We start from the raw sequence: 115,343 nt of genomic DNA, 5'->3' as shown, positions 1-115,343 counted from the left end.
CCAATGGCGGAACTGATCCCCGGCACCACTTCAAATGGGATCTCCGCCAGCGCCAGCGCTTGCGCTTCTTCTCCACCGCGCCCAAACACATAGGGGTCGCCGCCTTTAAGCCGCACCACATTCAGCCCACGCTGGGCGCAATCCACCAAAATCTGATTGATTTCCGGTTGCGGCACTAGGTGGTGATTGGGGTTCTTGCCGACATTGATCATTTCGCAGCCGTCAGGGGCTTCTGCCAGCAACTCTGCGCAGACCAGCCGGTCATACACCAGCGCGTCGGCCTGACGAATGGCATGTAATCCTTTTACCGTAATCAGCGCCGCATCCCCCGGCCCCGCGCCCACCAGCCAAACTTTTCCACTTTTCATCTTGCTTCTCACTGTATGGCGAGGGCCGGTTGTACCGGCAGCGGTTGTGCCACGCGCATAACATCACGGGCAATCATTAGTTCTTCATTGGTATTGACGATGGCAATTTGTACCGGCCCCGGTTCCTTCTGGATAAAGAACTGATTTTTTAGGTTTTTCTCTTCATCCAGCTCAATACCGAGAAATGCCAGATCCCGGCATATCTGCTGACGGGCATTGCGGGCATTTTCGCCAATACCACCGGTAAAGATCAGCGCATCGATTCCACCCAGTTGCACGATATAGCTACCAATCACCGCGCGGATGCGCTCAGCAAACAGCTCAAGGGCCACTTGTGCGCGGGTGTTGCCGTTGCTGGCGGCCTGTTCCACATCGCGATAATCGTGTGAGATGCCGGAGAGACCCAGTAAGCCGGATTGGTTGTTGATCAACTGGTTGATCTCGGCGGCGCTTTTGCCCTCCGTCTGTTGAATAAACGGCAGGATCGAGGGATCAATATCGCCACTTCGGGTGCCCATCATGATCCCCGCCTGTGGGGTGAAGCCCATGGAGGTATTGACCGAGCGCCCATTGCCGATCGCACATAAGCTGGAGCCGTTGCCGAGGTGGCAGGAGATGATGCGCAGCTCCGCCAGTGGCCGCCCCATGCGCTCAGCGCAGACTGCACTGACATATTTGTGGCTGGTGCCGTGGAAGCCGTAACGGCGAATACCCAGCTCCTCGTAGTAGCGCCACGGTAAGGGGTAGAGATAGGCGCTCTGGCTTAGGGTTTGGTGGAACGCGGTATCAAACACCGCCACCGCGCAGGCATGGGGCAGGGCATGTTGAAACACGCGGATACCCAAGGCGTTCACCGGATTATGTAACGGCGCGAGCACCCCCAGTTGCTCAATTTTATCCAGCACCTCGGGGGTGATCAGCACTGAATCGGCAAAGGCTTCACCGCCGTGGGCCACCCGATGGCCGACGCCGATGATCTCATCCAGCGAATCAATAATATTGTGCTCAATCAGTGCGCGCAGCAGATGCTCTGCCCCCTGGCGGCAGTCGGCGATAGGCAGGGTTTCCCGCCATTTCACCTCGCCAGCCCGCAGGTTAAACACTGCATCATCCATGCCGATGCGCTCGATCAAACCCTGGCACAGCACCCGCTCTTCCCCCTGGCCGGTCTGGCCATTGAGCATGGAAAACAGCTGAAATTTCAGCGAAGAACTGCCGGCGTTTATCGCCATAATCTTACCGGACATATGACTCTCCAGAATGATTCAAATAAGTTATAAGGTCAGTGAGCCCCTCGCCGGTTTGCGCCGAGGTGATAAAGATATTTTGTGCGCCCGCTTGCATCAGGCAATCCGCCGCCCAGCTCAGTTGGTCGGGATGGCTGACGGTGTCCGCTTTGCTGATAATGCCGATCACTGGTTTGTTGAACACCTGCGCCAGCATCGGGGCAAACCAGCTCTGGGTGGCATCGGCGTTTTGCACCAATCCCACCACCTCGGCCTCACAAGCGCTCGCCAGTAACGCACTGTATAAGCAGCGGTTTTCCAGATACTCACCTGGGGTATCAATGGCATTGTCCTGCCAGACAATCGACTGGGTTTTTTGGTAATGAAGCGCCTCGCCCTGTAAGCGCTGAATCAGCGAGGTTTTGCCACACTGGCTAGGGCCAATTAACATGATGCGCTGCATGGCATCAGGTCCGGGTCATTGGGCAGGCGGTGAATTTCATCATGTCGCCCAAGGTGTGAATGACCTGCTTTAGCGCGTACTCCACCGCCGACACATCACCGGTAAACACCACCGCGCCGGTGAAGCGGTCGATAAAACCAATCTCAACCGCGCCGGATTTAGTGGCGATATCACTGGCAATAATCGAGGCCTCGCTCGGGGTGATGGTCAGAATGCCAATGGCGCTGCTGACATCGTTCAGCCCCAATTTCTTATAGAGCGCCTTATTGGGGTTGGCGATGAGATGCGCGAGGGTTATCTGTTTACCGGGAACATACTCCTGGATCACGCGCTCGGGGGTGCTGCTCTTCTCCATCATGCCTCCTGAACTAACTGACGCCACAGCGCCTCATGGGGACGGGGGATCAGGGTGCTGTAGACCAATAATCCCTTCTCACCGGCGCACTGGCTGGCAACCTCGACGGCGGTTTGCACATCGGCAATATCGCCGCTGAGCACTTGATAACATTTACCGCCGATACCAAAGGCCATATGGATGCGCACTAAAGTGACATTGGCGGCTTTAACCGCGCGGTCTGCGGCGGTGATGCAAGCCGCCACGCTCCAGGTCTCCACCACACCTGCCGCCTGCCGGCTTTCCACCCGATTCAGGCCACTGATAGCCGGTAACACTGACGGGTGCAGATTGGGCAGCACTATGCTATCGACCAATAAGTGACCGCTGTGCTTTTCGCCGCTCAGCACTGATTGGCTGACGGCCCCGATATCGCCACCCACCATCAGCAAATATTTGCCGGGGCAGAGGGTCTTACTGACCAGCAGGTGGACGTTGGCGCTTTTCAGCATCAGGTCGCAAACCTCCATCCCTTTGGCGATACTGCTTAACTCAACAATTCCAATGGCTTGAGACATGCTCACTCCTGTTAAATGCTGCGGCGAAGGGTGATGGCGTCGGCACTGATAGCCGTGACCACCCCCGCAATAGTGGCGTGCAGGGGGGCGCCCAAGGTGTTATTGGGGATCTGCCCGATAAGCTGGCCGTGCCTGACCGATTCACCGACGCTGACCACCGCCTCGGCAGCGGCACCGATATGCTGGCGCAGGGGCAAAATCACCTGTTGCGGCTGATACTCCAGCTCACTGAACGGGGCGGGCTGATACCAGTCGGTGAGATCCAGCCGCGCAATCAGCCGCGATATCGGCACCATGCGGTAATTCGCCATCGGGTCAGCCTCACGCAGCTCCCCTTGATAGCGTGCACCCTGTGCGCGCAACTGAGTTTTCAGCAGGCGATTAATGCGCATTGGCGAGATATCCACCGGACAGGCGTAGCTTTCACACAGCCCACACTCTGAGCAGGTCAGGGCGCTCAGCAAGATATCCGGCGTGGCAACCTGCTGATAGATAATCGCCCGCACCAACAGATGCGGCGGTAGCTCATGACCAATAAGGTGGCGCGGACAGAGTTCGGTACACATGCGGCACTGCTCGCAGACGGCGCGCGCGATGGCGAGCACATCCTGATCACTGCGGGTGCGGCGGGTGATTAGCAAGTGATTGGCGGGCAGTACCAGCAGGCCGCCAGTGGTTTTGGTCACCGGCTGATCGAGGTCGTGCAACGCATGGCCCATCATCGGCCCGCCATTGATGTAAGCGGGATTGTCGATGGTCGCGCCCCCGGCCAGTGCCAGCACTTCCCGCAGCGAGGTGCCGAGCGGCACGGTCAGGGTTAATGGGCGAGCCACGGCCCCATTGACGGTCAGTGTGCGGCGAGTGACCGGCCACTGCTGCTCCACTGCCCGCGCGACGTTGAGCAGGGTTTGCACGTTATTCACCACCACGCCAATACTGACCGGCAGGGCCGCGGGCGGAACTCGTCGACCCGTCGCCAGCCAGATAGTGATCACCTCATCACCGGCGGGGTAGACGTCGGGCAAGATATGCAGCCGGATCTGCGGCGGCAACAGTGGCGTCAGTGCCGCAATGGCTTCCACATATTTGGCTTTCAGCGCAATGATGCCTTCGCGTGCCCCGGTGGCTACCATGCCATAGAGCACACCGCGCACCAGCCGTGCGGCTTGACGCGGGATCAACTGCTGATCTACTTTCAGCATCGGCTCACACTCAGCGGCATTGACCAGAAAAATCTCAGCCTGCGCCTGTAGTTTTACCGCAGTCGGGAAACCGGCCCCGCCCGCACCGACCACTCCGGCATCGCGCACCCGCTGCTGAATAGTGGCGGCGTCACACAGCAACAGCTCACCGCAGGCGAGGGGGGGGCTTAGTCGTGGCGCGATGGGCATCTGTAGATCACTCATAAAGCGCCTCGACAATGGCACGGATATCTTTTTCATCCGCCGGGCGCGGGTTGGTGCGCAGGGTGACGTCTGCCAGTGCGGCGGTGGTGATCTCCGGAATACGCTGCTGCAACTGACGTTGGTTGACTTTCATCGCAGCCAGCGGCTGAGGTAATCCGCACTGGCGTTTCAGCTGCTCAATCTGATGGATCAGCTGATTCACCGCGTTGCGATCTTCCCCATTGGTGGGGCTGAAATGGCATAACTTCGCCAACCGCGCATAGCGTTTACGCGCCCGCGCGTCGGCCGCATTAAAGCGGATCACCGGGACTAACAGCAGTGCATTGGCTAAACCGTGAGCGATGTGGAACTGACCGCCCAGTTGATGGGCGATGGCGTGATTGATGCCCAATCCCGCCTGACTGAACGCCATCCCCGCCAGGGTGGAGGCGTTATGCATCTTGCCTCGGGTTATCAGGCAATCGCCTTGCCGGCAGGCGGTCGGCAGGTGGCGAAACACCAGCTGCACCGCTTTTTCCGCCAGCGCATCGGTAAAATCACTGGCGCGTGGCGAGACATAGGCTTCCAGCGCATGGGTCAGCACATCCAGCCCGGTATTGGCGGTGATAGCCGGTGGCACTGTAACCACCAGTGCCGGATCTAAAATGGCGATATCCGGGTAGATGTCATCATCAAACAGCGGATATTTAATACTTTTTTCCGGGTCGCTTATCACACAAGCGCTGGTGACCTCCGAGCCGGTGCCGCTGGTGGTGGGGATGGCGATGCAAGTTTCGATCTCCAGCCCCTGCTGGCGGCTAAACCAGACGATAGCTTTGGCGGCGTCCAGCGCTGAGCCGCCACCAAACCCAATCACCACATCGGGGCGCAGCGCTTGCATCTGCTCAATGCCCTTGACCACGGTGCTGATATTGGGGTCCGGCGTGATGTCGCTGAACAGGCTGATCTGGTTATCCGCCGCCAGCGCCGCTTTTAAGCAATTTAGTAGCGGCGAGGTGGCGAGAAAGCCGTCGCAGACAATCCAGATTTTGCGCTGATGAAAGCGTTGCAGCACATTGAGGCTGCCCTCCCCGCTATAGATGCGTGTTTGCAGGAAAAAACTCTTCATACGTCCTCGCTCAGCGAATGGAGAAACCGTTGGTCAGCACACAGCGACGTTGGCGTGCAAAGGTGCGGGCCGAGGTGGTGCCTTCGCCGGTTGGGGTGGCGATAGTAAAGGTGGTAAAGCCCTCGCCGCCGACGCCGATCCCCGCGTAAGAGGGGCCGTTTTTCACAAAAATGGAGGTCTGCAACAGGCGGGCCGCCAGATTTAGCCGCGAGACATTCTGCGAGTGCATGGTGGCGGTGTGATGCAGGCCGCCCTCCACTTGCAGCGCCAGTGTCAGAGCTGCATCAAAATCCTTTACCCGCACCACCGGTAACAGCGGCATCAGTTGTTCCGTGGTCACCAATGGATCATCACCGGCCACCTCCACCAGCAGCAGGCGCGGGGCTTTGGCTGGGCAAGTGAGACCGGCGGCTTTCAGCAATTCAAGCGGGCTTTTTCCCACCAGATTTTTGTTGGCGTGGCCTTGTGGTGTCAGGCAGGCTTTGCGCAGGCTATCGACCTCTTGCGGATGACTGATCAACAGCGCATCGAAGGCCTGCATCTGCTGCAATAGGCGATCGGCGACACTCTCCACCACAATCAGACTCTTCTCGGCGATGCAGGGCAGGTTGTAGTCGAAGGATGCGCCGGAGACGATATCTTGCGCCGCTTTCGCCAGTTCAGCGGTCTCATCCACCAGACAAGGTGGGTTACCCGCGCCCGCACCAATCACTTTTTTGCCGCTCTTCATGCCCATCGCCACAATGGCTGGCCCGCCGGTGATCGCCAGCAGGGCGATTTTGTCGTGGGCCATCATCTGTTGGGTGGCCTCGAAGCTCGGTTCTTGCACCGTCACCACTAAATTGCGGATGCCGCAACTGTTGAAAATGATCGCTTCGATCTGGGCGATAAGATCTAACGAGACCGCTTTGGCGCCGGGATGTGGGCTGAAATAGACCGCATTACCGGCCGCCAACATGCTGATGCTGTTATTGATAATGGTTTCAGTGGGGTTAGTGCTAGGGGCGACGGAACCAATGACGCCAAACGGCGAATATTCAAACAACACCATGCCGCCGTCGCCGGTTAGGGCGGTGGTGGAGAGATCTTCGATGCCGGGGGTATTTTCCAGCGCCGCCTTATTTTTCAGAAATTTATCCTCTTTATTGCCCATGCCGGTTTCACTGGCACCGCGCTCAGACAGTGAGGCCAACTGGGGTTTTAGCTGCTCACGTAGGGCGCTAATAATCGCGCTGCGGGTTTTCATCGGGCTTTGCTGATAGCGCAAAAACGCGCTGTGAGCGGCACTGACTGCTTCATCCACGCTGGCAAAAATGGCGCTGGAGGTGGACGCAGTAGCAGGCGTCAGTTGCTCGGTGAGGATAGTGCGAATGAGAGATTCAAGGTCATTGGTGTTCATTATTCATTCCTCAGATGTAAAGCCGATATGGCCGCTTCTGCTATGTGCATATCTTGTTCGACGCTACCGCCGCTGATACCTAAGCCGCCCACCAGTTGGCCGCTACGCCACAGTGGGTAGCCGCCACCAAAACTCACCACTTTGCCGCCGGTACTGGCTTCCAGTTGAAACAGATCAGCCCCCGGTTGTACGGCGCTGCTGAGTTGATGAGTGGCGGTTTTCAGGGCCACAGCGGTCCAGGCTTTTTTCGGTGCCAGTTCGCTGCTGACCAGTAAGGTATCGGGCATACGGTAGGTCATGATGGGGTTGCCGTGGTGGTCAGTCAGGGCCACAACCACGGCGATTTGTAATGTCATGGCGGCCTCAACCGCCAACTTAACCAACTGATGGACATCAGAAAAATCGAGTCCAGCGGTTGTCGACTGGGCCGCTTTCGGTGCGATGATAGGATGCGCCGTCTCGGTTGCCGCCAGATAACGGGCCAGCACGGTTTGCGCGGTCTGCTGCAACTGTTGGCGCTGATCTTCATCGCGGGCCAGTGCATACAGGCAATCGGATAAGCGGTTGAGATACTGCAACAGCACCGGGCGCACTGGCACCTGTTCAGCCAGCTCTATCAACCGCCGTTCACCGCGCCGCGCAAGGGTGCGGGCAAAATGCAGGCGGCTACCGGCTTCGGTATCACCGGGCAGAATAAAACCTTTTACCGGCGGCAACTGCGCCATGCAGCGGTCAACCGCCAACTCCAGCGCCTGAATATCTTGCTCGCTAATGCTTTTGCGTCCGACAGGCGGGGCTTCGATGCCAACACTGGCTAATTCAGCGCTGAAATAGAACAACTGATGTTGTACGGCATCCAGTAGCTGGCGGTTCTCCTCGCCTTGCGTCACACGGGCGCACAGGCTCAGCGCGGCGTTAAGTTCATCCAGCGTGCCGTAGGTCTCCACCCGCGGGTGGCTCTTTTTTACCCGTTGACCGGTGAACAGGGCAGTGGTCCCCGCATCGCCGGTTTTGGTATAGATGCTCATAAAATCACCGTTGACTCAGTCAGATCATTCATCAGTAAGAACACTCATCGACGATGGCGACAATCGCCAGATCGATGGCATCATTGGGTTCGGCAAAGACGCGTCTGGCACTGGAGCCTCCCGCCAGCAGCACCAGCTCTCCCTGACCCGCGCCGACGGAGTCGACCGCCACCTCATCCGGGGTTTTGCTGTCGGGTGGCAATGAGCCGTCACCGGCGACACGGCGCACCAGTAGCAGTTTCTTGCCAATCAGCGTCGGCGATTTTTGCGTTGAGACCACGGAACCTACCACTCTGGCCAGTTGCATGATTTACTCCTGCCTTAACAGTTGAATGTGACGGGCTGACAGGGTGTCCTGTGCCAGCGGTGTAACCAGCGTGTGGGCATCAATCAGCAGCCAGCCGGGGTCGAGGGTGGCAATATCCCGATAACTCAACACCTTGCCTGGGTGTAGCCGTACCGCGACCCCCTGACTGTCGCTAAAACTCAGCGGCAATGGGCGCAGTGCCGCGGCGGGCAGGGCGGCCAGCAGTTGGCGATGCAAACTGATATGCACTTTCATACCCCATGACCACGCCTCGTGCAGTGCCATGACAGCCGGGCAGTGGCTATCGGAGTGCGCCAGGCGGTGCATAAATGCCAGGTCCGGCAACATTAGATGTAGCGTGGCATGGTGCACGAAGACCCATGAGTCAAGCCCGGCGCGCAACTGAGGCAGCAGCACGGCGTGAACCCGGCGTTCGCGTTCGGTCAACCGCGTGACAATCTGGCTGACCAGTTGTTCGGTTTGCGCCTGAGTCAGATTCATGGCTGTGTTGTCCGTGGTGGCGTGAGCAGGGTGGCAAACGCCGCAGGATCATCCGCGCCTGCGGCATTGGCCTCGTCGGTGTCGATGTGCATCTCCAGTTTCATTTGCGGTGAAACGCGGATCGCCACATCATCCATAATCAGCCGGCGGCCACTGCCTTGAATCGCCACTTGTACCCGGTCACCGTGCTTGACCCGATAGATCAGGGCATCCAGCGGCGACATATGAATGTGCCGTAGGGCCACAATCACCCCATGGGGTAACTCCACTTCGCCATAGGGGCTGACCAGGCGGATAGCGGGTGTTCCCTCCAGATTGCCGGAGATGCGCAGTGGTGCATTGATCCCCAGCGTGCGGGCATCGGTGCGGGAGATCTCCACCTGACTTTGGCTGCGTAACGGCCCCAGAATGCGCACGTTTTTTAGGCTGCCTTTCGGCCCGACCAGGGTCACCGTCTGTTCGGCGGCATACTGGCCCGGTTGGAGCAGCGCTTTTTTCTCAATGAGCGGCTGCTCAGGGAACAGCCGTTGGTAGTCCTGCGCCGAGAGATGCAGGTGTCGGTTGGAAACCCCAAGTGGGATCGGACGAAGACGCATTTCGTCGAGGATCTTACTGACAACGGGTTCCAGTAACGCTTTTTCCATCAGACTTTTCCTCGTTTACCCAAGTGGATGCAGCGAAAGCGAGGCTCACCTTTATGGCGTCGGCAAGCCGGGTCGAGGCAGAGATTACAGCTCACACGAGGAGCTGATGGGGCCTCACTTTCTCTCTTGCTGTTATCTAAACTGTGATTGTCTGCGCTGCTGGTATCTATATCTGCCAATGTGCCGGGTGCATCGTCGGTGGCAGTGTCAGCCGTTGCAGGGGCATCGGCTTCCTCTGTCTCCTCTGTGGCGGGTGTCGCGGTCATCGCCTCCTCGGCACTGGCAATTCCTGCCGATTCGCTCGCTTTTTCAGCTTTAGCGGGCACTTCGACGGAGATTTCAGCGGCGGGTGCCTGCCAATAGGCCATCAGGCTATCTGCCGGACGAGCCAGTACTGCACGAGAAACCAAACCCTGATGCTGTTCGGCAAAGGCGGCACCGGTACTGATTGCCGCCTGAACTGAGGCCACATCACCGGTCAGGCGGATTAACATCCAGCCGGAGCCGTTGGTTTTTTCTATGCCGATCAGCTTGACGGAGGCGGCTTTCGCCATGGCATCCGCCGCGCCGATAGCCAGCGCTAGACCGCTAACTTCAAGTAAACCCAGTGACGTTTTCACGCTGTGCTCCTCGTCTTACCCTTAGGCAGAGGTCGGTAAAATGGCTTCTACATCACTGTGCGGGCGTGGGATCACATGGCAGGAGGTCAATTCACCTACCGCGCTGGCCGCCGCAGAGCCGGCATCGACGGCCGCTTTGACTGCGCCGACATCGCCGCGCACCATTACCGTCACCAGGCCGGAGCCGATTTTTTCGTAGCCCACCAGTTGGACGTTGGCAGATTTGACCATGGCGTCAGCCGCTTCGATGGCTGCCACCAGACCTTTGGTTTCGATGAGTCCAAGTGCATTGTTCATAAATTTGATTTCCTTGTTATAAAGTAAGGGCTATCGCGGTAACGCCCTTCGATTTGGGGGGATCACTTAAACGGTAAACCTTTCACTAACCGGGCGGCGTTGTTACCGAGCCGCCGTAATTGCGCTTCGTCTTGCCCCCGCGACTGCCGAAATAGCGGGCTGGCGGGAGGTAAATGACGGAAATGCACTAGCACTTCGTCGGCAGAACAGGCCAGCCCCACCAGTAATGGGGAGCGGGTGGCGGCCTGCCAGGCGCGTTGTGTTGCATCGCCGTCGTCGTCTTGTTGCCACTGCCAGGGAATGCCCTCTTCTTCGATACCCAGCAACACTTGATGCCATACGGCTTCCGGTGTTGGCGTGGTGAGGCTTATCACGATTGCCGGGGCGTCATGGGTGAAGTTCATCAGTGACTCTCCCGCTGATAAGCCAAAATCAGGCCAGTTGCTACGGCATTACGTGGGCCTTCACTGGCGCGGATATTGCCGCGGCCCGCCACCAACTTGTAGTGGGAGAGGGCGTCGGTGACCAATTGCGGGATCTCGAAGTCCAGCGACGAGCCGCCGACCAGCACCACGAAGGGGATATCGCGGATATTGCCGGTTGGGCTGACCTGACGCAGAGCGCGCAGTGCATTAGTGACAAACACCCGCTGCTTGGCGGAGCGGCGAATATTGCGGACTTTTTCCAGCGCGTAATCGCCCGGCAGTGGCACTAAACCTTCCGGTTTGACCACCACCAGTCGGGCAAAAACTTCTGGTGCCAGCGGTTGTGGGAAGAACTGAACGCTGCCATCTTCGTGGCGCAGATGGAACAGACTTTCCACTTTGGCGAGCGGGTACTTTTTGATCTCTTCGGCCAGATAGCGGTCTTGCAGATCCAGTTCTGAGGCGATGATCATCGTCACCATGTCGCCCGCCCCCGCCAGATGAGTGGCGACGATTTGGCCTTGAGCATTGATGATGGAGGCATCGGTAGAACCCGCTCCCAGGTCGAGGATGGCGAGTGGCCGTCGCGTCCCTGGTGTGGTTAGCGCGCCGAGTATCGCCGCTTCGGCTTCCGCCCCCCCGACCTGTACATCAATGCCCAAGGTTTTTTCGATCTCACTGGCGATATGCGCCATTTGCAGGCGGTCAGATTTCACCATTGAGGCGATACCGACCGCTTGCTCAAGGGAGAACTCGCCCGCCAGACCGCCAATGACATTGACGGGTACTGCCGTGTCGACGGCGAGCAAGTCTTGAATGAAGATCTCACTGGTCGGTTTGTTGGTCAGTTCGGCCATGGTCTGGCGCACGTGTTCGAGCATACCGCCGATATTAGTGCCTGCTTCACCGCTGACATTATCCAGATGGCGGAAGCTGTTAACCGCCGTCATAATGGTTTCACTGCCGGTGGCGACATCCACCCGCACTGTGCGGCCATCGGCGAATAGCTCCAGATGACCCGCCGGAATGGAGCGCGCTTTCACGTCCCCTTCCGGCGTCTTCACCACCACCGCTGAACGGGTGCCAATCAAGGCGCGCGCCACCGGAACAATGTTTTTGGTCTCTTCGGCACTGAGTTCAAATACCGTGGCAATGCCATAGGGGTTAGAGAGGGTTTCAATCACCTGACCCGGCATGGCAACTTCCACCGCCGCCAACATGCCCATCGGGATACGGTCGATATGCAGCACCTCATCGACGATCGGCAGTGGGTGGGCGAGGCGGTTACTGACCAACACACCATCGTCTCGTTGCAAGATAATCGCCGTGATGCGGTATCCGGCCCCATTGGCGGCATTGACTACCGCCGCAACATCAGCAAAATCGACCGCCGATGGCACCACCAGAATGTAGGGTTGGGCAGGGTCTCGGGTGACCAGCTCATCAAGGGTGATGGTCAGTCCGACCCCCAGCCCCAGCCCACCGGGGGTTTTCGGGTTGTGGCCAATCATGGTGGATTCAGTGATGATGGTTTCAGTGATGGTTTCCATCGCCACATCGCCAATCACCGGGGTTGCCTCGTTGATGCGGATCAGACTGATATCGCCTAGTGCAATACCGGCCTTTTCCACCAACATTGCCAGCGCTTTATTGATGCCGAAAATGTTGCGTTGCGTTCCCTTGATACCGGTTGTTTCGGTCAAGGCGCTGGTGACAAACTGCAACTGACCGTCAGCCGCGCATTGTGCCAATGCCACTTCCGTTGATGAGTTACCGATATCCACACCGACGATGTAATCCATATTCGATCCTTAAATGACCAACCATTGATTAATCCAGACTGCTGACAAACCCCGTCGCCTCGATCTGGAGCGAAGAGGATAGGCAGAAGAGTAAAGCGTCCGCGCCAGGGATGGCGCGGCTCGAGCCATCAGGGACGATTTTACGGCGTCTTTACGATCTGCCTGTTCTCTCCGCCATGGGCACATTGTCATCAACCTCTGAGAAATTGATTAATCGTCGCCTTTTAGCTTCTTGCGCTGGACATACAAAACGGCAGCTTCGCGCACGAAGGCGGCGCAGATAGTCGCTTGGTAGGTTTTTTCCAGATCATCTGCTATGGCGTTCAGCTCCTCTTTGCTCGAGCGGAAAGGGCGCAGGGCGTTGTAGATATCCAGCACCTTGTCATCCGGTACTGCGGTCAACTCAGCGGCGCGCTCGAAGTTCATGGCCAGCAGCGGGCGGCCCGCGTCTTTGGCTATAGAAGCTTGAATGCGCAGGATTTCCGGGGTAATACGCAAATCCTGTGAGGTGACACTGCCGTTCAACACGTTAGCCAGCGTCAGATCATCCAACGTTTTATTGGTGGCGGTTTTCACCCAATCAGGGTGTTTGTTCGCCAGTGGATAATCTGAGACTTTGGCATCACTGCGCGAACTGGCCGCCGGTGCTGAAACCGCCGCCGTCTGGCCTTGCAGGCTGTTCATCTTGTTCAGCACATCGCGAACCATGGATTCAATAGCTTCGGAATTCATTGTGTTTTCCTTTGTTAAAGCGCTACCCGGAGTTCCTGAGGATTCTTGCCGGTCACCACATATTTGGTTTCTTTAATGTGCAGAATCGCTGATTTAGCCTGATATTTTGGCCGTGCCATCTGGTCATTCAGGGTCGGCACCGGTTGTGGTGACTCCCGTTTGGCGTAGCGTGCTGCGTTTTTACCAATCAGGCGGTAGGTTTCCAGCGTCAGCAGTGGTGCCTGCGGGAACAACTCCAGATTGGATAGTGGCGGCAGACCCTGCTGATGAATGACCGTCGTGCCTTTAGATTGAATGCCGATAGAGATGCCAGATCCGCTCAGGCGGTTGCCCTCTACCGCGACAAAGGCTACATCGGAGGATTTAAAGCAGCGGATCACCCGCGCTTTGATGCCCTCCTCTTCGATACCGGCAATTAGCTCGCGCAGAATGTTTTTGTGCGGGATGCCGACGATGTTGGCGGTTTGCGACAGACCAAATGCCGGGCCGACCGCAATGATCACCTCATCCTGATTGCTGCCAGGGCGGGCTTCCCCCACTTCGGTGAGGAAATCCCCAGATGTCACGGCCATTGCAGGCTGAGACTCTTGCTTAAAGGAGACGCTGTTTTTGTCTCCCTGCATTTCCTGCAGTACGCCTTCGATAATTTGGCGTAACAGTTTTTCGTTAATATCGACCATCTCGTGAACCCCTTAGCCAAGCTCATTCGGATCAAGCGCGTTTGGAATGTTTTTGATCTCTTCCCAACGTGCACCTTCCAGCCGATAACCGGTAGCTGGACCCGCGTAGTCATTGACGTCATTCACCGCTGACAGCACTTGGTTGTCACCTTTGATGATCGCCGAGGTGTGCAGGTAGTCACCGGCAATTTTGGCTTTCTGGATGTTGAGCATGTCTTGCGCCACATCTTCAAAACCGCCTTGTGCCAATGCCTTAACCACTTCCAGACCGGTGCGGTTTTTGCTGATGATCTCCTGAGCGAACTTGATGTCTTCGACAATGTTACGTTCCGGCATATCTTTCGAGCCGTGGGCATAAGTGGCAGCAATCACTTCTTCGTCAGTGATTGGCGGCAGACCCATACCGGCGAACACCGCTTGCAGGGCGCGCGCGGCTTTATTACGAATCGCCACCACGTCAGCTTCCAGCACCGGGCGCAGACCACCATCCACTTTTAGATCGCGCTGCAACACGTTGTAGTCATCAAAGTCTTCGGCGTCTTCGTTGGAGCCTGCGAACATGTTGTCGTAGTTCGGCACCGCAGAATAACCAGAGGAGATAAAGTCAGTCCCCGGCAGGAACTGCATCAGCAGGCGTGCGGTACGACGCATATCGGAGTGGGTAAAGGTCTGGTCGTTACTGGAGGCACACTCCAAATCCAGCGCCGAACAGATCAGGTTTTCTGCCAAAATGGCACGGATACCTGATGGCACCGCCGATGGCACACCGACGCAACTGACGGAGCCGTTTTGCAGCCCTTGAACCCCAGCCGCTTTGGTGATGTAGATGCAGCGGGCTTCCAGATAGAGCATGGATTTACCCTCGGCGTAGCCCATTTGGACTTCGGAACCGGAGCCAGAGGTAAAGCGCATTTTCAAACCGCGTGATGCATAAGAGGAGGCGAGGAAGCCTTTCGACCATGGGGTGTCATCGCCGTCGGTAAATACCGGTTCAGTGCCGTAGACCGAAATGGTTTCGGCATAACAGGTGTGGCCTAACATCCCCAGTTTCAGCTCGGTGGCTTCTTCCAACGAACATTGGGTCAGTACACCGGGGCGGCCCACTTGCGATCCGACCAGCAGCGCGATGGCGTTGAAGGGGGCGTAACGGGCGACGGCGACGGTGGTTTCCTGCTCGTCGAAGCCACGGAATGCCCCTTCGGCAGCATCAGCGGCAATCTGCACCGGGTTATCTTTCACGTTGGTGACGTGAGCTTGTTGTGATGGGGTACGACGTGCGCGCATTTTCTGCATCGACATCATCATTTCCACCACATTCATATGGGAAACCACCTCGACGATTTTGGCCGGCGTCATGGCGGTGGTCAGTGGCACAATGGTGCGGCGCGACACATTTGGGTCACACAACATATTGGCCAGCTTGATGGAATCCATCTTCATCACTTCTTCCGCGTGGTCCAGATTGATACCGTAGCGGGCGATAAAGTGATCGATCAGGTCGAAACTGCTCTGTGGTTTGCCATCTAGCTCGGTGACCACACCGTTGACTATCTTGATGGAGGGTTTAGGATCGTTCGGGCTTTCCATGGCAATAAAGCCTTCCTCGATCCACTCTTTGACAAAACCGTCCTGATTAACCGGGCGTTTCGCCAATGCTTCAAATCTTTTCGATTTCATGAAACAGCCTCGCTGTGGCGTCAGATATAAGAAGGGCGGTCGTTTTTCGGTTCAGAACCTAAGGTTCCTAATACCGTTTTGCCGATCTCACGGGCAGAAATCACTGCCTGACGGACTGCGCCAGAATCACCGGAGATAACCAGAATCACTTCGTTACTGAAGCTGGTGCCTTGTGCCGGCGAGCTGTACGCCACCACGTCAACATTGGCAGATTTCACCGCAGTATCGGCCATCAGCACGCCAATTGAAGCTGGCGCACCGACTATCACGCCACAAGAGCGGCCCAGTGGCGCGCCGAAGGCTTTTTCCAATGCATGACTGGCGCGGGCGCTGTATTGCAGCTCAATGTGGCCCGCTTCATTGGCGTAAACGTCGCCGAATGTCCGATCCAGCTCTTTCAGTGCCACTTCCACGGCGCGTTTGACGTCAGAAACATCATCACCGCCGAAGATAATCAGCGAGCCATGACCGGCACCGCCTTTGGTATCGCGGGGTAACTCAATACTGACCACTTCGGTATTGGTGGCTTTTACCGCTTCATCGGCCGCCATAATGTGTGGGCCTGCACCCGTACGCGCGCCCAGAATACCGATGGAGCGATAGCGTTTTTCCAGCTTCATTGCGTCTAGCAGGGCGCTATCGACGTTGGCTATCACCAGTCCGACCGTGTCACCGATCGCGGTTCCAACAAATTCCGTTAAACTGCAAGTTTTCTCAGCCATAGCCGTATCTCGTTGTTTATGAGAGGGTTGCGTAGAAGACGCCGGAGCGTGCTCACTGACTTTCGCTATCACCTGCGCCATGATTTGGTCGACCAGGTCATTGCTTTTCATTCGTTATTTCCCTTTGATAAGCTGCCCTTTGGTAACCGGCCCTTGGGTAAAAAAGCCTCGACATCGGTATGTGGGCGCGGAATAACGTGGGTTGATCTCACTTCGCCCACTTTTGCGGCCGCGCTGGCACCGGCATCGGTGGCCGCTTTAACCGCCCCGACATCACCGCGGACGATAACGGTCACCAGACCCGAGCCGATCTTTTCGTAGCCCACTAACGTCACATTGGCCGATTTCACCATGGTGTCAGCGGCCTCAATGGCCGCGCTCAACCCTTTGGTTTCCACCATTCCTAGTGCTTCTTGTTGCATAAATACCTCGACGGAATATCAGGAGCCTTGTTCTGGCTTGAAATGTCATGCTGAAATATTGAATTGTCAGGTTCGTGCTGAGAACGAATATACAAACAAGCAATGAAAAAGAATGGCTGTATTGAATTTACTGGCAGGAATGGTTAGCGACTAAATAACAAAATATTGTCATCATAATGGGCTAATGGAGTGTTTTTTATAGGTATTTCACTTCTCTTTCATGGTAATAACTGGTTATTGAATATTCAGAATTACAATTAAGTAGGTGACGGCGCGTATTTATTTTGCTAATCACGCGCCTGCCCAGTAAATAAAGTGTCTGGCTGTGCGCATTAAATATCAAGCGATGGGTGTGGGGATGTTATCGGCAAAAGTGCGAGCCTGATAACAATAATAGAAAGAATAAACAGCAAGAAAGTCACATTGGTGAATAAAGCATAAAAGTCTCTATTTACACGGGGTTGATCCTAATTTAGTCGATAGCAATGACAATAATTTGTTATTGAGAGTCTAGTTTTTATTTAATGAATCACCAATCACGACAACACTTTCATTTTGCGTCTCTTTATAGTGGCTGAGTCAAGGGCCGTGCATTACTTCATCTACTTTTGGGTAGATTGATCATAATAATCACAAGCAGGGTAACTCTATGAACGATTCACTCAAAGCTCAGTGTATTGCGGAATTCCTCGGTACTGGGCTGTTTTTGTTTTTTGGTATTAGTTGTCTGGCGGCACTGAAAGTGGCGGGGGCCAGTTTTGGTTTATGGGAAATATGTATCGTGTGGGGGCTGGGGATTTCACTGGCAGTCTACCTAACCGCAGGTATTTCCGGCGCTCATCTCAACCCGGCCATTACCATTGCTTTATGGCTGTTTGCTTGCTTCCCAGGCCCTAAAGTCATTCCTTACTCTATTGCACAAGTCGCGGGTGCTTTTGGCGGCGCGGCACTATCCTATATGCTGTATCACAACTTATTTACTGATTTTGAAACCGCACATCAAATGGTGCGCGGCAGCATGGAAAGTCTGCAATTAGCCAGTATTTTCAGCACCTTCCCATCACCAGCAATTAGTGTATGGCAGGCCGCATTTGTTGAAATCGTCATCACCTCGATTCTAATGGGGCTGATTATGGCCCTGACCGATGATGGTAATGGGGTGCCGCGTGGCGCATTAGGGCCATTATTGATTGGTATTCTGGTGGCGGTGATCGGCGCATCTACCGGCCCATTAACCGGTTTTGCCATGAATCCGGCGCGTGATTTCGGCCCTAAATTATTTACCTTCTTTGCTGGCTGGGGAAAAATCTCCATGACCGGTGGCCGCGATATTCCCTATTTCATCATCCCCATTGTGGCCCCTATTATTGGTGCTTGCCTGGGTGCGGCGGTCTATCGTTTCTTTATTGGCAAAAACCTGGCATGCAATAGCTGTAAATTAGAGGATGAGGAAGCCACTCATTAGTCGTATGTCAGTTAACGCGGTCTCCTCATCTTACAACTGCCGCTTTGTCGTTAGATGAGGAAATTTCGTGATCCATTTACCTTAATGGATCATTTATTATCCCCAGTGGATTATGACTCTGGTAAGGTGAATTGTTATTTGTATCATTTCACCGGAGAGTCAACCTTCACAGGGAAATAGGCTTTTTCTCCTTGCTAACGGGAATGAAAATATAACAATGCATTAACATATTAAACATCACAGGGATGAGTTATAGCAGCAAACAAAATCTTAATAACAATAAATTAAAATTAACTGAGAGGTTTTATCATGATTTCTGCCAGTTCTCTAAACTCAGAGCTCATAAATAAAATCGCACAGGATTTTGCTCAGGCAACCGGATTGGCAGTGGTCGTGGTCAATATTCACGGCGAAGAGATTTCCGACTTATTTAATTTCACCCCGTTTTGTCAATTGATGCGCCAGGACCCGGTTAACCACCTTCGCTGTCGAATGAGTGATCGCTGCGGCGGCCTTGAAGCCTCGAAATCCAATGAGCCATGTATCTACCGCTGTCACGCCGGGTTGACGGATTTTTCTATCCCACTGGTGATTGCCGGCCATTTAGTGGGTTTCGTTCTATGTGGTCAGGTGCGGCTGCACTCTGATGTTTATCTAATTGATATTTTGAATGTTGATAACCACTGGCAGCAGGATCCAGCACTGATGGATGAGTTCCATAATGTGCCAATAATGGATTTCTCGCGGGTGATCGCCTCTGCGGATTTACTGAAGCTGATTGTCGAAAATTGCCTGAAAAAACACCTCAATTTTGTGGTAATTAATGACAATATGGGCAGCAAAGAGCCTGGCAAGATACGGCCTGTCCATCCACATGACAGCAAAATGAAGAAAGTATTACGCTATATCGATACCCATCTATCGGAGGAGCTGCGGCTAGAGGATGTGGCGAGCAAGGTCTATCTCAGCCCCTATTACTTCAGCAAATTATTTAAAAAATATCAGGGTATCGGGTTTAATGCCTGGGTGAATCAGCAAAGGATGGCCAATGCCAGAGAGATGCTGCAACACAGCGATTGGAGCATTGCCAGCATCGCCAAGAATCTGGGTTTTTCGCAAACCAGCTATTTCTGCAAGGTGTTCCGTCAGACCTATAATGTAACACCGCAGGTATTTCGTTCACGTTCATCCGATCGTAGCGAAATGGAATAATTGCTATTGAGTTAATATTATTCAATCTTGCCATGAGTTTTGATTTTCTATATTAAAAAACAAAATAAAAATTAACTATTTAAAATAATTAATGACAATATTTTGTTATCATTAAAATGACGATTAATGGTTTAACTTGCTGTTTTTAAATGATGTGTAAGGTTATGATGACAATATTTTGTTGTGCAGATGCAAGAAAATCATCACCAAAAAATGAAATTCACCATTTTTTCTGAACAGAAAGGCGTATATTAATTTTATAGCACGCTAATAAGATACCAATTAATAAACGTACTGTTATAACAGTGTAAATAAAGAGATAAATTAGATAACGAAATAAGAAATTAAGTAACAGAAACAGATAAAGCTGATAGGTGGGGAAATGTATCGAATGGGTCGTAAACGGCGTGAGCCGTCGGAGTGCCCATCAGTACAGTCGCCCCGCCAGACGTCGAGCGATAAATTGATTTGTTACTAATTTCAGAGCAATTTTTTATATACCGAAATGGTCATGTTATGTGCAAAAGCATAACTGGGAAGGGGGTGACAATCCCCCGCAGCCCCCGCTGCTGTGATGCCGACGAACCCGCTGTTACCACTGATCCATCGGATTGGGAAGGTTGCGGGGGAGAATGACGCTAAGCCAGAAGACCAGCCAGATCGGTAAAAGATATTCAACTCCTTCGGTGGGAAGCGGGTTGTCATCAGATGCGCGCAGCGGTGACGTTGCGTAGACGCACCTTTTTGACACTGCATATCCCGCTTGAAATGGCGGGATTTTTTATGCAACGGTCAGGCAAACACGCTTTTATTATCGCGGGCACCGGCAGCGGATGTGGCAAAACCACCGCGACGCTGGGTATCCTGCGCGCCTTGATTAATCGTGGATTAGCGGTGCAGCCGTTCAAGGTGGGGCCGGATTACCTCGATACTGGCTGGCATACCGCCGTCAGTGGTGTGACGTCACGCAATCTTGATGCCTTTATGTTGCCCACCGCCACCCTCAATGGGCTGTATAAGCAGCATATGCGCGATGCCGATGTGGCGGTAATTGAGGGCGTGATGGGGTTATATGATGGCTACGGCACTGACCCCGACTATTGCAGCAGTGCCGCGATGGCCAAGCAACTGGGCTGTCCGGCAGTCTTGCTGGTGGATGGCAAGGCGGTATCGACCTCAGTTGCCGCCACCGTGATGGGTTTCAAGCAGTTTGACCCCAATTTGGTGATTGCCGGGGTGATAGTGAACCGCGTCAATTCTGACCATCACTATCAGCTGCTGCGCCACGCCATCGAACACTATTGCGGTATTCCGGTATTGGGGCGTTTGCCGGTGATGGATGATGTGGCGCTGCCATCGCGCCATCTAGGACTGATCCCGGCGCAACCGTGCGGCGAGGCGATGCGGGGTAAAAACCGGCAGCCCGATAGCGACCCTCGCTGGCAGCGACTGGCACAGCAGATTGAGGCAACCCTGGATCTCGACCGGTTATTGGCGCTGACCCACTGCTCAGCGCTGCCCGCAGGCACCCCACCTGAATTACCTCCCCGGATACTGGCCGAGGGCCTGACACTGGCCCTCGCCGAGGATGAAGCCTTCAATTTCTACTATCCCGATAATCTGGATCTGCTCGAGCAGGCCGGGGTGCGCATCCAACGTTTTAGCCCACTGCATGACCACCAGTTGCCCGCGTGCCAAATGATCTATCTGGGCGGCGGTTATCCGGAGATCCACGCCGCCAAATTGGCAGCCAATACGGCGATGCGCGGGGCGTTACAGCAGGCTCACCGCCAACAGATCCCGCTGTACGGCGAGTGTGGCGGCTTGATGTATCTCGCCGATGGCTTAACCGACCAACAGGGGCAGCGCCATCCGATGGTGGGGATTTTGGCCGGCGAGAGCCGGATGGGAACACGGCTGACCCGCTTTGGCTACTGTCAGGCCGAGGCCCGCAGCGATACCTTATTGGCGGCGCAAGGCGAGATCCTGCGCGGCCATGAATTCCATTATTCCGATTTTATCAGCCCACTGACGCCGGTATTTGATAGCAGCAAGTGGCGCGATGGGATGGAAATCCAGCGCTGGCAAAGCGGCTATCAGGTGCAGCGCACCCAAGGCAGCTACCTGCATATCCATTTCGCCCAACGCCCCGGTTTATTGAATGGCTGGCTGAGCGCTGCCCGGAGCCTGCTATGACTCTCGCCGCCTGGTTTGTTGCTTTTTTGCTCGATAACTGGCTCGGCGACCCGCCACACTGGCCGCATCCGGTGCGCTGGATTGGTAATCTGATCACCTTGCTGCAACGGGCGATCCGTGCCGTTTGCCGTAGCGAACCGGCGCTGAAGTGGGGCGGTGCGGTGCTGTGGCTGCTGGTGGTGGGGGTGACCTGGCTGGTGAGCTGGGGCTTTTTATCGCTGATGACGCACATTCACCCCTGGCTTGGCTGGCTGGCGCAGGTGTGGATGGTTTACACCCTGCTGGCGGGGCGCTGCCTGAGTGATGCGGCACTGCGGGTGTTTGATGCGCTGCAACATGGCTCGCTGGCACAGAGTCGCGAAAAGCTGTCATGGATTGTCGGGCGCGATACCTCGCAACTGGAGAGACCGCAGATTACCCGCGCGGTGGTGGAGACGGTGGCTGAAAACAGTGTCGATGGTGTGATTGCGCCGCTGTTTTTCCTGATGTTAGGCGGCCCACCACTGGCGATGGCCTACAAAGCGGTCAATACCCTCGATTCGATGGTCGGCTACAAAACCCCGAAATATCGGGCGATTGGTTATGTGTCGGCACGGATGGATGATCTGGCGAACTGGCTGCCAGCGCGTCTGAGCTGGTTATTGCTCAGTGCAGCGGCGTGGTTAATTCAGGCCGATTATCGGCAGGCGCTGCGCATTGGTTGGCGCGATCGCTATCAACACGCCAGCCCAAACTGCGCGTGGTCGGAAGCCACGGTGGCCGGTGCACTGGGGCTGCGCCTCGGCGGCCCGAATGATTACTTTGGCGAGCGGGTAGAGAAACCCTGGATTGGTGATGAGCGGCGCGAAGTCGCACTCAATGACATTCCGCGCAGCATCCATCTGATGCTGATGGCATCACTGCTAGCCCTTTTACTGTTTGCTCTGCTCCGCCTGCTGCTGGTCGGCATTTAACAAGGATAACCTGATGAATTATATAAAAAACCCGCAACAGATCGAGCAAAACAGTTTTGTGATTATCGGCGATATCATTGCTGAGCAGCGGCCTGATTATCACTTTGCCAGTGAGATGCATGAAGCGGTGATCAAACGGGTTATCCATACCACGGCCGATTTTGACTGGCTGGATATTCTGCACTTCTCGCCACAGGTGCTGAGCCACATTACAGCGGGCATCCAACGGGGCTGCACCCTCTACACCGACACCACCATGGCGATGTCCGGCATCAATAAAACGTTACTCAAGCAGATGGGCTGTGAATGCCGCTGCTATATCAGTGATCCTCGGGTGGTAGAAAGTGCGCCGCGACAGGGCATAACCCGCTCGATGGCGGCAGTGGATGTGGCGCTGGCGGAAACGGGCGAAAAACTGTTTGTGTTCGGCAATGCACCCACGGCGCTGTTCCGCCTGCTGGAGCGGCAAGCAACCCCGGTGGCGGTGATTGGCGTGCCGGTCGGTTTTGTCGGCGCGGCTGAATCCAAAGATGCCCTGGCGGCAAGTGACCTGCCCTGCATCGCGGCACTGGGACGCAAAGGCGGCAGTAATGTGGCAGCCGCCATCATCAATGCCATCCTCTACCAGCTGCGGGGGGCGCTATGAGTGATGTTGCCCTGAGTGACAATCAAGAGCGGCAAAATCAGCCATTGGATAGCATTTGGCATAATGGCAAGGCGTATCGCAAGGGCTACACCACCGGCTCCTGTGCTACTGCGGCGGCGAAAGTGGCGGCGCTAATGGTGTTGCGCCAGCAAGTGATTGATCAGATTTCCATTGTCACCCCTTCCGGCATCACCTTGAGTCTGAATGTCGAACAACCACTGATTGAGGGTCAGCAAGCCACGGCGGCAATCCGCAAAGATGGCGGTGATGATGTCGATGCCACCCACGGTATGCTGATTTTCGCCCGTGTGACCCTCACCGAACAGAGTGAAATCACCCTGCGCGGCGGCGAAGGGGTGGGCACGGTCACCCGCAAAGGCATTGGCCTGCCGGTGGGTAGCTGCGCCATTAATCGCACCCCCCGTCAGACCATCGAGGCAGCGGTGCGCGAGGTTATCGGCCCATTGCGCGGCGCGACAGTTGAGATTTTTGCGCCGGAGGGAGAGGCGCGGGCGAAGAAAACCTACAACGGACGGCTGGGGATCCTTGGCGGCATCTCCATCATCGGCACCACCGGCATTGTGACGCCAATGTCGGAGGAGAGCTGGAAACGCTCACTAGCGCTGGAGCTGGAGATGAAGCGGGCAGCGGGAGAAGAGCGGGTGATTCTGGTGCCGGGTAACCACGGCGAGCGCTTTGTCCGCGAGCATCTGGGCCTGGATAGCCAGCGGGTGGTCACCATGAGCAACTTTGTCGGCTACATGTTGCAAGAGTGTGTGCGGCTGGGTTTTCGCCGCGTGCTGCTGGTGGGGCATCCCGGCAAATTGGTTAAAGTCGCCGCCGGTATCTTCCACACCCATAGCCATATTGCCGATGGGCGCATGGAAACACTGGTGGCCAATCTGGCGCTGATGGGCGCACCCCATACGCTGTTAGTTGAGGTTAATCAGTGCGATACCACCGAGGCCGCCATGGAGCTGATTGCAGCGCAGGGCTGGCAGGGGGTCTACAGCCGCATTGCTGAACGCATTTGTGAAAGAATCGCCGAGATGATGCGTTTTTCGGTAAATCCGCCACAGTGCGACGCCATTTTATTCTCTTTCGATAATCAGGTGCTGGGTAGCAGCCGACCACTGGATGAGATCCTAGAGGCGCTACGATGATTACCGTGGTGGGTATTGGCCCTGGTGATACCAAACATCTGACCCCAAGTGCGCTGCGGGCCATCGATCAGGCCGAAGTGCTGGTGGGCGGCAGACGCCATCTGGCGACCTTCAGCGGTCATGGCCGCGAAACCCGCGTGCTGGATGCCGATCTGCTGGGTCTGCTGGAGTGGCTGGATAGCAATAAACAGCGCGCCATTGTGGTGCTGGCCTCAGGTGATCCGCTGCTGTTCGGCATTGGCAAATTGCTGGCGGCCAACTTCAGCGCCGACCAACTGCATATCGTCCCCGGCATTAGTGCCATTCAATATCTGTGCGCCAAAGTGGCGCTGGATATGAATGACCTGTTCCTCACCAGCAGCCATGGGCGAGAGCCAGATTTTGACTGGATATTCCAGCACGACAAAGTGGCGATGGTGACCGACGCTATTATCGGCCCGCGCGCCATAGCCGATGCGCTGCAACAACGCGGCCTCGTCCGCAGCCTGATTATTGGTGAAAACCTCTCCCAGCCCAACGAACGTATTCACCGCCTGTCGGTGGATCAAGTGGCGGCCCGTTACGACATGAATGTGGTGGTGATCCTCAATGAGAGATGAGATTTTTTTTCGTGGGCAAAGCGTCCCGATGACTAAAGAGGCGGTACGCGCACTGGCGCTGGAACGGCTGGAACTGACCACTGCCGCTCACCTGATTGATGTCGGCGCGGGAACCGGCAGTGTGGCGCTGGAAGCGGCACTGCGCTTCCCCGATTTACGGGTGACAGCCATTGAGCGCAATCCGGCGGCACTTGAGCTGATTTATGAAAACCGCCAGCGGCTGGGGTGCTGCAATGTTGAGATCATCGCCGGCGTGGCCCCAATGCCTCTGCCAGATAGCGCCGATGCCATTTTTATCGGCGGCAGCGGCGGCCACTTGACCGCGCTTATCGACTGGGCGCTGATGATGCTCAACCCCGATGGGCGTTTGGTATTGACCTTTATTCTGCTCAACAACCTGAATGATGCATTGAGCCACTTACAGAGCTGTGCGGTTAGCCAGTTGGATTGCGTGCAGTTGCAACTCGCCAGCCTGACGCCTCTGGGCAGCGGACACTATTTTAAACCTAATAATCCTACTTATCTTATTTCCTGCCACAAGGAGGCGCGCAATGTCTGAGCATCCTAATACCGCATCAACATGGGATACGCAAAAAGTCTGGTTTGTCGGGGCCGGGCCGGGTGACAAAGAGCTGATCACGCTAAAAGGCTACCGCTTGCTGCAACAGGCGCAGGTGGTCATCTATGCTGGATCGCTGATCAATACCGAGCTGCTGGAGTATTGCTCGCCACAGGCAGAGTGCCACGACAGTGCGGGCCTCAATCTGGCACAGATCATCACTCTGATGGTGGAGGGGGTGCAGGCGGGCAAATTGGTGGTGCGGCTACAAACCGGTGACCTCTCACTGTATGGCTCGATTCGTGAGCAGGGTGAAGTCTTGGCTGAACATGGCATTGGTTTTGTGTCGGTGCCGGGGGTCAGTGCCTTCCTCGGCGCAGCGGCACAACTGGGGGTGGAGTACACAGTACCGGAAGTGGCGCAGAGCCTGATTATTACCCGCATCGAGGGGCGCACGCCAATGCCGCCGCTGGAGCAGTTGGAAGCCTTCGCTGTGCATCAAACGTCGATGGCTATTTTCCTCTCGGTACAGGAAGTGGGTAGTGTCGCCGAGCGCTTAATTGCCGGCGGCTATCCCGCCACCACCCCGGTCGCGGTGGTGTACAAAGCCACTTGGGCTGAAAGCCGCACCGTGCGCGGCACCCTGACAGATATCGCCGAGTTGGTGCGTGCCGCTGCAATCAATAAAACCGCGCTGATTTTGGTAGGGGCCTTCCTGGGGGATGAGTACCACTACTCCAAACTTTATGACGCGGGGTTTAGCCATGAATACCGTCAAGCCTGAATCGATCGCGGTATTTTGCCTGACCCCCGGTGGAGTGCGGCTGGCGCGGCGCTTGCAAACCCATTTACCGCTGAGCTGTTTTACCAGTGACAAGCTGCTGGAGCCGGGCTTCCTGCCGTTCAATGGCAGTTTTGGCGAGACAATGCGCGAGGCGTTTAAGCAGTACTCGGCGCTGGTGGTGGTCGGGGCCATTGGCCTGACGGTGCGGGTCGTTGCGCCATTGGTGAATGACAAAATGACCGATCCTGCGGTAGTGGTGATTGATGAGCGCGGGCAGCACGTCATCAGCTTGCTATCGGGCCACGTCGGCGGTGCGAATACGCTAACCCGCTATCTGGCGGGCATTTTGGGGGCGGACCCGGTGATTACCACCGCCACAGACGTCAACGAAATGGCAGCGCTGGACACCCTCGCAAACCAGCTGGATGCCGAAATGCAGGATTTTCGCCACGCGGTCAAAGTGGTCAATCAAATGCTGGTTAGCAGCCAAAAAGTGGGGCTGTGGTGGGACACGCCGCTGCTGGCTGAACGGACGCGCTGCGACACCCGAGGTTTTCTCCCCGTTGACTCGCTGGACGATTTACCGCCACTGGATGCCCTGGTGTGCATCACCCTGCGCGACAGCCTGCCGCTCTTGGCCGGGCAACAGCTCTCTCTGCCGGTCTACAAACTGGTGCCGCGCCGCGTGGTGGCGGGTATCGGTTGCCGCCGTGCCACCTCGCTGCAAACGCTGGTGGAACTGCTGCAACAGCAAATGGCAGAAAATCACTTTGATCTCATGGCGCTACGGGCCATTGGCAGTGTCACCATCAAAAAAGATGAACCGGCGCTCCATCAGCTCGCGCAGTGCTGGCGTGTGCCATTCGAACTGTTCAGCGTCGGCGAACTGAGCCGCCATGAACAACGTTTCCCTGCTTCTGAATTTGTCCGCCAAACGGTGGGGGTCGGCAGCGTTTCACAACCCGTCGCCTGGCTAATGAGCGACGGTAAATTGGTTGGCAATACTCTGCGTCAGCAGGGCGTCACCATCACTCTGGGAGTATCGCATTAATGTTAACCGTGATTGGCATCGGGCCGGGCAGTGAATCGATGATGACGCAGGAGGCCATTGCGGCTATCCAGGAAGCTGAAATTATCGTCGGTTATAAGACCTACACCCATCTGGTCAAGTCGATGACCATGGATAAGCAGGTGATCAAAACCGGCATGTGCAAAGAGATTGAGCGCTGCCAGGCGGCTATCGATCTGGCGCTAGCGGGCCATAAGGTGGCACTGATCAGCAGCGGCGATGCCGGTATTTATGGTATGGCGGGGCTGGTGCTGGAGTTGGTTACGCAACAGCAGTTGGAGCTGGAAGTGCGGTTGGTGGCGGGGATCACCGCCAGTATTGCGGCGGCTTCACTGCTTGGCGCGCCACTGATGCATGACTTTTGTCATATCAGCCTGAGTGATTTGATGACCCCATGGGCGGTGATTGAAAAACGCATTATCGCCGCCGCACAGGCCGATTTTGTGATCTGCTTCTACAACCCCCGCAGCCGTGGCCGCGAAGGGCATTTGGCGCGCGCCTTTGAGTTAATGCAGCCGTGGAAAAAAGCCACAACGCCAGTGGGGGTGGTGAAAGCGGCCGGGCGTAAAAAGCAGGATAAATGGCTAACCACCTTGAGTGAGATGGATTTTGAGCCAGTGGACATGACCAGTTTGGTGATTGTTGGTAATCAGGCCACCTATTGCCGCAACGGGCTGATGATCACCCCTAGGGGCTACTCATTATGACCGGGCATTCACTGTGATAGGCCATGGGTTATGACGAACAGCCATCCACCAATCCACCTGTTTGGCGGCACCAGTGATGCGCGGCTTATTTGCCAACTGCTCGATGGCGCAGGCGAGCGCTATAGCCTGTCGGTCGCCACTGATGCGGGCAAGCAACTGGCGGGTGATATTCGCGGTGAAGTGTTGGTCGGGCGCATGGATGCGGTGGCGATGGCCGCTTTTCTGACCGCCCGTGCAGTGCGCTGGGTGATTGATGCCTCGCACCCTTACGCCGAGCTGCTCAGTGACAATGTGGTCACCGCCTGCGCACAGTCGAATGTGCCGATGACTCTCTATCAGCGCCCGAGTGAGATTGACGCGATCAATCATCCACTGCTGCACAAAGTCGATAGTTTAAGCGCGGCCTGTGCAGTGGCCCAGACGCTGGGGCCACGGGTGCTGCTCACCACCGGCAGCAAACAACTGGCGGAGTATCAGCGCCGGCTGACAGGTAAAACAGTGCTAGCGCGTGTGCTGCCCACCGCCGAGGTGCTGAGTCAGTGCGAAGCGCTGGGGCTGGGGGTGGACAATATTATCGCGTTGCGCGGGCCATTTAGTGCGCAATTCAATCAGGCGCTGTATGAGTTTTGCCAGCCGGATGTGGTTATCACCAAGGAGTCTGGTGCGCAGGGGGGCTATCAGGAGAAAGTGGCCCCCTGCCTGGCACTGAATATCCCCTGCATTGTGGTGTGCCGCCCGCCCGCTGTGCGCTTGGGCCATATTGGGCAGCAAGTGACTTCATTAGATGAGTTGACCCAACAGCTGATCCACTGGCAAGAACAACGAGGAGCATAAAATGAAAAAAGCACTGTTAGTGATCAGTTTTGGCACCAGTTACGAACAGACCCGCCAGAAGAATATTGATGCCTGCGAGCAGCAGTTAGCTGCGGCTTACAGTGACCGCGATATTTTCCGCGCCTTTACCTCGGAGATGATCATTCGCAAGCTACGCAAACGCGATGGCCTGCTGATCAATAACCCGCGTGAAGCGCTGAAACAGCTGGCAGAGTTGGGCTATCAGGATGTCGCCATCCAATCACTGCATGTGATCAACGGCGATGAATATGAAAAAGTCGCCAATGAAGTGCGCGCCTTCAGCGACCTTTTCCACCATCTGGTGCTGGGTACGCCGCTGCTGAGCAGCTTTGCTGATTACCAACAGTTGCTGGTTGCGCTGCAAGCGCAGATGCCACCACTGGCGGCGGATGAACGGGTGGTATTTATGGGTCACGGTGCCAGCCATTTCGCCTTCTCAGCCTATGCCTGCCTTGATCACTTAATGACCTCGCTAAACTTCCCCGCGCTGGTCGGCGCGGTCGAAAGCTACCCGGAGATAAGCCATATCATCAGCCGCCTACAGCAGCAGGGGGTGCGCAAAGTGCACTTGATGCCACTGATGCTGGTAGCCGGGGATCACGCCATCAACGACATGGCCTCTGACGAGCCGGACTCATGGCGCTCACAACTGGAAGCGGCCGGTATCAGCACTCAATCATGGCTGCAAGGATTAGGTGAAAACCCATTGATTCGCCAAATGTTCGTGGAGCATCTGGACCGCGCCCTACAACAAAAACAACAGGAGGCAGCGTAATGAGCGGCAGACTTTATGCCTTAGGTGTCGGCCCCGGTGCCAGTGATTTGATCACGGTGCGAGCCGCACGACTGATCGCCAAACTCGATGTGCTCTATGCCCCGGCAGGGCGCAAAGGCGGCGACAGCCTGGCACTCTCTATTGTGCGCGAATATTTGTCGCCCACCACTGAAATTCGCACCTGCCACTTCCCGATGAGTGCCGATGACAGTGAAAAGCAGGCGGTGTGGGATGAGGTGGCGCAACAGTTGCAAACCGAAGTCGCCAATGGGCGTCAGGTCGGCTTTATCACCCTCGGCGACTCGATGCTATTTAGCACCTGGGTATTTTTGCTGGAACGCATTGGCCGCCCTGATTGGTTGGAGATTGTTCCGGGCGTGACCTCCTTTGCCGCCATTGCATCCCGCGCGGCCTTGCCGTTGGCGATGGAGCAACAGTCGCTGGCGATTGTGTCTTGTACCGCGCCGGAAGCGGAGCTGGAGCGGGCATTGCGCGATCACGATTGCGTGGTGTTGATGAAAGTTTATGGCCGCTTCGCCCGCATTCAGGCGCTGTTGGCCCGCCTGGAACTCTTCCCCCATGCGCTGTTGATGTCGGAAGCCTCACTACCGGGGGAGCTGTGTTGGCGTCAGTTGGATACTATTGCCGCTGACCAGCCATTGCCCTATTTCTCGACCATTTTAGTGAATAAGCAGCAACGAGTTAATTAAGCAACGGGTGAATTAAGTTTTTGAATTAAAAGCTCTTTAAGGGAGTAGGAAATGGAAAAACAACTAAAAAAATTGTCATTCACGGGATTAGCGATGGCTATCCTGCTGACTATTGCCCCAAATGATGTTTTTGCGATGCACATTATGGAAGGTTTTTTGCCGCCGATGTGGGCACTGGCCTGGTGGGTGCTATTCCTGCCGTGCCTGTTTATGGGGCTGGTGCGCTTAAAGCAGATTGTGGCTGAAGACAGTAATCAAAAAGTGTTACTGGCACTGTGTGGTGCCTTTATTTTCGTACTGTCCGCGCTGAAAATTCCGTCGGTGACCGGCAGTTGCTCTCATCCCACGGGGGTCGGGCTGGCGGTTATCCTGTTCGGGCCAGTGGTGGTGGCGGTATTAGGGGCGATTGTGCTGCTGTTTCAGGCGCTGCTATTGGCGCACGGTGGGCTGACCACCTTGGGCGCAAATGGCATGTCGATGGCAGTGATTGGGCCGGTCGTGGGTTATCTGGTCTGGAAACTGGCCTGTAAAGCGGGGTTACGCCGTGATGTTGGGGTGTTCCTGTGCGCCATGCTCGCCGACTTAACCACCTACTTTATCACCTCGGTCCAGCTTGGATTAGCCTTCCCAGACCCGCAATTTGGTGTCAGCGGCTCGATTATCAAATTTATGGGGGTGTTCTGCATTACCCAGATCCCGATTGCGATTGCGGAAGGATTGTTGACCGTGATGATTTACGACCAATTAACCAAACGCCAGTTGATCCACGCGGAGACTCACTAACATGAAAAAGACCCTTATCTTGCTGGCGATGGTGATAGCACTGGTGATATTGCCGTTCTTTATCAATCACGGCGGCGAATATGGCGGCTCAGATGGCGAGGCTGAAACCTTGATTCAGGTCACCGCGCCACACTACAAGCCGTGGTTCACGCCGCTGTATGAACCGGCCAGTGGCGAAATCGAAAGCTTACTCTTTACCCTGCAAGGCTCCATGGGTGCGGCGGTGATTTTCTATATCTTGGGCTACTACCGGGGGAAACGCGGTGAGTATGCTGGGGATTGATAAGTTAAGTTATCAGAGCCGCTGGCGACAGGCTGACCCGATGGGAAAACTGCTGCTGTATGGGGTATTCCTGCTGCTCGCCATGCTTAGCCCGCCGAGATATCAGGCGCTGCTGCTGCTGTTTATCGCCGCGCTGACCTGTTATTTGCTGCGGGTTGGCCCGCGCCGCTATTTGCGCTGGCTGGCTATTCCGCTCTCTTTTTTGTTGGTGGGGCTGGTGACCATAGTGTTATCGCTGGCCCGTCAGCCGGAGAGTTTGTGGTGGGGGGTACAAATGGGCAACTGGTGGTTCGGCATCGATAAAATTGGCCTCGCCACCGCCAATCAAACATTGTGGCGCAGTCTGGCGGCCCTGGCAGCCACCTTCTGGTTTGTGCTCAATACGCCATTTCCGCAGCTGATTCAACTACTGAAACGCTGTCATGCCCCCCGTCTGCTCACCGAGCAGATCCTGCTGACATGGCGCTTTATCTTTATTTTGATCGAGGAGGCGGCGGCGATTCATCAGGCGCAGTCACTGAGATTTGGCTATATCTCATTGCCCACCGGTTACCGCTCGCTGGCAATGCTGGTTGGTATGCTATTTACCCGCGTGATGATTCGCTATCAACAAATGGTCATCTCGCTGGATATTAAACTCTATCAGGGTGATTTTCACCTGTAAGGCAGGATGTGATGTTAGCCACCCAGCAGTTATGTTTCAGCTATCAGGATGAGCAGGTGCTGCATGATCTGACACTGGATTTCAGCCAACACGCGGTTACCGGTGTCTTGGGGGCCAATGGTTGCGGCAAATCCACGCTATTTATGAATCTGACCGGCATTCTGCAACCGCAGCAGGGGGCGGTGTTGTGGCAAGATGAGCCGCTTAGCTATAAAAAAGCTTCGTTACGCGCGCTACGTCAGCGGGTAACCACGGTGTTTCAAGACCCGGAACAGCAGATCTTTTATACCGATATCGACAGCGATATTGCTTTCAGCTTGCGCAATCTGGGGATGCCAGAGGCGATTATTGCTGAGCGGGTTGATCGGGCGCTGACCCTGGTCGATGCGCAGGTTTTTCGCCATAAATCGATCCAGCACCTAAGTCATGGGCAGAAAAAACGGGTGGCCATTGCCGGTGCCTTGGTGATGGAAGCGGAGTATCTGCTGCTGGACGAACCGACTGCGGGACTCGATCCCGCAGGCCGCCAGCACATGATTACTATCATTGAGCGCATTGTGGCGGAAGGAAAACGGGTTATTCTATCCAGCCATGATATCGACCTGATTTATAAGGTTTGTGACTACCTGTATGTCCTATCTCATGGGCACCTGATGATGGCTGGTGAAACCACCGAGGTGTTCCTGCAACAGGAGAAACTGCAAGCCGCCGGGCTGGTTCAGCCGTGGCTGGTCAAAATGCACACTGAGCTAGGATTGCCGCTGTGCAAAACCGAAGAACAACTTTTTGCGTTGATGCGTCAGCGTGAAACGGAGGAGACGCGATGAGTTTATCGGTGACGAAATTATCGATAATGGTGCAAGGCACGGCATCTGACGTCGGCAAAAGTGTGTTAGTGGCGGGGCTATGTCGCATTTTTATGCAGGATGGTTATCGTTGCGCCCCCTTTAAATCGCAGAATATGGCGCTGAATTCGGGCATTACGCCGCAAGGCGAAGAGATGGGGCGGGCGCAGATTTTTCAGGCCGAAGCCGCGGGTATCGCCCCAGATGTGCGCATGAATCCGGTGCTGCTAAAACCCACCAGTGACCGCAAGGCGCAGGTGGTGTTGATGGGCAAAGTGGCCTGTAATATGGACGCGGTGGAGTATCACCAGTACAAGCCGCAGTTGCAGCAGCAGATAGGCGAGGTCTACCACAGTCTGGCCGCTGAATATGAGGTGATGGTGCTGGAGGGGGCCGGCAGCCCCGCGGAGATTAATCTGCGCGACCGCGATATCGTCAATATGGGCATGGCGGCGATGGCGGGTGCGCCGGTTTTATTGGTGGCAGATATTGATCGCGGTGGCGTATTCGCCTCTATTTATGGCACGCTGGCGTTGCTGTATCCCCACGAAAAAGCGCGGGTCAAAGGGGTTATCATCAATAAATTCCGTGGTGATATTGCGCTGCTTAAGCCCGGTTTGGAGCAGATTGAAGCCCTGACGGGTGTCCCTGTTTTGGGGGTGATGCCGTGGCTGGATATTGATTTGGAAGATGAAGATGGCGTGGCGCTGCAAAATGGCAAATATGACGATGCAACAGAAAAGGCGCTGGATATTGCGGTGATCCGCCTGCCACACATTGCTAATTTTACCGATTTTAATGCCCTGGCGGCTCAGCCGGATGTGCGCTTGCGCTATGTTTCGCAGCTCTCCGCGTTGGGCCAGCCGGACTTGGTCATCCTGCCTGGCAGCAAAAATACGTTGGGTGATTTGCAGTGGCTGCATCATAGCGGGCTGGCGGCAGCACTGCTGGCGCAGCATCAGCGGCAGGTGCCGGTGATTGGGATCTGTGGCGGTTATCAGATGTTGGGTAAGCGCATTGTCGATGGCGTGGAGTCGGGCCTTGAGCAGATGGATGGCCTCGGTTTGCTGGACGTAGAGACCCAATTCGCGCCGGACAAAATCACCACACGGGTCAGCGGTCATTGTTTGGCGGCACTGCCGGGGATACTGGCAAGCTGCGCGGAGCACCCACTGGAGGGCTATGAGATCCATATGGGAGTTTCCCAATTGGGGGCTGATGCCACCCCTTTTGCCCGCCTGACATTACGTAACGGGCAGGCGGAGCAGTGGGTCGATGGGGCGGTGAACAGTGACGGCAATGTGCTGGGTAGTTATATCCATGGCCTGTTCGACAGCCACCACTTTACCCGCGCCCTGCTGGATAAGTTGCGGCAACGTAAAGGGCTGGCGGCGTTTGATGGTGTGAGTGTCAATTATGCGGAGCATAAGCAACAACAGTTTGATATTTTGGCGGCACAAATGCGCCAGCATATTGATATAAAAAGTATTTATCAGTTAATGGCAGCACATCAACAGGAGAGCGCACAGTGATTTTGATTACCGGCGGTGCGCGCAGCGGCAAGAGTTCGCTGGCTGAACGATTGGCGGCACAGGCGCGCGATCGGGTATTTTACATCGCCACCTCGGTGGTGACTGACACAGAAATGGCCGAGCGGGTTGCGCTCCACCGTGCCACGCGTCCGGCACACTGGCGCACTTGGGAAGGGTATCGGGATCTCGGCGCGGTACTGGAGCAGCAAGTGGCTGGGGGTGAGGCGGTGGTGCTGGAGTGCATCACCACGCTCATCACCAATCTGCTATTTGAACAGGCGGGCGACACGCCACCTGAACAGATGGATTTTACCCAGTTGGAGGTGGGGATCCAGCAACAGATTACCGATCTGCTGGCCGCCTGCGCCCGCAGTTCAGCGCCAATTTATCTGGTCACCAATGAGCTGGGCATGGGGATCGTGCCGGAAAACCGCCTCGCGCGCCATTTTCGCGATATCGCGGGGCGGGTCAATCAACGACTGGCGGCAGCGGCTGACGAGGTGTTTTTAGTGGTTTCTGGTATTGAGGTCAAAATTAAATGAGCCTGCGGCTATTTCTCGCCACCTTGCAGTTTATGACCCGCATTCCGGTGCCTGAGCGCTGGACACAAGGGCTGGCAATGGATCAATACGAACGCGGTATTGTCGGCTTCCCACTGATTGGCTTGATTGTTGGGGTGGTCGGTGCCGTGGTCTTTACCTTGCTGGCCCCCTGGTGTGGCGTGCCCTTGGCGGCACTGGGCTATGTGTTGGCCCTGGCACTGATCACCGGCGCTTTTCATCTGGATGGGCTGGCAGATACCTGTGATGGGGTGTTTTCCGCCCGTAAACGCGAGCAGATGTTGGAGATCATGCGCGACAGCCGCCTCGGCACCAATGGCGGGTTGGCGCTGATCTTTATGGTGGTGGCAAAAGTGCTGGTGGTGAGCGAGCTGGCGCTGCGTGATGTGCCGATGCTTGCCATGCTGACCGCTGCCTCGGTTGCGGGTCGCACGGTTATTGTGCTGCTGATGTACCGCCAGCGCTATGCTCGTGCAGGCAATGGGCTGGGCAACATTTACATTGGTAAAGTCACTGGCAGACAAACGGCCATCACCCTGGCGGGCGGCATGATTTTGACGCTGTTGCTCGGTAAAGGGGCGGCGGTGCTGGCGCTGATGATCACCATGGCAGTAGTTTGGCTGCTGGCGACCTATCTGCGCCGTCGCTTGGGCGGGCAGACTGGTGACACGCTGGGGGCTGCTGCCGAAGTGGGCGAACTGCTCTTTTTACTGGCGCTATTGTGACAGCACCACTTTCTGAACCCTCAATATTGGGCCATACGATGCGACTCTTTCTGGTACGCCACGGGCAAACCGAGGCCAATTTACGCGGTGTTTTTTGCGGCCTGACCGATTTGCTGCTGACTCCACAGGGCGTAGAGCAGGCCGGGCAGCTCGCCGGGTGGCTGGCGGAGGTTGATTTTACCCACGCCGTAAGCAGCCAATTGCTACGCGCGCGCCATACCGCCGATATCGTGCTGGCGGGGCAGGATATTAACGTCACTATCGACGACCAACTGAATGAGATGAACTTCGGTGATTGGGAAATGCGCCATCACCATGATTTACAACGTGAAGATCCCGATGCCTGGGCGGCATGGGTGGCCGATTGGCAACAGGCCAGCCCCACCGGAGGGGAGTCTTTCCCACACTTTTTGGCCCGCATCGAAGGGGCCGTTGAGCAACTAAAATCAGTCCAAAATAACGACAATAATCGGCTATTGGTCGCCCATCAGGGGGTATTAAGCCTGATGTTGGCACGTCTGCTACTGATGCCCGCAGCGGCCATGTGGCACTTTCATTTTGAACAGGGGGCATACAGCGTGCTGGAGATCCATGAAGGGTTTGTCACGCTGCGTGCATTTAACAGTCGGGCTGTTTGGCAGCCTGCGACACGAGGTTAAAGAGATGCAGACACTTTCATCGATTCTGGCGAGAATTCCACCGTTAGACAGTAAAGCGATGGCCCGCGCCAAAGTGCGGTTGGATGGCTTGCTTAAGCCACCCGGTAGTCTGGGCCGTCTGGAGTTATTGGCTATCCAACTGGCAGGGATGCGCGGGTTATATGGGCATCAAGTCTGCCGCAAGCAAATTATTGTGATGGCCGCTGATCACGGTGTCTACCACGAAGGTGTGGCTATCTCACCCCGCGTGGTCACTATGGTTCAGGCGCTGAATATGGTGAGGGGCGTGACCGGAGTTTGTGTGTTGGCGGCCAATGCGGGTGTGGAGGTGAAGATTGTCGACGTGGGTATCGACAGCGAGACACTCCCCGGTGTGGTGGATATGAAAGTGGCCCGTGGCAGTGGCAATATTGCTCGCGAAGCGGCGATGACCCGCCAACAGGCAGAAGATTTATTGTTCGCCAGCGCCGCGCTGACACTACAACAAGCCGCTGATGGGGTGAAAGTGTTTGGTGTCGGTGAGCTGGGTATGGCGAACACCACGCCAGCTGCGGCGATGGTTAGCGTGTTTACCGACAGTGACCCTGAGTCGGTGGTGGGTATCGGGGCGAATTTTCCCAGTGAGCAACTGCATCATAAAGTGGCGGTGGTGCGCCGCGCCATCGAAACTAATCAGCCGGATGCCAGTGATGGCATTGATGTACTGGCAAAAGTTGGCGGCTTTGATCTGGTGGGTATGACCGGCGTGATGCTGGGTGCGGCGGCGGCGGGATTACCGGTGGTGCTGGATGGTTTCCTCTCTTATGCCTCGGCGTTGGCGGCTTGCCGTATCGCCCCTGGTGTGCGCGAATACCTGATCCCATCACATATGTCGGCAGAAAAAGGCGCGGTGATCGCCCTGAATCACCTGCAACTGGAGCCCTATTTGCAGATGGGGATGCGCCTGGGTGAGGGCAGTGGTGCGGCACTCGCCATGCATTTGGTCGATGCGGCCTGTGCGATGTACAACAATATGGGCTCGTTAGCGGAGAGTCATATTGAGTTGCCAACAACGACGGCTTAATCTTTGTCTTTTAAGTTGCAGGAGAAGTTGCAGGAGGTAGCTGCGCTAACCTGCAACTTTGACTCTGTATCGGGGTTTTTTAGCCGTTGAATAATCAGATGATGCTACTATCCAAACATGTATTTAGCTAACGCACTAAAATAATTGGATATAGGGTATGCAGAAACTTCTTTTTTCCGGTCGTATCAATCTGAAAATGATTCGCTATTTCTTGGCGGTGTCAGAAGAACTGCACTTCGGAAAAGCCGCTGAACGCCTGCATATCTCCCAACCGCCGCTAAGTTTACAAATTAAAGAGCTGGAAGAGGCGTTAGGTTTCCCTTTATTGATCCGGGATAGCCGTAATGTGGTGCTCACCCTGGCCGGTGAAATGATGCAAGCTGAGATGAAAGAGGTTTTTGAGAATATAGAAAATTCGCTTAGCCGCGTATCCTATATTGCTCGCCACGAACAGAGCCACCTGAATATTGGCATTATTGGTTCCGCCCTTTGGCATCAGTTATTAGAGAAATTCAAAAATTTCAAAACGCTTAATCCTAATACCACCTGGTCGCTACATGAATTTCCACCCAGCAAACAGTATGAGGCGCTATTAAATAAAAAACTCGATATTGGGTTCTGGCGCTGTGCTGATCTGGAGCAGAATCCGGCGCTGGTTTATCAGCGAGTAGAAAAACAGCGGGTCGCCGTCGCGGTGTCATATGAGAGTGAGTTGGCTGAAAGCGAAGTGTTATCGCTGAAGGATCTCTCGGGCCAAACACTAATATTCCTCACTTTTACTAACTCTGGCTACTCTAAGAACCTCTATAACAGCTGCCTCAGCGCGGGTTGTAAACCACAGGGCATTTACCAATTTGATGAGCCGCAGACACAACTGGCTTTTGTAAACAGCAACTTGGGTATCGCTTTAGTACCTGAAAGTATGCAGGAGATCCCATGGCCGAATATTAAGTTTATTCCGCTGCAAGAGTCTCTCTCCGCTGATCTCTTTGCTGTTTACCACCCCGGCAGCACCACTCAAGCACTAGACCGATTACTGGCGTTATTCTAAGCCCACGGGATGAATTAATATCACTTGGCCTTAACTAAAATAGCCATCGCGATAATGACTAGTAACGCGCCGCCAGCAATCTCTTGCCAATGAATTTCCTGGCCTAGCAGCCTACTGGTTGCAATAACTGACAGCGGAATGAGATACACATAGCCTGAGACTTTAGCGGGCGATAATACAATGCAGGCTTTTTGGAACAGAAAGAAACTTAATGCAGTGGCAAAGGTGGCAAGATAGAGAACACCACTCCAGGTAATTAGGCTGATATTACGCCACTCTATATCCGGCAACTGATAAGCGACGACGGCAGTCAGTAATAACGTGGCGCAAATTAAGCTCCAGCCTGTCAACACCAGTGCTTTCTCCCCGCGATGCAGTTTCTTCACCACGATGGGATTTAGCGCCATCCCGACACAACCCAATAGAAATAGGTAATCAGATGGCATCAGCGACAATTGTAAAACCTGCGACAAATCACCTTTAAATATAATTAACAGCGCACCTGAAATGCCCAGTAATAGTGCCGTCAACACCGGCCAGGTCGATTTTGAATTGAGCAACAGCAAACTCAATATCATGCTCATTAACGGCACGGTGGTGTATAGCGCACTCGAATTTAATGCGCTGGTAGTCTGAAGTGAAAATATCATACAGGCAAAATAGAGCAGCGGCGGCAGGCTAATCAGAGTGTAACGGCCTAAATCACGATAATGGGGTAATCTCAGTAATCCTTGCCCCACTAACAACACAATAAAAAGCAGGCTGGCAATAGCATAGCGCATCCATGTGATAACCATTGGGGGCAACGCATTACTAATGGTTGCGCTGGCAATAAAGGAGCCGCCAAGGAGTACGGTAAATCCTAGCATCTGCAAATGTGCTTTAACTATTTTTGTTGTCATGTGCATCCCTATTACCCTCTTGTGATCGACGATAATTGCGTGGAAACACAGGTTGAACCATTACCTTTTCAGTATGGATAATCGGAATTTTAGTATTGGTGGTGTCATAACCCACTACCTATGATGAATTGTACCCGTCATCTTTCACCTTACAGGTGTGTTGGCTGTTTGAGCTATCTGACAATTAAAATAATTAAGGGTTTTTATTATGACAACAGTAAATTCAGCTATTAATGCCGATTGCAGTGAATTGCCATTTCAGGCCGTTGAGGTTATTCAGAAAATAAAGCCCGGTTTTAAGCCGCAGGTGGCATTTATTCTTGGCTCAGGATTGGGTGATCTGGTGGCGCAAATTACCCATGAAACGACCATTAGCTATGCCGATATTCCCGGTTTTCCAGTCAGTTCGGTACATGGCCATGCCGGTGAACTTGTTTTAGGTCATCTGTTTGGTGTTCCTGTTATGTGCATGAAAGGCCGTGGTCATTTCTACGAAGGCAAAGGCATGAGTATCATGACCCACCCGGTGCGCACATTTAAATTAATGGGGTGTGAATTCCTATTCTGCACGAATGCCGCCGGCTCATTACGCCCAGAAGTATTACCGGGTTCAGTCGTGATGCTAAAAGATCATATTAACACCATGCCGGGAACACCATTGGTCGGGCCTAATGACGATCGCTTCGGCCCACGTTTCTTTAGTCTGGCCAATGCCTACGATAAAGATCTGCGTGCCGATATGGCCAATATTGCTCAACAGCTCGATATCCCACTGACCGAAGGTGTATTTGTCTCTTACCCTGGCCCTTGTTTTGAAACTCCAGCTGAAATTCGCATGATGCAAATTATCGGTGGTGATGTGGTGGGAATGTCCGTGGTGCCAGAAGTGCTCTCTGCGGCCCATTGTGGTTTGAGAGTTATCGCATTAACGGCTATTACCAATTTGGCTGAAGGTCTTTCTGATGTGGTTCTGTCTCATGAGCAAACCTTAAAATGTGCAAAATTGGCCTCGGTTAATTTCACCAAACTGATTGAAGCTTTCTTGAAAAGCAAAGCGCCGCGCTGATCGACAAAATCTATATTCTCCGCTCTTGGCTTGCCGTGGTAACCCCGTATTGCCAGGTTCGGAGAGAATATCTCTGAAGAGGGAAGTACCCTACAGACTTAATAAGCAAAAAAGACTCCCTCGACACATTTGTATCACGGAGAATAAAAATGATAATAAAAAAACGGCTTAAAGTGATGTTCTTCCTCCAGTTCTTTATCTGGGGTGCCTGGCTGGTGACCTTGGGTGCCTACATGATGAATACGCTGAATTTTACCGGCACACAGGTGGGGCTGGTTTATGGCGCGAAAGGGATCGCTTGTATTTTGATGCCCAGTATTGTTGGCATTATTGCTGACCGCTGGATTAAGGCCAATATTCTCTATGCCGGTTGCCACTTATTGGGTGCTGTTGCATTAGTCATCGCGGCTAATATTTCAGATCCTAATATTATGTTCTTTGTGATGCTATTTAATGCGATGGTTTATATGCCGACGATTGCATTAGCTAATACGATCTCTTATATCTGTTTAGAAAAAGCGGGGCTGGATACCATTAAGGACTTTCCGCCGGTGCGTGTTTTTGGCACCGTGGGTTTTATTTTCGCCATGTGGACGATTAGCTTGTCCGGATTCGAATTGAGTAATATTCAGCTCTATATTGCATCAGGTGCTGCGCTGGTTCTGGCGATATATGCACTTTCATTACCGAGCTGCCCGACCTCAAATGTTAAAAAAGACCGTTCGTGGGTGAATATGTTAGGGCTGGATGCCTTCGTATTATTCAAGCAAAAGAAGATGGCGATTTTCTTCCTATTTGCCATGCTGCTCGGGGCTTCATTACAAATTAGCCATACATTTAGCAGCCCATTCTTACATGATTTTGCCAAAAATCCGGTTTATCACGATAGTTTGGTGGTGCAATATCCGTCGATATTATTATCGATGGCCCAAATTGCCGAAGTCTTTTTCATTCTGACCATTCCCTTCTTCTTATCTCGTTTTGGTATTAAACGCGTGATGATGATCAGTATGGTTGCATGGACACTGCGCTTCACCTTATTTGCCTATGGTGACCCCTCAGCGACAGGTATCGTCCTATTGTTGCTATCCATGGTGGTCTATGGTTGTGCTTTTGACTTCTTTAATATTTCTGGCGCAATTTATGTCGAAAAAGAGGTGGACCATAATATCAGGGGCAGTGCACAGGGCTTATTTATGACGATGGTTAATGGCGTTGGTGCTTATGTTGGCGCGATTACCAGTGGGCATGTGGTCGATTACTTTACAGTGGCGGGAGTGAAGGACTGGAACAGTATTTGGTTATCTTTCGCCGCTTATACTCTGGTTCTGCTCGTGGTGTTTATCTTTGTTTTCCAATATAAGCATGATCCGGTTGAGTTCAAGGATCGCCAGCTATCACATTGATGATATTGCTTATTATGATTTGATGTGGCTTCTAAGCTGGAATGCCACCGCTAAAAAAAACCGGATCATTTAAAACTGATCCGGTTGGTATTTAACCAGAGTAATTACTTGCTCTTATCCTGAATGCCACGCACGTTCAGATTATTATTATCCACTTGCGGCAAACCGGTGGTTGCAGAAGTTGATAACAATCCGGTCTCAGCATAGTTAAATAGCTTCTCGCGGGTATCGGTGATATCCAGGTTGCGCATGGTCAACTGACCAATACGATCATCTGGTGAGAACACAGACTCCCCTTTCTCCATGGTCAGACGCTCTGGTTTGTAAGTCAGATTGTCGGAGACCGTATTGAGGATGGAGTAGTCATTACCGCGACGCAGTTCCAGTGCCACTTCACCGGTAATTTCGCTGGCAACCCAACGCTGGACTGAATCACGCAGCATCAGCGCTTGTGGATCAAACCAACGGCCTTGATACAGCAGACGGCCCAAAACACGGCCATTGGCATGATATTGCTCAATGGTATCTTCGTTGTGAATACCGGTCAGCAGGCGCTCGTAAGCAATATGCAGCAGTGCCATCCCTGGGGCTTCATAGATGCCACGGCTCTTAGCTTCGATAATCCGGTTTTCAATCTGGTCGCTCATGCCCAGACCATGACGGCCACCGATGCGGTTAGCTTCCATCATCAACTCGACGCTGTCGTCGAAGGTCACGCCATTCAGTGCCACCGGATAACCGCGCTCAAAACGGATGGAGACCTCTTCCGCTTTGACTACCACATTTTCGTCCCAGAATTTCACGCCCATAATCGGGTTAACGATTTTGAGGCTTGAGTTTAGGAACTCTAGATCTTTGGCTTCGTGAGTCGCACCCAACATGTTGGAGTCGGTGGAGTAGGCTTTCTCGGTCGACATTTTGTAGTCGAAACCAGATTGAATCATAAATTCGGACATCTCATGGCGGCCACCCAATTCATCGATGAAATCGGTATCCAGCCACGGCTTGTAAATTTTCAACTCAGCATTGGTCAACAGACCGTAACGATAAAAACGCTCAATATCGTTACCTTTATAGGTACTGCCATCACCCCAGATATTCACGCCATCTTCTTTCATGGCGGCGACCAGCATGGTTCCGGTGACGGCACGGCCCAGCGGGGTGGTGTTGAAATAGGTGACACCGGCGGTGGTGTTGTGGAAGGCACCACATTGAATCGCGGCGATCCCTTCAGCGACCAGCTGTTTGCGGCAATCGATCAGGCGGGCTTTCTCTGCACCATACTCCATCGCTTTACGTGGAATAGCATCGTAATCCTCTTCATCAGGCTGACCCAGATTAGCGGTATAGGCGTAAGGAATTGCCCCTTTTTTCTGCATCCACAGCAGCGCGGCACTGGTGTCCAGGCCACCGGAGAAAGCAATACCAACACGCTGATTAATAGGAAGGTGTTTGAGAATAGTTGTCATCAATTAAATCCTGTATGAATTAGGTCAGTCTGGCAAAGGTTTCAATGGCTACATTGATATCGCAAAACCGGTAGTAGAGTCAAAGATATTTTGCATATTTATGTGAATTTTATTGCATAAGTATTTAATTTGTACTTTGGTGAAATTCCGTTTCATTTAAATTAATTTCACGTTCTGTTATGATATCTACATCGATTTTTTATCGCGTGTAACACGTTAAAATTTAAAGCGGAAAACCGCCATTGTAAACCGGCGCATCGGGATATTTCACCATAGTGGTGAAAAGCGCGGGTGTAAGCAAATTGGGCGTGATTTCAGGGACAGTTAAGTTGAAAATCTTTCGCGAAAGCGCGTGGTATAAAAAACGAAAATCCTACCGGGTACTATTTTGGCGTGAGATAACGCCGCTGGCGATCCCACTGTTTATTGAAGGGCTGTGCGTCCTGTTGATGGGGGTGTTCAGCACTTTGCTGGTGAGTTGGCTGGGCAAAGAGGCGATGGCGGCGGTGGGTCTGGCTGACAGCTTCAATATGCTGATTGCCGCTTTCTTTGCCTCAGTGGCGCTGGGGACATCGGTGGTGGTGTCATTCAGTCTCGGTCAGCGCAAGCGCAAGCAAGCGCAAACGGCGGCCCGCGAATCCATCTCTCTGCTGGTTTTAATCTCCTTACTCTTGGTGCTGCTGGTGCATTTTGCCGGTGAGGCCATTATCAATCTGATGGCGAATCAGGCCGATCCCGCCGTTAAGGCCATGGCACTGACCTACCTGAATTTGACGGTCTGGAACTATCCGGCGATGGCGATCACGCTGGTGGGATGTGGTGCGCTACGGGGGGCCGGTAATACGCGGTTGCCGATGTTTATCAATATTGCGATGAATATTCTCAATATTGTTATCAGTAGCGTGCTGATTTACGGCCTGTTTAGCTGGCAGGGAGTAGGTTTTATCGGCGCGGGTATTGGTATCACGCTTGCACGCTATATCGGCGCGCTGGTGGTGGTTCTGGTGCTGATTTTCGGTGCCAATAATACTCTGCGTATCCCCTTCAATGCCTATTTTTTGCCCTTTACCTCGGCCATTATGTTTGAGGTGCTGAGCATCGGGATCCCCGCCAGTGTTGAATCCGTGATGTTCAGTATCGGCAAGCTGATTACCCAGCGCTTTGTTGCGGGAATGGGCACCGAAGTGATCGCCGGTAACTTTATTGCTTTTTCAATCGTCGGGCTGATTAACCTGCCGGGCAATGCGCTGGGATACAGTTCGACTATCATCATCGGCACGCGATTGGGGAAAGGGCAGATTTTGCAGCCAATTCGCCAGCTCAAACATATCTTTTGGCTATCCACCGTCGGCGTCTGTTTTATCGCGCTGCTATCGATCCCCAGTGCTGGATTTTTGGCCTCTCTCTATACCAACGAACCGGGCGTCATCAATGTGGTGAAGCATCTGATCTGGATAAATGCGCTGTTTATGCCGATCTGGGCGGCCTCTTGGGTACTACCATCGGGCCTGAAAGGGGCGAAGGATGCCCGTTATACCATGTGGGTGGCGCTGGCAGGAATGTGGGGCTGCCGCATTATTGTTGGTTATATCTTGGGGATAACACTGGGATTTGGCGTCACTGGCGTTTGGATGGGGATGTTCCTCGACTGGATAGTACGCGGCGTACTGTTTTATCGCCGCATGTCTACAGGCCGCTGGTTGTGGCGCTATCGACCAGTGGCATAACCCCAGCGGTCAAGGCGCTGGCTGGAGTGGCACGACGCATCTTCTTAAGCCGAATGATTAATCATTTTCTGCCGATTGCCGATAAAGAGATAAGCAGAATGTTATTCCTTATTTTCCGAATGACTTAATTCGCCTTGTTACTACTTATCAATCTTCATTCGCATTGGGGAAAGTATGGATAATTTTCAAAAAGAGATAGAGGAGAGAACTAACCTCACCTCATCGAACCGGTTTGAGCTGTTGCTGTTCCGCTTGGGCGAGTCGCAAGATGAAGAGAAATCCGAGCTGTTCGGCATCAACGTGTTTAAGCTGCGTGAAATTGTGCCCATGCCGACGCTAACCAAGGCGGCGGGCATGGCATCGCCAATGATGGGGATGGCGAATATTCGTGGGGAGATTATTCCTGTGATTGATCTCCCGGCTATTGTCGGTTGTGAGCCAAAAACCGGATTAAATATTCTGCTGGTGACCGAATATGCTCGTAGTACTCAGGCATTCGCGGTGGAGTCGGTTGATGATATCGTCCGCCTTGAATGGAGTCAGGTGCTGGCTGCGGATGCGGGTGTTAATAGTCGCAACATCACCAGTATTGCGCGGCTGGATAACGACACTGCAAGTAACCGTCTGGCTCTGGTGCTGGATGTTGAACAGATTTTGTATGACATCATTCCCGCTAATCGCAATGTCCAAATCGACAGTGAGAAAACCAAGGCGTTTGATCTGAAACCGGGTTCCGTCGCCATTGTGGCTGAGGACTCGAAGGTAGCACGTTCGATGCTGGAACAAGGCTTGAAGATGATGGATATTCCCGCCGTGATGCATATCACCGGTCTGGAGGCGTGGAATAAAATTCGTAAGATGGCCGATGAGGCGCGGGCCGAGGGCCGGCCTATCTCGGATAAAATCGCATTTGTGTTAACCGATTTGGAAATGCCAGAGATGGACGGCTTTACATTGACGCTGAATATTAAACGCGATGAGTTTCTGAAGAATATTCCGGTGATTATCCATTCATCGTTGTCTGGTAGTGCGAATGAAGATCATGTCCGCAAAGTTGGGGCGGATGCCTACGTAGCAAAATTCGAAGTCAATGAATTGGAAGCGGCGATCCACAGTGCTCTGGATTCCAAAAAAGCGATAAATTCGTAACAGCCATTCCCATTTTGGTATCTAAGCCATTGACTTGCAACATAATGGCTTAGATGCTGAATCCACCCATCTAGTGACAACAATTCAGCTACAGGCTGACACTGGCGTAATGGCAGAAACCTCAATATAATCAGTTTATTCATTAACCAACGCTATTTAAGGAGGATTACTATGTTGACCCGTGAATTGTTTCTTTATTCACTCGTCTTTAGTGATCGTGCTTGCTCAAGCATTACCGGTATCGTGCTGCGATAACCTGCTTGAGCGAAGCTAACTAACACACTGAGAACTTCCCTCCAGCTTACTGGTTATCGTCAGTTTTTTTGACGATCGGCATCTTTTGCCTGTAAAACTTGAGTAAGCAATGACTACATTACTTTCTGCACAATCTGTCTGCTACGACAACACTTTCGGCCCACTGCTGACTGAGATAACATTTGGCCTGAAAAAAGGTGACCGCATCGGCCTGATTGGCCATAACGGCAGTGGCAAAAGCACACTGCTAAAAATCCTCAGCGGGGATTTACCCGCCACCTCTGGCACTATCACCCTTGCCAACCAGTGTCTGATGGCACGCGTTGAACAACATCTGCCCGCTATGCTGGTTGACTGCACTCTGTTGGATGCGGTGCTCAACCATCTGCCCAATAGCCTGCATCAACCCGAACGCTGGCAAGCTGAAGTTTTGCTCGCCAGTTTGGGGTTTGACGAGGCCGACTGGGAATTGACTGCCGGTACATTGAGCGGAGGAGAGCACACCCGACTGCTATTGGCCCGGGCGCTGATCCGCCAACCCGATTTGCTGCTGCTGGACGAACCCAGTAACCATCTGGATTTACCCACGCTGCTGTGGTTGGAACAGTTTCTGCTGAATTGGACAGGCAGTTTTGTTCTGGTTTCACATGATCGCAGCTTGCTAGACCATGTCACCAACTGCACTTTGATCTTGCGCGACAAAAATCTACAGTTCATTCGTCTGCCTTGCACTTTAGCGCGCCAGGCGTTAGCGGAAAAAGATATCGCGGATAGCCAGCGCCGCCAGGCTGAACAGAAGGAGATTGATCGGGTGGCAAAGAGCGCCAAACGGCTGGCTATTTGGGGCAGCGTGTATGACAGCGAAAAACTGGCGCGTAAGGCGAAGCAAATGGAGAGACAGGTCGATCGACTTAAGGATGAGCAGACCCAACTCACGGCGGGCAACCAGTGGCAGTTGCGTCTCAACGGCGAGGCTTTACCGGCAGACCGAGTGCTGGCACTATCTGCTCTGCAGGTGCGACCTGCGCCACTGGCCCCGGTGCTGTTTGAGTTGGATCAATTGCGGGTAAAAAGCGGTGATCGTATTGCATTGGTTGGACGTAACGGCTGTGGCAAATCCTCATTGTTGCACTGCTTGTGGCGGGCGGTTAGCCGGCCAGAGGCCGCTGATGCCGGTCTGGTGTTCCATCCAAAAGTGCGTGTGGGCTATTACGATCAGAGCCTGCAACAACTGCGTGATGAGGATACATTAACCGAGGCTTTGGCACCGTTCGCACCGCTAACGGAAGAGCAGCGAAAAATGGCATTAATCGGAGCGGGCTTCCCTTACCTGCGACATCAACAGCGGGTTAATACGCTGAGTGGCGGCGAGCGTTCGCGATTACTGTTTATCGGCCTAACATTGGCTAACTACTCGCTATTGCTGCTCGACGAGCCAACCAATCACCTTGATATGGAAGGCAAAGAGGAGCTGGCCGACACGCTGAAAACATTCAGTGGCGCGGTGCTGTTGGTTTCCCATGACCGCACATTGATTGAGCAAAGCTGCAATCGTTTTTGGCTAATCAATCAACAGCGGCTGGAGGAGTGGCACGATTTAGAACCGGTTTACGCCATTTTGGCTGATAAATCGCTGCCAGTTGCTCCCACGACGACAACTCACTCAGCGACAATATTGCCAGCCGAGATACAAGCGGAAAGCGAAGAGGAGCATTTGTTGGCGACACTACTGGAATTGGAAAGCAAGCTGGAGGAGGATTTAGCGCGTAAACCCAAGCATCAGAAACCCGAGTTACAACAGCATTGGCAGCAGCAGATAGCACAACTCAATACTCTGCTAGGGTTGGCGTAAATGTTAGGCCGCAAGGATGCGGCGCAACCAGGGTCCCAGAACTCTGATTGCGAATGATGGTGTTATCGCACCCTACGGATTGCAACGCGGATAAATTGCAACGCGGATAAACTGAAATGCAAAAAGCCCGCTTAAGTTTCCTTAAGCGGGCTTCTCTAATTTGGCTCCTCTGACTGGACTCGAACCAGTGACATACGGATTAACAGTCCGCCGTTCTACCGACTGAACTACAGAGGAATCGTGTGAACGAGGCGAATAATAGCGGGGTATCAGGGGCATGTCAAAGGGGAAAAACGTTATAAATGCGCGTTTGCTGAGAGAATGAGCTTATTGGCTTGTTTTTCAGCAAACTTGCTATTTATCCTGCAAGTTATCCCCCTTGTTAAGCCGCTCACATTATTCCCCCGACCAAGCTTCGCATCCTCACGCGGATAAGGTATAGTTCCGCTTTTTGCGAAGGTATCATGCTGACTAACTCCTCCATTCGTCTCAATAAATACATTAGCGAGAGCGGTATCTGTTCTCGACGCGATGCTGATCGCTACATAGAACAAGGCAATGTTTTTATTAACGGCAAGCGTGCTACGGTTGGCGTTCAGGTCTCTGCCGGAGATGTGGTGAAAGTTAACGGTCAGATTATCGAGCCGCGTAATGAAGAGGACCTGGTGCTGATTGCGCTGAATAAGCCAGTCGGCGTAATAAGCACCACGGAAGATGGAGAGCAGAATAACATCGTTGATTTTGTTAACCACAGCAAACGGGTCTTTCCTATCGGGCGACTGGATAAAGATTCGCAAGGGCTGATTTTACTGACGAATCACGGCGATTTAGTCAACAAGATCCTGCGTGCTGGGAACGATCACGAAAAAGAGTATGTTGTGACCGTCAACAAGCCAGTGACTGACGAATTTATTCTCGGTTTAGGGGCGGGAGTGCCGATGCTGGGAACGGTGACTAAGAAATGCAAAGTGAAGAGAGAGGCCACTTTTGTATTTCGTATCACCCTGGTGCAGGGTCTTAATCGCCAGATTCGCCGCATGTGTAAGCACTTTGGCTATGAAGTTACCAAGCTAGAACGTGTCCGCATCATGAATATCAGTCTGAAAGGGCTGCCGCAGGGTGAATGGCGAGATTTGACCGAAGATGAACTCATCGAGTTATTTAGGCTGATTGAAAACTCATCATCCGACGAAAAACCAGTAAAAAAAGCGCCGGTTAAGGCCGTTGAAGCGAAAAGAGTGAGCATCAGCGGGCCGAAAAAAACCGAAAAACCTGACGGTAACGCAGCGTCCCGTAAGCGCTTTGCCCAGCCAGGGCGTAAGAAGAAAGGGCGCTAAATCTGGATTATTGTCACCAACTGCTGGAAACGGCCTCCGCGCCGAATAACATCCTCTAAGCACCTCCCGTGGCGGGCTGAAATAACGATTTAAGCCTCCACTGTCACGGGTAGGTATCCACTCAAGTCAAGATTTCCCTCACGTTAGCCCGGCAAAAAAGCGATTTGTTACATTGTCACTTTCACTCGCTGGCTATTTTTGACCTCATTGCCCGCATCATTGAAATAAATATAATTCAGGGTAACTTCACCATTAAGTGATGTGGGCTGCTGTTCAAAATGGTACTGGCGATCAGCGAATGGGGCCACCATCATGTCCATCTCTTGGGCGACCAGAACGTTTTTTTGCTGGCTTTGCAGCTGAATCTGGCCGAAAGAGACGTGATATGGCGTGGGATTGTGGGCGATGATAACATATTCATTATTTTGCTTTTTGAGGGTGAAACTCACTTTTTTCAGTGCTTCGGCCGGTGATGGCGTTAACCCGTCGGGGCGATAAAAAATCTTCATCTGGGTGTTCATCGCCATCGCCACCTGAGCATGGGCCTCGACATTACGCCGCGTTTTTGGCGGTATCTCATACAGATTTAGCCAGTAAACTGACTCCCGATCGGTAGGCAGATTCTCCCCCTTATTGATAATTCGTAGCCCTTGAGCCGCGCCCGCTTGCATCTTAAATACTGCCGGTAACACCATAAATGGCGCTTTGCTTTGGTCTGGTGTGCTGTCTACATCACCATCATCAATCCAGGTTTGTACCACCACCGGATAATCATTAGTATTCGCTAACATCAGAGTGCGTTCGCGCGACTCGGGCTGATAGATCATGCGCGTCGCCCCCGCGACTAAACCGGCCGAAGCGTGCTGATTGATAGTTAACATGAGTAAAAATAAGCATAAATATCTCATTGTATTTTCACCAAAACGTAAGCGGTGGCATCTATCTTACCGGCTGTTGGGCTGCCCTTAGGCAGTTTTTTCAATGTGGCGGTGAAGTGATGGGAGTAGTTGTTATAGCCGGCGGCACTACTGCCATTGGCGCTGGCCCCCGTTAAGATGGGATACCAACCCGCAGCACTGGAACCGGTGATGCAATTGCTGACACATCCGCCCCAGCCGACAAAATTCATTGCCGCGCCATTGCTGTCACTCAAGCTGATACCCACCCCAGTGGCAATGCGACTATCAGTGCCGTAATGGTCGGAGAGTAGGTAGCTTACGCCACCGGCCGCGTTCACCAACCCTAAGCTCTGTGCTTTCAGGTAGCCCGGTAATGAGGTTTGGATACCCAGCGCCGTTTGCCCGCTACTAATGCCCGACTCCGTGCCGGATTGGCACTCAATATCCACCGTAATATCGGCACTGCGTGTTTGGTTATTGTTGAGTTCATTCACGGTGATGATAGGGAAAACCACATAAGGCGTGACGTTGCGCACCACGCAGGTATTTTTACGTGTCAGGACGGCGACCGGCGAGGTATTCATGCCAAACGCCATATAGCGCCCACTCCCCCATGTTTGATAATTAGTCGCCGAATCATACCCGGCTTCCGGCACCGGCATACCGGGGCCTTTGAAAACCACATACCCGTTGGGTTGATTGCAGGTGTAGCTGCCGGAGTAGTTATCTGCTGCTGGCCCCGGACATCCCCAGGTCGAGGGGCCGGGGTTGCGGTCTACAGAACCCACCTTTTTTAATTCAGCGCGGATCTGGCTGAAATGCTTGCCTTTAATCTGAATCTTATTGCCCACCACATCGAATTTCTTCAGCGGCACTTGTTGCCAGATACGGCTGAATTCAATACCTGAATCGACATGAATCAATTTCAATGCGGTATAAGGGAAGAACGTCTGAAAATAGTTATCCCCCATATTGGTGTAGCCGCCGACATTACTGTCGCCATTTGTGGCGAAAACTTCGAAAATGCTCTCTTTATCGGCGATATCGCATTCATAGATAACAGCTTCTGGATCTGCCCAGAAACGGGCGGGGACTAAACTAATAATACTGGAGGCCAGAATAGAATCGACGGGCTGAATATAGTTGCTCGTCATATTGATATTGCCTAACTGCAAGGAGGCACCGTAGTTATCGCCGCCGATGTTGGCACCTTTCCAGATACATTGCGCATAACTGGGTAGCGTCACACCCAGTAAGCCGAATGCCAAAAACAATCCCATACCCTGAGAGAATAAGGGGCGGCGTCGATCTAACGTAGCGCGGTGGGTTGTCATAGGATCCATACTATTTCTCTGATTCAAGGCTGAGTAACGACACACAAGGCATCGAGTTTATAAAGCTGCTGATCATTGTTGGGGGTGCCTAAATCGTAATCAAGATTACACCGCTCATCGGCGGCATCCCCCCATGCCAGCATGAGCGTCCCACGAGGGGTTTCCGCCCGTAAATAGGCCTGGCTGGCCTGGCCGACCATTCCGACTTCATGTTCCTGATTGCTGTTATCGTGCCCGCTATCGGCACTGCCGTCGGTGCTATAAACCACGGTGCCCATGGGCAGTTGGCTGCCGTCAGCGAGCCTGACGTTAATCAGCACCGGATATCCGCTCAATGTGCGGAAAGTGACCTTCACCGTAGAACCGGCATAGGGCGCAATCTGCCGCTCGCCATCTCGCAGTTCGGTATTGAAATCCATACCATCAGGATCGAGCGTAATCGTGTTGTAGCGATAGGGCGTCAGGGTGGGCACTAGGGCATAGCCAAAGTGGTCAATACGTGCACCTTGCCCATACATCACTTTGGCCCCGCTGGCCCCTTTGGCCTCGATTAAGGCAAAGGTATCGCTCAGGTACGGCCCTAGCGTGATACCGCCGCTGTGGAAGGCCGCCGAGCCTCGTGCACTGGCTGATCCTTGCCAATAACCCGGGCTGCTGGAAGCACTGCCGCTCAGGCTGGTCACGGGTAACCGCTTTTGTAAACTGCCGCTAAAGGTGTTCTCTTTGTTCTGCTCACTGCGGGCAAAATCCATGCTGTAACTGGCTGATTGGTCATCGCCCATCACACCTGATAATGAGGTCTGATAGCTGGCACCGCTGGCCTGGCTGTTGACCGCGCCGGCTGAGATATAGGGCGCACGTGGGCTACCGCCCAGCGGGAATGAGACGGACATCTGCACCAGGGTTTCACTGACGCCGAGCAGATTTGCGCCATTTGCTGCGGGCATACCACTGCCGGGGTCGACAAAGTAAACTTCATTGCTGCCACCCCCGGTTTTTTGTTGTGAAACCGCAAGGTTGAAGCTGGTATCGCGCCATAGGGTATTGGCATAGCCCAACTGCAACTGGGTATCCCGTTTGCGGTCACTCCGGTAATCCTGCGAGGAGGCGGTTAAATAGAGTGAACCGTAACGGTTAAAACTCTGATTAAGCGAAATTTCAGCTCGGCTGCGCTGTTGATAAGAGCCGGAGCTCCAAACTTTGCCATGAGTGGCGGCCCGAACGCCTAATACATCACTCAAATCACGATAGCCCTCGGTTGAGTAGCGGTAACCCGCCACCGAGAGCGTGGTGTTGGTGGCCTCAAAGGTGCGGCTGAAAGCGGCTCGCGCCATCCAGCCACTCTGTTTCTCATCATCAGGCAAGCTGGCCTTCGAATAAGTGACATCCAGCCCTAAGGCACCAATATAGTGGGTAAAGACGCCGCCCAGCATGAGGGCTTGATAACCGGGGGCCAGGCGCAAACCGCTGTTTGCTGTAATGGCATTACTGAGGCCACGCTGATAGGTCAGCTCACTGAAGAGTTCATGATTGCCCTGATCACGAACCTTCCCAGCCGCAAAACTGTAGCGCGAGTAGCCAGGTCGCAATGACTCAGGCACCGAAGAGAAGGGCACCTGAAAGGTACTCAGGCTGCCATCTGCTTCTTGAATTTCGACGGTCAGGTCACCACCAAAATTGGTGGCCGATAGATCATCAAGCTCAAACGGCCCCGGTGAAACGGTAGTTTGGTAAATCGAGCGGTTATTCTGATATACCGTCACCTTGGCGTTGGTTCTGGCAATGCCGCGCACCACAGGGGCATAGCCACGTTGTGATTCAGGCAACATGCGGTCATCGGTTGCCAGCGCGATGCCGGCAAACCCCATACTTGAGAAAAACTGACCGGCGCTGAATGTTTCACCGGCGGTCACTTCACTGCCAATCGACGGCAGTGCGCGCTGGCTGTACAGCCGGTTAGAGGTCCAGTTCGCCCCTCGAGCCTGGTCATAACGCAAAGAGCCTTGCTGACGAAAACGCCACATACCGGCATTGATTCCGTTGGTCAGGCTCAGATAACTCGAATCAGTGGCGCGTTTAATGCCATCTTTGTTATAGCCCACGTGATATTGGTTGAAGTTGTAATTACTGAAACCAATAGTCTCGCCTGAGGTGAGATTGCGCGGATCGACATATCCACGCGGCATTTTCTTAACAAATAGCTGCGGAACCGACAGGTCAAAACGTAATTTGGCGTAATCAAAATGATAATCGCTGGCAGGAAGAATGGTTTTGAAATCCAGACAGTTATCTTCCAAATTAGCCTGTTTCAGTGCGGATTCTTCCACGCCGGCTTGTAGCAACTGCGCACCTGATAGGCAGGGAACCGTGTCATCACCTTTCGCGATAAAGGTCAGTTCAACACGATCGACAAATTTGTTGTTCGTATAGAGATCAACTTGGTATTTGCCTGCCTCATAACTATCTTTTTTATTAAAGCGAGATATAGAGCCTAAGCCGAGAGAGGAACCACGCAATAGCGCATCCTCAAACACGTATTCATCTTGATGATGCCCATCCGCTGCTGACAGGCTATAACTGACTAACAAGCCGTGTGTTAGCAAGTAGGATAGCCAAGAGGTATGCCTCACTGGCTATCCCTGCGCCGGAGTCGATTTTGGGTTATCATCACGGGTCGATTACAGATGATAATTACAGGGGATGTTGGTGCCATAATCGTTAACCACGTTCAGCGTCAGCAATTCACCCTTTTTGGCCTTAACCCCGGCGGGGAGGGCTAAATCAGTGGTTGAATTGGGAGCAAACATTTCGCTGGTGGCAAACGAAATGGTTTTTCCATCGCTGACCAGTTTGGCATCACGTAGGCTGATATAATAACCCGTTGGGTTATGTATCTTGATTTTATCACCGGTAACGCTATCCAGCGTGACTTGGATTTTTTCACCTAATATATCGACATTTTCTTTTAGTGCGGCAGGGCGGTAAAAGACTTTCAGTCGATTATTCACGATCAAAACCAGTTTGTTTTCCGTCTGTTTATCTGCTTTTAATGCCGGGATCTGCAAAAAATTAAGATAGAACACTGATTCCCGATCTTTGGGCAAATTCCGCTCAATATATGCCAGCCGTATCACTTGTCCGCTTTGTGGCTCCATGCGGAATATCTGTGGTGTCAATGTAAAAGGAACATCACTTTTTGATGGCGAAGACTGATTATTACCATCATCCATCCAGAGTTGGACTAGGTTAGGGTAGTCATCTTTATTGCTGAGTTGTAATACTTTTTCCCGTGTGCCTTCAGGATAAATAATACGAGTCCCAGTCATGACAACACTGGCTTTTGTCCATAAGGGTACGCCGCTGAGCAGCAACAACGTGCAGGCGATAATTTTGTGGGCAGTCAGTGTCATAGCGCTTACTTATCCTTGGTTTTTTCTGGTTTATTTAGGCTCCGTTACCGGTTGGCCAACATCTTCATGAAACGGACGATTTCATGAATAGTCAGGGATAAGTGATCGCATATTGAGCAGATGCAATGACACTCCCTGCCGTCGCACGACCCTCTTCCGTAATATATTGTGCTGCCAGATCTTGTGATGCGGATGTTGCACCAGCGACTAGCGTGATACCGGGGACTTCAACGCTACCGCCAGACATGCGAATCGGTGCGCCATGAGTATCAAGTAGCTGAATTGCAACATTTTGTGCTGTACCGACATTACCCAAATTACCTGCGCTCGTGACGTTCATTCCCTGAAAAACCGAGCTGATTTTGGTGTCTTGAATGGCAATGTTGCAGCCGGTGAGGTTAATCGTGAAATTGGTTTTACCCGCAACAGAATTAACTTGATTCAGATTGCTAGTTGAGACTGTGGGTAACAAAACAACCGGGGTGTTAGCTGTGCCATTAATATCAACCATGCAAGTCTGTTCGGCCACTTCGCCCTGAAACTTAATCGTGTTATTTGAGGTGGCGGCTAACGCTATACCCGGTAGGGTAAGTAGCACCAACGCCATTAGAGTTTTTCCCATGAATTCCTACTTAAATTTATGATTTATATTTTGGCAAATACGAGCCTTTTGTATTCAGTGAACGAGCGATCATTCAGTTGAATAGAATTAGCCGTTATTTCGTTTTTTCTGTTCAGTTTTTGGGCCGATGCTAGTGTAGGGGGAAATTGAGGTGAGGAGAATGAGATGCGTCCTTGTTTTATATCTGAAATTTCCCACAAAATATGTAGGAACAGATCCGGTTAAAAATGGAAGAATAATAAAATCGTTTTATTTTATTATGTTAGGTTGATTTTCTTGTCTGGTGACGCAATTTGGCTTTTATCCTAAGCAAGAGTCATTATCGGATAAATAAGAAAACCCGCCAAAAGTTCTGACGGGTTTTAATGGTGGCAGGCAATAAACTTCTATTTTATCGCGTCACTACTACCTATTTTACTACATCACTACTGCCTATTTTACTGCATCACTAATACCTATTTTGGTGTATGAAGCCAGTAGCTCAATTAATAATTGGTTAGTCTCGGTTAACAGTGCCAGATATTCGACTCCGTGCGTGATAATTGCCGGCTTATCATGTGTATGCAGCAGCGATTCGAACTTAATACAGCTCTCCACCAGTGCTTGTGCATCAATCAGCTGTACACCGCCTTTAATCCGGTGCACCAGACTTGCCATCTCTTTGTAAATATCATCAGAAATTGCGTTATTATCCGCCGCCAACTGGTGATATCGCTGTGTCAACGCCTCGGTATCCTGCGAATGACTTTCCAATAATGATTGTAATAACTGCAACTCCACCTCAGCACTGCCTCCAGAGAGCGACCTTAATTTATCTTGTGCTGTAGTCACTGGGGAGTGGGGTAATTTAGCTGCTTCACTATTTTCTGGGCTAACAGGATTATCACCTGCGGTATGATGATGGCCCATGCTCATACCACCAATAATCTCTTGGCGAAGCAGCACGGTACGCAAGGTGTCGATGGTCACCGGTTTGATCATGCAATCATTCATCCCTGCATCAGAGCAGCGCGCCGTGCTCTCTTCCCGCGCATCTGCGGTACAGCCAATAATGATCATCTCTTTTATCGTTGGGCTGCTACGGATGTGGGCGGCCAGCTCGTACCCATTCATCAATGGCATATTGTAATCGGTGATGATCACGTCAAAGCTATAATGCTGCAATATTTGCCAAGCTTCCGCGCCATTCTCTGCGCTCATCACCTGCTCGATCCCAATAAAAGCAAGTTGCTGCTGAAGTAATTGACGGTTAGCCGGTAAATCATCCACCACTAAAACACGTAGGTTTTTTAAGTGATTTAGCTGCTTTTCATCAGCATGTAAAATAGTCGTATCTTGCGGTATATCATCCTCAGTGGCTATCTCCAGCGGCAAGGTAATAAATAGGCTGGTGCCTTTACCCAGTTGGCTCTCCAGGATAATTTGCCCACCCATCTTATGAATCAACTGATGACAGATCCAAAGCCCCAATCCTGAGCCGCCGAAGCGCGGTGATTTACCTTCATTAGCCTGACTAAATGGCTGGAACAGTGTGGCCTGCGCGGCCAACGAGATGCCAATACCGGTATCGGTAATATCAATATTCATTACGCCATGTTTGCTATCCGTCGGCTCCCAAGTGACATCCACCGAGACACCGCCTTGCTCGGTAAATTTCAGCGCATTGCCCAACAGATTGCCCATGACTTGCCGCACTCGCAGCATATCGACCATCAGCAACGCCGGGATCTGCTCATCCAGCCAGCCAGAGAATCGTAGTCCGCGCTCATCGGCAATCGGCTGATAGATAGTGAACATCCGCTCCATCTCTTGGCGGAAATCAACCACCGCCGGGTGAACGCTCAGTTGGCCGGCCTCAATCTTGGCGGAGTCGATAATGTCATCGAGCAGTAGCATCAGGGACTGCGCTGTTTTAGATACGGTGACTAAGGTATTTTTTTCGACCGGCTGCTCACTGCGAATTTCCAGCTCTAGCAAGCCCATAATGGCGTACATGGGGGTGCGCAGTTCATGACTGATGGTGGCAAGGAAAGTGCTTTTAGTACGGTTGGCGCTTTCGGCTTCGACACGGGCCGCTTCCAATTCACGCTCAACCGTTTTACGTTGGCTGATATCCAGCCAGCCGCCCAGTAAACTGCGCTCTGCATTATCCAGCGGAATAATCCACAAAAAGATATCCCGCAACTCTTCGTTAATCTCAAGAGACAAATCCACCATTTGCGGTTTTCTATCCAGCAAGACATAACGGCAGTATCGGTCTATCTCTCGATCGAGCTGACTGGTCATCGGCCAGTGGGCTGACTCACTCTTCTGATTGAGCATATCATTCAGCTTATCCTGATGCGCGGCAGCAAAGTGGCTGTTATACACCGCAAGATCCCCATTCTTGGCACGGATAAATACAGCGAAGGGTAGGGCATTAATGATGGACTCTTGTTGCAGTAAACGGGTATGTAACAACATGGCCTGACGGCGCTTGTTAAATACCAGATAGCAAAGATATAAACCGAAGACCAATAATAGCCCTGAACTTATCTTCAGCGCGACCATCAGTAATTCATTATCTAATGAGTTGTTATCGAAACTCGCAGGGTTAGGTTTGAAAGTGCTCCACTCGCTGATCAGATTATCTAGCTCTTCCGGCGGAATAGATTCAATCACTTTATCAATGATGGCTTTTAATTCAGGTAGCCTTGGGCTGATGCCAAATGCCATCATCAATGGCTCTTCACCGGCGACCGCCACGGTTTTAATATTAGGACTGAAATTCTGTGCGGATAAGTAGTTGGCCGTCATCATATTTTTGAGGACCGCATCAACTTTTCCCTGCTGCAACCAACGCACCAGCGTCATGGTATCGGGGGCTTGAACAAAGGTAATCTTCTGGGCCAATAAGGGGTTACCAATAATCCCACTGGAAGCACTACCCGCCTGTATGCCTACCCGTTTCCCTGCCAGATCGGCCACATTATTGATATCAATGCGATCTTCGCGGGTCAATATGCCCCATAGGGATTGGGCGACCGGCGAGGAGTAAAGATTGTGCCCATACATACCGTTACGGACGGCCACAATCGGCAGCATATCGATTTTACCGGCGATAAAATTACGTACCCCTTCACCACTATCTTTGGTGTATACCGGTTCAAATTTAAGTCCGGTCCGCCGTGAAATAATATCGATAAGGTCAATGGAGAAGCCGGCCATTTCGCCGGTCTGGCGATCACGGAAAATCAGGGGGGCCAGATCAAGGGGGGCGACATAACTCACCACCGGGTGTTGCTGAATCCAGCTAACTTCTTGTTCGGTCAAGAGCAACTTAGCATCAATATTGTAATGATGTTTGCTACCAAACCAACGCTGCTGAATATCACCGGTCGCCCGGGTGGGTAGCAGTTCTAGAATCTGATTAATGTAATCAATGAGTTTTTGATTACTTTCCCTCGCCAGGAATGTATAGGGGGCCGGGTGGTAAGGGGCAAAGTTGCGAATTTGCAATGTAAGCAACTGCAATTGGTCAATTAAATAGTTGGCAGAGGTGGCATTAGAGACAAATACATCAGCATTACCATAGGCAACAGCCAGCAACCCTTGTAACTGGTTAGGGTAGGCGACAATTTTATCGGCATGATAATTAAATAAAAATTCTGGTGAGAGCGGCTCATTATTGACGATAGCCACTGTTTCCGGATGGGTGCGTTTGGTTGGGTCCCAATTTTTGCTGCGGACTTCAACATGCCGATTAGTAAAGAATGCATGGGAGGCGATCAACCCCGGCTGAGCCGGCATCGGGGTTCCGGCCATTAAATCAATTTGACCACTTTCCAACGCATTTAACACTAATCCGTAGTCGCAATAACCAATCATCTGGAAGGATAACTGACTGGCCTCACTGATGATTTTTAGATAATCGGCGACAATACCTTCGATGGAATTATCATCACGGTTAACCACAAATGGGGTATTGGCATCAATCACCACGCCCACTTTCACCGTGCGTCGACTCGATTGGCGTGTGTCGGTGGAGGGCGTCAGTAATAGGTCTTCGCTGTAACTATTGGCGATACTGTGTATCGACAGGGGTTGCCCGGTGTCACACCCCTGACGGCCGGTCATCACGGCGGCATAAAGTTGCCCGCTAAGTAACAGCAAGCAGCATAGTAAAATGAGTAAGGAAAACCCACTACGTAAAGAAGACTCGGCTCGTCGGAAACCAGACCAGGCTGAACTACACCAAATTATGGGTATGCGCATAATCTGCCAGTTCAATTACAGAACTTAACCCTAATTTGGTCAGGATACGGGTTTTATAGGTGCTGACAGTTTTGTTGCTGATAAACATTTCGTCGGCAATTTGCTTATTAGACAAGCCATTTACCAGATAACGTAAAACATTAATTTCTCGCTCAGATAACAAACGCGCCCGATTGACAGGATCATGGCTCGAAGGTTGCCCGGCTAATTGGGTCAAAGCTTCAGATGGGAAGAATGAATACCCACGTAATACGTTCTGTGCTGCAAACAGAATTTCGCTAATATCTTTATTTTTGCTGATGAATCCGTTGGCACCAGCCTGTAATGCCCGCACCGCAAAAACTTGCTCATTTTTGGCGGATAAGAATAAAGATTTACCGGTAAACCCACGTTGTTGCAGTTTTTTTAGCAATGAAAAACCATCGAAATTAGGTAATTCAATATCGATGATGACTAAATCAACAGGATTATTTTTTAATACTTCTAGTGCTTCGCTACCATCGACAGATTCATAAATTGTTGAAAATTCATTGCTTTGTGATAGTAATGCCCGAATGGCGACTCGTATAGCCGGGTGGTCATCAACTATCATCACTGATTTTGTCATGTTATCTCCATAAACTGTTATATCTTGGGATTCGCAGGGTTAATTCACTGCCCCTCACTTGCACCGATAGACTCCCAATGATTACCCAAGACGAGATAAACAAGAACCGCTACTGCCGATGCCCAAAGTACTATTTCGGTGATTCTAATCTCTAATTATAGATTATCAAGAAAAGATTCTTACTTATGTATAGGTTACGGGACTCACTCCGGCCCATTGGACTTATTCTACCTAGTGATTTGATTATAAACGAGTTAGGATTTTATTTACTGAAATAAAAAAGAATTATTCAGGAAAACAGATGAGAAATAGTTAATTTATAATTCTAAATGTAAATATATACGATTTTTCGGGTTGGGGTGTAGGAAAATTCTATAATCGACACTGCTTTTTATTCTGGTATAAATATCAGGAGGATAGCTAGCACTTTGATAATGGCACCGCCCCACAACATAATTCAATTAATGATATTACATTAGCGACGGTTAGATGGCTAAGCAGATCAACTACAGTGCGCCTTCCTCAATAGTATCTTCTTGCAAGACCCTTGTCAGAAACGCCGCTATTTTGGCTTCAATCTGACTATCGATGGTTCTCAATCGCAGTAATGCAATGCCGCATTTGCCCAGAATGGCATCTTTCAGCGCATCGCGTTCATGTTGTTCCGTGTTGTCATGATAACCGCCATCTACCTCAATTACGGCCAAAGGCTGCTTTCCTACCCGATAGTAAAAAACAAAATCGCAACTTGCGCCTTGTACCATAAACTCCTGTTGCCGGGCAGTGAAACGGTTATCTACATGGGTGATCAATTGTCTGAGTTGGATTTGGGCATGCATAATGAGGGTACGATAAACGGGTTGCTTCAGCGCATCGTTGATCAGTTGCGCGGCAATTTGTTCAGAGCGAAAGTCAGAATCGTCGGGATTGAGGCGGTTTTTCAGCTTTTCTAGTGAGCGATCATACTCAACATAGAGCAGATCAAATGCGCTGACCACGGGGCTGTAATGCACCTGGTTCTCATCTGCGTAGTAGGTCATATAGCGGATCAGTGCGGCGATATGCTGATTATTGCCGGCAAAGACATTGTCGCCAGTCACCAACGTGAAGTGTTTTTGTGCGCGTGAAACCGCTACATTGATGAGTTGTGGATCATCGACAAAGCCCAGTGCCTTGGGGTTTGCTCTCTTATCCAACACAGTGGAAAACACGATCTCTTTGCACTCGCGCCCCTGAAACTTATGCACTGTCGCGCTAATGAAATCAGCTGGGAGGGTATGGCTCGAGAGATTCACCTGAGCATTATAGGGCGCGATAAAGCCACGACTCTCTATCTCGTCCCACGCCAGCGCGGAGAGTGACTCCAGCTCACGCAGGTTGCTGTTGTGGCGGGTATGGTTGCCTTTGGCTGTCACCACCAGCGACAGCGCGGGTTCACCGCTATCACGGGTCATGGCAATCAGCTGATTGTCATAAAACTGTTTATTGCAAAACTGAATTATCTTGGGATGACAGCGATAGTGCTCTTTAAGCAAAGTGACGGGGAGCGCAGCACCATACAGCGCGAGCAGCGAATCCAGCAAACTGTGGCTGACACAATCATAATGTGGCGCAGGGGCGGACAGGGGTAGCTCATCCGGAACATGAGAAAGTTGTTTGCGATCACCCACCACAATGACGTTTCTGGCGCAGGCTAAGGCCAAAATACCGGGCAGAATATCTTGCTGTGATGCCTCATCAATAATCACGTAATCCAGCAAGGTGCCTGGGGCCAGCGAATTAATAATGGAGTGCGTGCTGCTGCCTATCACAGGATAGCGTTGTAAAAAATCAGCAAAAACTTTCTGGTAGTTGCTGTCGCCGAGAGTGTCATTCGGCACGATAGATTGGCTAAGATGTGCGCGAAGATACGCCATCGAATCCTGTGTCAGGCCTTGTTGCAAGCCCGCGACATCATTGTCTTGTAAAATTTGTTCGCTTTTTGCCAGCATATCGCGTGCTTGTCGTAAACGGCTGGCGTAGTAGCTGCGCTGCAAGGCGAAGAACAGCGCCTGACGTTTCTCGATAGTATTCAATGGCTGCGTTTTCACAATGCCAAAATTGAATAGTAGCGTCAGCCGGTTGCGCCAGCTAATGCGGTTTGTCGCCAGTGACTGGAGAAAGGCCATGAAATCGGTGATCTTATGTCGCGTCAACCCATAATGCTCAACGCGAGGATGATTTGTGATGCCGTGAGACCGTAACCACTGGTTGAGATATTTCTCTTCAATGCCCAGTTCATCAATCTCAGCGCGCAGTTGTGCCACGTCATTTTGGGCGCGAAGATAGCTTTTTAGTCGAGTCAACTGCGCCATAATGGCGTTGATTTCAGGGGCGGGTAGCGGAGGTGCTGGCGGCATCTCTGGTTGGCTGGCAAAAAACTTAAGCCGATTATCCGCACTACCCAGCCGGGCAACCACATAATCCAGATTGACCTTCGCCAGCTTCTCATAAACATTATCTACGGCGGTGTTGTTATTGGAGACAATCGCCACGCTGCTGCCCTGAATCAGGATATTGGCAAGAATATTGAGGATGGTCTGGGTTTTTCCCGTTCCCGGCGGCCCTTCAATGACTGAGATTTGGGTGCTAAACGCCTGTTCCACTGCCTTCATCTGGCTTTCATTCAGACCGAAAGGATAGATGAAATTGTCTGGCGTCTGCCGTGAGGTATTTTTGCTGCAACAGTAGGCTTCTAATGCCGTGTCAGGATGGGCCACGATTTTATCTAACTGCCGCAGCATATTTTCGGCGATGGGCTGTTTGTCATGAGTGGCGTGAAGTAATCGCTGCTGGGCAACATGGCGAAAATAGGTGAAAACGGCGTCATTTTTTAACGATGTTGCCGAAAGGATCTGGACGTCATCTGTTTTCATCACATAGCATCGTTCCGAGTTCGGATAATAAATAAGGGCGTATTTATGCCCAATTATCTCCGCACGGGTGATGCTATGGACATTGGGCTGACCTTTCTTGATAAGCAGTGTGCCATTGGCGAGAGTGGTTGGTTCAACACGGCAAGCACTGAATGGCCGGGTAAAAGATCTCCCTGAAGGGAAGTGACAGGTGAGTTGAAGGCATTTTTTATTATTGTGATAACACAGCGTCCAGTCAGCGAGTTGCGCGGTTTTATTTTCCCCATCAACGTAAACGGTGACCATTATCTCTCCTCCATGAGTATTGCTAATGTTTTCGTCCACTATACCTGCTAGTGCCATCAGGGTGAAGCTGCGCCTACATTGATTAGAGAGGGGGAAAGCAGAGGTCACAATGCAAAATAGCAAAAAGCCCGCTTAAGTTTCCTTAAGCGGGCTTCTCTAATTTGGCTCCTCTGACTGGACTCGAACCAGTGACATACGGATTAACAGTCCGCCGTTCTACCGACTGAACTACAGAGGAATCGTGTGAACGAGGCGAATAATAGCGGGGTATCTGGGACATGTCAAAGGGGAAACCGTAAATTTGAATTGTTTGCTTAGAGTTTGTGCAACTTATTGAGATTTTTGGCTTTTAGCTCAATATTTATGCGAGAAATAGCGAGCAGGTATCCGATAAAGGGGCGGGCAGCCCTGCTTTACGCTGCCCGCCTATCCTTTTATTCGGGGGTATCCGCCAGCACAAACATGCCATACGGATGGATTTGCAGATAATAACTGTCGCCAGGGGCCGGTTGCAGTTGCGTGGCGTTTACTTGCAGCAGCAATGATTGCCCATGCCAATCCACCAAAACTTCATATTGCGGCCCCATATAGGCCACTTTATTGATGGTGCATCGCTGGCTGGGTTCGCCCTGCTGGCTTAGGGTGATGGCCTCTGGCCGCACGCCCACTGTGGCGTGCTGGTGTCCGGCGGCAAATGCTGGCGGGCGTGGGATGTGATAACCCAATATTTCAACACTGTCACTGTTGATTTGCGCCGGGAAGACGTTGGCATCCCCCATAAAACTGGCCATAAAGTGGGAAGCCGGCTGGCGGTACAGTGTTTGTGGCGCGCCAATTTGCATAATTTTGCCCTTATTCATCACCAAAACGGTATCAGAGACGGCAAAAGCTTCACTTTGGTCATGGGTGACATATAGCGAGGTGATATTAAACTGCTGCTGCAATTCACGGATTTTATCGCGCATACTGCGGCGCAAGTTGGCATCCAGATTACTCAGTGGCTCATCAAATAGCAGCACTTTGGGCTTGAGGATCAACGCCCGCGCCAGTGCCACCCGCTGTTGTTGTCCTCCGGAGATCTGGTCGACAAAACGGTCAGCAAAGCCCTCTAAATCCACCAGTGCCAATGCTTCCTGCACCCGCTCACGAATTTCATCTTTCGGTCGCCCGAGCATTTTCAGGCCATAACCAATGTTCTCCCCCAATGACATATGGGGGAACAGGGCGTAGGACTGAAACACCATACAGATATCCCGCTGCTGGATAGATCTGTCGGTTACATCTTCACCGTCGATAAAAATTTGGCCGCCAGAGGGTTTCTCCAATCCAGCTACCAGCCGCAGGACCGTGGTTTTGCCGCAACCGGATGGGCCGAGCAGGGTGACCATCTCGCCTTTCGGGATAGCCAGATTTAAGTCGTCAATCACGGTATTGCTGCCAAAACGTTTGGTGACGTGTTTGAGTTCGACAAAATGTTTTTTATCAAAAGCGGTATCGTTATTAGACATAATATTTGGCCTTATCAGTACGTCATTATTCAGCATTGCTGGCTTTCGAGCGGGCAATACGCGCCTCGCCAACCAGATAATCGAACAGGAAGATGATGGCGAGCATCACCACTATTAGGATGGAACCATAGGCAATCGCGATTCCATACTCCCCATCTTCCACGCGGTTAAGGATGTAAGAGGTGGCGACGCGGGTATCCGGTGTGACCAGAAAGACGATGGCACTGACGGTGGTCATGGCGCGGACAAAGCTGTAAATCAGCGCGGATAAAATCGCCGGACGTAGCAAGGGCAGTAAAATATAGATAACGGTGCGCAGTGAACCGGCCCGCAAGCTCAATGATGCTTCATCCAGCGATTTATCCAACTGCCCCAGTCCGGCAATCCCGGCACGTATCCCCACCGGCACGTTGCGCATCACCATGGAGATAATGACAATGGCGGCGGTCCCGGTCAGATAGACCGGCGCGCTGTTAAAGGCCAAAATATAGGAGACGCCCGCTACGGTGCCCGGAACGGCGAAGCAGAGCATGGTGCTGAATTCAATGGTTTTTTTACCACGGAACTGTTGGCGCACCACGATATAGGCGATCAACAGGCCGAAGGCGGCGGTGATTGGCGCGGCAATGCCGGCATACAGTAGGGTATCTAGCAGCGAAGGCCATGCGCCGTCACTGAAACCTTGCCCAAATAGCTGATTAAAGTTATTTAGCGTCAGGGTGTAGTCGACCCCCCAGTTGACGGTAAAACTGCCGTAGAAAATGCTGCCGTACAGCAACAGGTTAAAGGCAATCCACACATACAACATGGCGGTGGTGCCCCACACCAGTGATACCGGCAATGGCTGAACATCGCCACGGGAGGATTTGCCGGAGATAGTGACGTAGGAGCGCTTACCTATCCACATATATTGGATGCAGAAGATAAACAGCGAGAACATCAGCAGAATGACGCCCAGTGTGGAGGCCGCCGGATAGTCGAGTTGTGCGCCGGTGATATAGAAGTAAATTTGCGTGGCGAGCACGTCAAAGTTCCCCCCCAGTACCAGCGGATTACTGAAATCAGCCAGCGATTGCACAATGACAATCAAAAATGAGTTAGCTAGCGCAGGTTTTAGCAGTGGCAGGAACACCTGCATAAAGGTCTGCCAACGGCTGGCGCGCAAGGTGTAGGAGGCCTCTTCCAGTGACGGGTGGATGGTTTTAATCGCGCCGTCGAGGATCATAAATGACATCGGCGTAAAAGCCAGAACCTGGGCCAGCCAGATGCCGGTAAAGCCATATAGCCAGTTGGTGTTGGTTAGCCCAAACCAGGTGACCATCAACTCGGTCACGTAGCCGGAGCGGCCCATCATTAGGGTGACACCCAATCCGACCACAAAAGGCGGGGTGACAATCGGTAAAATCGAGAAAATTCGCCCCAGCAGTGCTGAGCGTTTGGCTATGCGCGTGGTGTAAATCGCCAGCACCATGCCGAAGAAAGTACAACCGATGCCGACTGCAATCGACAGCAGGAATGAGTTCCAGATCACCTGCAGGATATGCGCCTGCCCTAGGATCGCCATAAATTGCCATGGCGCAAAAGCTCCGCTCTCATCGGTAAAGATTGGGATGAAGATCGCGATGCTGGGGAACAGGATAAAGACGGTAATCAGGGCAATAATGGTCACTAGTGAGCCGAGGACAAAGCGGTCACCCCCCAGCCACTCAAGGCGCGCCAGTGCCAACGTGATGATGGCGCCCAGGGCGATAAACAGCCCAATGGTGGCAAAGCCTAGCCCGCGCCCTAGCCAGGCGGAGGTCACCACCACGAACAGGGCGCAGAACAGCGCATAACCGGCATCAAACAGATGGCGACTACGCTGCTCGCGGCCCGCAGGTGAAAGAGGGCACAAGAGTAGTAGCAGTGGCAGGGCAAACCACAAGGTGCTGATGTTCAGCCCAGACCAACCATAAGCGGCCAGTAGCTCCGCGCGGCTGGCCTCAAGCAGGCCATAATCCAGACTGAATGCAGGTAACAAGGCAAAAGCCGCCACGGCGAAAGCCAGCCAATAGAGTATGGCGTCCCGTGTTTGTGGGAGCCGCAGGGTGTGTGTCATGGTGTTCCCCAGAGATAACCTTCGTCATTGACGTTGCAGTGGTGCTCGCTACCTTGTTGCAACGCCAATGACTGGGTTATTGAAATAGATGATTTATATAAATCGAAATATAGTGTGGGCTGTTATTGCCCCATCTTGACGTCGTTAACCCACTTGGTGATCAGCTTCTTGCGCATCTCGGTCGCACCATAGGTGTCCATGTCGTAGTCAATTAGCTTCAGATCATCGAGTTTGAGTGAGTTAGGTGAGGTCGCGGCGGTGGTATTGGTCAGTATCTGGTAGGATTGGCCCTTCTGCCACGCCAACTCTTGTGCATCTTTTGACAGCACCCAATCAACGAATAACTTCGCGTTATCCAGATTACGCGCGCCTTTTAGAATGCTGACGCCGCCGATTTCATAGCCGGAGCCCTCACATGGCGAGATAAGTTTCAGCGGTGCGCCTTTCTCTTTTTCCAGCGAATAGTCGTGCAGGAAACCAATGCCGATAGTGGTTTCACCACGGGCGGCGTTACGGGCCGGAGCAATACCCGACTTGGTATATTGCGACACGTTGGCGTTCAGTTTTTTCAGATAATCGAAGGCCGCATCTTCGCCCCACAGCTGCGAGAAGGTGGCTAATGCGGTGTAGGCGGTGCCGGAGCTTTGTGGATCGGCAATCTGGATTTCACCTTTGTAGACCGGATTGGTCAGGTCTTTCCAACATTTTGGCTCTGGCAGCCCTTTCTCTTTCAGGCGGTCGGTATTCACGCCTATGCCCAGAATGCCAATGTAGACCGCCGAGGAGTAGTTGCCTTTGCGTTTTGCCGGATCACGGAATTGCGGCATGATCTGAGACAGATTAGGGGACTGGTAAGGGTAGAGCAGATCCATTTCACCGGCCTGGGATTGTGGGTCCAGCGTACCGCCATACCAGACATCCGCCTGCGGGTTCTTTTTCTCAGCATCTACTTTGGCCAGTGTGCTGCCGGAGCCATTACGGATAAAACTGGTTTTGACATCATATTTTTCGCCGAATGCTTTGGCTTCTTCTTCACACATGGCATTGGTGGCGCTGCAATAGATAACCAACCGGCCTTCGGCTTTGGCGACGGTAGCAAAGGCGCTCAGGGCGAGGCCGGCAGCAACGAGTACAGAGAGTGGTGCAAGTTTCATAACATTATCCTTTTTATTCCCTGATGGCCCGGATCCGGGTGCAAACAGAGCTGTTGTTGTAGGAGAGGTATTATTTGACGTACTTTTACTCTTTATCCGCCGGGATAAAGCGCTTTCCCGACGGTTCAAACCCTAATCGATTGATGCCGGTCATCAATAGCGGCATCAATAACAAGCCAACACAGGCCGATGCCAGTGTTAGCAAGGCGAAAAATCCTTGCCAGCCATAATGTTGCAGCACCTGCGCCAGTGGCCATCCGGCCAGTGCGGCACCGAGATAGGCAAACAAGCCGAGAAATCCGGTGACCGTCCCTGCGGCGTCTTTATGGGTGTACTCCGTTGCCGCCAGACCAATCAGCATTTGTGGCCCAAAGACAAAAAAACCGATACTGAAAAAGGTCACTGACAGCAGTGGATAGTTATGCACCGGAGCTAGCCACAGAGCGGTCATGGTTAAAAACAGCCCGAGTGCGAATAGCAAAATCATCGGCGCCCGCTGCCCGCGAAAGAGCAGATCTGATCCCCAGCCGGCAAACAGCGCGCCACATAATCCCCCCAACTCAAACAGCGACAAGGTGGCGTTGGCACTGAGCAAATTCACCCCATGGCTCTCTGCCAGCCAGATATTGCCCCAGTCGTTGAGGGCGATGCGGATCAGATAGACCAGCACATAAGAGACGCCCAGCAACCAGATAGTGCGGTTGCGCAAAATCGCGTCGCGAAAGATTCGGCCCATTGGCATCGGCGGGCTTTGCTGCTCCTGCCACTGATCCTGCGGGTCGCGCCGCCACTGACCGATAGTCGGCAAACCTTGCTGTTGCGGCTTATCGCACAATTGCCAGCACAGCCAAATACCTAACAGGATACCGATTGCGCCCGGCACCAGTAGCGCGGCCTGCCAACCATATTGCGAGGCCAGAAAGGCCGAGAGCAGCGGCACCGCCGCACCGCCAATGCTGATGGAGGTATTCCAGCAGCCCCACCAGGTGCCACGTTCATTGCGTGAATACCATGTGCTCAGTAATTTGGCGCAAGGTGGCCAGCCCCACCCCTGAAAGAAACCATTTAATGTCCAGACCACCAGTAGGGCGGGCAGGGTGTGGCACAGGGTAAACACCACATTCAGCACGCCGGTCATCATCAAGCCGATACCCATAATCCAGCGGGCTTGCGTGCGGTCACTGACGATACCCGAGACAAATTTAGAGCCGCCGTAAGCCAGATAAAACAGTGTGCCCAGCAAGCCGATATCCCCTTTATCCAGCCCCAGCTCCAGTTGCATCACCGGCATCGCGTAGTTGACACTTTTGCGTGTCAGATAAAAGGCGGCGTAACCCATCACCATGGCGGCCATCAGGCGCGGTCGCCAGTAGCGGTAACGCGCATTCACCTGCTCCGGCGTCAAAGGCTCAGGGGGTAGACTCTTCGCCGACAAAAATGATGCAGCCATGAATTTCTCCGGTTATTGGGTTGAGTGTAAGGAGGGCAAAAGTAAAAGAGATGAGACAAGGTTTTAGACGGCTAGGAATAATGCTTATTTATGAAGGCTTTTGATCTGGTTCTGTGGGCAGGCTCACAGAGTCGGCGGTGCGCAGGTGAGTGGGCAGGTTCACCACCACCCGCGTTCCTAAACGGCGTTGCAGTAGCCAGTCACCACCCAGCGCTCGCACCCGCTCCTCAATGCCGCGCAGACCCAGCCCTCCGCCTTGTGGTTGCACCGGCATACCCATGCCGTCATCGCGTACATCCAGCGTGATGATGTTATCGGTGAGGCGCAGGCTGACCTGAATATTGTGCGCGTTAGCATGTTTATTAATGTTATTGAGCAACTCCTGCACCAGCCGATACAGGGTAAACACCACCGCATCCTCACCGGGGGTCGGCGGCAGCGAGTAATCGAGTTGGAAATTGATCCCTTGTTCGGCAAAGGCAAACTCTTCCGCCAGATGCTGTAGCGCTTGATCCAGCGGCATCTCATCCAGCACCGGCGGGCGCAATTGGCGTAGTAGCTGGCGGGTGGTTTGATGGATTCGCTGCGATAAATTGCTTATCTGATTGGCTGCAGATTGCGCCGCAGGTGTGGGTGCACTGCGATTGACCAGCATCGCCTGAATTTGAATGGCGGTGATGTTCTGACCAATCTCATCATGTAGCTCGCGGGCAATCTCTTTGCGCACATCCTCCTCGGTATGCACCAAGCGCGCCATCAGCTTGCGGCGGGTTTGCAGCTCTTGTTCCAACTGATTGCGATAGCGGTGCAGGCGCTGTGCCAGTTGTTGCTGACGGCTAATGGCGATCCCCAGAGTTAGCCCCAATAGCGCCTGGGTCGAGAGAAAAAGTTCCAGTTCGGCTAAATCATGAAATGCGCCGCTGGCTTGCCGAGTGACGGTGATCATCAGGCTACCTAATACCGCCGCCAATACCCCACCTTGCCAGCCGAATTTGTACGCCATAAACACATTGGGCAGAAAGACGAAAATCAGCAACAGGCGCTCCATATTTGGCGCAATCGCTACCTGCACACAAACTAAAATGGCAAAGATCAACGAGCACCAAATCAGCAGCGAAGTGCGCAACGGCGGATCAGGGATCTGTTGAGAGAATAGATTGCGAATATGCTGCTGCTTTAAGTATTCATAAATCAGATAGGTGAACGGCACCAGCAGAATACCGCCGGTAAAGGTGGCGAGTAACACCTGAGTGACAGGCAATGGCAGCCATAAACTCAATACCGCGCCATGCAGCAGACTATTCCCCGCCACGGCGGTCAGCAGCAACAGCAGCCGTTGCCAATACAGGGTGTAGTGATGCCAGAACCGCTGGGTCAGCCAGGCGGGTAGCAAACTCAGAAGCGGCGACAGCAGGATCAGCGCGGAGGTTTGTAGTTGTTCACTGTGCAGCCACCACATGCCGCTGCACTCCGCCAGCAGTAGCACTGGCCAATAGCGCCGTGGTAGCAGGATCATCAGCGCCAATCGCAGCCCTTGCGGCAGCAATAAAATGGCGTGTAAGCCATCATCGCTCAGATAAAAACTGATGGTCCACAGGGCCAGCCAACTCAGGGAAAAGAAGATGACCAGAAACAGCGATAGCCCCATTGACCGCAGTTGCCACATCTCAGTTACCTGCCAACAGCTGGTGTTGCAGCGCAAAATGCACTAACTCGACTGTGGTCTCACACTGGAGCTTGCCCAGAATATTCGCCCGATGCACATGCACGGTTTTGTGGCTGAGCAACAGTTGCTCGGCAATGGATTTGACGCTTATCCCATTGATCAATAGCTGGAAAATTTCTTTCTCGCGCGGTGTCAGTACTGCCAGTTGTTGCGGCTGTTGCGGCATATGGCGTAGCGCCCGCAGCGCATCGGAGCAGAGATAGAGGCCCCCGCCACTGACGGTTCGCAGCGCTTGTACCAGTTCATCCGGGCCGCAGCGTTTGGTGAGATAACCACTGGCACCGGCATCCATCGCGCTTTGCACAAAGGCGGTGGTGTCGTAAATACTCAGAATAATGGCGCGAAAATGGGGCATTTTTTGGCGCAGGCGCTTGAGCAGGCTTAGCCCGCTTTCGTCCGGCATCGAAATATCCATCACCGCCACATGGACATCAATGTTGGGCAAGTGGGTCCACGCTTCAGCTGCCGATCCATATTCGCCAATAATGCGAATATCTTTTTCCAGTGATAACAACTGGGCAAACCCTGAACGGACGACAGTATGGTCATCTATCAATGCAACATTAATCATGATTTTTCATTATTGTGGAGCAGATAGATGCATGATGCTGATCAATCATTAGCTGAGCAATAATTGTTATCAGAAATGTTGGAGGCTTAACATATGCAAGATAAATCCGATGAAAAAATAGCCAGTTGTTGCTGCAAAATGCCGCGCTCCACGGGCAGTGGAGCACGGGGAGTGGAGTTACGCCAGTTTCCTGCTGCGATAGATGCGCTGTGGGCGGCCGACTTTGCCATAAATGATCTCGGCCTGTAGCGCTTGGTTGGTCGCGCAAAACTCCAGGTAACGCCGGGCGGTGGTGCGGCTTAACCCGAGCACTTGCGCAACATTTTCCGCAGTGTACTCGACGACATTATCACTAAATAGCGTTTGGATTTTATCCAGCGTCATCTGGTCGATACCCAACGGCAGTGTCACTTTTTGCTCGCCACGGGCATAGGTATTGTACATCTCATCGATCTGGCGCTGATTGACCTTGGTGCCGTCCTGCAACACCTGATGGCGGTGGCTGTATCGCGCCAATGACTGCTCTAGTCGCTCGTAGGCTACCGGCTTAATCAGGTAATCAAACACCCCATAGCGGATAGCTTCCGACACGGTTTCACTGTCGCTGGCTGCGGTAACAAAGATAATGCCGCCGGCGAAGCCCTGTAAGGTCATTTCACGTAATAACTCCAACCCACTACCATCGGGCAGATAGTTATCTAACAGAATCAAATCGGGCTTAAAACGGGCCACCATACTGCGGGCTTGCTGCAAATTGCCCGCCAGCCAGACTTCATGACAGTAGCTGCTCTGCTTAATAAATTCTGCATGCATCTCTGCCAGCGGTGTTTCGTCTTCTACCACTAAAATATTAAGCCATTCCATGGGATCTCCCCGTCTTTGAGATCAATGCGTCTTCGGAATAAAGACTGTAAATAGGCTGCCACGTGGCGGATTTTCTTCTATCGTAATGGTGCCACCACTTTGCTGAACATAGGTCGCCACCAGATAGAGACCAATACCGTGTTCATCTGAGTCTTTAGAGCTGACACCTCGTTCGAATAGACAATCTTGCCATTGTGGGTCGATACCGCATCCGTGGTCAGCGACCTCCAGAATCAAATCATCACCCTCATCAGACAGGTAAATCTCAATCTGCTTATCGCCGTGCGGATTTTTCAAGCTGGCCTCAAAGGCGTTATCCAGCAAATTCCCGATGATGGCGGCCAGTTCATTCTCGCCAATAGTCGGGGGGAGGTTGCTCAACTGACAACCGGGAACAAAGTTCAAATTCAGCCCTAACTCCCTGGCGCGGTGATATTTACCAAACAGTAACGCGGCAATCTGCCGGTTATTGAACGCCGTACGTAGCATATCAATTAGCGCCTGATGGGAGGAAGATTCGGTTTTCACCATCTCCAGCGCCCGATCAAACTCTTTCATCTGTAATAGCCCGCTCATGGTTGACATCCAGTTCAGGTGCTCGTGACGGACAGTGCGCAGATTCTCGACATATTGCTGAATCTGGCTGAGCTGAGCACTGAGGGTATGAATATCATCCTGACTACGAAAACTCACCACCCAGCCTTGAAACACGCTCTCTTCCGACCAGATACCGGCCCGGTTGGCAATGGTATTCAAACCATTAAAGGTACAAAGCTCATCCTGGCGATTATCGCCAGTTTGATCGCGGAAGAAGTGGTCAGGCGAGACCACCTCACTGACCTTACAACCAATCAACTGCTGTGGCGTGGCTGAGGTCCGTAGCATTTTACGCGCATTTTGATTGATTGCAGTGATCTTCCCCTCAGGATCAACCGCAAGTAGCCCTTCAAATACCGCCCCGAACAGCGCCTCTTGCTGGCGCAGCACCCGTGCTATCTCTTTCGGCTCCATCCCCATCATTTGGCGGCGGATATGGTGGGCAAACAGCCATGACAGCAATAGCAACACCGCCAGCACGATGATAAATGAGTGGGTGAGGGGCAGCAGATAGATAAGTCGCCAATGATCGATTTTGCTGATCAGGTAACCGAGGGAGACCACCCCAATGATTGTCCCTTGTTCATCACGGATAGGGGTTTTGGCCCGCATGGCTTCGCCCATCGAACCTTTACCAAAAATAATGTAGCTCTCGCCCCTCTCCAGTGCGCCGGGTTTGGTCCACTGCATCGGGTAGCCGATCATCTGCGGATTAGGATGATAAAGACGAATAGATTGGGTATCGCCGATCACCAGATAGTCAAGGTCTGAGGTGTTGCCCAATCGGCTGACAATCTGCGCCAACTGCTCTTTATCGCGATGCTTAACCGCACTCACCACTGAATCCATCGACGCGATAATTTTGGCCTGATTCATTGCAGTTTTACTGACTTGATCCAGCAGGTATTGCTCAAAGTTGTGACTGAGGAAACGATCTAGTGCACCGACAAGCAGAATCGAGACGGTGAGTAGCAGGAGAAATATCCGCAGCGGGAAAGCCATATTCTTCAACCGGCTCCACATGCGGCCGCGCCATTTTAATTTACCTACGGGGGAATGACTCGGCACACTACTCACCTTAATTAACATATATCCTTCGTATTTGACGTTACAGAGGTGTTAGCGGCGCGCATTCACCCGAATCACTTACTTGAGTAAATGATTCGGGACTCGTTTGCTTGCTGCCTATCTGCCATGCCAAAAACTTTGGATACTAAAAACACTGGCGCTAACATAAGTTAATTTAGATAATAATTAAATAGCTAAGAGAAATAAAAATATATATTAATAATTAAGAAAATTAAAACCATTAAATAACTTATATTTACTATCTTATATGTGAAATAGGTCAATTAATCACGCTATTTTTATGTTTAGCATGTGCTCGTCAATTAATTCTAATTAAAAACAGACTGACGTCATCTTATTTCACATTGTTGTTTTTATGTGAATTATTTATTTGAAGAGTGAATATTAAATTATTTAATCCCAAGTATTTAACTTGTCACTTATTTGTTATTTAAACGTTATAGCAGAGAGTCAATTATGGATGTGGTATTTAGCCGAATTAATCGTTCAGAGCATCAGCAGATTGCAGAAATAACACGTTTCTTACGTGCTAACGATCTGAATATAGATACCACTGTCGACGTATTTATTACCGTAAGCCATAATGAAAAATTGGTGGCCTGCGGTGGTATTGCGGGCAATATTATCAAGTGCGTGGCCATCAGCGAGGAGGTCAGGGGAGAGGGCCTGGCGTTGACACTGGCAACCGAGCTGGTCAATTTGGCCTATGAACGCCACCATAGCCATCTGTTTATCTATACCAAAACGAAAAATGAGAGCCTATTTAAAGATTGTGGCTTTTATCCGATAGCGAATGTACCTGGCATTGTGGTGCTAATGGAAAATAGCGCCTGCCGTTTACAGCGCTATGCCAAACAGTTAAGCCAATTACGTCAGCCAGGGCAAAAAATTGGCAGCATCGTGATGAATGCCAACCCTTTTACCCGTGGACATCAATATTTAGTTCGCCAGGCTGCGGCGCAGTGTGATTGGTTACATCTGTTTTTAGTGAAAGAAGATAATTCACGTTTTCCTTATAGCGACCGGCTGCAATTAGTCCTCGATGGCACACAAGATATTGCTAATCTCACGGTGCATCCCGGTTCGGAATATATGATCTCCCGCGCCACATTCCCCTGTTATTTCATTAAAGACCAGGGGGTGGCGGATGACTGCTATACCGAAATCGATCTGAAAATATTTCGCCAATATTTAGCGCCTGCACTGGGTGTCACTCACCGCTTTGTGGGGACTGAGCCATTTTGTACCGTGACCGCCAAATATAACCACGATATGGGTTACTGGCTGGAAACACCGGCATTGCCATACCCACCAATCTCACTGGTGGAGATTGAGCGCCTTAAATATCACAACACCGCCATCTCCGCCTCTTGGGTGCGCAAATTATTAGCGCAGGGAGACGCTGAAACTATTCGCAAACTGGTTCCGCCTGCCACCTGCCACTACTTACAGCGCCTGCTGACACAGCGTGCACAAAAGGCTGCCAGTAGTGAGAAAAGCGCCTTGTCCGCAAAGGATCCAGCCCTGTTTTAGTTGATTGATATAAGTCGATAAAGCAGGGCGCAAAGATAGGTACTGATACGTCAGTCAGAAGTCACTGAATTTGAAGATAAGTTAATCAGGTGAAAAATGAAAATTATCAGAGAGGCCGTCGCCGGAACACTGGAGTCGAGCGACGTCATGGTGCGTATCGCGCCATTAAATCCACCGGAAATAGACCTGCAAATTCACAGCAGTGTGGATAAGCAGTTTGGTGAGTCCATTCGCTACAGCGTATTGGCGTTACTGGAGCAGCATCAGGTCACCGGGGTGCAACTGGTTATTGATGATAAAGGCGCACTGGATTGCGTTTTGCAGGCACGACTTGAAACCGCGCTACTCAGGGCCTGCGATGAAAAAATTCTGCCATGGAGAGCGCAGTGATGAAAATTGAAATGAAAAATAGAATGCGCCGCAGCATGTTGTTCGTCCCCGGTGCCAATGCCGCTATGGTGAGCAACGCCTTTATTTATCAGGCAGATGCGCTGATGTTTGATCTGGAAGACTCGGTTATCCTGCGCGAAAAAGATGCTGCCCGCCGTTTGGTTTATCACGCCTTACAACACCCGCTTTATCAAAATGTGGAAACCATTGTGCGGGTCAATGCGTTGGACTCCGCTTATGGGCTGGCGGATTTGGAAGCGGTGGTGCGCGGTGGGGCAGATATCGTGCGCTTGCCGAAAACCGATAGCGCGAAAGATGTGGAGGATATGGCGCGGGAGATTAGCCGTATCGAATTGGAGTGTGGTCGCGAAGTGGGCAGCACGGGCCTGCTGGCCGCCATTGAGTCAGCGCAGGGGATCACACAGGCGCTGGCCATTGCCCAGGCATCTGAGCGCCTGATGGGGATAGCCCTGGGGGCGGAGGATTATGTCCGCAACTTGCGTACCGAGCGCTCAGCAGAAGGCATTGAACTGCTGTTTGCGCGCTGTTCAATTTTACAAGCCGCCCGCGCGGTGGGGATTCAGGCTTTCGACACCGTCTATTCGGATGCCAATAACGAGGTCGGTTTCTTGCAGGAAGCGGCGCTGATCAAACAGTTGGGTTTTGATGGCAAATCGCTGATTAACCCACGGCAAATCGAACTGTTACACAACCTCTATGCCCCGACCGAAAAAGAAGTTCGCCATGCGCAGGCGGTGGTAGATGCCGCCACGGCAGCGGAAGCCGAAGGGCGCGGGGTGGTCTCCCTGAACGGCAAGATGGTGGACAGCCCGGTGATTGAGCGGGCGCGGTTGGTTTTGCAACGTGCAGTCAGCGGTTTGCGTGAGGAATAAAAGATGAATAGGCAACAACGAGTAGAAAGTTTAACTCTCCGTCAGGACAATGGCCCGGCGTATCCGCAGTATCAAGACGCCTCTAAAGCCAATTTGCAGGCGCAAAAACCCCGTGACATCAAGATGTGCGATTCAGTGGAACAGGCTATCCGCCGTTCAGGGCTGCAAGATGGCATGACCATCTCCTTCCACCATGCTTTCCGTGCCGGTGATTTAACCTTGAATCTGGTGATGGATGCTATCGCCGCCATGGGTTTCAAAAATCTGCGCCTGGCCTCCAGCTCCCTGAGCGACTGCCATTCACCGCTGGTGGATCACATCCGCAATGGCGTGGTCAGCGAGATCTACACCTCCGGAATGCGCGGGCCACTGGCAGAGGAGGTGTCGCGCGGATTATTAGGTAAACCGGTACAAGTCCACTCCCACGGTGGGCGGGTTAACCTGATTGAATCCGGCGAGCTGACCATTGATGTCGCCTTTATCGGCGTGCCCGCTTGTGACGAATTCGGCAATACCAATGGTTTTGGTCAAACCAAGGATTTTAGCGGCAACGCCTGTTGCGGCTCTTTGGGCTACGCCAGAGTGGATGCCGAATATGCCGATTGTGTGGTGCTGCTAACCGAAGCGCTGGTGGCTTATCCCCATCACCCCGCCAGTATTACGCAGGATCAGGTTGATTTGATTGTACAGGTCGAAAAAGTGGGTGATGCCGACAAGATCGGCGCTGATACCACCCGCATGACCTCAAATCCCCGCGAACTGCTCATTGCCCGTCGTGCGGCTGAGGTTATCGCCGGATCGGGCTATTTTGTCGATGGATTTTCACTGCAAACCGGCACTGGCGGGGCATCACTCGCCGTCACCCGCTTTCTCGAAGACAAAATGCTGCGGCGCAAAATCACCGCAGGTTTTGCCCTGGGCGGCATCACCTCAACCATGGTGGAGCTGCATGAGAAAGGGCTGATAACCAAGCTGCTGGATGTGCAAAGCTTCGATCGCCAAGCCGCCGCCTCGTTGGCCCGCAATCCACGTCATATCGAAATCAGTGCTAATCAGTACGCCAATTTCAGCTCAAAAGGGGCGTCAGTCGATCGGCTGGATGTGGTGGTGCTCAGTGCGCTGGAAATAGACACCGATTTTAACGTCAATGTGCTGACCGGCTCGGACGGCGTATTGCGCGGTGCTTCCGGCGGTCACTGTGATACGGCGGTCGCGGCGCGTCTGTCGATTATCGTCGCACCACTGGTTCGTGGGCGCATCCCAACACTGGTGAATAACGTGACCACCTGTGTCACCCCTGGTTCCAGCATCGATATTTTAGTGACCGATCACGGTATTGCGGTCAATCCGGCTCGGCCTGAGCTGGCAGAGCGCTTGCAGCAAGCGGGGTTGCCGGTGGTGAGTATCGATTGGCTCTATCAGCGCGCGTTGATTCTGACCGGGGTGCCGCAGCCCATCAAGTTCACTGATCGCGTGGTGGCGGTGGTGCGTTACCGCGACGGTTCAGTGATTGATGTTGTGCATCAGATAGAGGAGTAGGCGATGAATACGCTCTCTCCCGCACTCGCTGCCAACCGGCCCATTAGTCTGCCGGAGTTGCTAACCAGTCGTGAATCCCGCCAGAACCGACAACAACTCTGGCTGGCGCGCCATCAGGTGAGCTTGATTTCACTCACCCTGGTGGCACCCGGCGCGGTGAAAGATAACCCTTTGACGCGCAAGCTGTTTGCCCTGGCATGGCAGGCGATCACCACCTTGAGTCAACAGCAGCGTTGGCCGGTGTTGCAGCAAGAGGTCTTTCCGCTACCGACCGGCTGCGAAGGTTTGATAGCCGTTGATTTGCCTGCTGAGCAGGTGAAGGATGCGGCGCTGCTCCTTGAGCTTAAGCATCCGCAGGGCCGGTTATGGGATATCGATGTACTTGATGTGACCGGTCAGATCCTGTCTCGCCGTGACCTTGGCTTGCCGCCGCGCCGCTGCCTGTTGTGTCATCACCCCGCCAATGTGTGTGGCCGGGCGCAAACGCATAGCATCGACGAATTATTGGCTCAGATGGAGTTGATGCTCAATGCCACAACTGCAACGCACTGACGAGAGGGCGACGGCATCACCCTCGGTGCTGGTTGGGGAGGCTTCTGGCTTCTCAACCCACTGGGGCGGGCTGGCTTATCGGGCGATGCTGACCGAGGTCAACTTGACGCCCAAGCCCGGTTTGGTCGATCGCTGCAACTGCGGCGCACATAAGGATATGGCGCTAATCGACTTTTATCACAGCGCCGATGCGATTGCGCCATGGCTACCGCGCTTTATTGAGCATGGCATCAGCCATCACCATTTGGCGGGGCAGGCGGCACTGAACAGTTTGCGACCACTGGGGCTGGCGTGTGAAAACAGCATGTTTCGCGCCACTGGCGGCGTCAATACCCATAAAGGCACGGTTTTCTCGTTGGGATTGATCTGCTGCGCACTGGGGCGGCTAAAAGCCCGCGCTGAACAGATCAATGCTGATGCGGTTTGCCACGAGGCTGCAAGCCTCTGCTGCGGGCTGACACAACGCGAGCTGTACCAGTCAAATCCACAGCAAACAGCGGGGCAGCGCTTGTTCTATCAACATGGCCTGACCGGCGCACGTGGCGAGGCAGAGTCTGGCTTCGCCACTGTATTGACCCATGCCTTACCGGCGTATCAGCGCTTATTAGCTACGGGTACGCAACCTGACCACGCCCTATTGCACACCTTGCTGATTTTGATCTCCGTCAACCGCGATACCAATGTGGTCTCCCGTGGCGGTATGGCGGGGCTGCAATGGCTACAACAACAGGCGACGGAAATTCTGACTTCACTCTCACCGGCAGGGATGGGTGACCCACTCAGCCAGCGGCGGGTGCAGGAGTTTGACGCCCAATGTATCACCCGCAACCTGAGCCCCGGCGGCAGTGCTGACCTGCTGATCTTGACCTGGTTGCTGGCGCAGTTCCCTCATCATCCCTCTCACAAAAAATAATAACGGTGTTATAGGAGTCTCTTTATGTTGAAGTCGCAAGAGAAATTATGGAAAGCGCTCGCCCCCTTTGTGGTGCTGGCCATTCTGCTGCTGATCCCGACCCCGGAAGGAATGCCCCCTCAAGCCTGGCGCTATTTCGCGATTTTTGTCGCCATGATTGTGGGGATGATTTTAGAGCCCATTCCCGCCACGGCGATCAGTTTTATCGCGGTGACGATTTGTGTGCTCAGCTCTGACTGGGTGCTATTTAGCGCCGCAGAAGTGGCGGATGCTGGCTTTAATGGCGGCAAAGAGTCACTGAAATGGGGGCTGGCAGGATTCTCCAGTACCACCGTCTGGCTGGTATTCGGCGCATTTATCTTTGCTCTCGGCTATGAAGCCACCGGACTGGGCCGCAGGATAGCCCTGTTCATGGTGAAATTCATGGGCAAGCGCACCCTGACACTGGGTTATGCCATTGTCATCATCGATATTCTGCTGGCCCCTTTCACACCATCGAATACCGCCCGTACGGGGGGCACCGTGTTCCCGGTGGTGAAAAACCTGCCGCCGCTGTTCGATTCATTCCCCAATGATCCATCATCACGGCGCATTGGTGGATATCTGATGTGGATGATGGTGATCGGCACCAGTATCAGCTCCTCGATGTTTGTGACCGGCGCGGCACCTAATGTGTTGGGTATTGAGTTTGTGAATAAGATAGCTGGCGTCCATATCGGTTGGATGCAGTGGTTCCTGGCATTCTTACCTGTTGGGTTAATTTTGCTGATCGTGGCACCCTGGCTCTCTTATGTGCTGTATAAACCCGGCGTGACGAAAAGTAATGAAGTGGCGGCCTGGGCGCAAACAGCACTGAATGAGATGGGGGCGCTGACTCGCAAAGAGATGATTCTGATAGGTTTAGTCTTGCTAAGCCTGTGCTTATGGGTATTTGGCGGCGCATTTATTGATGCGACAGCCGTCGGCTTGCTGGCAGTCTCCCTCATGTTGGCGCTGCATGTGGTGTCATGGAAAGATATCACCAAATACTCCAGCGCCTGGAATACCTTGGTTAATCTGGCAACATTGGTGGTGATGGCCAATGGCCTGACCCGTTCTGGCTTCATTGATTGGTTTGCTAACACCATGAGCACCCATCTGGATGGTTTCTCACCGACAATAACGGTGGTAGCGCTGGTATTGGTGTTCTACTTCTCCCACTATCTGTTCGCCAGTTTGTCTGCTCACACCGCCACCATGCTGCCGGTTATTTTGGCGGTGGGTAAGGGTTTGAGTGGTGTGCCGATGGAGCATTTATCTATGCTGCTGGTACTCTCCATCGGGATCATGGGGGTTCTGACACCTTACGCCACCGGCCCTGGTGTGATTATCTATGGCTGCGGTTATGTGAAATCGAAAGATTACTGGCGGTTGGGCGGGATCATGGGGGTGTTCTATATCACCATGCTGTTGTTGGTCGGCTGGCCAATCATGAGCCTGTGGTACTGATCCAAGCCCCTGTGCTGAGTTAAAACCCTGTGCTGAGTTAAAACCCTGTGCTGATAATGTGTTACCTCGTTGGGCAGGGTTCTAATATTGTGGTGGCGAAGGTTACCGACTACTATAAAGCCGATGAATCAATAGGATTAGGATAACCAGTGACGTCGGTCTTTATCCGTAACTTTACCTTCGCCGCACTGCCCGCCAGCGGTTTGAATGGTCAGCCACTGTTTCACGGACTGCTGTCGAAATGTGATTTTGATGTCAATGAATACCGGGATGAGCTCTTTGCCGTCTATGGCATTGCGTTTCCTGGCAGCTTGCACAAGGCCGTGAGTCAACGGCGTGCTGAATATCTGGCCGGGCGCTTTGTGGCCCGCCAAGTTCTGAATATGCTGGAAATCCGAGACTACCCACTGGTCAATGGGCTGGATCGTGCACCCCAGTGGCCCCCCGGCCTGATTGGTAGCATCAGCCATAATCGCCAACGCGCTCTATGCACGGCTCAAATCATCACTCCCACAGTAGAGTCATTAACGGCAAGCCGCCATGGCATTGGGCTGGATATCGAAGGGCTGATCCCTGTTGAGCGGGCGAAAGATTTATGGCCCGGCATTCTCAGTGAGGAGGAGTACCGCAATTCTCAGGAAGGCCCACTGCCTTTCAACCATTTGTTGACGTTAGCTTTTTCAGCCAAAGAGAGCTTATTCAAAGCGGTATATCCGCAACTGGGCCGCTATTTTGATTTTCTCGAGGCGCGTCTCATAAGTTATTCGCTGCTCTCAGGGCGTTTTGAATTGCAGTTATTACGGGGCTTAAGTGATGATTTCCCCGCAGGCCGCTGTTTTACCGGCTGTTTCACCGTTAGCGATAGTGATATTCAAACATTTATTGCTTATTAATCTTGATGCTATCGATTTTCGAAATGATTTCTCAGAATTTAAAATTGGAAATTTTAATATAGATGGACTAAATATTTTGATACCAGCCATATTTATCTGATAGGGAATCATGAAATATATCGTGCTAATTGTTTTTATCCTCTGTGTCACCTATGTACATTTTCGAGGGAAGAGACGTTACAAATTCTGGCGGCAACTTTCAGATCACTCGACATTTGTCTCACCCATTAATGTGTTTATGTACTTATTTTCACGTGTTCCCACCACCCCCTATCTAAAGCAGGATCTTTTTCCCGAGCTAGCTATACTGCGTGAAAACTGGCTTCAAATCAGGGAGGAGGGCAAAGGGTTGATGGCTATCCAGCAAATCAAAGCATCGGATAAATATAATGATGCGGGTTTTAACTCCTTCTTTAAAACGGGCTGGAAACGGTTTTATCTGAAATGGTACGAAGATAGCCATCCATCGGCGATGACACTCTGCCCACACACCACGTCATTATTACGTGAGTTGCCATCAGTGAAAGCGGCGATGTTTGCTGAATTACCAGATGGTAGCCGTTTACCCAGACATCGTGATCCTTATGCCGGCTCCCTGCGTTACCATTTGGGCTTAATGACCCCGAATGATGATCGCTGTTTTATTGATGTGGATGGAACAACTTACAGTTGGCGTGACGGCGAGGGGATCTTGTTTGATGAAACCTATATTCACTATGCCGAAAACCAAAGCGGGCAGAACCGACTTATTCTATTTTGTGATATTGAGCGCCCGATGCGCTACCGCTGGGCACAATGGGTTAACCACTGGCTAGGGCGTCATCTAATGAGTGCCGCCACGGCACCCAATGAAGAGGGGGATCGTACCGGTGGCGTGAACCGGATGTTTAAATATATCTACGCGGTGCGCAAAGTTGGTAAGCGGTTGAAAGCCTGGGATCGCCGAATTTACTATCTGATCAAATGGCTATTATTTGGTGGTATCGCCGCACTGATTTTTTATGCGCTGTAAAACCGCGTTGATAAAGAGGCTAAATAAGCCGCTCTTTGTTTTGATAAAAAAGAGAAGTAATTTGATAAAAAGAGAAGCAAAAAGCCCGCTTAAGTTTCCTTAAGCGGGCTTTTCTAAATTTGGCTCCTCTGACTGGACTCGAACCAGTGACATACGGATTAACAGTCCGCCGTTCTACCGACTGAACTACAGAGGAATCGTGTGAACGGGGCGCATGATATCTGGCATGCCTGATACTGTCAACGCTAAATGAGTTCATTTGCCGTGATTGCTCAGCATCTGAGCAATCACGGCAAATAGTGCTACTGTTTTTCCCAGCGTTTCAGTCTGGCCAGCGGATCCTGACGATAGAAAGCGCAAAAATGTTGATAAACAGCAGGGAAGCGGCCCTCCAGCAACTCAGGTGCACTGAAAAAATATTCAGATAGCACAGCAAAACACTCCGCCGGGTCACTGGCGGCATAAGCATCCATGCTGGCGGCCTCGACACCGACCATATCTATCTCATCTTGAATATTGTCCATCGCCTGATGCAGGTCATACTCCCACGAAGCGACATCCCGCATGGCGATAGGCGGCACACCATTTGAGTTGCCACCATTACGCATATCCAACTTATGCGCGGCTTCGTGAATGACCAAATTAAAACCTGATAAATCAAATGAGTCCTGGACATCTTGCCAGTTCAGGACAATCGGCCCCTGTTCCCAGCTCTGACCGGATTGTACTGATTGACCAGAATGTACCAGGCCGAGGTCATCTTGCCACTCATCCTCAACCACAAAAGGCGAAGGATAAATAAGTACCTCATGAAAGCCATCTAACCATTTTGCGCCCAGTTCCATGACGGGCAGTGCAAACAGCAATGTAAGACGAGCTTGCATCAGTGGGGTTAATACCAACCCCTGTAACGGTACTAGCCGTTTTTGTTGTAGCAGATGACTCGCCACAGAGACCAGGCGCTCTTGCTCCTGCTCATTCAAAGGCGCTAACAAGGGGATATCCAGGGCTTCGCGCCACTGCGCAAGTATCTCCGCTTGCGGTTGATTTGCTTTCCACAGCCACTTAATCATCAGGTTGCTCACAAAGTGATCATTCGAACATCTAAAGCAGGGAGGTGTTGTTGTAAACATGCCGCAAAAGGGGCCATGTTCGCAACCCTTTCATGGAGAGAGACATGAGCGGTTGAAAAGGCCGCCTCGAAAACACCCGAGGAGATATTCTTTCAGCGGAGGGGAACCCCTCGCACACTGCCATTATTCAAGCACTTATAGAAAAAAAATTCAGCGATCCTTATCACACTAAGTCTGCCTGATCAGGGGATAAATCCGCGTGATCTTTTATCACACCATAAAATGGCATGACTCACCGGATGGCGGATATGGGCATTGAAACCATCTCCAGCCACAAACTCGGCATATCTTGCTCTATATAGCAGGGGCGATAGTGTCCGATTATCGACGGGCGCGACGAAACAATTACAGATGTAACGAAAAAATTATTGAAATGGGCAGCAACGAGCACCGACTTTACATTTGAGATGCGGTGTCGATCTTCAGATAATAATCCATTAGGTATCATCATAATATAAAATAATAACCTGTGGAGTATAAATAGGGATTTTGTCAGCAAGATACTGATTCAGTATGCTTATTATAGAATTATAACTTTTTAAGTTGGATTTTAATAAAATAAATTGATCAATAAATCTACTACTTAATTGTCATGTAGTTAGTGAGGTAATTATTTTTATGGGTAAATAAAGCGCGTGTAGGACAGTAAATAACTATGACGTAGGAATATTCCTACACAAGATCGACACCTTATCTTATATACAAGGAAAGTCTTAAAACGTCTAATAACTGTATTATTATTAAATTCATATATTTTCTGTATCAACAGATAATAAATGAAGTTAAGCCGCAGGCGTCAGCCTATAGGTCGATTAAGTATCGAAATACGATACATTTTATATCAGGATTATTAAAATGAAAAAGCAACTGGCCCAAATTACCGTACTCTCCTCTTTAATTTTTGGTATTAATGCTGCCAATGCAGACGCACCTACTGCGGAATTAAAAGTAGTAGGTAGCTTGACAGTGCCAAGCTGCACCATCGTTGCGCCAGATGACGGCGTATATGACTTTGGTAACCTATCTTCATCTTTAGTTAAATCAGGCACCGCCACGACTGCCTTGACGCCAATAACTAAAAATTGGACGGTAAACTGTGATGCAGAAACGTATCTAAACTTTACCCCCATTGATAACCGCACGGCTTCTGCAAGTGTCGCAGGTACAACTAACTTCGGCTTGGGTAACGTAAATGGCACCGGTAAAATCGGTTACTACAATGCGCAGATGAAGAATGGTACTGTGGACGGTAAAGTGTCTAACGTGTTCTCTTCCGCCACCACAACCTTTGCCGCGGCCACCACCGCTAACCTGACAACAGGTTTACGCACCGGTTGGTCTTCTGCAGCCAATACCCAAAGTGTCGGCAAAGTATTCACCGCTGACATTACAGTAAGCCCGATTCTGGCAGGGACCACCACCATGGGCGGGCCGATCACTGAAGATGCAGAGATCGACGGTTCAATGACGATGAACTTCGCCTTCGGTATCTAGTTCTCGCCTACGGAACGATGGAAATATAGGGGTAGATTTCATCCGCCCCTATATTTCAAATAAGTAAGATTTATTTCTTCATCTTATTTTTCGGGGGCGCTATTTTGTTTGCCTGTCATATTTCGTTCCCGCTTATCGCGCTTATATTGTCTCTTTTTCCCGTTGTGACTCTCTCCGCGACTAAAGAAGGTGCAGTGGCGTTTGATATAAAAACATTGGAAGGTTTGGGTTTTTCAGCCAAATTAGCTGAGTTTTTCAGTACACAGGATAAATTTTTACCGGGTCAGCATGATGTCACCATTATTATCAATGCCAATAAAACCTACTCTGTCGCTGCGACGTTCGATGGTGATGGCAAATTATGTGCGGATAAACAGTTATTGATGGGACTGAAGTTACGCCATAAAAATAGTGATGATGGTTGCGAAAATATTGACACATTATGGCCTGGGGTGACTGTTAAGTTATTTCCCGGCCAATTTCGGGTGGAAATGACATTACCGCAAGAAGCTTTTGATCCTGAAATGGAAGGCAGTGATTACCAACAGGGGGGTCACGCATTATTGCTTAACTATAACTTATTTGGTCAGCGCTTCGAGAGTAACAACGATAGCCTCAATCTGTTTCAAGGACAATTTGAGCCGGGCATCAACTTTAATAACTGGGTACTGCGAAACCGTGGCTCCTACACTTATAACCAAGGGATCAACAGTTACGACAATCAGGAAACTTACGCATTGCGTGCCGTGGAGTCATTAAAATCTGTTGTGCAACTGGGTGAATTTGGTCTGGTCGGCGATACATATTCTGGTCTGCCAGTCGCGGGTGTTCAGTTATATTCCGATAATGCTCAGTTGAATAATACGCAGCTCACGGTGCCAATTGAAGGGATAGCGAATAGCAATGCCACCATTGAAATCCGTCAGCGTGGGCGAGTTATTTACCGAACTGTTGTCGCGCCAGGGCCATTTTCGCTATCTAATATTAGTAACTTTTCCAGTGGTGTCGTGACTGACGTCGATATTATTGAAGACGATGGAGCACGGCAGCATTTCACTGTATCCAATGCTCTTGACCCAAATTTTGAGCAGCAGGCCGCCACACACCAATTAGCGATAGGTCGCTATCGGAATACGCTGCTTGATGATAAAGGTCAGTCGCCACTCTTGGTTTCGGGCGAAATATCGTTTAACCCGGCGAACTCTTTTCGTATGACGTCTGCCGGACTAATTTCTACTGATTATCAGAATATCAGTGTGCAAAACCTTTATAGCGGTTTGGCTAATGGCTGGTTTTCAGCGACGGCAAGTTATACCAATACCAAGGATGCGGGGCAGGGATACCAGCTTATGTTGCAGAACCAACTGGCAATTACTGGCAATTTAAGTGCTTCATTATCGACGGCATACAATTCAGCGAATTACTGGTCGCCTGATAATGCCCTGAGCAGTAATAATAATCTTAAGGACTTGATGTACGGGAAATTACAAAACTCCACCTCGGCGGCAATAACATGGGCGCATCCGCGATGGGGCGCATTCTCCTATGTGCTGTCTAATAATAGGTATTATCAGGCGGCCGACAGTGTTTCCCAAACTTTTTCTGCGAGCGAGCAATTTGGCCGGGTTACTACTACGCTGAGTTTCCAATCTACCTCGCAGGGGCAGAGTGCAATCTATGTTGGTATTAACATGCCATTAGGCCAGGGGTCGCTCAGTGGGCGAATGCAGCGCGGCAATGGCAATATGACATTAGGCAGTACTTATCAGGGGAGCTGGGATGATTATAAAGGGTACTCAGTGGGGATAACTGGCAGTGATAGCCAACGTCGTATTAATGGTGCACTGAATATGAAAACCGCCTATTCACAACTGGCTAGTGGGGTATCTCAGGCGACAAATAATAGCCGCTCAGCATATCTTTCATCCAGCGGATCAGTGGCTTATGCGAATGACACCTTTGCTACTTCAGCGTCGGCGATTGGCGATACCTTTGCTGTGGTGAATGTCCCCCATCAATCTAACTTGCGTGTTTCTTCGCCTGGTAGTGGTATGGCGATTACTGATTATGCCGGGACGGCACTGCTGCCATCAGTCATGCCTTATACGGTATCGAAAGCACAAATAAGTACCAAAACATTGCCATTGAATATCCGCCTTAATAGCACCAGTGCTGATCTGAGGGTGACACGAGGCACTGTGGCAACCCGCTATTTTGAAGCGACAGAGACCCGCCAGTTGCTGCTGACTATCCGTGACAACCAGGGTGAGATGATGCCGGTAGGTGCCAACGTGCTTGATGAAAAGGGTAACTTCCTGGGCACCATTATCGGTGATGGTAACTTTATGCTGGAAAACAGAGCGATTGGGATCGTGTTACGCATAAAACCGGCTAACAGCAGTGAGTGTGTCGTGAATTATGCAGAACCGGATAAGTTTGATCCGGATACGTTGTATGAAGTTGCCGACGCGGTATGTCATTAAATTTAAAAACAGTCAGATACTCAGTAAATACTTTTTAAAATAGGATCTATTATGCAAAATATGATGGTTAGTCACCGCAGGATGAATATAGTGACTACATGTTCCCATATCTTCAAACATTTTAACTCGCTATTTATTTTGAGTTTGCTGGCTCTGTTAACTTGTTGGAGCATCACATCTTATGCTTCATTCAAATTAGAGAGCACGACGGTTATTTTGAAAGAAGGTGAGGGGCGCACCAGTTTTACCATAGATAATACCTCCGCTAACCCGATATTATTGGTCACTAAGTTGGTTGATTTGGATGGCAAAAATCTTAGCAAGCAGATTTTGATTTCGCCGCCAGTGGCGCGCATTGATGCCGGGCAAAGCCAGCAGGTCAACTTTGTGCTGAAAAAAGATACGGCTCTTGATACTGAAGTGCTGTTAAAAGCCTCATTTGAAGGTGTTGAGCAGGTGCCGGGCAATGCGACCGTGATGCCAATTCGCCAGGAGATTGGTTTTCTGATCCAGCCGAATGCGGTGCCACAGATTAAAACACCATGGCAGGAGCTGCTCCTCTCAACCTCAGGCAACAATTTAATCATTAAGAACCCAAGCAAACATGTGGTTCGCCTTGGGCCGCAGGTGATTTTAGTACCAGGTAATGAAGTTGTTGCGTTAGGCAACCCCTATATTATGCCCGGAGCTACTAAGCAGTTTGCGATTAAATCAGTGCCAACATCGGTTAAAGTCACACCGCTAAGCCGATATGGATTTGTGCAGGCTGAAGTAACAGTTCCTATTACACGCTAATAGCCTTACAACGGGGATAAAATATTAAAGGCGGCTGGCAATGGCCGCTTGTTTAATATGAGAAGAGGGCTAACTAAATAGGTTAGCTCTCTTTTTTCTTACCAAAAATCTTCAGTAGTGCGCCAACGGCACAACCAATAACCACACCCAAAATTACCCATTCAGTAAATGACATAATCAGACCTTTTCATTTGTTTGGTCTGATTATATAAATTATTCTCCGTTTGTCCATGTCAGACCCGATTAGTTGTTTTGCTGTTTATTGCTTTCGCACATGGTGAGGTCCGCAATCGTCGACCATACTCGTTATGGAAAAAATATTCGTAGTTTTAATAAGGATATAAAATTATGACAATAGCAATAAATAGAATGCGGTTATCCGCACTGGCCTTAATGCTCGCTAGCTTTGCGATCAATGCTGCACCTATTGCTGCACCCGTGCCCGGTTATACTTTGGAGCGAGTGGTTATCTTGAGTCGCCATGGTGTTCGTTCGCCGACGAAACAAACACAGTTAATGAATGATGTGACCCCCGATAAGTGGCCACAATGGCCAGTTCAAGCCGGATATCTAACCCCCAGAGGTGCACAATTAGTGACACTGATGGGTGGCTTCTATGGTGATTATTTCCGCAGTCAAGGGTTACTCCCAGCAGGGTGCCCGGCAGATGGAACCCTTTATGCGCAAGCCGATGTTGATCAGCGGACTCGCTTAACAGGGCAAGCATTCCTGGATGGTATAGCGCCGGGGTGTGGCCTAAAGGTGCATTATCAGGCTGATTTGAAAAAGGTCGACCCACTGTTTCATCCTGTAGAAGCAGGTGTATGTAAGTTAGATTTGGCACAAACCCACAAGGCTATTGAGGCGCGATTCGGGGCGCCATTAAGTGAACTGAGTCAGCGCTATGCTAAGCCATTTGCCCAGATGGGTGAGATCCTAAACTTCGCCGCCTCACCCTATTGCAAGTCACTACAGCAGCAAGGAAAAACTTGCGATTTTGCCACCTTTGCTGCCAATGAAGTTAAGGTGAATAAGCAGGGGACAAAGGTATCGCTCAGTGGGCCGCTAGCATTATCATCCACGTTGGGTGAAATTTTCTTGCTGCAAAATTCGCAAGGGATGCCGGATGTTGCCTGGAATCGGTTAAGTGGGGCAGAGAATTGGGTTTCATTATTATCGCTACATAATGCGCAATTTGATTTGATGGCGAAAACACCTTATATCGCCCGTCATAAGGGAACGCCGTTGTTGCAACAGATCGATACGGCTCTAACACTTCAGCGGGATGGTCAAGGCCAAACACTGCCATTATCTGTGCAAACCAAACTCCTTTTCCTTGGTGGTCATGATACCAATATCGCTAATATCGGGGGGATGCTGGGAGCTAACTGGCAACTACCACAACAGCCTGATAATACCCCGCCGGGTGGGGGATTGGTGTTTGAACTATGGCAGAATCCAGATAATCATCAGCAATATGTTGCGGTTAAGATGTTCTACCAAACGATGGATCAATTACGAAATAGCGAAAAATTAGATCTGAAAAGTCATCCAGCCGGTATTGTTCCCATTGAGATCGAAGGTTGTGAGAACAGTGGGGCAGATAAACTTTGCCAGCTTGATACCTTCCAAAAGAGAGTGGCTCAGATTATTGAACCTGCATGTCATATTTAAATAGTGCTATCCGGCTGGTATTACTGCTGGCCGGATATATAGCTATTAGTTAAAAACCTTGTGGCTATTATATGAAGTTGATTAGGCTTATATAAAATTAGGGTTATATAAGAGTAGTGCCGGAGTGACCTATTGATACAGGTTCACTCCGGCATATAAGGATTGATATTAATAAGGTGAGACATTAGCCTACAAAATAGTGTAGTCCAACAAAGGATTATCCCAGTCTGACTAAATCAAAAGGCACGTAACGTGCGCCGGTATGCTGTAACTCCACAACTGGCTCACGCTCTGCCTGTACTGGGGCCAAGCCATCCGCATGGATAGCTTTTGCTACATCTATTTCCCCTGTTTGCGCGACCATAACACGTTTGCCTGGGATAATTTGGTTTCTATTTCTATCATAGACTTTAACCATATTAACCTCCAATGCGCTAGCTATTATAACTCTTGTTTACTTGACGTGAAAAATGATATTTATTTTTTTAGTGGGGATCAAGTGGAATAATGAATTTTTTTCACTCAATTGATGGGGAATACCATTTCGCTAGGCGATTATAACTTCATTGAGGAGTCCGCCTGTTTGCGGACTCTTTGTCATATATATTCAGTAACAAGCTATCAACTATATCAGAGTCTTTTTCGTCAATGATTCCAGTATTTTTAGCGGAGATTGTTGAGGGTTTTTCATTCCAGCAACAGGTAGTAGGAAGGTTTGTTCCAGCATATATTGCCCACCCATCGCTGCGTGGGGAGTTTGATCTGAAAAACAGATCCAACTGCTGCCTGGTAGGAAATCAATCGCCTGTTGCAGACCATTTTTTTGATAATCCAAATCTGACTTCATTTTATCGTGTAACTGAAGCATTAGATGGTCGTAATGGCTACGGCGGCGCTTAGTGATACCCACTTTATGTTGTAGCCAACTACTGATAGGCGAATAGCGTTCAAGCTGGGGTAAATAGCGGCTGGCAAGTTGTGTGAAGTCTTCGCCCACCCGCCACGCACGAGGCTCACCATGAGGATTGATATTGGAGAAAATGCGGATGATGCGCTCACCATAATTAGGGCGAGAAGGGAAAGCATCAACATGTAGGCGGCTATCATCTTTGCGCCAAGATGTCTTATCGCGCCAGGCGGTCACTGGATGCAAACGCAGGCTATTGGTCGGACTATGCAGAACGGAGGTGTACTCCGGCAGTAATTGATTCACCAGACTGAGGCAACTTTGGTAATAGCGCTCAAGTAATTGGCGAATTAATGCAACCTTGGTTTCATCAGTGACACCAGTGAGCACGCCTTCTTGTGGTTTGAAGCTGATATTCTTACGTTTCACATCAACCAATGCAGGATCAAGCAGCTGTTTTTCCTGTTCACTCAGTTCAAAAGTAAGATGGGGTAAAAATAGAACTTTGCCTTGCTCCAGAGCCTCAACGGCACTGTTGCCATCCGCTTGGCCCCAACGGCTGTGGGGTAGCGTAAGAATCAATGAATCTGACGCCTGATTTAGATTATCACTACTCATCGATTATCCGCTGTTAGATATTCATTCAATGATTGGAATCATAACGCTTTATTATAGATAAAGTGAGGTTTGTAACACAATTTTCAAAATTTACAGCCCCTAGCCAACTGAGCTAATGGGGGTAACCGCCGCATAATGGGTGATGATTTTACAATCGAGGTCTGGATTTCGGCGTGTTCTGACCATCGATCAGTGATGATATCCAACTGTTCCATAGATTGAATGTGTAAACGGCTGATAAAGCAATCATCACCGGTCACTTTGTCACATTCAACACACTCTGGTGTTTCTTGGATCATTTGTTGGACAATATGCAGCATCCCTGCCAAGGGCTTAACGCGCACAATTGCTTGCAAGTTATAACCAAATGCCCGTTGGTCTAGGTCTAATGTATAGCTACGGATGATATTACGTTCTTCAAAGCGCCGGAGGCGTTCAGATGTGCTGGGGGAGGAGAGGTTCACTTGTTGGGACAACTCTTTCAGCGAAATACGAGCGTTTCCCGCTAAAATGGCAATCAATTGTTCGTCAATCTTATCCATACCTCTACTGGCCTCTTATTATTAGGTGCATTGGCATTATTATAGGCGATTTTTTAATGGACTACCGACTTTTGCCTAATAAATCTAATGTATCTGATAAATAAAGAGGCCAAGTTACGACTGCCACTCTGCCCCCGTGGTGGGGAAAAAGTGTTTTTTAATCTTACTGCTTACAGCCTTCAAGCTGATGTACTGGTTAATGAGGCGATAGCACTTGGCTCATTGGGTTGAGTCGACTTTTTTTGCAAATAGGCCAAGTCATAGACATCGTAAAAATCTATCTCACCTTTGTTGCTAATAATATGCTTAAAGCGAATCTTAAATTGATCACTGATATCTTTATTATTCAATATCTCGTCAATGGCTTGTGTTGATAACGCACGACTAAAGAACCACTCGCCGTTGTAACAGACACGTAAATCAAGAACACCTATATCTTCAAACCTAAAGACTGGTTTGATTTCCATCATCAGAATTGCTGACATCAGGACAAAGAAAACGGTAAAGGCAATCATATATCCGGTGCCAAAATAGGGCGTTAAGTACATTAAAACTAAAACAAAAAAGTATGACACTAGCATCGCCAAACAAAGATATGGGTGCTTGTAGACAAAATCGCTGTTAAATTTTAACCGACCATCTCTTTTTTCTTTTTGATTTATTCTTGCGATGTCGTCGATTAATATCTTTTTAATTATGTCCATAATTATGACCTTGTGATTAATAACGCATAAAATTAAACCATAACGCTTGTTATAGATTAGCATGGAAGGTTAGATCTAAAGTATAGCAGTTCAATAAATTCGCTAGCTAAACTGTTATAGGTGAGTAGGCGGTTAATAGAGATGTATATTATTTATTCATCAGGCGAAAGCAACCACTTAATGCTCACTTTCACCTGATGGCTTATCACAATGTGGGTAATAATGGTCTCAAAACAGGGTTAAACTGTCAGGACAATTTTGCCGATATGCGAACTACTTTCCATTAATTCATGCGCTTTTGATGCTTCTTCCAGTGGGAACGTGCGGAAGATCTGTGGCTTCATTTTGCTCTCACTCAGCAGCGGCCAAACTTGTTGCTCTAACTCTTTGGCGATCAGGGCTTTCTCCGCCACGCTGCGTGAACGCAATGTAGAACCAGTGTGTGTTAAGCGTTTTAGCAACATTAACATTAGGTTAAGGTTTTTGACGTTACCATTCTGCGTACCAATCTGAATAATACGACCATTCATGGCAGCAGCTTCATAATTGCGAGCGACATAGTCTCCGGCAATTAAATCGACAATAACATCGACGCCTTTACCGGATGTCGCTCGCTTGGTTTCAGCGACAAAGTCCTGAGTGTGGTAATTAATGGCGATGTCTGCCCCTAATGTTAGGCACGCCTGCCGCTTTTCCTCAGAACCTACAGTGACTATCACGGTTTTTGCGCCAAATGCTTTGCTTAGTAATATTGCAGTCGTTCCTATGCCGGAAGATCCTCCATGAATTAAAACAGTTTCACCTGCGGTAAAATGCCCACGCTGGAAGAGATTGGTCCATACAGTGAAGAATGTTTCAGGTAGCGCCGCCGCTTCGATATCAGTAAGGCTATCGGGGATCTGCAAGGCATTGGTTTCGTGTATGACGCAGTACTGGGCATAACCCCCACCCGCAATCAAGCCACACACTCTGTCTCCAATCTTAAAACGGCTGACATCGGCAGCGGTAGCAACCACTTCGCCAGCAACTTCTAATCCGGGAATATCGGAGGCCCCGGGCGGTGGTGCATATTGACCACGACGTTGCATCACATCTGGGCGGTTTACCCCGGCGGCAGAAACTTTAACCAGTATTTCACCAGAGGCAGGCATAGGGACAGGCCGAGTTACCGGCGCTAACACTTCCGGCCCGCCAGACTGTGCGATTTCAATCGCGACCATATTCGCCGGAAGATGAGCTGATAATTTCATAAAATTCCTTTGTCGCATGAAGGTGCCAGGTTAAAAGCTATACCCGTGGCTGAGTGAGTATCTTAGCGCTGTAATAGAAATAATTCATAGCGAGAATGTGCTTAAGTGATGGCTAGATTCAGGTGGGGTGCGGCATCGCAGGGGGTTAAAAAAAACCAAAAAAAAAGCGCCCAATAGGGCGGGCGCATAAATTTACAAAGGAGTCATACATGTATGGACAGACTTGCATGGCGACAAACAAGGCATGGCTAAAATCAAGACTAAGAGATGTTTGAACGCTTTGATTGTATGGGTGTTACGCCAGTGCTGATATAGGTATAAATCTGAAATTGCACGTCAATAGCGTTACAGATTCAACGGCTTTTCCCCCACAAGTTTAAGCTTGCCCACTAATCTAAGCGTTGTATTGCCAGCAAACTTGGTACTGGTAAATTCTGCCTGTCAGTAAATCATCTGCATGGACGCTAGGACTCCATGAGTCGTCACCACCAACACCCATATGGAAACCATCAATATTCAGCCAAGTCCCTTGCTCAGGTTTGAGTAGGTGCTGGTGGCTGGTGGTCATGAGTTGTTCTGTACTGTAACGGCTGATGCCAAAATGAAAGTGACCGGTCATTTGCCAATGACCGTAATTCAAGGTGCTGGTATTACAGCGCAATCCATTCTCGCTTGGGAATATGTAGGGTGTATGCATCCGCTCAAGGGGTTGCGACCAATGGCTATATTGTGCCGATAGTTGTCTATCAGGATAGTTTTCATGAGGCCCGGACCCTATCCAGTCAACATGTTCTGCGATATCTGATAATTGACAGCACATGCCGACTCTTGCCGGAGAGGGGAGTGCTGTCGCCACTTGCGTGCGGACATCAATGGTCATACGGCCTTGCTGATCAAAACGGTATAGCCAATGTGTATGCAATAACCGTTGACCCGCAAACTCGTAGCTGTACTCGGCACTGATTTGTATTGAGCTAGATAAACTATCAGCCTGTAGTGATAAGCAACGCGATTCCAACTGATACATCCCCGCCTTCTTCCAGCGCTCAACCCAGGCGTTGGGATCGATACGAGTGGTTTCACTGATACCAATATCGTTATCAAGCGGGGCACGGACAAACTGATCACGTAGTGGGCTGAGTAACATTGGTTTTTCACCCACCCACCACTGCTCTAACAACCCAGATTGACGATTGAACTGCCAGCGCTGCTGCTGGTGTGTCACGATAATGTAGTGCGTGTCTTGGTGCAGTTGAAGGATGCCTGGTTGGCTCTCTTCGGGGAAATGGTCGGGCTGCGCAAAAAGAGCCTGTGGTAAATGCCACTGATGCCATGCACTGCGATGATCACTTGGCGACCAAGGAGTCTCATTTATCTGGCTGACCTCAATATTCAACCATAAATTACCGGGGTTATCGATGATGGGTAGCTGCTCGGCTAGTGTGTAATTGCGTGTACTTTCGGGGAGCAAATCCAGCGATAGGTAACCTTCTAGCACGGTTTCGCCTTCGCATTCAATGCGCCAATAGAGGCGTTCGTTGTCGCTGCTTCTAAATAGATATTCGCTGGTGACACTGATCACTAATGGTGCGGTACTCAATAATGAAAATTGGAAGAACTGTTGCGCGCATTGCGCTTCGTACAAGCTTGGGTGTGGGCTGCGATCAGGGAAGAGTAACCCATTCATACAGAATTGACGGTCATTGGGTTTATCGCCAAAATCACCACCGTATGCCCAATAAGGCTGACCATGCTCATCATGGCGGGTGAGGCTTTGATCTACCCAATCCCAAACAAATCCCCCCTGTAGCCGAGGATACTGGCGAAATGCTTGCCAATAGCGGGCAAAACCGCCAAAGCTATTACCCATTGCATGGGCATATTCACACAAAATCAATGGGCGGGACTCATCCGGCAAGCCCACCCATTTCTTAATTGACCATTTGGGTACCGCAGGAAAGGGCTGGTCCTCATCTACACGGGCATACATTGGGCACACAATGTCAGTAGCGGCAGTGTTTGCACCGCCCCCCTCATATTGTATCGGGCGAGTCGGGTCATTACTTTTTACCCAACGGTAGAGAGCATCATGGGTTGCACCATGGCCCGATTCGTTGCCCAATGACCAGATAATGATACAAGGGTGGTTGCGGTCACGCTGAACCATTCGTGTCACTCGCTCACTGAAAGCTGAAAACCACTGTGGGTCATCAGCTAAACGCCCCATAGGCTGCATGCCATGTGTTTCGATATTGGCTTCGTCAACCACATACAGCCCGTAGCGATCACACAATCGGTACCATAATGGGTGATTTGGATAGTGGGAGCAGCGCACGGCATTAAAGTTATGTTGCTTCATCAGAATGATGTCTTGCCGCATGCTCTCTTCATCTACTGCTTGGCCGGTTTGCGGATGATGTTCGTGACGATTGACCCCACGAACAAGTATCGCTTTGCCATTAACCTTAAGCTGGCCCTGATGAATGGCAACCTGTCGGAAACCGACATCATAGGCTTCCGCCTCGATCAGTTCATGCCGGTTATTTAGCAGGGAAACAACCGCACGATACAATGTAGGCTGCTCTGCGCTCCATAATAAGGGTCGATCGACTCGTAAGCATAAACGAGTGCGGTCAAAATAAGGGCCACGTTCGTCAATTACCCGTGTGCCCAGCGGTTGTTGCAAACTTGCAATCAATTGATCAGCTAGCCAAAGTTGTACGCTGACTTGATAGGCTCCTGTGACCCGTGGGTCATTAATAGCAAGCGGTGGGATGTTAACCGCTGCCATCACCTCTAAATTGGCAGAGCTAAACTCCGGGGATAGATGAGTCGCGATATGAATATCACGCAAGTGAATCTCTGGCTTATGCAGCAAACTGACATCACGAAAAATACCGCTCATGCGCCACATATCCTGGTCTTCAAGATAGGAGCCATCGCTCCAGCGCAGCACTAAAACGGCGATACGGTTATTTCCCGCCTGCAAATAAGGTGTGAGATCGAACTCGGCGGGCAGGCGGCTGTCTTGGGAGTAACCGACCCACTTCCCATTACACCACAGGTAAAATGCTGAATTAACGCCATCAAAAATAATGCGTGTCTGGCCTGACGCGAGCCAATCTGGTGCTAACGTAAAATCACGCGAATAGCAGCCAGTTGGGTTCTTTTTTGGCACGTAGGGGGGATCAACTGGAATAGGGTATTGCACGTTAGTATAAATGGGCATGTCATAGCCATGGAGCTGCCAATTGGCGGGAACTGGCAGCTTTTTTACCCCCATTAAATCTTGATCAACCCAACTATCGGGGACGTACTCTGGTTGGGTGAAATAGCTAAATGACCAGGATCCATTAAGCAACTGCCGCTGTGCAGAAGGTGAGTCGCTTTGTGCGGCGTTAACGTCACGCCAACTTTGAAAGGGGGGATGCGCCTCAAGGCGGTGATACTGCGTCACTTGCGGGTTCTCCCAGTCCCTGCGAGACAAAATCTGCGATAGGGTTGGCTTAGCCTGCTGTTGATCCCTTTGCTGTGACGTCATGATATCAACCTCATTTTTTGCGAAAATTATCTTGTTTTAGTCAGCGATAGAAATAAATGTTATGCGCTCACAATTACGATGCATTCAAGATGAATTCAGTGGCAGATAAAGTAAATAGCTGTTGGTTAAATAGTCGAGAGTGATCGCATTTATTCGTTTTTAGGCGCAAATGGGGCAGTTGTCTGACGTATCGTTAGCTGGGTGGCTAATAGCAACGTTTCAGAAGGGGGCTCAATGGTATGGTGCAACCTGACTATCAGGCGGGAGACGCTCTCTTCACCCAACAGTTTGAAATTTTGTCTGACAGTGGTCAGTGGTGGGTGGAAATAGGCGCTGTCTGCGGTGTCATCGTAACCAATGACGGAGACTTGCTCCGGCACATCAATATTATGCTCATGCAGTGCACGTAGCACGCCAAGCGCCATTTGGTCGTTAGCTACTAAAATGGCACTAAAGAGGATGTGGCTGGTCATGAGTTTCTGCGTTGCCTGATAACCACTTAGTGCATCCCACTCCCCGTGATAGACCGCCTGTGGCACTAATGAGGAACGGCTCAGAGCCTGTAGCCAGCCCTGATAGCGCAATTGGGATGAAATAGCCTCTTTCGGCCCGCAAATCAGTGCTATTTGCTGGTGGCCTAACTCAATCAGGTAGTCTGCCCCCTGAATGGCCCCGACCTTGGGGTCAAACAAGACACTGAAAGCGGCAGATTGCGGGTCAACATCCAGAAACAACACCGGAGTCCCTGCACACTGCTGGACAACTTTCTGACTGCGGGTTGGTTTCAGAGGAACGTTGACTAAAATGCCATCAACCCGTTGAGCTAATAGCTCATTTATGGCTTGCTGACAGGCATGGTCACTGTGGTCATCTACCATGGCAATGACAATTGAATATCCCAATTCACAAGCTTTGCTTTTTATTGCCGCCGCGATTTGCGAAGGGGCATGTAAGGAGAGATCCGTGGTTGCCAGCCCTAGAGTAAGACTATGTTTGCCCGCTAATTGCTGCGCTACCCGGTTAGGAACATAATTCAGGTCAGTCATGGCCTGTTCAACCTTGCTGCGAGTTTTGGGCGAGACATGGTCTGCCTGATTTAAAACACGGGATACGGTTTGATACGAAACACCAGCTTGGCGTGCGACATCATCTAAAGTGACAGATTTCGGCCTCATGTGTCTCTCTCGGGGTAGGTGGCTGCTTATTCTAGCAAAATTTTAAGATAAACTTTTAGCACTGGCCGGTAAACGTGATGAAAAGCAGTCTATTTAGCGTATTTTGATATTTTTTCCTGAATGCGGCAGTATGCCTTGATTCTGAGGGCCATTAATTTGGTGATTATTCCGTGTAAAAATGAGTATCAAGAGTATAATAAATAGCTTTTTTGGCTTTATTTTAGGCGACTGATCAAGAATCTTCTGCTTGCCTGCTAAAAAGAGTTGCTATTAAAAGCCGGTCATGAGTTAATGCGTCTCGGCCTGTGGTACAGACCTATTTATGCACGACATCTTGAGTAAAGTGGTTCATATTTAAAGCGTTATCGTTGATAGCTCTTCACTGACGAATTTCCTTCATAGTGCCTCCATAAGTAACGACTGATAACCGGCTATAACACGCCCATGGTGGCAAAATTTTTTAATAAAGGAAATAAACATGTCTAACATGATGAAAGGTCAAGTAAAGTGGTTCAACGAGTCTAAAGGCTTCGGTTTCATCACTCCAGCTGATGGCAGCAAAGACGTGTTCGTTCACTTCTCTGCAATCCAAGATCAAGGCTTCAAGACCCTGGCTGAAGGCCAGAATGTACAGTTCTCTATCGAGAACGGTGCTAAAGGTCCGTCTGCAGCAAACGTAACTGCAATCTAATTGGCCTTTGGCTGATTATCAAAAAACCCGCTAAGGCGGGTTTTTTATTATCTAGCGTAAAGAAAAATCGGCTGTACACAGTAAATTTTTGATGTCAGACACCTCCGATCTGGTTAACCGTTCTTTTGGCTCCGCTGACTGACTCAAATCTACCCGTTATACGAAAAAGTCTCTCTCTTCCCTCAAATAAATTCACCAAAAGCATACCGTTACCTGCACGTAAGCCTTATCATTCTCATTTGATTTTGCACTATACCCGTTATACTTGAAGTCGCAGGGGGCTAGCTGCAACTCCAATGAGTTTGGGTATACACTAGTGGCATTGATTTAATTGAAGGTAATATCATGAAAGTGAATGATCGGGTGACAGTAAAAACTGATGGCGGCCCACGACGTGAAGGGGCTGTTTTAGAGGTAGAGCAGTTTAGTGAGGGCGTCATGTACCTGGTTGCACTGGAAGATTATCCAGCAGGTGTCTGGTTCTTTAATGAAATTGATAGCCATGATGGCACTTTTGTTGAGCCGCTGCACAAGTAGTACGGGTACTACACCTGATGCTTACAATAAAAAACCGGAGGAGGGTGCCTGCCTTGCCTCCGGTTTTGCTATTTAATGTTATCAATCTTAGCTTGGCTGAATTTTAGGTATCAATAACTCAGAAGGTTTCCCAATTCAGCGAGTCATCACCTGACTTTTTATTTGCACCTTTACTGTTTTGACCGGTTGGCGCGAGTGCTGTTCTCTTAACCTTAGACGCAGGGTTATGGCCGTTTAGATGGAACACTGCAACAGCCTGCGTCAATACTTCAGCTTGTTGTTCCAGTGATGCCGCCGCAGCTGAGGCTTCCTGCACTAAAGAGGCGTTTTGTTGCGTCACGTTATCCATTTCTGAAACCGCTTGCGCAACCTGGTTGATACCTCGGCTTTGCTCATCAGAAGCCGAAGCTATTTCACCCATAATATCAGTGACATGAGTAACGGCCGTCACGATTTCGCTCATTGTTTTTCCCGCGTCGGACACCAAAATTGAGCCATCACCAATCAAGTCAACAGATGCCTCAATCAATAACTCTATCTCTTTAGCGGCATCGGCACTGCGTTGTGCCAGATTGCGAACTTCACTGGCGACCACGGCGAAACCACGGCCTTGTTCACCTGCGCGAGCAGCTTCAACCGCAGCATTCAGTGCCAGGATGTTGGTTTGGAAAGCAATGCTATTTATTACATTGGTAATTTCAGCAATTTTCATTGAGCTGAGGGATATTTTATCCATCGTGTTGACGACATCATCAACAATGTCACCACCTTGGGCCGCTTTAGCCGAGGCATTAGCCGCCAGTTGGCTGGCATGGTGGGCATTCTCGGCATTTTGTTTCACTGTCGCGGTGAGTTGCTCCATGCTGGCGGCAGTCTGTTCAAGTGAAGCGGCTTGCTGCTCAGTGCGTGCCGAAAGGTCGGTATTGCCCAGCGCAATTTCGCTGGAACCTTGGTAAATAGATTCAGCACTGCTGCGGACAGCTTCGACTGTAGTGGATAATGAGTCTTGCATGTGCTGAATATTGTTACCCAATACACCTATCTCATTACGGCCAAAGGCTACGGGCGTTTGGGTCAAATCACCTTGAGCAATGCGCTGAATGCGCTCTACCAGCCAATTAATCGGCTTGATGATAACCCTGCTGATCACTAAAAAAGCGATCAACGTTAATAGAATAGCCAGAATAAAGGCTCCCCCCATCAATATGTAACCAAGGCGGGCTTCTTGCTGAGCTGTCTGGTTGATTTGGGTGGCGCGTTCTGTGCGATATTTAACCGCTTTTAACAATGGCTCATTGTAAGCACTGTCCAACTGATTAAGTTTTTCTGCCTCAAGGGAGATAACTTCTTCAAAATGCCCCTCTTTGGTCGCGTCGAGCATGAGTTTCATCCCATCGTCGCGATACTGCTCATAGGCTTTTTTCAGCGGCCCATCCAGAGCGGTGTCAGTTTCAGACTTAACCGGGCGGTTATAGTAGAGGTTAAACATTTGTTGTGACTGAGCAATCCAGCCTTCAGCACTCTTTAGGCCCTGCTGGTAACCCTCGGTATCACCGATACGTGCCGATGATGCTGCTTGAATAAGAATAAGGCGTGCAGTGCGCAGGTAATTCGAGCTATTCGATAGACCCAGTCGGATATCCAGCTCTTGGGTCGCTTCTTCAAGTGATTGGTTACTTTGTTTTAAAAAGTAGCCTGACGTACCAATTGCCGCTGCAAATAAGAGTAGTATCCCCGCCAAGATGGCGATAAACAAAGTGACCAGACGCATGTTATTAACAAACAGTACTTTCGTATTTGCACTCTGTTCTGGCGTTATTTTTCGATCCAATGGCTGATGCGTACTTCCACGTTTCATTGTCAGTTCCGTTTCTATAGTCGCTCGAGGAAAGGTCCTTGCCTGCTATACCCTGCTTACTTGAAGCTGTAGCCTTGTTCGCTGTCACTTCGATCACCTTGGGCGCAGGCATCGCTACTTAAAATTAATTCACCCCTATATTGAAAATAATCCCAACAATCCTTTAAGAACCTATCGGCAACGGGCCTAAAATAGTTAGGGCTATAAATGAGATCACGGTCGCAGTTTAGATTAAAGATTCCTTACATTTCTGTAATTGAGTCAATGACTTGATAGTAGATTTTCATGAGCAACCATGTAGCGAAGGGAGGGGGGTGATTGAGATTGCTCTGTAGTGCTCTTTTCCAGCGGTGAGATCCGTGAAGATAATGTCTAATAATTCAAAGCAATTAATTAATTGCCAATATTATAAATATTAATTTCATTATTTAATTCACTTGGATTGGTTTAGTCTTTGTTTAGGAATATAAGCTTTACATAATTATCACCCGCAACTATACTCTTGGAAAAATCGGATGGAGAAACTAATGGATACGCAAAGTAGTAGTCAAATAAGTAAGGCAAGCTAACTTATCTCCCTATTGATTTGTTGCTTGCCGAAAAATGGCGGGCAGCACCCTCTCTCTATTTTCTGAGCTGTGCAATCCCAATAATGTTTTAACTCGATGAGAAACCATCGAGGGTATTAATTTGGGTTTTTATTATGGTATTTAACAACCACGCACTATTCCCTCCTGACCTAAACATAGGTTCTTGCTGAGTAATACCTTAAGTATATCTCTCAGCACAATTACCTGTGTGCTAAATAGCACATGATTATTCTACCAATGATTAATTCATGGAGAGAATCATGGCAATAACTCCTTTTGTCGTAAATTTATTATTGGCGATGTGTCTCGGCGCGTTAATTGGTGCTGAAAGACAATGGCGTCAACGGATGGCGGGTTTACGTACTAATGCATTGGTTGCCACCGGTGCTGCGGTATTTATTCTTAGCTCTTATGCCACCTCACCGGACAGCCCTGGGCGTATTGCCGCTCAAGTTGTTTCAGGAATTGGTTTCCTCGGGGCGGGCGTTATTATGCGCGAAGGCATGAATATCCGAGGATTGAATACAGCAGCAACACTTTGGTGTTCAGCGGGTATTGGTGTGCTTTGTGGTCTGGGATTATATTGGAATGCCGTGGCGGCAACTGCGGTTATTCTGTGCGCTAATATATTATTACGTGAAGCCGCACAACGTATTAACTTACAACCCCAGCAACAAGCCGTAGATTTAGAAGTTCGCTACCGGATTCAGGTTACCTGCGGTACAGAGGATGAAATATTGGTCCGCACACTTATTTTACAGGCATTAAATGGTGTGGCATTACGGTTGCAATCACTTTGCAGCGCCGATATTGCTAAGCCCGGCCAGTTGGAAGTCTGTGCTGAAATAGTGGCAACACCTGCGGCACAGAAAGAGATTGAAGGTATTGTTTGTCGCGTAAGCTTGGAGCGCAGTGTTAGCTCTATTCATTGGCGTATTGCATCTGAATTGCCGGCATAACAAATAAAAGAGGCAGATCTTTTTTTAATCAATAATAAATAATAATAGCACTGACCCATGAGGTAGTAAGGAGTTGTTATGGATGATCACCCCGGAGTTAACTTAATTAGCTGCTGCTAATTAAATATAAAATTGGCAGCGCAATAATAGTTCAGCACAACTTATCTCAACTTTCTTGAGCGGATAAGCCCTGTGTATTTAGAATTAAAAGAGAAGCGTTATGACCAAATTTAAAGAGACAGCGACAAACCGCAGCAATAATAAAAAAACATTTACTATTGCATTAGAGGCTAAAAATAGCTTGGATCAAACCTTATCCAAGCTGAATGCAAATCTAAATGGGCTGACTGAAGAAGATGCCAGAGAGCGGCTGGAATTATACGGTATCAATCAAGTCGCGCATGAGAAAGCACCACCGGCCCTGACTCAATTACTGGCTGCATTTAATAACCCGTTTATTTTTGTTTTGATGGTTTTGGCGGCGATTAGTTTTTTTACTGACTATTGGTTGCCATTGCAACGTGGTGAAGAGACCGACTTGGTTGGCGTCACTATAATTGTCACTATGGTATTGATCAGCGGACTATTACGTTTCTGGCAGGAGTTCCGAACCAATAAAGCTGCAGAAGCACTGAAATCAATGGTGCGCACCACCGCGACTGTATTGCGTCGGAGTAGCCACAGTGCTCAGCCAGCAAAACAGGAAATTGCGATTAAGCAATTGGTGCCGGGTGATATTATTCTTTTATCAGCTGGAGATATGATCCCTGCTGATTTACGGCTGATTAAATCCAGAGATCTGTTTATTAGTCAGGCAATTCTGACTGGCGAGGCCATACCCATCGAAAAGTACGATGCGATGGGCGACATCAGCTCAAAATCAGTCGATGCGGATGCCAGTAGTGAGAGCGAACTACTTGAATTGTCTAATATCTGTCTGATGGGAACCAATGTTGCCAGCGGGACGGCAATGGCGGTGGTGGTTGCCACCGGCGGGCATACTTATTTCGGGTCGCTTGCTAAGTCAATTGTGGGCAATTGTGCACAAACGGCTTTTGATCGCGGGGTTAACAGTGTCAGTTGGTTATTGATCCGCTTTATGTTGGTGATGGTCCCCATTGTATTGCTGATTAATGGCTTTACCAAAGGGGATTGGACCGAGGCGGCACTGTTTGCTTTGGCGGTTGCGGTGGGGTTGACCCCTGAAATGTTGCCGATGATTGTCAGCTCTAACCTGGCGAAAGGCGCCATCGCGATGTCACGGCGAAAAGTTGTGGTTAAGCGATTGAATGCAATACAAAATTTTGGCGCGATGGATGTATTATGTACGGATAAAACCGGCACATTAACCCAGGACCGTATCATTCTTGAGCACCATTTAGATGCCAATGGCACTAATGACCAGCAGGTACTGCAACTGGCATGGCTCAATAGTTTCCACCAAAGTGGTATGCGTAATCTGATGGACCAGGCGGTCATCAAATTTAGCCGAGGCAAACCTGAGATCGATGCGCTGCGCGGCTTTAATAAAGTAGATGAGCTGCCCTTTGATTTCATCCGCCGCCGTTTGTCGATAGTGGTAAAAGATGAGCAGCAACAGCAGCGTTTAATCTGTAAAGGTGCGGTAGAGGAGATGCTGAGCATCTGTACTCAAGTCCGCGAGGGGAGTGAAATAGTCCCATTGGATGATAGCCGCCGGGCTGAATTACTGGCGTTAGCCACGCAATATAACGAAGATGGTTTTCGTGTCTTGCTACTGGCAACCCACGAGTTGGGGGCTCAAGCCAGTGAATTGCCGTTAAATATTGCTGATGAACGCGATCTGGTGGTGCAAGGGTTATTGACGTTCCTCGACCCGCCGAAAGAGAGCGCCGAGGCCGCGATCACCGCGTTGCGTGAAAACGGCGTCGCAGTCAAGGTGCTAACGGGCGATAACCCGATTATTACGGCAAAAATCTGCCGTGACGTGGGGCTAGAACCGGGCGAGCCGTTGAGTGGTCGTGATATTGAAAGCATGGATGATGAAACCCTGGCGCGGGAAGTGGAGTTGCGCACGGTGTTTACCAAGTTGACGCCGCTGCAAAAATCACGGGTGCTGAAAATGCTGCAAAGTAATGGGCATACCGTTGGTTTTCTGGGGGATGGCATCAATGACGCGCCGGCGTTGCGCGATGCTGATGTGGGGATTTCGGTTGATACCGGCACGGATATTGCCAAAGAGTCAGCAGATATCATTTTGTTGGAAAAGAACCTGATGGTGCTCGAAGAGGGGGTCATTATTGGACGTGAAACCTTCGGTAATATCATCAAGTATCTGAATATGACAGCCAGTTCTAACTTCGGTAATGTGTTCTCGGTATTAGTGGCCAGCGCATTTATTCCATTCCTACCAATGTTAGCTATCCACCTACTGTTACAAAACCTGATGTATGACATTTCCCAGCTTTCACTGCCGTGGGATAAGATGGATAAAGAGTTTTTACGTAAACCGCGCAAGTGGGATGCTAAAAATATTGGCCGCTTTATGCTATGGATTGGGCCAACTTCATCCATTTTTGATATTACCACCTTTGCATTGATGTGGTTTGTTTTTGCCGCTAATAGTGTCGAGCATCAGGCTTTGTTCCAGTCAGGTTGGTTTATTGAGGGTCTGTTATCGCAAACGTTGGTTGTTCATATGTTGCGCACACAAAAAATTCCGTTTATTCAAAGTACGGCGGCGTTGCCAGTACTATTGACGACGGGGTTAATTATGGCTATCGGCATCTATATTCCGTTTTCACCACTGGGAACTTTGGTCGGCTTAGTACCACTACCCTGGGAATATTTCCCATGGCTGGCAGGAACACTGATCAGCTACTGTGTCGTTGCGCAACTGATGAAACAGTTCTATATCCGCCGTTTCGGCAAGTGGTTCTAACCGTAACCATACTTGCATAACATGATGTAATAGAAGGATATCCGGGGCCAAATAGCCCCGGAATAATAACTGAGATTTATTGCTGTTGATTGGCTGCCACTGCCGCCATGAGGCGAAAAAGTGGCCACTCAAAGAGGGACGATGAGGACATCCACTGTGCTGGTATTAATCAGCCGAGCCGCTGAGCAAGAGAACTTATTAATCAAACGGGTGCTGTGGTTGCCACAGATAACCAAATCAATATGCCGCTGCTGGCAACAGTAAGCCAGGCTATCAGCGAATTCACCATGAACCACGGTTCTACTCTTAACCGGATAGCCGGCATTAATAGCCAATCTCTCCATAAATAGCTGTGCTTCTTCTTGTAACACCGTTCGCAAATCACCGAGCATAGGTGCTGCGTAGCTGCTGTACATTTCGGGTTCGGCCGTCAATGTGATTAGCGAAATATTGCCGTTATAGGGGCGAACGATGGAAACGGCTTTATCAACTAATTGTTGGCTTTCGGGTGAAAGAGCAACTGCGACCAGTACATTGCTGTATCCCATTATTACGCTCCCATAAGCACAGCTATTGATTAAAGAGTAGGGCATCACAGATTTCATAAATGAGATGTTAATCACATTTAGTGGTAACCGGTTAAAAATACTAGCTATTGCAGTGACTTAATTAACCTAGCAGTTAAAAAATCACATGGCAAACTTATGACTCAAACATTATTAATTAATTTATCTTACATTTTATTTACAAATCCCTTGCAAAAATGAGGATATGAACCAAAGTTGAAAAGGCGAGCGATGAGAATGTGTCTGGTTAAGCGAAAGTGAAATATGTAGTTACCTCTGTTGCCTTTTTTACTACGCGACGTCGATCTTTTTAACGCTAAAAGGTGGGTTGGTTAATAAGTGATCGATAAGTGGTAGTTATTGTAATCGCATAAATATTCGTTAAAGAAAAATAGTCCCGACAGGTTACTTATAGTCTTACCGAGTAATTAGGGGTGATCGCAGTCCTTAATGCTGATAATTTCAGGTTATGACAGATTTATGTTCTGCTATTTTGTTTTAGGAATGCATTTGTTCGAATTGATCTAAAAACAGTAAGAATTGGGCCTATATCCTTAGTTTTTTAGCTCTTTTCTGACTTCTGGTTGTTTTTTGAACGCGCCGGTGGTTAGTAAATGAACAGTTTCGACAGGTAGTAGCAACTTTTTATTTTATTTTTGTGATGCATATCACATTACATTTAAAATGAATCACTAGTCACATTGTATGTGCTAACGATTCGGGAGTAGAGTTGGGCCTCTTTAGGAATAATCCTAATATTTTGTAAGAAAAGTTCCATGATGGTGGTGCATTATCAGAGCAGCACAAAATTCAGCTGCCAGGCCAACGACATGCTGTTTCATACCAAAATGGTATTTTTTGTAACGTAACACCAGTAGGTTTCAATTACTTTTAGTTCTATAGGTGCTAATTAACTGTATAACGGGAAGGATCCCAGGTCTTGGGTGAAAAATACTATCATCCAACTTATGTTTTAAAACATAATCAGTCGGGATGTGTAAAATGAGTACGTCTGAATTACTCAAACATATTTATGATATTAATTTGTCATATTTGCTCTTAGCGCAGCGGTTAATTAACGATGAGAAAGCCTCAGCGATGTTTCGCTTGGGTATTACTGATAGCATGGCCAATGCATTATCACAGTTAACCTTACCGCAAATGGTTAAATTGGCTGAGACTAACCAATTAGTCTGTCATTTCCGCTTCAGTGATCACAACACTATTCATCATCTGACGAAAGAGTCTCGTGTGGATGACTTGCAGCAAATCCATACCGGAATTTTATTGTCGAGCCACTTACTCCACGAACTATCGTTAAAAGACGGTAGTGCACCTAAGAGAAGAGCATGACAGATGGTTGAGAAAAGTATTGTCCAGGAAGCCAAAGACATTCATTTGGCAATGGAGTTGATAACTTTAGGTGCGCGTTTACAGATGCTGGAAAGCGAAACGCAACTCAGCCGGGGGCGTTTAATTAAGCTCTACAAAGAGCTGAGAGGCAGCCCGCCACCGAAAGGAATGTTACCATTTTCCACCGATTGGTTTATGACTTGGGAACAAAATATTCATTCATCGATGTTTTATAACGCCTATAGTTTCTTGCTAAAAAGCGGACAATGCACCGGTGTTGAGGCCGTTATTAAGGCTTATCGTCTCTATCTGGAACAGTGCCCTGATCAGTCGGGTATCCCGCCATTGCTGGCGTTAACCCGTGCCTGGACACTGGTTCGATTCGTTGACAGTGGTATGTTGCAGCTCTCAGGTTGCAATTGCTGTGGTGGGACTTTTATCACCCATGCGCACCAGCCACGAAACAGCTTTGTCTGTAGTCTCTGCCAGCCACCTTCCCGCGCAGTAAAAAAACGTAAACTTTCTCCGCCATCTGCCGATATAACTTCACAACTGCTGGATGAGCAGGTTAAACGCGCAGTTTGAGTTTCTTTGATTTGCCTGAATTTTTGGTTACAGCGGCGGTATGGATACCGTTTCTGTAGCCAGTTAATGGCAACTCATCACACTCAAAGGGTGCTAACACCTCACCTTCCACCCACACACTTTGCTAAGGATGTCGCGTGTTAGTTATTTTGGGTTATATCGTGGTCTTAGGTGCGGTTTTTGGTGGCTACATAATTGTTGGTGGTCACCTTGGCGCACTTTATCAGCCAGCTGAATTTTTAATTATCGGCGGGGCAGGTATTGGTGCATTTATTGTGGGTAACAATGGTAAAGCAATAAAAGCCACAATGAAGGCAATGCCAAAATTGATGCGCCGCTCTAAATATAACAAAGTCCTATATATGGACTTAATGGCGCTGCTCTACCGCTTATTAGCAAAATCCCGTCAGCAGGGAATGTTGTCACTGGAGCGTGATATAGAAAATCCACGTGAAAGTGAAATATTCTCTAATTATCCGAGGATTTTGGCCGATAAGTTATTAGTCGAATTTATTACCGACTATTTGCGGTTAATTGTTAGCGGAAATATGAACGCTTTTGAAATCGAAGCATTGATGGATGAAGAGATAGAGACCCACGAGCAAGAGTGCGAAGTTCCCGCTGGGAGTTTGGCGATGGTGGGGGACTCTCTTCCTGCATTCGGTATTGTTGCCGCGGTGATGGGGGTCGTCCATGCCCTGGCCTCCGCAGACCGACCTGCCGCAGAACTTGGCGCGTTAATTGCCCATGCGATGGTGGGGACGTTCCTGGGTATTTTGTTGGCATATGGATTTATTTCACCTTTGGCGACCTTACTACGTCAACAGAGTGCAGAAACCACCAAAATGATGCAGTGCATCAAGGTAACACTGCTTTCCAGTCTGAACGGATATGCGCCGCAAATTGCCGTGGAATTTGGTCGTAAAACACTCTACACCACGGAGCGTCCATCGTTCATTGAGTTGGAAGAGCATGTGCGCAGAGTGAAAGCTCCAGTACCGCAAGCGACAGAAGAGGACGCATGAAGCATCAGAACCACCCCGTTATTCTGGTCAAAAAGCGCAAGGCCAAACATGGTGGTGGCCACCATGGCGGGTCATGGAAAATCGCTTACGCTGACTTTATGACCGCGATGATGGCCTTCTTTCTGGTGATGTGGTTGCTATCGGTTTCCAGCCCGCAAGAACTGACGCAAATTGCAGATTATTTTCGTACACCATTGAAAGTCGCGCTGACCAGCGGTGATAAAAGCAGTTCCAGTACCAGCCCCATTCCAGGGGGCGGTGATGACCCGACCCAGCAGGTGGGTGAGGTGCGTAAGCACATAGATTCGGAAGAGAGCCGCAAAGAGGAGTACCGCCTCAATAAATTACGGGAAAAGCTGGATCAGCTCATCGAATCCGACCCAAGATTGAGAGCGTTGCGGCCACATCTGTTGATTAACATGATGGAAGAAGGCCTGAGAATTCAGATTATTGATAGTCAAAATCGGCCGATGTTCAAGATGGGGAGTGCACAGGTTGAGCCGTATATGCGCGATATTTTACGTGCAATAGCCCCTATCCTGAATGATATACCGAATAAAATCAGTCTGTCGGGTCACACCGATGACTTGCCTTACGCCAACGGCGAACGGGGTTATAGCAACTGGGAGTTGTCAGCGGATCGCGCCAATGCTTCACGACGTGAATTGCTGATTGGGGGCTTGGATGAGGGCAAAGTGCTGCGCGTGGTGGGCATGGCCTCAACAATGCGTCTCAAAGAGCAAGCATCGGATGACCCGGTCAACCGCCGTATCAGTATCCTGGTGCTTAACAAACAGACCCAACATGATATTGAGCATGAGAATTTAGATAACAGAGCGCTGGATATCGAAAAAGCGGAAAGCTTGAAGCAGATTGAGACCACGGGTACTGCTCCGGCGGCGACATCAGCGGTCACTGCTACGACACCGTCAGCGCCAGCGGTAACGGCCACATCCACTGGGCAAACGGTAGCCACTGGATCGGCAGCGGCAGGTTCAGCCACTGAGCCGCAACCTGCTAAGGCGGCAGCGGACTTTCCAGTGAAAGTAGCGGCATCGCCAGTATCATCATCGCCAACATCATCATCAACAACAGCACCACAAACACAACTATCGAGCACGGGGAACATCACTCCAGCTGCCACCGGGCCAACGACATCGTTGCCAGCGGCGCCTGCAAGTCATGCACCGGTCTCTCCGACAAGCCGCGACGCACAGTAGAGGTGACACCGTGAGCATGGATATTACCGCGTTTTATCAGACGTTTTTTGATGAAGCAGATGAACTGCTGGCGGATATGGAGCAGCACTTGTTATTGCTGGACCCGCTGGCACCAGACAATGAACAACTCAATGCCATTTTCCGTGCTGCTCACTCCATCAAAGGTGGGGCAGCGACGTTTGGCTTTACGGTGCTGCAAGAGACAACCCATCTGTTGGAAAACCTGTTGGATGGTGCTCGCCGCGACGAGATGCGCCTGAGCACTGATATCATCAACCTGTTTTTGGAAACGAAAGATATTATGCAGGAACAGTTGGACGCCTACAAAACCTCGCAGGAACCCAATGCGGAAAGCTTTGAGTATATCTGTCACGCGCTGCGCCAATTGGCACTTGAAGCCTTAGAGCAACAGGAATCGGGCCATGTCTCAACCGCCGCACAGGGCAGTGGTGCGGCAACCGCTGAAGCGAAAGTTAGCGGTAAGTCGCCGGCTCTGGTTCTGGGGGGGATGCGCATTCGCCTATCTGGCCTGAAAGAGCAAGAGATCCCGCTGATGCTGGAAGAGCTGGGCAATCTGGGCGAAGTCAAAGATCCGCATCAAAGTGCTGATAGCCTTGAAGCGACCCTGATTACCTCGGTCAATGAAGATGATATCAGTGCGGTACTCTGTTTTGTGCTGGAACCGGAGCAAATTAGTTTTTTACCGGCTGAGTCAGAACCTGTGCCAGAAGTCGCTGCGGCAGCTGCCGTCGTTGCGCCAGAAGCCGCCGTTGCATCTGTTGCCGAAGCCAAAATAGCACCCCAAGTGGATGCGGTTGCCATGCCGACCAGCCCTGAGCATGTGAAGCCAAAAGCGAAAGCCAGTGAATCCACCAGCATCCGTGTCGCAGTTGAGAAAGTTGACCAGTTGATTAATCTGGTGGGTGAATTGGTTATCACCCAATCAATGCTTGCACAGCGCTCCAGCATCCTGGACCCGGTAATTAACGGTGATTTGCTCAATAGCATGGGTCAGTTGGAACGCAATGCGCGTGACTTGCAAGAGTCCGTGATGTCCATCCGGATGATGCCGATGGAGTATGTATTCAGCCGTTTCCCACGGTTGGTGCGCGACCTGGCGAGCAAACTCAATAAGCAGGTTGAATTGACGCTGCTGGGTAGCTCGACCGAGCTGGATAAAAGTTTGATCGAGCGCATTATCGACCCATTAACCCATCTGGTTCGTAATAGTCTGGATCACGGTATTGAAGATGCATCAACCCGTATTGCCGCCGGTAAACAGCCGGTGGGCAATCTGACACTCTCCGCTGAGCATCAGGGCGGCAATATTTGCATCGAAGTGCTTGATGATGGCGCAGGGCTAAATAGGCAAAAAATCCTGGCGAAAGCGCAGTCTCAAGGGATGGCGGTCAATGAGCATATGAGCGATGAAGATGTCGGGATGCTGATTTTCGCACCGGGCTTCTCCACCGCTGAGCAAGTGACGGATGTTTCTGGTCGTGGCGTCGGGATGGATGTGGTTAAGCGAAATATCCAGGAGATGGGTGGCCATGTGCAGGTCAGTTTCCAGGCGGGTCTTGGCACCTCGATCCGTATCTTGCTGCCATTGACGCTGGCTATTCTTGATGGCATGTCCGTCAAAGTCAGTGATGAAGTCTTCATTTTGCCACTGAACGCGGTGATGGAGTCGCTGCAACCTTTGGCGGAAGATCTGCACCCGCTCGCCGGCGGTGAACGCGTGTTACAAGTGCGCGGAGAGTACCTACCGCTGGTTGAATTGTATCGGGTATTTGATGTTGAAAATGCTAAAACTGAAGCCACTCAAGGCATTGTTGTCATTCTGCAAAGTGCCGGTCGCCGTTATGCGCTGTTGGTAGACCAACTGATCGGTCAGCATCAGGTGGTGGTGAAAAACCTGGAGAGTAACTACCGCAAGGTGCCAGGAATTTCAGCCGCGACCATATTGGGTGATGGCAGCGTGGCGTTAATTGTTGATGTGTCAGCTTTGCAGGCTCTAAACCGGGAAAAACGCGTCACGGTTGAAGATACCGCCGCATAGCAGATCTCCCGTATAGCGCCTGTATGGAATCCATATGTAAACAGGTGCAGGGCTGTGGATGATGTTCTCGGCCCTGAAAAAAAACATAAATTCAACCTACTGATTGAAGGGTAAACACATGGCAGGACTAGCAACCGTCACGAAGCTGGCTGGCGAAACGGTAGGACAGGAGTTCCTGATTTTTACGCTGGGTGATGAAGAGTACGGCATTGATATTCTGAAAGTGCAAGAGATCCGTGGTTACGATCAGGTGACCCGCATTGCTAACACCCCCGCGTTCATTAAGGGGGTCACTAACTTACGTGGCG

At 50.8% G+C, this 115,343-nt stretch carries 102 protein-coding genes, 3 tRNA genes and 1 riboswitch (2 of these 106 cut by a window edge); of the genes, 53 read left to right on the top strand and 52 right to left on the bottom strand.

Going from position 1 to position 115,343, the window contains the following annotated elements; all coding sequences use genetic code 11:
* From cobA to pduA, 21 genes are all read right to left on the bottom strand, one after another.
* Positions 1 to 368: the 5' portion of a uroporphyrinogen-III C-methyltransferase gene (cobA, locus tag AACW11_RS14455; protein ID WP_212584571.1), read on the bottom strand. Its footprint begins 430 nt before the window's first position; the window shows 368 of its 798 coding nt (coding positions 1-368); the start codon lies at positions 366 to 368; its stop codon lies beyond the left edge, outside the window.
* 8 nt (positions 369 to 376) lie between these two features.
* Positions 377 to 1,615: an acetate/propionate family kinase gene (locus AACW11_RS14450; RefSeq protein ID WP_212584570.1), complete on the bottom strand. Its 1,239-nt coding sequence runs from the start codon at positions 1,613 to 1,615 to the stop codon at positions 377 to 379.
* Positions 1,605 to 2,057 carry a EutP/PduV family microcompartment system protein gene (locus AACW11_RS14445; protein WP_212584569.1) on the bottom strand — a complete coding sequence of 151 codons (453 nt, stop codon included), beginning with the start codon at positions 2,055 to 2,057 and terminating at the stop codon, positions 1,605 to 1,607. Before AACW11_RS14445 ends, AACW11_RS14450 begins: the two co-directional genes overlap by 11 nt.
* Before the next feature lie 4 nt (positions 2,058 to 2,061).
* Complete coding sequence (pduU, locus tag AACW11_RS14440; RefSeq protein WP_032813079.1) at positions 2,062 to 2,412, bottom strand: propanediol utilization microcompartment protein PduU; 351 nt, start codon at positions 2,410 to 2,412, stop codon at positions 2,062 to 2,064.
* The gene (locus tag AACW11_RS14435) at positions 2,412 to 2,969 is read right to left on the bottom strand and encodes a BMC domain-containing protein (RefSeq protein WP_212584568.1); all 558 of its coding nucleotides are present in this window, start codon (positions 2,967 to 2,969) and stop codon (positions 2,412 to 2,414) included. The genes pduU and AACW11_RS14435 overlap by 1 nt, the downstream gene beginning before the upstream one ends.
* 11 nt (positions 2,970 to 2,980) lie before the next feature.
* A complete protein-coding gene (locus AACW11_RS14430) occupies positions 2,981 to 4,375 on the bottom strand; it encodes a 4Fe-4S dicluster domain-containing protein (protein WP_249192735.1) in 1,395 nt (464 codons plus the stop codon).
* Positions 4,368 to 5,483, bottom strand: coding sequence for a 1-propanol dehydrogenase PduQ (locus AACW11_RS14425; protein ID WP_212584567.1), 1,116 nt, complete (start codon positions 5,481 to 5,483; stop codon positions 4,368 to 4,370). Before AACW11_RS14425 ends, AACW11_RS14430 begins: the two co-directional genes overlap by 8 nt.
* A 10-nt stretch (positions 5,484 to 5,493) precedes the next feature.
* Positions 5,494 to 6,882, bottom strand: a complete 1,389-nt coding sequence (locus AACW11_RS14420) for an aldehyde dehydrogenase family protein (RefSeq protein WP_212584566.1) — start codon at positions 6,880 to 6,882, stop codon at positions 5,494 to 5,496.
* A complete protein-coding gene (locus AACW11_RS14415) occupies positions 6,882 to 7,910 on the bottom strand; it encodes a cob(I)yrinic acid a,c-diamide adenosyltransferase (protein WP_212584565.1) in 1,029 nt (342 codons plus the stop codon). Before AACW11_RS14415 ends, AACW11_RS14420 begins: the two co-directional genes overlap by 1 nt.
* 31 nt (positions 7,911 to 7,941) lie before the next feature.
* On the bottom strand, positions 7,942 to 8,217 hold the full coding sequence (locus AACW11_RS14410) for a EutN/CcmL family microcompartment protein (protein ID WP_004873635.1): 276 nt from the start codon (positions 8,215 to 8,217) through the stop codon (positions 7,942 to 7,944).
* A gap of 3 nt (positions 8,218 to 8,220) precedes the next feature.
* Positions 8,221 to 8,718, bottom strand: coding sequence for a microcompartment protein PduM (gene pduM / locus AACW11_RS14405; RefSeq protein WP_212584564.1), 498 nt, complete (start codon positions 8,716 to 8,718; stop codon positions 8,221 to 8,223).
* Positions 8,715 to 9,362: a phosphate propanoyltransferase gene (locus AACW11_RS14400; protein ID WP_212584563.1), complete on the bottom strand. Its 648-nt coding sequence runs from the start codon at positions 9,360 to 9,362 to the stop codon at positions 8,715 to 8,717. Before AACW11_RS14400 ends, pduM begins: the two co-directional genes overlap by 4 nt.
* Entirely contained in the window at positions 9,362 to 9,982 is a 621-nt protein-coding gene (locus AACW11_RS14395) for a BMC domain-containing protein (RefSeq protein WP_212584562.1), read from the bottom strand. The genes AACW11_RS14400 and AACW11_RS14395 overlap by 1 nt, the downstream gene beginning before the upstream one ends.
* A gap of 21 nt (positions 9,983 to 10,003) precedes the next feature.
* A complete protein-coding gene (gene pduJ, locus AACW11_RS14390; protein WP_005274628.1) occupies positions 10,004 to 10,279 on the bottom strand; it encodes a propanediol utilization microcompartment protein PduJ in 276 nt (91 codons plus the stop codon).
* A gap of 62 nt (positions 10,280 to 10,341) precedes the next feature.
* Complete coding sequence (locus tag AACW11_RS14385) at positions 10,342 to 10,683, bottom strand: glycerol dehydratase reactivase beta/small subunit family protein (RefSeq protein ID WP_212584561.1); 342 nt, start codon at positions 10,681 to 10,683, stop codon at positions 10,342 to 10,344.
* Positions 10,683 to 12,506 (bottom strand): diol dehydratase reactivase subunit alpha, encoded by a 1,824-nt coding sequence (locus AACW11_RS14380; RefSeq protein WP_212584560.1) that lies wholly within the window; start codon positions 12,504 to 12,506, stop codon positions 10,683 to 10,685. Before AACW11_RS14380 ends, AACW11_RS14385 begins: the two co-directional genes overlap by 1 nt.
* Before the next feature lie 210 nt (positions 12,507 to 12,716).
* On the bottom strand, positions 12,717 to 13,238 hold the full coding sequence (pduE, locus tag AACW11_RS14375) for a propanediol dehydratase small subunit PduE (protein ID WP_212584559.1): 522 nt from the start codon (positions 13,236 to 13,238) through the stop codon (positions 12,717 to 12,719).
* A gap of 14 nt (positions 13,239 to 13,252) precedes the next feature.
* A complete protein-coding gene (locus AACW11_RS14370; RefSeq protein WP_212584558.1) occupies positions 13,253 to 13,918 on the bottom strand; it encodes a propanediol/glycerol family dehydratase medium subunit in 666 nt (221 codons plus the stop codon).
* 12 nt (positions 13,919 to 13,930) lie between these two features.
* The gene (gene pduC, locus AACW11_RS14365) at positions 13,931 to 15,595 is read right to left on the bottom strand and encodes a propanediol dehydratase large subunit PduC (RefSeq protein WP_005274619.1); all 1,665 of its coding nucleotides are present in this window, start codon (positions 15,593 to 15,595) and stop codon (positions 13,931 to 13,933) included.
* A gap of 20 nt (positions 15,596 to 15,615) precedes the next feature.
* The gene (gene pduB / locus AACW11_RS14360) at positions 15,616 to 16,428 is read right to left on the bottom strand and encodes a propanediol utilization microcompartment protein PduB (protein WP_032813071.1); all 813 of its coding nucleotides are present in this window, start codon (positions 16,426 to 16,428) and stop codon (positions 15,616 to 15,618) included.
* Entirely contained in the window at positions 16,425 to 16,739 is a 315-nt protein-coding gene (pduA, locus tag AACW11_RS14355) for a propanediol utilization microcompartment protein PduA (RefSeq protein ID WP_212584557.1), read from the bottom strand. The genes pduB and pduA overlap by 4 nt, the downstream gene beginning before the upstream one ends.
* 649 nt (positions 16,740 to 17,388) lie before the next feature.
* Here pduA and pduF point away from each other — a divergent pair.
* The 24 genes from pduF (at position 17,389) to AACW11_RS14235 (ending at position 38,597) form a co-directional block, all read left to right on the top strand.
* The gene (gene pduF, locus AACW11_RS14350; RefSeq protein ID WP_212584556.1) at positions 17,389 to 18,204 is read left to right on the top strand and encodes a propanediol diffusion facilitator PduF; all 816 of its coding nucleotides are present in this window, start codon (positions 17,389 to 17,391) and stop codon (positions 18,202 to 18,204) included.
* 309 nt (positions 18,205 to 18,513) lie between these two features.
* Positions 18,514 to 19,416, top strand: coding sequence for a transcriptional regulator PocR (pocR, locus tag AACW11_RS14345; RefSeq protein WP_212584555.1), 903 nt, complete (start codon positions 18,514 to 18,516; stop codon positions 19,414 to 19,416).
* Positions 19,417 to 19,905: 489 nt separating this feature from the next.
* Positions 19,906 to 20,090, top strand: a riboswitch (cobalamin riboswitch).
* Positions 20,091 to 20,199: 109 nt separating this feature from the next.
* Positions 20,200 to 21,612: a cobyrinate a,c-diamide synthase gene (locus AACW11_RS14340; RefSeq protein WP_212584554.1), complete on the top strand. Its 1,413-nt coding sequence runs from the start codon at positions 20,200 to 20,202 to the stop codon at positions 21,610 to 21,612.
* Positions 21,609 to 22,565: an adenosylcobinamide-phosphate synthase CbiB gene (gene cbiB / locus AACW11_RS14335; protein ID WP_212584553.1), complete on the top strand. Its 957-nt coding sequence runs from the start codon at positions 21,609 to 21,611 to the stop codon at positions 22,563 to 22,565. Before AACW11_RS14340 ends, cbiB begins: the two co-directional genes overlap by 4 nt.
* A 13-nt stretch (positions 22,566 to 22,578) precedes the next feature.
* Positions 22,579 to 23,211 (top strand): cobalt-precorrin-8 methylmutase, encoded by a 633-nt coding sequence (locus AACW11_RS14330; protein ID WP_212584552.1) that lies wholly within the window; start codon positions 22,579 to 22,581, stop codon positions 23,209 to 23,211.
* Complete coding sequence (gene cbiD, locus AACW11_RS14325; protein ID WP_212584551.1) at positions 23,208 to 24,374, top strand: cobalt-precorrin-5B (C(1))-methyltransferase CbiD; 1,167 nt, start codon at positions 23,208 to 23,210, stop codon at positions 24,372 to 24,374. Before AACW11_RS14330 ends, cbiD begins: the two co-directional genes overlap by 4 nt.
* Positions 24,371 to 24,973: a cobalt-precorrin-7 (C(5))-methyltransferase gene (locus AACW11_RS14320; RefSeq protein ID WP_212584550.1), complete on the top strand. Its 603-nt coding sequence runs from the start codon at positions 24,371 to 24,373 to the stop codon at positions 24,971 to 24,973. The genes cbiD and AACW11_RS14320 overlap by 4 nt, the downstream gene beginning before the upstream one ends.
* Positions 24,963 to 25,532 carry a decarboxylating cobalt-precorrin-6B (C(15))-methyltransferase gene (locus AACW11_RS14315; RefSeq protein ID WP_212584549.1) on the top strand — a complete coding sequence of 190 codons (570 nt, stop codon included), beginning with the start codon at positions 24,963 to 24,965 and terminating at the stop codon, positions 25,530 to 25,532. Before AACW11_RS14320 ends, AACW11_RS14315 begins: the two co-directional genes overlap by 11 nt.
* Entirely contained in the window at positions 25,525 to 26,316 is a 792-nt protein-coding gene (locus tag AACW11_RS14310; protein WP_212584548.1) for a cobalt-precorrin-4 methyltransferase, read from the top strand. Before AACW11_RS14315 ends, AACW11_RS14310 begins: the two co-directional genes overlap by 8 nt.
* The gene (gene cbiG, locus AACW11_RS14305) at positions 26,297 to 27,367 is read left to right on the top strand and encodes a cobalt-precorrin 5A hydrolase (RefSeq protein ID WP_212584602.1); all 1,071 of its coding nucleotides are present in this window, start codon (positions 26,297 to 26,299) and stop codon (positions 27,365 to 27,367) included. Before AACW11_RS14310 ends, cbiG begins: the two co-directional genes overlap by 20 nt.
* On the top strand, positions 27,367 to 28,092 hold the full coding sequence (locus AACW11_RS14300; RefSeq protein ID WP_212584547.1) for a precorrin-3B C(17)-methyltransferase: 726 nt from the start codon (positions 27,367 to 27,369) through the stop codon (positions 28,090 to 28,092). Before cbiG ends, AACW11_RS14300 begins: the two co-directional genes overlap by 1 nt.
* A 30-nt stretch (positions 28,093 to 28,122) precedes the next feature.
* Positions 28,123 to 28,926 (top strand): cobalt-precorrin-6A reductase, encoded by an 804-nt coding sequence (locus tag AACW11_RS14295; RefSeq protein ID WP_212584546.1) that lies wholly within the window; start codon positions 28,123 to 28,125, stop codon positions 28,924 to 28,926.
* 1 nt (position 28,927) lies between these two features.
* Complete coding sequence (gene cbiK / locus AACW11_RS14290; protein ID WP_212584545.1) at positions 28,928 to 29,722, top strand: sirohydrochlorin cobaltochelatase; 795 nt, start codon at positions 28,928 to 28,930, stop codon at positions 29,720 to 29,722.
* Complete coding sequence (locus AACW11_RS14285) at positions 29,722 to 30,432, top strand: cobalt-factor II C(20)-methyltransferase (RefSeq protein ID WP_212584544.1); 711 nt, start codon at positions 29,722 to 29,724, stop codon at positions 30,430 to 30,432. Before cbiK ends, AACW11_RS14285 begins: the two co-directional genes overlap by 1 nt.
* Before the next feature lie 51 nt (positions 30,433 to 30,483).
* Positions 30,484 to 31,215 (top strand): cobalt ECF transporter S component CbiM, encoded by a 732-nt coding sequence (cbiM, locus tag AACW11_RS14280; RefSeq protein ID WP_212584543.1) that lies wholly within the window; start codon positions 30,484 to 30,486, stop codon positions 31,213 to 31,215.
* A gap of 1 nt (position 31,216) precedes the next feature.
* Entirely contained in the window at positions 31,217 to 31,498 is a 282-nt protein-coding gene (locus AACW11_RS14275) for an energy-coupling factor ABC transporter substrate-binding protein (RefSeq protein WP_212584542.1), read from the top strand.
* Complete coding sequence (locus AACW11_RS14270) at positions 31,485 to 32,162, top strand: energy-coupling factor ABC transporter transmembrane protein (protein ID WP_212584541.1); 678 nt, start codon at positions 31,485 to 31,487, stop codon at positions 32,160 to 32,162. Before AACW11_RS14275 ends, AACW11_RS14270 begins: the two co-directional genes overlap by 14 nt.
* Positions 32,163 to 32,173: 11 nt before the next feature.
* Complete coding sequence (locus AACW11_RS14265; protein ID WP_212584601.1) at positions 32,174 to 32,989, top strand: ATP-binding cassette domain-containing protein; 816 nt, start codon at positions 32,174 to 32,176, stop codon at positions 32,987 to 32,989.
* The gene (locus tag AACW11_RS14260; RefSeq protein ID WP_249192734.1) at positions 32,986 to 34,539 is read left to right on the top strand and encodes a cobyric acid synthase; all 1,554 of its coding nucleotides are present in this window, start codon (positions 32,986 to 32,988) and stop codon (positions 34,537 to 34,539) included. The genes AACW11_RS14265 and AACW11_RS14260 overlap by 4 nt, the downstream gene beginning before the upstream one ends.
* Positions 34,536 to 35,081 carry a bifunctional adenosylcobinamide kinase/adenosylcobinamide-phosphate guanylyltransferase gene (gene cobU / locus AACW11_RS14255; protein WP_212584540.1) on the top strand — a complete coding sequence of 182 codons (546 nt, stop codon included), beginning with the start codon at positions 34,536 to 34,538 and terminating at the stop codon, positions 35,079 to 35,081. The genes AACW11_RS14260 and cobU overlap by 4 nt, the downstream gene beginning before the upstream one ends.
* Positions 35,078 to 35,824, top strand: a complete 747-nt coding sequence (gene cobS / locus AACW11_RS14250) for an adenosylcobinamide-GDP ribazoletransferase (protein ID WP_212584539.1) — start codon at positions 35,078 to 35,080, stop codon at positions 35,822 to 35,824. Before cobU ends, cobS begins: the two co-directional genes overlap by 4 nt.
* 38 nt (positions 35,825 to 35,862) lie before the next feature.
* Positions 35,863 to 36,483 (top strand): adenosylcobalamin/alpha-ribazole phosphatase, encoded by a 621-nt coding sequence (locus tag AACW11_RS14245; protein ID WP_212584599.1) that lies wholly within the window; start codon positions 35,863 to 35,865, stop codon positions 36,481 to 36,483.
* 4 nt (positions 36,484 to 36,487) lie between these two features.
* Positions 36,488 to 37,546: a nicotinate-nucleotide--dimethylbenzimidazole phosphoribosyltransferase gene (gene cobT, locus AACW11_RS14240; protein ID WP_212584538.1), complete on the top strand. Its 1,059-nt coding sequence runs from the start codon at positions 36,488 to 36,490 to the stop codon at positions 37,544 to 37,546.
* A 157-nt stretch (positions 37,547 to 37,703) separates the two neighbouring features.
* The gene (locus tag AACW11_RS14235) at positions 37,704 to 38,597 is read left to right on the top strand and encodes a LysR family transcriptional regulator (RefSeq protein WP_212584537.1); all 894 of its coding nucleotides are present in this window, start codon (positions 37,704 to 37,706) and stop codon (positions 38,595 to 38,597) included.
* Between the two features lie 20 nt (positions 38,598 to 38,617).
* Here AACW11_RS14235 and AACW11_RS14230 read toward each other — a convergent pair whose 3' ends face one another.
* Entirely contained in the window at positions 38,618 to 39,466 is an 849-nt protein-coding gene (locus AACW11_RS14230; protein ID WP_212584598.1) for a DMT family transporter, read from the bottom strand.
* A gap of 241 nt (positions 39,467 to 39,707) precedes the next feature.
* Here AACW11_RS14230 and xapA point away from each other — a divergent pair, with 241 nt between their 5' ends.
* Positions 39,708 to 40,565 carry a xanthosine phosphorylase gene (gene xapA, locus AACW11_RS14225; protein ID WP_212584536.1) on the top strand — a complete coding sequence of 286 codons (858 nt, stop codon included), beginning with the start codon at positions 39,708 to 39,710 and terminating at the stop codon, positions 40,563 to 40,565.
* Positions 40,566 to 40,714: 149 nt separating this feature from the next.
* Positions 40,715 to 41,971 carry a nucleoside permease gene (locus tag AACW11_RS14220; RefSeq protein ID WP_212584535.1) on the top strand — a complete coding sequence of 419 codons (1,257 nt, stop codon included), beginning with the start codon at positions 40,715 to 40,717 and terminating at the stop codon, positions 41,969 to 41,971.
* Positions 41,972 to 42,075: 104 nt separating this feature from the next.
* Here the strand turns inward: AACW11_RS14220 and argG are convergent, their stop codons facing one another.
* Entirely contained in the window at positions 42,076 to 43,440 is a 1,365-nt protein-coding gene (argG, locus tag AACW11_RS14215; protein WP_212584534.1) for an argininosuccinate synthase, read from the bottom strand.
* 329 nt (positions 43,441 to 43,769) lie between these two features.
* Here argG and AACW11_RS14210 point away from each other — a divergent pair, with 329 nt between their 5' ends.
* From AACW11_RS14210 to AACW11_RS14200, 3 genes are all read left to right on the top strand, one after another.
* On the top strand, positions 43,770 to 45,167 hold the full coding sequence (locus AACW11_RS14210; protein ID WP_212584533.1) for an EmmdR/YeeO family multidrug/toxin efflux MATE transporter: 1,398 nt from the start codon (positions 43,770 to 43,772) through the stop codon (positions 45,165 to 45,167).
* 174 nt (positions 45,168 to 45,341) lie between these two features.
* Positions 45,342 to 46,316 carry a chemotaxis protein gene (locus AACW11_RS14205; RefSeq protein WP_212584532.1) on the top strand — a complete coding sequence of 325 codons (975 nt, stop codon included), beginning with the start codon at positions 45,342 to 45,344 and terminating at the stop codon, positions 46,314 to 46,316.
* A 364-nt stretch (positions 46,317 to 46,680) separates the two neighbouring features.
* A complete protein-coding gene (locus tag AACW11_RS14200; RefSeq protein ID WP_212584531.1) occupies positions 46,681 to 48,423 on the top strand; it encodes an ABC-F family ATP-binding cassette domain-containing protein in 1,743 nt (580 codons plus the stop codon).
* Positions 48,424 to 48,584: 161 nt separating this feature from the next.
* On the opposite strand, the gene AACW11_RS14195 is transcribed toward AACW11_RS14200, so the two are convergent.
* Positions 48,585 to 48,660 (bottom strand) — tRNA-Asn (locus AACW11_RS14195).
* Between the two features lie 227 nt (positions 48,661 to 48,887).
* Between AACW11_RS14195 and rluF the strand changes: the two genes are divergently transcribed.
* A complete protein-coding gene (gene rluF / locus AACW11_RS14190; protein ID WP_212584530.1) occupies positions 48,888 to 49,760 on the top strand; it encodes a 23S rRNA pseudouridine(2604) synthase RluF in 873 nt (290 codons plus the stop codon).
* A gap of 167 nt (positions 49,761 to 49,927) precedes the next feature.
* Here the strand turns inward: rluF and AACW11_RS14185 are convergent, their stop codons facing one another.
* The 17 genes from AACW11_RS14185 to dpiB form a co-directional block, all read right to left on the bottom strand.
* Positions 49,928 to 50,668, bottom strand: a complete 741-nt coding sequence (locus AACW11_RS14185; RefSeq protein WP_212584529.1) for a fimbrial biogenesis chaperone — start codon at positions 50,666 to 50,668, stop codon at positions 49,928 to 49,930.
* A complete protein-coding gene (locus AACW11_RS14180) occupies positions 50,665 to 51,939 on the bottom strand; it encodes a fimbrial protein (RefSeq protein ID WP_445285826.1) in 1,275 nt (424 codons plus the stop codon). The genes AACW11_RS14185 and AACW11_RS14180 overlap by 4 nt, the downstream gene beginning before the upstream one ends.
* A gap of 77 nt (positions 51,940 to 52,016) precedes the next feature.
* Positions 52,017 to 54,623, bottom strand: a complete 2,607-nt coding sequence (locus AACW11_RS14175) for a fimbria/pilus outer membrane usher protein (RefSeq protein ID WP_212584527.1) — start codon at positions 54,621 to 54,623, stop codon at positions 52,017 to 52,019.
* A 48-nt stretch (positions 54,624 to 54,671) separates the two neighbouring features.
* On the bottom strand, positions 54,672 to 55,403 hold the full coding sequence (locus tag AACW11_RS14170; protein ID WP_212584526.1) for a fimbrial biogenesis chaperone: 732 nt from the start codon (positions 55,401 to 55,403) through the stop codon (positions 54,672 to 54,674).
* A gap of 91 nt (positions 55,404 to 55,494) precedes the next feature.
* Positions 55,495 to 56,025 (bottom strand): fimbrial protein, encoded by a 531-nt coding sequence (locus tag AACW11_RS14165; RefSeq protein WP_212584525.1) that lies wholly within the window; start codon positions 56,023 to 56,025, stop codon positions 55,495 to 55,497.
* 432 nt (positions 56,026 to 56,457) lie between these two features.
* Positions 56,458 to 60,174, bottom strand: coding sequence for a response regulator (locus tag AACW11_RS14160; RefSeq protein WP_212584597.1), 3,717 nt, complete (start codon positions 60,172 to 60,174; stop codon positions 56,458 to 56,460).
* A 79-nt stretch (positions 60,175 to 60,253) separates the two neighbouring features.
* A complete protein-coding gene (locus AACW11_RS14155; protein ID WP_212584524.1) occupies positions 60,254 to 60,886 on the bottom strand; it encodes a response regulator transcription factor in 633 nt (210 codons plus the stop codon).
* Positions 60,887 to 61,392: 506 nt separating this feature from the next.
* Positions 61,393 to 64,086, bottom strand: a complete 2,694-nt coding sequence (locus AACW11_RS14150; protein WP_212584523.1) for an AAA domain-containing protein — start codon at positions 64,084 to 64,086, stop codon at positions 61,393 to 61,395.
* Positions 64,087 to 64,248: 162 nt separating this feature from the next.
* Positions 64,249 to 64,324, bottom strand: a tRNA-Asn gene (locus tag AACW11_RS14145).
* A 196-nt stretch (positions 64,325 to 64,520) separates the two neighbouring features.
* Positions 64,521 to 65,594 carry a ferric ABC transporter ATP-binding protein gene (gene fbpC, locus AACW11_RS14140; RefSeq protein ID WP_212584522.1) on the bottom strand — a complete coding sequence of 358 codons (1,074 nt, stop codon included), beginning with the start codon at positions 65,592 to 65,594 and terminating at the stop codon, positions 64,521 to 64,523.
* Between the two features lie 25 nt (positions 65,595 to 65,619).
* Positions 65,620 to 67,692: an ABC transporter permease gene (locus AACW11_RS14135; protein WP_212584521.1), complete on the bottom strand. Its 2,073-nt coding sequence runs from the start codon at positions 67,690 to 67,692 to the stop codon at positions 65,620 to 65,622.
* Between the two features lie 122 nt (positions 67,693 to 67,814).
* Complete coding sequence (locus tag AACW11_RS14130) at positions 67,815 to 68,846, bottom strand: ABC transporter substrate-binding protein (protein WP_212584520.1); 1,032 nt, start codon at positions 68,844 to 68,846, stop codon at positions 67,815 to 67,817.
* A gap of 85 nt (positions 68,847 to 68,931) precedes the next feature.
* Positions 68,932 to 70,296 (bottom strand): MFS transporter family glucose-6-phosphate receptor UhpC, encoded by a 1,365-nt coding sequence (uhpC, locus tag AACW11_RS14125; RefSeq protein WP_212584519.1) that lies wholly within the window; start codon positions 70,294 to 70,296, stop codon positions 68,932 to 68,934.
* 88 nt (positions 70,297 to 70,384) lie between these two features.
* The gene (locus AACW11_RS14120) at positions 70,385 to 71,962 is read right to left on the bottom strand and encodes an MASE1 domain-containing sensor histidine kinase (RefSeq protein WP_212584518.1); all 1,578 of its coding nucleotides are present in this window, start codon (positions 71,960 to 71,962) and stop codon (positions 70,385 to 70,387) included.
* Between the two features lies 1 nt (position 71,963).
* Positions 71,964 to 72,593: a response regulator transcription factor gene (locus AACW11_RS14115; protein ID WP_212584517.1), complete on the bottom strand. Its 630-nt coding sequence runs from the start codon at positions 72,591 to 72,593 to the stop codon at positions 71,964 to 71,966.
* Positions 72,594 to 72,770: 177 nt separating this feature from the next.
* The gene (gene dpiA, locus AACW11_RS14110) at positions 72,771 to 73,457 is read right to left on the bottom strand and encodes a two-component response regulator DpiA (RefSeq protein ID WP_212584516.1); all 687 of its coding nucleotides are present in this window, start codon (positions 73,455 to 73,457) and stop codon (positions 72,771 to 72,773) included.
* Between the two features lie 21 nt (positions 73,458 to 73,478).
* Complete coding sequence (dpiB, locus tag AACW11_RS14105; RefSeq protein ID WP_283048264.1) at positions 73,479 to 75,143, bottom strand: sensor histidine kinase DpiB; 1,665 nt, start codon at positions 75,141 to 75,143, stop codon at positions 73,479 to 73,481.
* Between the two features lie 456 nt (positions 75,144 to 75,599).
* On the opposite strand from dpiB, the gene citC reads away from it, so the two are divergent.
* The 9 genes from citC to lpxO all read left to right on the top strand — a co-directional run bounded on the left by citC (position 75,600) and on the right by lpxO (position 84,356).
* The gene (citC, locus tag AACW11_RS14100; RefSeq protein ID WP_212584515.1) at positions 75,600 to 76,676 is read left to right on the top strand and encodes a [citrate (pro-3S)-lyase] ligase; all 1,077 of its coding nucleotides are present in this window, start codon (positions 75,600 to 75,602) and stop codon (positions 76,674 to 76,676) included.
* A gap of 96 nt (positions 76,677 to 76,772) precedes the next feature.
* The gene (gene citD, locus AACW11_RS14095) at positions 76,773 to 77,066 is read left to right on the top strand and encodes a citrate lyase acyl carrier protein (RefSeq protein ID WP_212584514.1); all 294 of its coding nucleotides are present in this window, start codon (positions 76,773 to 76,775) and stop codon (positions 77,064 to 77,066) included.
* A complete protein-coding gene (locus AACW11_RS14090) occupies positions 77,066 to 77,959 on the top strand; it encodes an aldolase/citrate lyase family protein (RefSeq protein WP_212584595.1) in 894 nt (297 codons plus the stop codon). Before citD ends, AACW11_RS14090 begins: the two co-directional genes overlap by 1 nt.
* A gap of 3 nt (positions 77,960 to 77,962) precedes the next feature.
* A complete protein-coding gene (gene citF / locus AACW11_RS14085) occupies positions 77,963 to 79,498 on the top strand; it encodes a citrate lyase subunit alpha (protein ID WP_212584513.1) in 1,536 nt (511 codons plus the stop codon).
* Between the two features lie 3 nt (positions 79,499 to 79,501).
* Positions 79,502 to 80,050 carry a citrate lyase holo-[acyl-carrier protein] synthase gene (citX, locus tag AACW11_RS14080; protein WP_212584512.1) on the top strand — a complete coding sequence of 183 codons (549 nt, stop codon included), beginning with the start codon at positions 79,502 to 79,504 and terminating at the stop codon, positions 80,048 to 80,050.
* Positions 80,028 to 80,963 (top strand): triphosphoribosyl-dephospho-CoA synthase CitG, encoded by a 936-nt coding sequence (gene citG, locus AACW11_RS14075; protein ID WP_445285825.1) that lies wholly within the window; start codon positions 80,028 to 80,030, stop codon positions 80,961 to 80,963. The genes citX and citG overlap by 23 nt, the downstream gene beginning before the upstream one ends.
* Positions 80,964 to 80,987: 24 nt before the next feature.
* Positions 80,988 to 82,451 (top strand): anion permease, encoded by a 1,464-nt coding sequence (locus AACW11_RS14070; RefSeq protein ID WP_005279126.1) that lies wholly within the window; start codon positions 80,988 to 80,990, stop codon positions 82,449 to 82,451.
* A 149-nt stretch (positions 82,452 to 82,600) separates the two neighbouring features.
* Positions 82,601 to 83,344 (top strand): 4'-phosphopantetheinyl transferase family protein, encoded by a 744-nt coding sequence (locus AACW11_RS14065; protein ID WP_212584511.1) that lies wholly within the window; start codon positions 82,601 to 82,603, stop codon positions 83,342 to 83,344.
* 109 nt (positions 83,345 to 83,453) lie between these two features.
* Positions 83,454 to 84,356, top strand: coding sequence for a lipid A hydroxylase LpxO (gene lpxO / locus AACW11_RS14060; protein ID WP_212584510.1), 903 nt, complete (start codon positions 83,454 to 83,456; stop codon positions 84,354 to 84,356).
* A 120-nt stretch (positions 84,357 to 84,476) separates the two neighbouring features.
* Here lpxO and AACW11_RS14055 read toward each other — a convergent pair.
* Both AACW11_RS14055 and mtfA read right to left on the bottom strand, forming a co-directional pair.
* Positions 84,477 to 84,552, bottom strand: a tRNA-Asn gene (locus tag AACW11_RS14055).
* 106 nt (positions 84,553 to 84,658) lie between these two features.
* Positions 84,659 to 85,429: a DgsA anti-repressor MtfA gene (gene mtfA, locus AACW11_RS14050; protein ID WP_032898536.1), complete on the bottom strand. Its 771-nt coding sequence runs from the start codon at positions 85,427 to 85,429 to the stop codon at positions 84,659 to 84,661.
* A gap of 915 nt (positions 85,430 to 86,344) precedes the next feature.
* Here mtfA and AACW11_RS14045 point away from each other — a divergent pair.
* From AACW11_RS14045 to AACW11_RS14030, 4 genes are all read left to right on the top strand, one after another.
* Positions 86,345 to 86,983 carry a DUF1120 domain-containing protein gene (locus tag AACW11_RS14045; RefSeq protein WP_212584509.1) on the top strand — a complete coding sequence of 213 codons (639 nt, stop codon included), beginning with the start codon at positions 86,345 to 86,347 and terminating at the stop codon, positions 86,981 to 86,983.
* A gap of 104 nt (positions 86,984 to 87,087) precedes the next feature.
* Positions 87,088 to 89,466: a fimbria/pilus outer membrane usher protein gene (locus tag AACW11_RS14040; protein ID WP_445285824.1), complete on the top strand. Its 2,379-nt coding sequence runs from the start codon at positions 87,088 to 87,090 to the stop codon at positions 89,464 to 89,466.
* Positions 89,467 to 89,556: 90 nt separating this feature from the next.
* Positions 89,557 to 90,261, top strand: coding sequence for a fimbria/pilus chaperone family protein (locus AACW11_RS14035; protein WP_445285823.1), 705 nt, complete (start codon positions 89,557 to 89,559; stop codon positions 90,259 to 90,261).
* A gap of 348 nt (positions 90,262 to 90,609) precedes the next feature.
* On the top strand, positions 90,610 to 91,935 hold the full coding sequence (locus tag AACW11_RS14030) for an AppA family phytase/histidine-type acid phosphatase (RefSeq protein WP_212584506.1): 1,326 nt from the start codon (positions 90,610 to 90,612) through the stop codon (positions 91,933 to 91,935).
* Between the two features lie 217 nt (positions 91,936 to 92,152).
* Here AACW11_RS14030 and ydfZ read toward each other — a convergent pair whose 3' ends face one another.
* From ydfZ to AACW11_RS13995, 7 genes are all read right to left on the bottom strand, one after another.
* Positions 92,153 to 92,353, bottom strand: coding sequence for a putative selenium delivery protein YdfZ (gene ydfZ, locus AACW11_RS14025; protein ID WP_005277404.1), 201 nt, complete (start codon positions 92,351 to 92,353; stop codon positions 92,153 to 92,155).
* Between the two features lie 207 nt (positions 92,354 to 92,560).
* A complete protein-coding gene (locus tag AACW11_RS14020; RefSeq protein ID WP_212584505.1) occupies positions 92,561 to 93,460 on the bottom strand; it encodes a Kdo hydroxylase family protein in 900 nt (299 codons plus the stop codon).
* An 83-nt stretch (positions 93,461 to 93,543) separates the two neighbouring features.
* Entirely contained in the window at positions 93,544 to 94,002 is a 459-nt protein-coding gene (locus AACW11_RS14015) for an Lrp/AsnC family transcriptional regulator (RefSeq protein WP_212584504.1), read from the bottom strand.
* 179 nt (positions 94,003 to 94,181) lie between these two features.
* Positions 94,182 to 94,706, bottom strand: coding sequence for a YlaC family protein (locus tag AACW11_RS14010; protein ID WP_212584503.1), 525 nt, complete (start codon positions 94,704 to 94,706; stop codon positions 94,182 to 94,184).
* A gap of 239 nt (positions 94,707 to 94,945) precedes the next feature.
* Complete coding sequence (locus AACW11_RS14005; RefSeq protein WP_212584502.1) at positions 94,946 to 95,956, bottom strand: NAD(P)H-quinone oxidoreductase; 1,011 nt, start codon at positions 95,954 to 95,956, stop codon at positions 94,946 to 94,948.
* 394 nt (positions 95,957 to 96,350) lie between these two features.
* Complete coding sequence (locus tag AACW11_RS14000; protein ID WP_212584501.1) at positions 96,351 to 99,497, bottom strand: beta-galactosidase; 3,147 nt, start codon at positions 99,495 to 99,497, stop codon at positions 96,351 to 96,353.
* Between the two features lie 149 nt (positions 99,498 to 99,646).
* A complete protein-coding gene (locus AACW11_RS13995) occupies positions 99,647 to 100,672 on the bottom strand; it encodes a LacI family DNA-binding transcriptional regulator (RefSeq protein WP_212584500.1) in 1,026 nt (341 codons plus the stop codon).
* A gap of 478 nt (positions 100,673 to 101,150) precedes the next feature.
* Here AACW11_RS13995 and cspE point away from each other — a divergent pair, with 478 nt between their 5' ends.
* Both cspE and dsrB read left to right on the top strand, forming a co-directional pair.
* Positions 101,151 to 101,363 (top strand): transcription antiterminator/RNA stability regulator CspE, encoded by a 213-nt coding sequence (gene cspE / locus AACW11_RS13990; protein ID WP_002210893.1) that lies wholly within the window; start codon positions 101,151 to 101,153, stop codon positions 101,361 to 101,363.
* Positions 101,364 to 101,708: 345 nt separating this feature from the next.
* Entirely contained in the window at positions 101,709 to 101,900 is a 192-nt protein-coding gene (gene dsrB / locus AACW11_RS13985; RefSeq protein WP_212584499.1) for a protein DsrB, read from the top strand.
* Between the two features lie 118 nt (positions 101,901 to 102,018).
* On the opposite strand, the gene AACW11_RS13980 is transcribed toward dsrB, so the two are convergent.
* Positions 102,019 to 103,758, bottom strand: a complete 1,740-nt coding sequence (locus AACW11_RS13980) for a methyl-accepting chemotaxis protein (protein ID WP_212584498.1) — start codon at positions 103,756 to 103,758, stop codon at positions 102,019 to 102,021.
* Between the two features lie 850 nt (positions 103,759 to 104,608).
* Between AACW11_RS13980 and AACW11_RS13975 the strand changes: the two genes are divergently transcribed.
* Together AACW11_RS13975 and mgtA are read left to right on the top strand one after the other, a co-directional pair.
* A complete protein-coding gene (locus AACW11_RS13975; protein ID WP_212584497.1) occupies positions 104,609 to 105,307 on the top strand; it encodes an MgtC family protein in 699 nt (232 codons plus the stop codon).
* Positions 105,308 to 105,527: 220 nt separating this feature from the next.
* Positions 105,528 to 108,227: a magnesium-translocating P-type ATPase gene (gene mgtA / locus AACW11_RS13970; protein WP_212584496.1), complete on the top strand. Its 2,700-nt coding sequence runs from the start codon at positions 105,528 to 105,530 to the stop codon at positions 108,225 to 108,227.
* 128 nt (positions 108,228 to 108,355) lie between these two features.
* Here the strand turns inward: mgtA and uspC are convergent, their stop codons facing one another.
* Positions 108,356 to 108,775: a universal stress protein UspC gene (gene uspC / locus AACW11_RS13965; protein WP_212584495.1), complete on the bottom strand. Its 420-nt coding sequence runs from the start codon at positions 108,773 to 108,775 to the stop codon at positions 108,356 to 108,358.
* Between the two features lie 1,020 nt (positions 108,776 to 109,795).
* On the opposite strand from uspC, the gene flhD reads away from it, so the two are divergent.
* The 6 genes from flhD to cheW all read left to right on the top strand — a co-directional run.
* On the top strand, positions 109,796 to 110,146 hold the full coding sequence (flhD, locus tag AACW11_RS13960) for a flagellar transcriptional regulator FlhD (RefSeq protein WP_212584494.1): 351 nt from the start codon (positions 109,796 to 109,798) through the stop codon (positions 110,144 to 110,146).
* A gap of 3 nt (positions 110,147 to 110,149) precedes the next feature.
* Entirely contained in the window at positions 110,150 to 110,731 is a 582-nt protein-coding gene (gene flhC, locus AACW11_RS13955; protein ID WP_212584493.1) for a flagellar transcriptional regulator FlhC, read from the top strand.
* A gap of 137 nt (positions 110,732 to 110,868) precedes the next feature.
* Positions 110,869 to 111,756 (top strand): flagellar motor stator protein MotA, encoded by an 888-nt coding sequence (gene motA / locus AACW11_RS13950; protein WP_212584492.1) that lies wholly within the window; start codon positions 110,869 to 110,871, stop codon positions 111,754 to 111,756.
* Positions 111,753 to 112,976 (top strand): flagellar motor protein MotB, encoded by a 1,224-nt coding sequence (gene motB / locus AACW11_RS13945; protein WP_212584491.1) that lies wholly within the window; start codon positions 111,753 to 111,755, stop codon positions 112,974 to 112,976. The genes motA and motB overlap by 4 nt, the downstream gene beginning before the upstream one ends.
* Positions 112,977 to 112,992: 16 nt before the next feature.
* Entirely contained in the window at positions 112,993 to 115,035 is a 2,043-nt protein-coding gene (gene cheA / locus AACW11_RS13940) for a chemotaxis protein CheA (RefSeq protein WP_212584593.1), read from the top strand.
* 118 nt (positions 115,036 to 115,153) lie between these two features.
* Positions 115,154 to 115,343, top strand: the 5' end (the start) of a protein-coding gene (gene cheW / locus AACW11_RS13935) for a chemotaxis protein CheW (protein WP_212584490.1). Its footprint extends 308 nt past the window's final position; 190 of the gene's 498 nt are visible here — the first part of the coding sequence; its start codon is at positions 115,154 to 115,156; its stop codon lies beyond the right edge, outside the window.

This window comes from Yersinia sp. Marseille-Q3913 (assembly GCF_963892745.1).
GTDB classification, from domain to species: Bacteria; Pseudomonadota; Gammaproteobacteria; order Enterobacterales; family Enterobacteriaceae; genus Yersinia; species Yersinia bercovieri.
This window is presented reverse-complemented; position numbering and strand designations above follow the sequence as displayed.

Bases quoted from the DNA above. Each gene is read 5' to 3' on its own strand.
- cspE (WP_002210893.1), top strand. From the start codon at position 101,151: ATGTCTAACATGATGAAAGGTCAAGTAAAGTGGTTCAACGAGTCTAAA.
- citG (WP_445285825.1), top strand. From the start codon at position 80,028: ATGCCACAACTGCAACGCACTGACGAGAGGGCGACGGCATCACCCTCG.
- cbiB (WP_212584553.1), top strand. From the start codon at position 21,609: ATGACTCTCGCCGCCTGGTTTGTTGCTTTTTTGCTCGATAACTGGCTC.
- AACW11_RS14020 (WP_212584505.1), bottom strand. From the start codon at position 93,460: ATGAGTAGTGATAATCTAAATCAGGCGTCAGATTCATTGATTCTTACG.
- AACW11_RS14295 (WP_212584546.1), top strand. From the start codon at position 28,123: ATGACGAACAGCCATCCACCAATCCACCTGTTTGGCGGCACCAGTGAT.
- AACW11_RS13980 (WP_212584498.1), bottom strand. From the start codon at position 103,758: ATGAAACGTGGAAGTACGCATCAGCCATTGGATCGAAAAATAACGCCA.
- AACW11_RS14165 (WP_212584525.1), bottom strand. From the start codon at position 56,025: ATGGGAAAAACTCTAATGGCGTTGGTGCTACTTACCCTACCGGGTATA.
- ydfZ (WP_005277404.1), bottom strand. From the start codon at position 92,353: ATGGTTAAAGTCTATGATAGAAATAGAAACCAAATTATCCCAGGCAAA.
- AACW11_RS14235 (WP_212584537.1), top strand. From the start codon at position 37,704: ATGCAGAAACTTCTTTTTTCCGGTCGTATCAATCTGAAAATGATTCGC.
- AACW11_RS14425 (WP_212584567.1), bottom strand. From the start codon at position 5,483: ATGAAGAGTTTTTTCCTGCAAACACGCATCTATAGCGGGGAGGGCAGC.
- AACW11_RS13975 (WP_212584497.1), top strand. From the start codon at position 104,609: ATGGCAATAACTCCTTTTGTCGTAAATTTATTATTGGCGATGTGTCTC.
- cobS (WP_212584539.1), top strand. From the start codon at position 35,078: ATGAGCCTGCGGCTATTTCTCGCCACCTTGCAGTTTATGACCCGCATT.
- AACW11_RS14005 (WP_212584502.1), bottom strand. From the start codon at position 95,956: ATGAAATTATCAGCTCATCTTCCGGCGAATATGGTCGCGATTGAAATC.
- AACW11_RS14385 (WP_212584561.1), bottom strand. From the start codon at position 10,683: ATGAACTTCACCCATGACGCCCCGGCAATCGTGATAAGCCTCACCACG.
- AACW11_RS14070 (WP_005279126.1), top strand. From the start codon at position 80,988: ATGTTGAAGTCGCAAGAGAAATTATGGAAAGCGCTCGCCCCCTTTGTG.
- AACW11_RS14000 (WP_212584501.1), bottom strand. From the start codon at position 99,497: ATGACGTCACAGCAAAGGGATCAACAGCAGGCTAAGCCAACCCTATCG.
- fbpC (WP_212584522.1), bottom strand. From the start codon at position 65,594: ATGTCTAATAACGATACCGCTTTTGATAAAAAACATTTTGTCGAACTC.
- citC (WP_212584515.1), top strand. From the start codon at position 75,600: ATGGATGTGGTATTTAGCCGAATTAATCGTTCAGAGCATCAGCAGATT.
- AACW11_RS14015 (WP_212584504.1), bottom strand. From the start codon at position 94,002: ATGGATAAGATTGACGAACAATTGATTGCCATTTTAGCGGGAAACGCT.
- AACW11_RS14045 (WP_212584509.1), top strand. From the start codon at position 86,345: ATGAAAAAGCAACTGGCCCAAATTACCGTACTCTCCTCTTTAATTTTT.
- argG (WP_212584534.1), bottom strand. From the start codon at position 43,440: ATGACAACTATTCTCAAACACCTTCCTATTAATCAGCGTGTTGGTATT.
- AACW11_RS14415 (WP_212584565.1), bottom strand. From the start codon at position 7,910: ATGAGCATCTATACCAAAACCGGCGATGCGGGGACCACTGCCCTGTTC.
- AACW11_RS14185 (WP_212584529.1), bottom strand. From the start codon at position 50,668: ATGAGATATTTATGCTTATTTTTACTCATGTTAACTATCAATCAGCAC.
- AACW11_RS14420 (WP_212584566.1), bottom strand. From the start codon at position 6,882: ATGAACACCAATGACCTTGAATCTCTCATTCGCACTATCCTCACCGAG.
- AACW11_RS14450 (WP_212584570.1), bottom strand. From the start codon at position 1,615: ATGTCCGGTAAGATTATGGCGATAAACGCCGGCAGTTCTTCGCTGAAA.
- cobT (WP_212584538.1), top strand. From the start codon at position 36,488: ATGCAGACACTTTCATCGATTCTGGCGAGAATTCCACCGTTAGACAGT.
- AACW11_RS14285 (WP_212584544.1), top strand. From the start codon at position 29,722: ATGAGCGGCAGACTTTATGCCTTAGGTGTCGGCCCCGGTGCCAGTGAT.
- pduA (WP_212584557.1), bottom strand. From the start codon at position 16,739: ATGCAACAAGAAGCACTAGGAATGGTGGAAACCAAAGGGTTGAGCGCG.
- AACW11_RS14430 (WP_249192735.1), bottom strand. From the start codon at position 4,375: ATGAGTGATCTACAGATGCCCATCGCGCCACGACTAAGCCCCCCCCTC.
- AACW11_RS14180 (WP_445285826.1), bottom strand. From the start codon at position 51,939: ATGGGATTGTTTTTGGCATTCGGCTTACTGGGTGTGACGCTACCCAGT.
- AACW11_RS14030 (WP_212584506.1), top strand. From the start codon at position 90,610: ATGACAATAGCAATAAATAGAATGCGGTTATCCGCACTGGCCTTAATG.
- dpiB (WP_283048264.1), bottom strand. From the start codon at position 75,143: ATGTTAATTAAGGTGAGTAGTGTGCCGAGTCATTCCCCCGTAGGTAAA.
- pduU (WP_032813079.1), bottom strand. From the start codon at position 2,412: ATGGAGAAGAGCAGCACCCCCGAGCGCGTGATCCAGGAGTATGTTCCC.
- citD (WP_212584514.1), top strand. From the start codon at position 76,773: ATGAAAATTATCAGAGAGGCCGTCGCCGGAACACTGGAGTCGAGCGAC.
- motB (WP_212584491.1), top strand. From the start codon at position 111,753: ATGAAGCATCAGAACCACCCCGTTATTCTGGTCAAAAAGCGCAAGGCC.
- mtfA (WP_032898536.1), bottom strand. From the start codon at position 85,429: ATGATTAAGTGGCTGTGGAAAGCAAATCAACCGCAAGCGGAGATACTT.
- flhD (WP_212584494.1), top strand. From the start codon at position 109,796: ATGAGTACGTCTGAATTACTCAAACATATTTATGATATTAATTTGTCA.
- xapA (WP_212584536.1), top strand. From the start codon at position 39,708: ATGACAACAGTAAATTCAGCTATTAATGCCGATTGCAGTGAATTGCCA.
- AACW11_RS14400 (WP_212584563.1), bottom strand. From the start codon at position 9,362: ATGGAAAAAGCGTTACTGGAACCCGTTGTCAGTAAGATCCTCGACGAA.
- AACW11_RS14155 (WP_212584524.1), bottom strand. From the start codon at position 60,886: ATGACAAAATCAGTGATGATAGTTGATGACCACCCGGCTATACGAGTC.
- pduC (WP_005274619.1), bottom strand. From the start codon at position 15,595: ATGAAATCGAAAAGATTTGAAGCATTGGCGAAACGCCCGGTTAATCAG.
- citX (WP_212584512.1), top strand. From the start codon at position 79,502: ATGAATACGCTCTCTCCCGCACTCGCTGCCAACCGGCCCATTAGTCTG.
- pduM (WP_212584564.1), bottom strand. From the start codon at position 8,718: ATGAATCTGACTCAGGCGCAAACCGAACAACTGGTCAGCCAGATTGTC.
- citF (WP_212584513.1), top strand. From the start codon at position 77,963: ATGAATAGGCAACAACGAGTAGAAAGTTTAACTCTCCGTCAGGACAAT.
- AACW11_RS14340 (WP_212584554.1), top strand. From the start codon at position 20,200: ATGCAACGGTCAGGCAAACACGCTTTTATTATCGCGGGCACCGGCAGC.
- AACW11_RS14300 (WP_212584547.1), top strand. From the start codon at position 27,367: ATGTTAACCGTGATTGGCATCGGGCCGGGCAGTGAATCGATGATGACG.
- AACW11_RS14230 (WP_212584598.1), bottom strand. From the start codon at position 39,466: ATGCTAGGATTTACCGTACTCCTTGGCGGCTCCTTTATTGCCAGCGCA.
- AACW11_RS14130 (WP_212584520.1), bottom strand. From the start codon at position 68,846: ATGAAACTTGCACCACTCTCTGTACTCGTTGCTGCCGGCCTCGCCCTG.
- pduE (WP_212584559.1), bottom strand. From the start codon at position 13,238: ATGAATTCCGAAGCTATTGAATCCATGGTTCGCGATGTGCTGAACAAG.
- AACW11_RS14275 (WP_212584542.1), top strand. From the start codon at position 31,217: ATGAAAAAGACCCTTATCTTGCTGGCGATGGTGATAGCACTGGTGATA.
- AACW11_RS14260 (WP_249192734.1), top strand. From the start codon at position 32,986: ATGAGTTTATCGGTGACGAAATTATCGATAATGGTGCAAGGCACGGCA.
- flhC (WP_212584493.1), top strand. From the start codon at position 110,150: ATGGTTGAGAAAAGTATTGTCCAGGAAGCCAAAGACATTCATTTGGCA.
- AACW11_RS14135 (WP_212584521.1), bottom strand. From the start codon at position 67,692: ATGACACACACCCTGCGGCTCCCACAAACACGGGACGCCATACTCTAT.
- rluF (WP_212584530.1), top strand. From the start codon at position 48,888: ATGCTGACTAACTCCTCCATTCGTCTCAATAAATACATTAGCGAGAGC.
- AACW11_RS13995 (WP_212584500.1), bottom strand. From the start codon at position 100,672: ATGAGGCCGAAATCTGTCACTTTAGATGATGTCGCACGCCAAGCTGGT.
- AACW11_RS14380 (WP_212584560.1), bottom strand. From the start codon at position 12,506: ATGGATTACATCGTCGGTGTGGATATCGGTAACTCATCAACGGAAGTG.
- AACW11_RS14435 (WP_212584568.1), bottom strand. From the start codon at position 2,969: ATGTCTCAAGCCATTGGAATTGTTGAGTTAAGCAGTATCGCCAAAGGG.
- AACW11_RS14310 (WP_212584548.1), top strand. From the start codon at position 25,525: ATGTCTGAGCATCCTAATACCGCATCAACATGGGATACGCAAAAAGTC.
- AACW11_RS14370 (WP_212584558.1), bottom strand. From the start codon at position 13,918: ATGGTCGATATTAACGAAAAACTGTTACGCCAAATTATCGAAGGCGTA.
- cbiM (WP_212584543.1), top strand. From the start codon at position 30,484: ATGGAAAAACAACTAAAAAAATTGTCATTCACGGGATTAGCGATGGCT.
- AACW11_RS14410 (WP_004873635.1), bottom strand. From the start codon at position 8,217: ATGCAACTGGCCAGAGTGGTAGGTTCCGTGGTCTCAACGCAAAAATCG.
- cbiK (WP_212584545.1), top strand. From the start codon at position 28,928: ATGAAAAAAGCACTGTTAGTGATCAGTTTTGGCACCAGTTACGAACAG.
- pocR (WP_212584555.1), top strand. From the start codon at position 18,514: ATGATTTCTGCCAGTTCTCTAAACTCAGAGCTCATAAATAAAATCGCA.
- AACW11_RS14090 (WP_212584595.1), top strand. From the start codon at position 77,066: ATGAAAATTGAAATGAAAAATAGAATGCGCCGCAGCATGTTGTTCGTC.
- AACW11_RS14315 (WP_212584549.1), top strand. From the start codon at position 24,963: ATGAGAGATGAGATTTTTTTTCGTGGGCAAAGCGTCCCGATGACTAAA.
- lpxO (WP_212584510.1), top strand. From the start codon at position 83,454: ATGAAATATATCGTGCTAATTGTTTTTATCCTCTGTGTCACCTATGTA.
- AACW11_RS14445 (WP_212584569.1), bottom strand. From the start codon at position 2,057: ATGCAGCGCATCATGTTAATTGGCCCTAGCCAGTGTGGCAAAACCTCG.
- cbiG (WP_212584602.1), top strand. From the start codon at position 26,297: ATGAATACCGTCAAGCCTGAATCGATCGCGGTATTTTGCCTGACCCCC.
- AACW11_RS14115 (WP_212584517.1), bottom strand. From the start codon at position 72,593: ATGATTAATGTTGCATTGATAGATGACCATACTGTCGTCCGTTCAGGG.
- pduJ (WP_005274628.1), bottom strand. From the start codon at position 10,279: ATGAACAATGCACTTGGACTCATCGAAACCAAAGGTCTGGTGGCAGCC.
- pduF (WP_212584556.1), top strand. From the start codon at position 17,389: ATGAACGATTCACTCAAAGCTCAGTGTATTGCGGAATTCCTCGGTACT.
- AACW11_RS14220 (WP_212584535.1), top strand. From the start codon at position 40,715: ATGATAATAAAAAAACGGCTTAAAGTGATGTTCTTCCTCCAGTTCTTT.
- AACW11_RS14200 (WP_212584531.1), top strand. From the start codon at position 46,681: ATGACTACATTACTTTCTGCACAATCTGTCTGCTACGACAACACTTTC.
- mgtA (WP_212584496.1), top strand. From the start codon at position 105,528: ATGACCAAATTTAAAGAGACAGCGACAAACCGCAGCAATAATAAAAAA.
- pduB (WP_032813071.1), bottom strand. From the start codon at position 16,428: ATGAAAAGCAATGACCTGGTCGACCAAATCATGGCGCAGGTGATAGCG.
- AACW11_RS14205 (WP_212584532.1), top strand. From the start codon at position 45,342: ATGGATAATTTTCAAAAAGAGATAGAGGAGAGAACTAACCTCACCTCA.
- dsrB (WP_212584499.1), top strand. From the start codon at position 101,709: ATGAAAGTGAATGATCGGGTGACAGTAAAAACTGATGGCGGCCCACGA.
- AACW11_RS14170 (WP_212584526.1), bottom strand. From the start codon at position 55,403: ATGACACTGACTGCCCACAAAATTATCGCCTGCACGTTGTTGCTGCTC.
- AACW11_RS14120 (WP_212584518.1), bottom strand. From the start codon at position 71,962: ATGTGGCAACTGCGGTCAATGGGGCTATCGCTGTTTCTGGTCATCTTC.
- cheA (WP_212584593.1), top strand. From the start codon at position 112,993: ATGGATATTACCGCGTTTTATCAGACGTTTTTTGATGAAGCAGATGAA.
- AACW11_RS14245 (WP_212584599.1), top strand. From the start codon at position 35,863: ATGCGACTCTTTCTGGTACGCCACGGGCAAACCGAGGCCAATTTACGC.
- uspC (WP_212584495.1), bottom strand. From the start codon at position 108,775: ATGGGATACAGCAATGTACTGGTCGCAGTTGCTCTTTCACCCGAAAGC.
- AACW11_RS14010 (WP_212584503.1), bottom strand. From the start codon at position 94,706: ATGGACATAATTAAAAAGATATTAATCGACGACATCGCAAGAATAAAT.
- AACW11_RS14330 (WP_212584552.1), top strand. From the start codon at position 22,579: ATGAATTATATAAAAAACCCGCAACAGATCGAGCAAAACAGTTTTGTG.
- AACW11_RS14270 (WP_212584541.1), top strand. From the start codon at position 31,485: ATGCTGGGGATTGATAAGTTAAGTTATCAGAGCCGCTGGCGACAGGCT.
- AACW11_RS14150 (WP_212584523.1), bottom strand. From the start codon at position 64,086: ATGGTCACCGTTTACGTTGATGGGGAAAATAAAACCGCGCAACTCGCT.
- uhpC (WP_212584519.1), bottom strand. From the start codon at position 70,296: ATGGCTGCATCATTTTTGTCGGCGAAGAGTCTACCCCCTGAGCCTTTG.
- AACW11_RS14265 (WP_212584601.1), top strand. From the start codon at position 32,174: ATGTTAGCCACCCAGCAGTTATGTTTCAGCTATCAGGATGAGCAGGTG.
- AACW11_RS14320 (WP_212584550.1), top strand. From the start codon at position 24,371: ATGATTACCGTGGTGGGTATTGGCCCTGGTGATACCAAACATCTGACC.
- dpiA (WP_212584516.1), bottom strand. From the start codon at position 73,457: ATGGAATGGCTTAATATTTTAGTGGTAGAAGACGAAACACCGCTGGCA.
- cbiD (WP_212584551.1), top strand. From the start codon at position 23,208: ATGAGTGATGTTGCCCTGAGTGACAATCAAGAGCGGCAAAATCAGCCA.